Source organism: Ochrobactrum chromiisoli, from assembly GCF_026241335.1.
GTDB lineage: Bacteria > Pseudomonadota > Alphaproteobacteria > Rhizobiales > Rhizobiaceae > Brucella > Brucella chromiisoli.
The window spans coordinates 1-111,004 of record NZ_JAPHAV010000007.1 but is presented as its reverse complement, the minus strand read 5'-3'; the positions used below and the strand labels follow the sequence as shown (position 1 = coordinate 111,004).

Below are 111,004 nucleotides of genomic sequence, written 5' to 3'. Positions count from 1 at the left end.
CGATCAAGTACCATTGCGGCGAAAATATTTCTGATTGCGACTTTCGGGGGCGTTGTACTCGTTTTTCTGGACCGGCAGGTAAAAAATTCGGCACATAAAGCGTTCTGGCCGAAGCAGGGTGAAGTGGCGCCATGTTACCCACCGCTTGTTTCGTTTCAACCCTCGCAACAGGAAAAGCTTCGATAATTGGTGTGAGACGCTGCTCAATGGTTGTCGAAAAGCCAGCCACACTCTATTTGAGGAGGGTAAAAGTTGTCAGCGCATGCTGGCCAGTGCTGGACGGGATTTTTAGCCCGCCATTGCCGGTAAGGTAAAAGTGTCAGAGAGCCTGTCATTGCAGGCAACAGGAAGGACTTGATACAGTGTGGAATGCAGTTCGGGGCGTTTTCTCCTTCCTTGGCCGTTTTATCGCGGCATTGGCACGATTGATCGCGGTTCCGCTTGGCGCTCTTTGGAGGCTTTTTATGAAGCTCGGAAATTTGTGGAAACTTGCCGTTGCAGTGGTCGTGATCGGCTTTGGTGGCCTTTATGCCTATTTTATCTGGCAAACACAGGCCTGGGCAAATTTCAATCCAGACTATCCGGCCAAGTATAGCTATCAGGATGCGGTTACGCCTGGCGAGCAGGTTCAGAATACGCCTGCACCACTTGCGGCAACACAGGAACCTGTAACGCCAACGCCGTCTGAAAGCAGCATCAGCGGAACAGACACCACGCCTGCCGCTGGCGATGCCGACACGGCAACACAGCCTGATAGTCAGCCTCAAACGCAGCCGATGCAGGCCGCACAGATCCCTTCGACTGCGCGCAAGTGCTCGCCATCGGCCATTGCCGAAGTCGCTGCTGATCTCACGGATTTCAACGTCAATCAAAATGCATGGATTTCTTCCATGCTGCTTTACAAACTTGGTTTTTTCGGTCTCGACTGGGACCGGACGCCGTTCCTGGATAACAAGGCTTCGTTCCAGCGCGGCATCAATTCAGCGGTGCGCCGTACCGCCATTGAACTGGTGGATAATATTGGTCGTCTGCGTGGTACATCGCAGATTGATAGCGATCTGCAAAAGGCACGCGGCAACCTCCAGTTTGCAGAGGATGCGTGGTATTTTGGTCTGAGCCCCTTTGGTCCCAAGACCCCGACGCCAAGCTACTATCGTTCGGCGATCAAGGATCTGCGCTCCTTCAATACGCGGCTTGAAAACTGTCAGGCGACGTTTGATGCACGTGCAGACAATCTGATCCAGTTTGTTGATCGTATTGCCAGTGATCTTGGCTCAACCTCTGCGATCCTCAAGGATCGCGCCGAGAATTATCATGCCGGTTGGTTTGATACCCGTGCCGATGATCGCTTCTGGTTCGCCTATGGTCAGCTCTACGCCTATTACGGTTTGCTGCGTGCGGCGCATTCGGATTTCCGTGCTGTGCTGGCGGAGAAGCATCTTGACGGTGTTTGGGACGAAATGGAAAAGCAGTTGCGTTCGGCGCTTGATATGCAGCCATTCATCGTTTCCAACGGCAGCCCGGATGCATGGTTTACCCCGTCGCATCTGACAACTATGGGCTTTTACATATTGCGCGTTCGCTCCAATCTGGTGGACATCAAGCAAGTCTTGGAGCGATAGTCTTTAATGGAATTGCCATCACGACTGCGACAGTCCGTCGATGCTGCGCTTGAGGGCGTGGCATTGGCTGATCTGAAACGCGCTTCCGATATGCTGTCGCGTCGTTATCGTGCGGAAACGCGCGATGGGCGGCTGCATATTTCGGATGAGCTTGCTGCAAAAGCTTATCTGGCTGCACGACTGCCTGCGACCTATGCCGCCGTCCGTGCGAGTTTAGAGAGTGTTGCAGAGGTATGCCCTGATTTTGCACCGCAGACCATGCTGGATGTCGGCTGCGGGCCGGGGACGGCCCTATGGGCTGCGCGCGAATGCTGGCCTGATTTATCATCTGCTACCATGATCGAGGCAAGCCCGGCCATCCGCGCGGTTGGAAGCAAGCTTGCCGAAAATATCGGTCTTGATACGGAATGGCGCGCGGGTGATCTGATTAAGGAAAAGCTTGATTTTCCAAAGGCTGATCTTGTGACGATTGCCTATGTTCTGGATGAGCTGGCGCCTCTTGATCGACAAACACTTATTGAGAAACTTTGGGCATCGGCCCGACAGAGCTTTGTCATTGTCGAACCGGGGACGCCTGCTGGCTGGCAACGTATTCTGGACGCGCGCAAGGTGCTTATCGCCAAAGGCGCTTACATTGCAGCGCCCTGTGCTCACCAGCTTGAGTGTCCACTGATTGCACCGGACTGGTGCCATTTTTCGCGCCGCGTTGCGCGTTCGCGTATTCACCGTCTGACCAAAGATGCGGAAGTGCCGTGGGAAGATGAGAAGTTCATCTATCTTGCAGCGACACGCGATCCGTCCCTTCATGCTTCTGCGCGGGTGATCGCACCGACGCGTGTCGGTGGCGGCAAGGTCTCAATCAAGCTTTGTAATGAGAATGGATCTTCGGAAGAACGCCTTGTGACCAAGCGTGACGGCGAGCTTTTCCGCTGGGCTCGCCGTGCTGATTGGGGTGACGCTTATTTATGACGCCTGAAGCGCTGTTTGTGCTGCGGGTCCGTTGATGATGAACACCATTGCCGCCGCTGCAAAGCACAGGGCTCCTGCAAGGATGAGAGCTGGCAGGTAGCTGTCATAATCGGTGCGGACAAAGCCCGCGAAGGCTGCTGCGGCTGCTGCTCCCACCTGATGGCCTGTGAATACCCAGCCGAAAACCATTCCAGCTTTTTCGGGGCCGAATTTTTCAGCGGCAAGCTTCACGGTCGGTGGAACGGTTGCAACCCAGTCGAGGCCGTAGAACACAGCGAAAAGGGCGAGCTCATAAAGCGTGAAATCGGTGAAAGTCAGATAGATCAGCGATAATCCGCGCAGCGCATAGAACCAGAACAGCAGCCAGCGATTGTCGAAGCGATCGGAAAGCCAGCCAGCGCCGATCGTACCGATCAGATCGAACGCGCCAATGACCGCCAGAATGCCGGCGGCACCGACTGGCACGATGCCGAAATCACCGCAGAGGGCAATCCAATGGGTCTGGATCAGACCGTTGGTTGAAAAGCCACAGACAAAGAAGGTGATGAACAGTACCCAGAAGGTCGAGGTTGACGATACTTCGCGCAAGGTGATCAGCGGTGACGCAAGCAGCGATGCAAAGCTTTTCTTTGGTTCAGGAGCGGGAAGGGGGGCCGTGCGGCCATAAGGCTTGAGGCCGATATCTGCCGGGTGATCACGCATCAAGACGAGCACCAGCACCAGTGCTGTCATCAGAAAACCAACAACAATGGTCAAAGATGTGCGCCAGCCAATCGTCTGGCTGACACTTGCAAGAATGGGCATGAAGACAAGCTGGCCGGTCGCATTGCTGGCCGTCATGAGGCCAACCACAAGACCGCGACGCTTTTCAAACCAGCGTGCAGCAACGGTTGCGCCCAGAACGAGTGCAGTCATGCCGGTACCAAGGCCGATTATGATGCCCCAAAGACCGACCATCTGCCATTCTTGCGTCATGAAAATCGACCCGATCAGCCCACCGGCGATCATGACAAGTGCCGTCGCAACGACACTGCGCAAGCCGAACTGGTTCATGAAAGCCGCCGCAAAAGGCCCCATCAGTCCGAAGAGCACCAGACGCAGCGCCATGGCGAAGGAAATATTGGCATTGGTCCAGCCAAATTCTCTCTGAAGCGGTTCAATGAGAATGCCAGCCGAGCCCATTGCCGCAGCGGTCGCAAGCATGGTCACGAATGTGATGGCAGCAACAACCCATCCATAATGGATGTTTCGTTCCTGAAGAAAGCTGGCAAGTCTCGCAGAAATCATCGTCGATGCTTTCGGACGTGGGCTGATGTTTTGAACAGCCGCAAATTGAAGGTCAACCCGGTCGCCAGTTAAAGGCACAATGGGCTTTGGTCATTGTTTTTAGTCAAAGGCACGCAGCAGAGTAAGCAATTGCTCCACGCCTTCATTGCCCAGTTTGGCTTCGATTTCTTCCTGAGCCGCATCCCAAAGTGGTCCACCTTGTTTGACGAGATCGTGGCCGTGTTCGGTCAGCGTGATCTGGATTTCACGATGGTCTTCGCCGTGCGTCTGTTCAATCAAACCCATACGCTGCAGCACCTTTGCATTGCGGCCCATTGTTGAGCGGTCAAGGTCGGCAAGCCGTGCAAGCTCCGTTAATGAGATAGAGCTTGCACGTGCGATTTTTCGCAGCAAGCTGAACTGCGCGACATTGATGCCAAGCGGTGCCAGCGCCTTGTCATAAACGCCGGACGATTTTCTGGCTGCCTGACGCAGAAGAATGCAGAAACATGGATTCGACATAATGCGGGTATATACCCGTAAATAATTGCTGGCAAGTGCCTTTGGATATTGCCGTCATCTTCACACGGCGATGTGAGATGTTTCCTTGACCTCTTCCATTACAGCGTAAGTGTGGGATTCGCGCACACCTGGCAGGGATAGAAGTGCTTCTGATAAAAAGCGCCGATAGTGATCCATATCCGCGACACGTGCCTTGATCAGATAATCGAAGCCGCCGGCGACCATGTGGCATTCCATAATGTCGGGGTTGCTGCGCGTAAAGCTGGAGAAGGTTTCAAAAACTTCCGGGGTGGTGCGATCCAGTTTGATCTCAATAAAAACCAGCATTGAGCGATCGAGCATTTTGGGCGACAGGAGGGCTGAATAGCCCAGAATATAACCCTCGCGTGTCAGTCGTTTCACCCGTTCAGCGGTGGCCGTCTGCGAAAGATGAATGCGATCGGCAAGTTCAGTGTTGGTCAGGCGCCCGTTTTCCTGAAGCGCAGACAAAATGTTTTTGTCCATCACATCGAGATTTTTCATCTTGTCCCCATCGACCACCTGCATGGGTGGCTTCTTTGTTTGTTTGCAAATAATCTGCGTACGAAATGAATCTGAATTCCAGGCCGGGCGCAAGGCAAAATTTTTGAAGCATAGTTAAATTACGGCTGCACTACACGGTTTGGTAGAAGGCTACAGCGATAGTCTTGACAGTTGTAGGATGGTGCAATCCATAGCAGTATGTGTGCGTACTGAAAGTGATACTGCACGCATAGCATTCAGGCTTTGCATAATGGCTTTGGGCAGGTGTTATACCCACGGCAGGCCGGAAAAGGTACTCCAGCCTTTAGCCAATTTGTCCGTGTCAAGGACAAGGGAGAATCCGGACTATTTAAAGAAGTCCGGATTTTCTGTTCGTGTTGCTGCTGAAACAGTCGGAACGCTTTTATTTGGTAAGGCACTAGCCGCGCTGATAGCGAAAGCGGCTGGTTTTGCGGTTTTAAATTTTCCAGTTGCAAGCGATGCAAGGGAAGGCTAACAGTATCGCCATGAACATTTCGCGCATTGACACAAAAATCTGGTGGTGGGCTCGCTAAAAGCGGCCACGCAGGCGTTTGTGCATTTGCGTTTCAGAAACAGGCCGCTGGGATTATCCGGGCGGCCTTTTTGTTTGGCTGTTTGAATAAGACCGGGTCTTGGAAGTGCTCGATAACGAATAACACTTGGGAATTGCCAGTCATGAATGCGAAGATTGCGGATAGCGAGATATTCACGCACGAGACAGCGGGCGGCATTGTTGTCGAACGTGTGCGCCATCTGACCGCTTATAAGGGGGCCATCGAGACTTATATCGATGCTCTGAATGAGCGGCGGGGCGCGGTCTTTTCTTCCAATTACGAATATCCGGGCCGCTACACGCGATGGGACACGGCAATTGTTGATCCGCCTGTGGTAATCACCTCACGCGCGCGCCAAATGCGGATTGAAGCGCTGAACAAGCGCGGCGTGATCTTGCTGCGCCCGATCCTCAAGACGGTGCAGGCACTTGGTGAAGTCAAGGTCGATAAGGCCGATGAAGATCGGATCGAGCTGACGATTGCTGAACCTACCGGCACATTCACCGAAGAAGAACGCTCCCGCATGCCATCGGTCTTTACTGTGCTGCGTGCGATTGTCGGCCTGTTCTTCTCCGAAGAGGATGCAAATCTCGGCCTTTATGGTGCGTTTGGTTACGATCTCGCATTCCAGTTCGATCCGATCCAGTACAAGCTGAAGCGCCCGGACGATCAGCGTGATCTGGTACTTTTCATCCCGGACGAAATCTTTGTGGCGGATCATTACTCGGCGCGCGCATGGGTGGATCGCTATGAATTTTCCTGTGGCGGTTCTTCAACGCATGATCTGGCGCGGGCGACGCCGGTGCAGCCCTTCAAGCCTGCCGAGCGTGATCTGCCGCGTGGCGATCACAATCCGGGCGAATATGCCAAGCTGGTTGAACGCGCGAAGGATAGCTTCAAGCGCGGTGATCTGTTTGAAGTGGTGCCGGGGCAGACTTTCTATGAGCGTTGCCACACAGCACCTTCGGAAATTTTCCGTCGTCTGAAGTCGATCAATCCATCGCCTTATTCATTTTTCATCAATCTGGGAGAGAATGAATATCTGGTCGGCGCTTCGCCGGAAATGTTTGTGCGCGTCAATGGTCGCCGCATTGAAACCTGCCCGATTTCCGGCACGATCAAGCGCGGTGAAGATGCGATTTCGGATTCTGAGCAGATTCTGAAACTGCTCAATTCCAAGAAAGACGAGTCCGAGCTGACCATGTGCTCGGATGTTGATCGCAACGACAAAAGCCGGGTTTGTGAGCCGGGTTCGGTGCGGGTAATCGGTCGTCGTCAGATCGAAATGTATTCGCGTCTGATCCACACGGTTGACCATATTGAAGGCCGTTTGCGTGATGGTATGGATGCTTTTGATGGCTTCCTCAGCCATGCCTGGGCTGTGACTGTGACCGGCGCGCCAAAGCTCTGGGCCATGCGTTTCCTTGAAGAAAACGAGCGCAGCCCGCGTGCATGGTATGGTGGTGCTGTCGGCATGATGCACTTTAACGGTGACATGAATACCGGCCTCACACTGCGCACAATCCGCATCAAGGAAGGTGTGGCCGAAATTCGTGCTGGTGCGACGCTGCTGTTTGATTCCAATCCTGAAGAGGAAGAAGCCGAAACCGAATTAAAGGCATCCGCGATGATCGCTGCTGTGCGTGAAGCGCAGAAGAGCAATCAGGTTGCAGAAGAGCGCGTGGCGGCAAAGGTGGGCGAGGGGATTTCGATCCTTCTGGTCGATCACGAAGATTCCTTCGTGCATACACTCGCGAATTACTTCCGCCAGACGGGTGCAACGGTTGCAACGGTGCGTTCGCCGGTCGCCGAAGAAGTGTTCGACCGCATCAATCCTGATCTTGTCGTGCTGTCGCCCGGACCGGGCACGCCACAGGATTTTGATTGCAAGGCAACCATCGACAAGGCGCGCAAGCGTCAGCTGCCGATTTTCGGTGTCTGCCTTGGCCTTCAGGCGCTGGCAGAAGCCTATGGCGGGACGCTGCGCCAGCTGCGCATTCCGATGCATGGCAAGCCATCGCGTATCCGGGTCTCAAAGCCTGAGCGCATCTTCTCTGGTCTGCCGAAGGAAGTGACTGTTGGTCGTTATCATTCGATCTTTGCCGACCCTGAACGTTTGCCAGATGATTTTCTGGTCACGGCGGAAACGGAAGACGGTGTCATCATGGCTTTTGAACATAAGAAAGAGCCGGTGGCGGCGGTCCAGTTCCATCCCGAATCCATCATGACGCTGGGTCATAATGCGGGGATGCGGATGATTGAAAATGTTGTCACGCATCTGGCAGGTAAGCATAAAGCGCGCCGCAGTAACTATTAAACCTGATTTTACGTGGCACCCAAAGGACCAGCCGTAGTGAAAACTGCGGCTGGTTTTTCGTTTATGGGTTTCAAAAATAACGTCTTTTCGGAACTGCTTTGGCGAACCATTTGCAACTGTAATGCCTTGCATTTGCAAGAGAAAATTTAATGCGAGAAGTGCAGAAGAGGGGTTCGATATTTGAACTATCTGGGTTATAGAACGGCTATTGAAATGCTGCTGACTGGATCGGCCAGGGTGAATGCGCAATAGGCTGATTGGTTAGCCTGAACCCGCCTGGCGGGATAAGAATATAAGTATCTGAAGGTTCATGATGAACGCGAATGTAAAAGTTCGGCGGCTCGCCGCTTGGTCGATTCCTGTTGCGCTGGGCGTGATGGGGCTGAAATATCTGGCCTATGCGCTGACCGGCTCTGTGGCACTTTATTCGGATGCTCTGGAATCTATCGTCAATGTCATCGCGGCAGTTGGGGCGTGGTGGGCGATCAGTGTCAGTCATAAACCTGCGGACGGCAATCATCCTTTTGGACATCATAAGGCCGAGTATATCTCAGCGGTCGTCGAAGGTGTTCTGATCACGATCGCAGCACTTTTGATTGCCAAAGAAGCGTGGTCAGCATTGCAGGCGCCGCACCAGATGGAAGAGCCGTGGCTCGGCCTTGCGATTAATATGGGTGCTGCTGCGATAAATGCCTTCTGGGCCATGCTGCTCATTCGCACGGGCCGCAGTGCGCGTTCACCGGCGCTGGAAGCCGATGGCCAGCATATTATGACTGACGTGTTTACATCGGTCGGTGTTCTGATCGGCCTTGTTGGAGCCGTGGTCACAGGCTGGGCAATCCTTGATCCGTTGCTTGCCATTCTGGTTGCGATCAACATTCTCTGGCAGGGCTGGGGTGTCATCAATAAATCCATACAGGGCTTGATGGATATTGGTGTCGAGCCTGTGGAGGAAATGCGGATTCGCGATGTGATTTCGGCAAATGCCGGCGGTGCGATTGAGGTTCATGATCTCAAGACCCGCATTGCAGGCAGTGTGACCTTCATCGAATTTCATCTGGTTGTGGCCGCTGATATGAGTGTTGGCGACGCGCATATCATTTGCGACCGAATCGAAGATGCGTTGAAGGCACAGATCGACAGTGCGCGCGTCGTGATCCATGTTGAACCGGAGGACGAGGCGAAACTACCCATTGGCACGAGTTCAGTGCCTTTTGCTTAAATCTTTCAGCTGTTACCTATTTTTCACATAAAGAGCTGAAAGACCAAAACCTGCGCTGTGCATATCGGCGTAATGATGCGTGAAATTAAAGTAGTAAAACATGCCCGGCAGGGCTTCACTCGTTGTCCAGAATTTTGCGCCTTCGCCAAAGTCTGAAGCCGCAATATTTGGAAAAATTGCCGGGTTGACTTTTGAGCCGTCACAGGCTGCGCTTAAAAGCGTTTCCAGTTCTTCGCCGGATGGTAACCGCCAGCCAGCTCCCTTCGTCCGAGCAGCAGAAACTGCATCTGTCTGGGTCATCAAATCAGGTTGGCCTGTGCATCGTGCGAGCGCTTCGTTCCAGGCCATTCCGCTGGCGCAACGCTGCCAGATAAGGCCATTTTTGGTATCAAGAACGGTTTCATTCTTCACTTGCAGGGATGAAGCGCCTGAAACTGTGCAGGCTGCAAAAGCTGGTTGTGTGCAGAGTGCGAACACGGCAAGCGTGGGAATCAAAGTTAAGCGCATTTCAAGTTCCGTTCTTTAAAGGGCGGCGCATAGGCAGGCTTTGCGATGTTTTAGTGGCGGTTACCTGTAAAAAATAAAAGCTGATGGATTTTGTTTTTGCTTGCCGCAGTCTTGCACGTTTCAAACCTCACGTGTAAAAGCGTCTCCATGGTTATGAAGAACGCAACATCTTTGGAACATTACGCAGCCGCTTTGAGCGCGCGCGTAAATGTCTGCGTTCTAAACTCGCTTCTTACCCTCGGCCTTAGCGGCGATCGCCGGGCTCGTTGAAAGGAGCGTCCGGCGGTCGATTGAGGTCCCGCTGACGCATGCTCCTTTCTCAAAATCCGAATTTGAATTTTAAGACGAGATATCCGTGTCGTTACGACAGTGCAGAACTGTTCAGTACGCCGGGAGGATGAGATGACCATGAATCAGAATGCAAACACACTGAATCCCGCAGCGCAGCATAAAGGTATGCCAGACGCGGCTACTAAATATTCGCCGTTTCCTTACCCAAAGCTCGATGACCGTACTTGGCCGTCAAAGCGCATCGAGAAGGCACCAATCTGGTGTTCGGTTGATCTGCGCGATGGCAATCAGGCATTGGTTGACCCGATGGGTCATGATCGCAAGGAACGCATGTTCCGCCTGCTGGTCGATATGGGTTTCCCGGAAATCGAAATTGGCTTTCCATCGGCGTCGCAGACCGATTTCGACTTTTGCCGCTGGGCAATCGAGCAGGGCGATACGCCTGATGACGTTGACTTGCAGGTGCTTGTGCAGTGCCGTCCAGAATTGATTACGCGGACCTTTGAAGCACTGGAAGGTGCAAAAACGCCAATCATACACTTCTATAATTCGACCAGTGAATTGCAGCGTCGCGTCGTTTTCAACAAGGACGTCAAGGGCATCAAGCAGATTGCGACCGATGCCGCAAAGATGATCATGGATATGGCTGCGAAGGCGGGCGGTGGCTATCGCTTCCAGTATTCGCCGGAAAGCTTTACCGGCACCGAGCTGGAAGTGGCGCTGGAAATCTGCAATGCGGTGACAGAAATCGTCAAGCCGACTGCGGAAAACAAGCTGATCCTCAATCTGCCATCCACTGTCGAAATGAACACGCCAAATGTTTATGCCGACCAGATCGAATGGATGTGCCGTAATCTCGACAATCGCGAAAACCTGATCATTTCGCTGCATCCGCACAATGATCGTGGAACGGGTATCGCCGCAACTGAACTGGGCCTGATGGCGGGTGCTGATCGCGTTGAAGGCACGTTGTTTGGCAATGGCGAACGCACCGGCAATGTCGATGTGGTGACGCTGGCGCTGAATATGTATACGCAGGGCATTGATCCAATGCTGGATTGCACAGACATCAATCGTATGAAGGATGTCTACGAATATTCGAACCAGCTGAAGATCGCAGAGCGTCATCCTTATGTTGGCGAACTGGTTTACACTGCTTTCTCAGGCTCGCATCAGGATGCGATCAACAAGGGCATGAAGGTTCGCAAGACCGCCAATTCGCCAATCTGGGAAGTGCCTTATCTGCCAATTGATCCGCAGGATGTTGGCCGCTCCTATGAAGCGATCATCCGCATCAATTCGCAGTCAGGCAAGGGCGGTATCGCTTATATTCTACAGGCTGACTATGGTCTGAACCTGCCGCGCAATTTGCAGGTTGAGTTCCGTGAGATCATTCAGAACATCACGGATGATGAAGGCAAGGAACTGCCATCCAAGCGCATTCATGACGAGTTCCAGAAACTCTATGTTGAGCAGGCGGAGGGTCGTATCAAGTTCGTAGATCACCACACCTATCCTGATCCGGAACAGAAGGGTCGCCGCATCCTGACCGCCGAAATCACCGATAATGGCGTGACGAAGAATATCGAAGGCAAGGGCACAGGCCCAATTGACGGCTTTATTGATGCGCTGTCGAAATACCTCGGTGTGAAGATGTCGGTTGTCGATTATTCCGAGCACTCGCTCAAGCAGGGGTCTGATGCATCGGCAATTTCCTATGTTGAAATTGCCTATCCCGATGGAAAATTGTTCGGCGCTGGTATCAACGACAATATCGTGAGCGCTTCGCTTGAAGCGATTGTCTCGGCGGCCAATCGGGTGATTGGTAAGTGAGTTGAAAGAAAAGGCGGCTTTTATGCCGCCTTTTTTAGAGCGCATCCCGAAAAGTGTGAAACGGCTTTCGGACAAAGATGCGTGTTAAAATACGCTCTAATAGAGTTTGTCTTCAGAAATTTTGATGATGCGTTCGCTCTCATCTTCAATGCCGTGCTGTTCCCACTGGCATAGCCAGCCGCCTTGCGGCTTCCGATCAACAGCGAAGATGTTATAACGTGCGGGGGGCTTATGCCCGCCGAAATTCTGGCTGGCTGACGGCACACAGATAACCGGCACTTGTCCGGTCGGCCCATCGATATCATAGCGGGTTGCGAGATGTGTATGGCCATGAATGACCAGTTCGGCACCGTGCTTGCGAATGACATTCTGGAAACGACGGATGCCATAAAGCCGCTTATGCGTCGGCGTGGCGCCGCGGATGGGTGGATGGTGGATCATCACAACGCGAAAAAGTCCGCGTGCGCCTGCTTCATCAAGCGCCATGGCAAGGCGCTTGGCCTGCGCGGATTTAAAATCACCACTGGCCATGAAGGGAGCGGTCGCGCGTGCAGACGATACGCCGATTAGCGCCACTGGTCCGCGTTCGCGCATATAGGGAAACACGGGTCGCTTGCCGTGATTATGCACGCCATCGCCACGCATCCATGGCTCCCATTTGCGGCAGGATTTATCCAGCGCACCGGGCACATAGGCATCGTGGTTTCCCGGAACGACAGATACGTTGTCAGGGTCGCCCAGTTGCATGAGCCAGTCATGGGCGATGTCGATTTCCAGATTGAGCGCAAGGTTTACCAGATCGCCAGTGACCGCAATATGATCGGGATTTTGCGCCAGCATATCGGCAATCAGATTGTCCAGCACTGTGCCGTGCATCGCGTTTTTACGGTTACGCAGCCAGTTGATATAACCTGTGATACGTTTCGACGCCAATTCGCGATAGCGAATGCGGGGGAGAGGCGACAGATGGATGTCGGAAATATGGGCAAGACGAAACATATAATTGGTGTACTGTATTATTTTTTAAATCGAAACCGTGTTTAGCGACTTTTTGTTGATGACTTTGCTTCAATGATTTTATCAGGAATATTTGCTCAGGATCGACGGTATGCCCTTCCGCCATTTTTTATTTCATACCTATTTTTTGCTTACGCGCCCGATGACACTGGGTGTCAGGGCAGTTGTATTTGATGAGAAAAAAAACTCTGTTTTTTTGGTCAAGCATACTTACGTACCCGGCTGGCAATTGCCAGGCGGCGGCGTTGATCGTGGTGAGACATTTGCGCAGGCACTGGAAAAGGAGCTGCGTGAGGAAGGCAATATTTACCTCACCGGTCGACCGCAGCTTTTTGCGCTTTATAAAAACGCCCATGCTTCAAACCGAGATCATGTGGCGCTTTATGTTTGCCGTGCGTTCGAGCAGACGGAGCCTAAACAGCGAGACAGGGAGATCGCCGAGGCCGGTTTTTTTTCGTTGGATAATTTGCCTGAAGGCACAACGCCTTCAACCAAGCGTCGCTTGCAGGAAGCGCTGCATGATCTTGATCCTCTGCCACACTGGTAGGAGGAAGGGCGCTTTCGCGCCCTCCATTTGAGATATTAGAAGCGGTAGGTGATACCGGTGCCGATCAGCCATGGGTTGAGCTTGGCCTTGCCGCTGACCTGCGTGCCGCCTGCCAGAGTGGCGTCGAATTTTGGTTCAAGGAACAGCTTCTTCACGTCGAAGTTGATACCCCAATGCTCATTGAGCATGTAGTCGAAGCCGACCTGAAGCGCACCGCCAAAGGTGTTCTTGACCTTGAGATAATCAACGCCTGCGGCATCCTGATTGTAGAAGATTGTGTAGTTCACGCCTGCGCCAACATAGGGCTTGAACGCACCGAAGTTGGTGAAGTGATACTGCATGGTGAGCGTTGGAGGCAGCATCCAGACTTTGCCAATCTTGCCCAGACCTTCGATCGAACCCCTGCCGTTGATGTTGGCATAGGTGGTGCCAAGGATGAGTTCAGCAGCCAGATTGTCGGTGAAGTAATAGGTGATGTCGAGTTCAGGCGTGATCGACTTTGAGTAATCGAGACCGGAACCATCAACGCCGTTTACGTAACCCTTGTTTTCGGCGACCACACCAAGCGCACGCACGCGAATCTGCCATGGCGACAAAGCCTGTGGCACGGCAACGATTTCGGTCGCAGGCTGGGCCACAATCGCATCAGCAGCAAAAGCTGTGGGTGCTGTTAATGTCAGTGCTGTTGCTGCGAGGAGCCCTTTGGCAAAGCGGTTCATCAGTCTCTCCTAAAATTCTTAACCTGAAAGTCCTGGGTAGTGATGGCCGCAATCTGGACCACACAACAATGCGGCCCATTGATTTGGATCAATGGGCCGCTCTGGTTATGTGCAGCAGATGCTGTTTGGAGGCGACTGTTGCAGGAAAGTCTCAATTGTCGAAGCGGTTCCGATCATGCGGTGCGGAGAAGTCGATTTGCGGGCCAGCAGGAACAATGCCGGTCGGGTTGATCGTCTTGTGGCTGCGATAATAATGGCCTTTGATGTGCTCCATATTCACGGTCGGGGCCACGCCCGTAACCTGATACAGGTCGCGCGTGTAATTGGAGAGATTTGGATAATCCGCAATGCGTCGCAGATTGCATTTGAAGTGCCCGACATAGACCGGATCAAAGCGCAATAGCGTGGTGAACAGACGCCAGTCGGCTTCTGTGAGGCTTGGGCCTGCCAGATAGCGCTGCTTCGAAAGTTTTTCCTCCAGCGCATCAAGCGCTGTGAAGACTTGTCCAAAGGCTTCTTCATAGGCTTCTTGTGAAGTCGCAAAGCCAGCCCGGTAGACACCGTTGTTGATGTTTGGATAGACGAACTCGTTAATGGCATCGATCTCGCTGCGAAGGGCTTCTGGATAAAGATCAAGTGACGCATCGCCAAACGCATTGAAAGCCGAATTGAGCATTCTGATAATCTCAGATGACTCATTTGAAACAATCGTCTCGCGTTGCTTGTCCCAGAGAACGGGAACAGTGACGCGGCCGGAATAGGTCGGATCGGCGCGGGTATAAATCTCATGCAGGCGCTTTGCGCCATAAAGCGCGTCGCCCGTGCTGCCGGTGGTGCCGTAGAAAGTCCAGCCTTCCTCGAGCATGAGATAATCGACAGCCGAGATGGAGATGACATCTTCGAGCTTTTTCAAAGCACGGACGATCAGCGTGCGATGCGCCCATGGGCAGGCATAGGAGACATAGAGGTGATAGCGACCTGCTTCAGCCTTAAAGCCACCTTCGCCGGTTGGGCCTGCGCTGCCATCCTTTGTCACCCAGTTGCGAAACTGCGATTTTGAACGCTCAAAGCGGCCTTTTGTGCTTTCGGTGTCGTACCAGACATCGTGCCACTTGCCATCGACCAGAAGTCCCATGTGAATTCTCCTTTTGACAGGAAAATAGAGCGAAAACTGCCATTTTGCACCCGTCAAAGCCGTGAACAGTGCGTAACGGTGCCAAAAAGAGAAGTTAGCGCCGCCAATTTGAAAGAAAATGTTTTACGACTGATCAATTTGGTGATAGGTGGGTTTCAAATTGCGGCACCCGTTGATGTTCCGCCGCTGAGGAGAGAAGTATGACCGGAATGCGTTTCATCCGACGATGAAATTGGGACTGTGCTTAAAACGCACGGAATGCATTCCATTGGCCTTTTGGCTGCCGACTTCTCTTCAGGCAATTTTACCCATGCAACAGCTTGAACTGACCTACGCGCAGGAAGACCCGGCGCACGACATTGAGATCGAAGATATGAATGCGGAAGCGTTCGGTCCCGGTCGTTTTACCCGTGCAGCGCACTTTATCCGGGAGGGTGGGCCTCACGACCAGAGCCTGTCGTTTGTCGCGCTGATGGGCGGCATTGTTATCGGATCGCTGCGTATGACACCTGTTGTCGTGGGGGAAACTCCGGCCTTGCTGCTGGGGCCACTTGCTGTGCGGCCGGACTGGAAAAAGCGCGGCATTGGCAGCGCATTGATGCGGATGTCATTGGAAGCTGCAAAGAATGCTGGCCACAAACTGGTCATTCTTGTTGGCGATGAGCCCTATTATGGACCATTTGGGTTTCATATGGTGCAGCCCGGTTCGATGATTATGCCTGCACCAGTCGATCCCCGGCGGATGCTCGCCTGCGAACTGGTACCGGGTGCACTCAATGGGGCAGACGGTGTCGTGCGTCACGCAAACAGAGCGTAAAGCATTAAAAGAAGGGAAAGCGAGGGCGGTTTAGCGCCCTTCGCGATACCACATACTGCCGAAGATAAAGAGCAGAGCGGCCAGCGCAAATAATCCTGAGAACAATGGCAGACGATTGACGCTTTTAAGTTGCGTATCGGTGGTTTCGCGCAGACCGATCCAGTTACTGCCGCTGGCAGTGCGACCAGTGCTGACAGCTGTGATCGCAGGCACCTGAACGGAACTATCAGCACTTTCATGAACGCGGTGAACGGAGCCGCCTGTTGCATCAGTCAGTGGCTTGAGGCGGTTGGTCGTGGAAATGCTGTCTGCAAATTCCGGCGCATCGACAGGGCCGACATGGGCAAGTGTTTCCAGATCGTCATTCTTCACGCGGAAGATGCCGACTTCATCGGTTTGCAGCGAGCCTGTGAAGAGACCGGGTTTTCCCTGTGCAAGGTCGACCTGCAATTGTTTGCCGGATGGCGTGGTGACAGCAGCATTTCCTGGATTGTCCCCCATCGTCTGGCGCTGGATTGAAAGCGTGCGGCCGTTGCCATTGGCGGTCAGTGCTTCTTCTTCCAGTTCCGGCTCCTGCATCAGCCAGTGCGCGATACGGCGGTAAAGCGCGGCATAAGGGCCGCCGCCTTCAAAACCACGCGCCCAAAGCCAGCCTTGGTCAGACAGGAACATGCCGACACGGCCCTTTCCGACCCGGTGGAGGACCAGAAGCGGCTTGCCATCTGCGCCACTCATAACGGTCTCGCCCCGCGTTGGGCCAATATCGATGGTGCGGAACCATCGGCTCCAGTGCGGAGGCTCCTGATCGCTGCCATCGAGGCCACGGGTAACGGGATGCCGTTTGCCAAGGTCCGTCAGGCGCGGATAGAAAGCTTTTTCGGTGACTGTGCCTGTGGGCATGGCTGGCAGTGCGCTGTAAAGTGGCGTTTGTGCAATTGACATGTCGCCCGCATATTCGGGGCCGGCCGCCACCAGCAAAGCGCCACCATTTTCCACATATTGTGCAATATAATCATAATAAAGCAGCGGCAGCACATCGCGATGCTGATAGCGATCCAGAATGATGAGGTCGAATTCATTGACCTTATCAACAAAAAGCTCGCGTGTTGGAAAAGCGATCAGGGATAACTCATTGATCGGTGTGCCGTCCTGCTTTTCTGGCGGACGCAGAATGGTGAAGTGGACGAGATCAACCGCCGCATCGGATTTAAGCAGATTTCGCCATGTGCGTTCGCCGTTATGCGGTTCTCCTGAAACCAGAAGCACGCGCAGATTCTCACGAATGCCGTCAATTGTCGCAACCGCATGGTTGTTGGAATCGGTTACTTCGCCCGGAAGGGTCGGTGTTGAAATCTCGACAATATTGACGCCTGCGCGCGGCAGCTCGATGGTGACAGGTGTTTCCTGTCCGACCTGCGCCTGTTCTTTGCTCACGGCCTCGCCATTCACACGGATCTCTACAGGTGCGGAACTTCCAAGGCTTTTGCCTTCATCGATCACGGTAAAGGACATTTCCAGCGGCTTGCCGCTGATGCCATAGCGCGGGGCCTTGTTGAATTTGATGCGGCGGTCGAATTCGTCAGGTTTACCTGTGACGAGCGCATGAACCGGCGCATCAAACCCAAGCGCGTTTTTATTGGCGGGAATATCATGCACCTGACCGTCGGTGATCATGATTGCACCAGCCACACGCGACGGCGGCACATCAAGCAGCAGGCGAGCCAGCGGTCCAAACAGGCGCGTTGCATAACCGTCTTCGTTTTCGCCGGGCTGTGCCGCTTCCACCACGCGGGTTTCAAATTGCGGCATGGTTGCAAGCTGGTCTTGCACCGCTTTGAGCGCCTGATCTGTACCGGCTTGGCGCGCTCCCAGTTGCTGGCTCTGGCTGCGATCAACGACAAGGGCCACAACACTTTTAAGCGGTTCGCGTTCTTCATTGATGATGACGGGATTAAACAGCGCCAATGCGAGGGCAAGGGCTGCAAGCATACGAAGCAATCCGCCACGCATGCGCAGCAAAATTGTTGCAAGGACAAGCAATGCCAGCGGTGCCAGAATGCCAATCAGCCAAGGCAGGGTGAGAAATGGTTCGAATTCGATATTCATGTTAATTACCAAGCCGCTGAAGCAGGTCCGGCACATGGACCTGATCGGATTTGTAATTCCCGGTCAGCATATACATCACGATGTTCACGCCGCCGCGCAGTGCATAAATGCGCTGCATCGGATCATTGGGAACGGTTGGCAAAAGTGGATTGCCCTGTTCATCAACGGCCCAGGCACCTGCAAAATCATTGGCGGTTATCATGATCGGTGAAACGCCATCGCCGGTGCGGACCGGGCGGTCGCGCTCGGCATTGGAAGCGGCAGTGGCTGCGACCCATAACGGACTTCCTTCATAGCGGCCTGGAAAATCCGGCATGATGAAAAAGGACTTGGTCAGCACATGATCGCTGGGTACAGGCTCAAGCGGTGGCACATTCATGCCGTCAAGAATTAAGCGAAGGCGCTGGTTGGCAGGGGATGCGGAAGCGTCAAGACTCGCGCCTGCCTGAAGCTGATCGCGTGTGTCAAACAGCACCGTGCCGCCCTGCTGCATATAGGCATCGACTTTGGCGATGGCCTCGGGGCTTGGCATTGGAGCGTCTGGATCAATCGGCCAATAGATCAGCGGATAGAAATTGAGTTCATCCTTGGCGGGGTCAACGCCGATCGGGTCGCCCGGCTCAAGCGCTGTCTTATCCGTCAAGGCAAAGGTTAAGCCGCGCAGGCCCGCCTTGCTGATATCGTCGGTCGCGCTGTTGCCGGTGATGATATAGGCGAGATGGGTTTTCGAGACAGAATTGATAATGGCTTCGTCACCCGGCTTGCTGTCATCATGGGTTTGTTGCGCTTGCGCGGTTTTCACACCGAACGGTATCAGACTGATTGCCGATGCTGCTGCAAAAAGAAGGGCAATGCCTGCGATTTTGGAGCGAATTTTCATGCGACGACGAAAAGCGCCACGCAGCCAGAGCATCAGCAATGTGTCGAGCGCGAGCAGCATGGCTGCAGCTGCGAAAAACGGACCACGCAATGAAATCGATTGATCGGCGTTGTAAGACGCAGGTGTTATGCCAACGGAAAGTGCTGGTTGGCTGATTGCTTGAAGCCTGATGTCGCTGCCTTCAAAAATGTTGAGCGCTTTCAAGCCATCCTCATTGCCGTAGAAACCGGGCGGCGTGTTGATGCTGACATCAGGCAATTTGTCTTTATCCATGATCAGGGGCTTTGCTTCTGATGATGGCGGCGTCAGTTCGCCGTGGGCTGAAAGAAGCTGGAATGGCGGCAGCGAAATTGAGCGTTGATCGCTTTGTGCGCCAGCGCGTTGCGACAACGATACAATGCGGCGCAGCATATCGACAAAAGCCCCGGATATCGGCAAGCTCGACCATGATGCATCGGGTGAAATATGGAAAAGAATTACGTTGCCACGCCCACGGCTTTCGCCGGTTACAAGCGGTGTTCCGTCAGCCAGTGTTGCATAGGCTTTGTCATTGAGATCAAAGGACGGTTCAGCCAGAACCTGCCGCGAGACGGTCACATCATCAGGCACACTCAGTCCGGCAAAAGGGCCTTTATCAGAAAAAGAACGAAGCTTTTGTGGCTCTGACCACGACAAAGTGCCACCGAGTGCTCGCTCGCCCTTGCGCAGGCGAACGGGCAGCAGTGGATCATTCTCATTGGCACCTGCAAGGCGTGGCCCGGCAAACCGCACCAGTGTGCCGCCATCCTCGACCCATCTTGTGAGTTGGTCTTCCACTGGCTTTGGCAAGGTGCCGATGTCTGCCATGATGAGGACCGATGGCTTGGCGTCGAGCACTTCCGGCACGGTGGTCATCAAATCTGCCGAGCGCGGTTCGATGAGATTGGCATAGGGGGAAAGCGCGCGCGAAATATAATGCAGCGGTGATAAAAGCGGCTGGGCCAGATCGCCATCGCCACTGGCCAGAAGGCCGATTGTGCGGCGCTCGGAACCGGCATCGATCAGACGTGCGGCGGCTGCCTGATTGGTCCCGTCAATGCGGATCACGTGGAAATCATTGCGCAATTCCACCGGCAGATTGAAACGAGCAACGGCTTCATTGCTCCCTACTGCGAAGGACAAAGGCGTTTCGGCGATGCGGCGGCCCTTATCATCATAAGCGGAAGCTGTGAGCGTGCGCGGCATGGTTATGCCTTCGGGGCGGGTTGCTTTTGCTTCAAGCGTATCGGCCTGATTTTCAATGGAAGTCAGCGCTACAACATGATTGAGATTTGCTGCGTACCAGAGAACGGAAGCGAGCTGATTATTTTGATTGAGCTTTGCGAAAGCTTCACTGTCCGTTGCCTGCGCCAAGCCGTCATTCATGAAAGCCAGACGGATTTTCTCACCTTGCGGTATGCTTGATGCAAGACGATCCAATGCAGCTTTTCGGTCAACGGGGATCGGGCGAGGCTGCAAGGCTTGCAGACGCTCGGTCGCGTGGCTGCCATCATAAGGGCCAATGTCTGTATTGGCAGGTTCGGCCGTGCCAAGCACATAAATTTGCGCATTTGCGGCTTGCGCATCTGCAATCAGCTTTTCTGCGGCATTGACGCGCTGTGGCCATTCTTCTGCGGAAGCCCAGCCGTTATCCATGACAATGGCCAGTGGTTGGCTGCCGGAAAGCGTGACAGCGCGTGGGTTCCACACGGGCGAGGCAAGAGCGAAGATAACGAGTGCTGCAATCAGCAGGCGCAGCAGCGTCATCCACCAGGGGCTTTTGGACGGCACTTCCTCGCGTTTGAAAACCTGCGCCAGAATTCTGAGCGGCGGAAAGCTTTCTTCCTGCGGGCGCGGTGGCGTCATGCGCAGCAGCCACCAGATAACCGGCAGGGCAAGAAGGCCGGCAAGGATCAGCGGTGATCCAAAAGCGAGAGGCAGAAAATTCATGCGCGTGCTCCACCAGGAGAGGATGCACTTAACGCATCATGCAATCGTGACAGCGCTTCGGTCGCTGGCCGATCTGTGCGATGCACGGTATAGCTCCAGCCAAGCCGTTTGCAGAAATCAGACAAGGTTTCCCGCCGCGCGATGTATAAGCGCCGGTAGTCGTCGGCATAGGTTTCTGCGCGACCGGCAACAAGGGTGCTGCCTGTTTCAGGGTCGCGGAACTCTGTGCGTCCCGCATAGGGAAATGTTTCTTCCGCCGGGTCTGCAACTTCTACCAAATGCGCACGCACACCGCGCCGCGCGAGCTGATCGAGCAAGTCGGTCAGTTCATCGAAAGGATGCAGAAAATCTGAAACAAGTACCACTTCGGAAAAGCGGCGGATCTGGTTGATGTCCGGCAAAGCGCTTTCGGGTGCTTCATGCATTAATGCGCCTGCAAGCCGTTCGGCGCCATTGCGGGCGGAGAAAGGGGGCAGCAGGGTCGGAAAGGCGATGCGTTCGCCTGACCGCGAGAGCAGCTCGGCTAAAGCCAGTGTGAGCACCAGCGCACGCGCTTCTTTGGACACAGGCGTCAGATTGGAGCGGTAGAGCATGGAGGAGGAAAAATCGCACCATAGCCAGACCGTATGGGCTGATTCCCATTCCCGGTCGCGAACATAGGTGTGGTCGTCGCGGGCTGAACGCCGCCAGTCGATGCGCGCCAGTGCGTCGCCTTCAACATAGGGGCGGAACTGCCAGAAGTTTTCTCCGGGGCCGCGTTTGCGCCGTCCATGCCAGCCATTCATGACGGTGTTGACGACGCGCCGGGCTTCGACCAGCAGATCGGGAATGCTTGCAGCGCGCGCACGCGCACGCACCAGCGTATCCTTTCGGTCTGAAGCTGAAACCTGCGCGCCAACTGTCATCAGGCTGCTGCCTTCACCAGATTGGCAATGACATCGCGCACATGCATGCCATCGGCGCGTGCTGCGAAATTGAGCGCCATGCGGTGTTGCAGGACTGGCTCGGCCAGTGCTTTGACATCATCAACCGATGGGGCAAGACGGCCTTCATAGAGTGCGCGGGCACGCGCGCAGAGCATCAGTGCCTGACTGGCACGCGGGCCCGGACCCCAGGCAATGTGCTTTTTTGCATGTTCATTATCGGCATCAGGACGCGCCGAACGCACGAGTTTCAGAATTGCATCCACCACACTTTCAGAAACAGGCATACGGCGCACCAGCGCCTGCATCTGGCGCAGACGCTCGGCATCAAGAATTGCGTAGGCTTTTGCTTCTGCAACGCCAGTGGTTTCCAGAAGGATACGGCGTTCGGCATCCAGTTCGGGATAGAGAATATCGATCTGCATGAGGAAGCGATCAAGCTGGGCTTCCGGCAGTGGATAGGTGCCTTCCTGTTCCAGCGGGTTCTGTGTTGCAAGCACATGGAAGGGGGCAGGCAGATCATAACGCTGACCGGCGACCGTAACGTGATATTCCTGCATGGCCTGCAAGAGTGCAGACTGCGTGCGCGGCGAGGCGCGGTTGATTTCGTCGGCCATCAGAAGCTGTGCAAAGATCGGGCCTTTGAGGTAGCGGAAAGACCGGCGACCATCGGCATCCTGCTCCATCACTTCCGAGCCGATGATGTCGGATGGCATCAGGTCGGGTGTGAACTGGATACGCTGGCCTGAAAGGCCAAGCACGGTTCCCAGCGTTTCGACGAGCTTGGTTTTTGCAAGGCCGGGAAGACCAACGAGGAGAGCGTGACCGCCTGCGAGTACCGCTACGAGGGTACGCTCAATGACGCTTTCCTGGCCGAAGATAACGGTGCCGATGCTTTCCCTGATCCGCGCAATATCTGCAAGTGCGCGTTCAGCTTCGGCGACGATCTGATCGGGATTGGCGGCTTCGGGCGTAACAACAACACTCATAAGGACCTCGCAAAAATATCCGCACCTGCATATGACTGATTAAATCACTATATATGCTGACAAGCCGTGAAACGGTGACTATTTCATGACTTCCGGTATTTAAATTACATTCGAGCAGGAATAACCGAGTCGGATGACAAAAAGCACCCCTGAAGGGAACGAAAGGCTGCAAAGCGCAAAGCCCGCTACTGAAGGAATGGGCGGACTGGAGGCCCTTATTGCGCGTGCCAATGCGGATGCGCAAAGCGGACCGGCGACGAAAGAACGCGGAATTCCGCCAGTAGAGCGCTGGAACCCGGAATTTTGCGGTGTGCTTGATATGGAGATCAAGGCCGATGGGACATGGTTTTACATGGGCACACCCATCGGGCGTAAACAGCTTGTACGCTTGTTTTCAACGGTGTTGCGCAAGGATGAAGACGGAAAAACCTATCTCGTAACGCCAGTGGAGAAAATTGAAATCAGCGTCGAAGACGCGCATTTCATAGCCGTTGAAATGCAGGCTTCGGGAGAGGGAGATGATCGGAAACTGACCTTCCGCACCAATGTCGGCGATGTGGTTGAGGTGGATGCCGAGCATCCATTGCGCTTTGTCGTGGAGGATGAAAGCGGCGGCTTGAAGCCCTATATCAACGTTCGTGGACGGCTTGAGGCGCTGGTTGCGCGTTCCGTGATGTATGATCTTGTGGCATTGGGTGAAGAAATCGAAGTGAATGGCGTTATGATGTTTGCAATACGCTCTGGCGGTACAGTTTTCCCGATCATGCCTGCGGAAGCGCTTCAATGACGGATCGTTTGGTACATCCATACTCCACGTTTTCGGCCAATGATTTTGCCGAGCGTGTTCGCCACTGGCAGCCCGATCACAATGACCTGACGGGTGATCATTTGCTTAATCCCGATTTTACGCAGTCTATGGTCACAGCAAAAATGCGCGATGCTGCCGTGCTTGTGCCGGTCGTCGATCGCGGTTCGGAAGCAACGCTTTTGCTGACAAGGCGTACGGACACTTTGCGCAAACATTCAGGCCAGATCGCCTTTCCGGGCGGGGCCATCGACCCGGAGGATGGGACAGCGGAGAACGCCGCCTTGCGTGAAGCCAATGAAGAAATAGGCCTTGTGTCTGAACGCGCTGAAATTCTTGGGGCAATGCCGCGCTATCTGACGGGTAGCGGCTTTTCGATTACGCCGGTTCTGGCGGTCGTCAACACACCTTTCGATGTCCATCCGAACCCGGACGAGGTTGCAGATATTTTTGAAGTGCCGCTGTCCTTCCTGATGAACCCGGACAATCACCGGCGCGAAAGCAGGCTGTTCAACGGCGCCGAACGCTTTTATTACGCGATGCCTTATCATGAGCGACTCATCTGGGGCGTGACCGCAGGCATTATTCGCGGACTTTATGAAAGGCTCTACCGTTGAGCGATACAGTGAATATTTCAGATCGGGCAAGCTGGCTTTGTTCCAAGCCGTTGCAGGCGCTTTTTGCTGCGCTCAACCGTGATGGTGGTGAAGTGCGTGTTGTTGGTGGTGCGGTTCGCAATGCATTGCTTGGCACGAAGGTCAGTGATGTTGATCTGGCGACCACGCATTTGCCGGAAGGAACAGTAAGGCTTGCCAAAGAGGCAGGTTTTAAGCCTGTGCCTACGGGCATTGAGCACGGCACGATTACCGTTGTGGTGCAGGGGCAGCCTTTTGAAGTCACGACCCTGCGCAAGGATATTGAGACCAACGGTCGTCATGCGAAAGTGGCTTTCGGGACTGACTGGAAGGCTGATGCCGAGCGGCGTGATTTCACGATCAATGCGCTTTATGCGACGGCCGATGGCGATGTGATCGACTATGTCGGCGGTCTTGCTGATATTGAAACCAAGACGCTGCGCTTTATCGGCGATGCTGAACAGCGTATCCGTGAGGATTATTTGCGCATTCTGCGCTTCTTCCGCTTTTTTGCATGGTATGGTTCGGGGCGTCCTGAAGCCGATGGATTGCGGGCGAGTGCACGATTGAAAGACGGGCTGAGCCAGCTTTCAGCCGAGCGTATCTGGTCGGAACTCAAGAAGCTGCTGTCCGCGCCCGATCCTTCGCGTGCGATGTTGTGGATGCGCCAATCCGGCGTTTTGACCGCCATTCTGCCGGAGAGTGAAAAGTGGGGTATTGATGCCATTCACGGACTCGTTCGCGCGGAAGCTGATCTTGGCTGGGACGTGGATGCTTTGCTGCGTCTTGAAAGCATTGTGCCACCCGATGCGGCTCGCATGACAGAGCTTGGCAAGCGGCTCAAAATGTCAAATGCCGAGCGTGCCCGACTTGAAGCGTGGGCACGCGCCGATGCTATCAAGTCGGAAACATCTGAACAGGCACTGAAGAAACTCATCTATCGCGGCAGTTCGCAGGCGGTCGCGGACCGTATTCGTCTGGCCTATGCGTCTGCACGACAGGAAGCCGCTGCCAGTGATGAAGCAATGATCCGCGCTGGCGGTTATTCAAGACTTCTTGATGCGCTTGAGAAATATGAACCGTTGGTCTTTCCTGTGACCGGCGGCGACCTTCTGGCGCGCGGTGTCGAGAAGGGGCCGGGGCTTGGCGAAGTGCTGCGTGATCTCGAAACTCTATGGATTGACTCCGGTTTTAGTCTTGACCGCGACGCACTTCTGGACAAACTTGATCGCAATAAAATGAACGGCTGATGACTTGTAAAATTCAGCCATAGTTTCATTGAGTTATGGCTGAAATTTTTTAGGTTTGTTTTGAAAGAGCAGCGGAATGTCCAACACTGAACCATCGACTTCGCAGAATGCATCTTCTGATCCCAAGCAGAATTTTGGCACTGAGGGTATTGCGCCTATGGAGCGTCCGGGTGCCATCACGCGCTTCTTCATGGGTATCGTTGCCTGGGCCGAACGCCTTAATCTGAAATATGCGAAGCTCGGCAATCCGCCTGTCTATGACAATGCTACCTTTCCATGGGCGGCAGAGGTTGAGAAAGCTTATCCAGCTATTCGCAAAGAGCTTGAAAAGGTTCTGCTGCGTCAGAGCGAGCTGCCTTCGTTTCAGGATATTTCGTCAGACGTAAAAACGATTTCGACTGATAATCACTGGAAGACATTCTTCCTTTTGGGCTTTGGTGTGAAGTCGGAACAGAATATTAAGGCCTGTCCCAACACATGGAACGCGGTACAGCATATTCCGGGTCTGACGACAGCCATGTTCTCGATCTTCGAGCCGGGCAAGCACCTGCCGCCGCATCGTGGTCCTTATAATGGCGTGCTGCGTCTGCATATGGGCATGATCGTGCCGGAGCCCGCCGATAAGCTTGCAATCCGTGTGGATAAGCAGGTCTGCCACTGGCAGGAAGGCAAGGTTCTGATTTTTGACGATGCCTATGAACATGAGGCATGGAACCACACCGAGCATACGCGCGTGGTGCTGTTCGTCGATTTCGTGAAGCCGCTGAAATTCCCGGCCCGTTTCGTCAACTGGGCGCTGATGAATCTTGCTATCTTTACGCCCTTCATCAAGGAAGGGCTGGATAACCACAATGAGTGGGAAAAGAAGTTTTATGCGCAGGCGGAAAAGCTTCGCAATCAGCCAAGAGCCTGAGCGATTTGACTTTGAACTACGGCGTTCTTAAATAATCTTCTGGAGGGTTTTTTCCTCCAGTTGCTTGTGCTCCACGAATGGGGATGCGCTTTAGAAGGAATTGTTGATGCTAGAGATTGTCGGAAGCCTCTGATCGTTCCGAATAATTGCTGCGCCTTTAGGAAAGCGCAGATGTTCAGGGACGGAAATGGCATTGGCTGTGGGGGAGCTTGGTTTACCCGCATGCGCTGATGCTTGTCATGGTTTCCATCCAGGCATAACAACAATGAATATCTCACGTATTGAACAGCGCGTGCTCCACGTGCTGGCGCAGGGCGGTTACATTCGCCATCTGCGCGAAGACGGACGTATCTGCGAAATCGAATGCTATACGCGTGAAGGCTATGTGCTTTCTGATTGCACGATGGCAATTTTCCAGCAATTGCGGCGAAAACGGCTGATCGAATCGCGTGGAGGAAGTGCTTATCGTATTTCCCTCAAAGGACGCATCAACGTTCGCGCACAAGCCAATAATCGATGAAGAGGTGCTGAATGTATATCCGCACAGAACAACCGCAGGATATTGCTTCAATCCGTCATCTGACTGCTGAGGCGTTTCGCACGATGCCGTATAGCACTCAGAAAGAAGCGGCAATCATTGATGCTCTTCGTGCCGCGTCGGCTCTGACCTTATCGCTGGTCGCAGAAGAGAAAAACGACATCATTGGACATGTGGCGTTCTCGCCGGTCAGTATCGATGGTGTTGACAGCGACTGGTATGGATTAGGACCAGTGTCCGTACAGCCGGACAAGCAAGGCAAGGGGATTGGTCGTGCGCTCATCCGTGAAGGTCTGAAGCGTTTGAAGAACGATGGAGCTTGCGGTTGTGTTCTGGTTGGAGATCCGGCCTATTATCAGCACTTTGACTTCAAAGCTGACGAGCGGTTGAAGCTTAAAGGTGTTCCAGCCAAGTACTTCCAATGTCTTTTGATGAAAGGTGATATGCCATCCGGTGAAGTGACCTTTCACGCGGCATTCGATGTATGAAGAAAGGGCGGGAAAATTCCCGCCCTTTGTCTAACTTATTACGGCCACTTTACCACGGGTGGCATGGACGAGAGAATGGAATTCACATTGCCACCGGTCTTGAGACCAAAGATCGTGCCGCGATCATAAAGCAGGTTGAATTCGACATAGCGTCCGCGGCGGATCAACTGTTCCTCGCGATCTTCCGGTGTCCAGTCCTTGTTAAAATTCTGGCGCACCAGATGCGGATAAACAACCGAGAACCCACGGCCCACATCACGGGTGAAGGCAAAATCCTTATCCCAGCCGCCCTGTTCTTCAGATGAATGCAGCCAGTCGTAGAAGATACCGCCAATACCGCGGGCCTCATTGCGATGCGGCAGATAGAAATATTCGTCGCACCATTCTTTCAAACGCTCGTAGTCGGCGATGTCCTTGTGTTTGTCGCAGATGAAGCGGAACGCCTTGTGGAAGGCAAGCGTATCCGGGTCTTCCTGCGTGCGGCGACGGTCAAGCACAGGCGTCAGATCAGCACCACCACCAAACCATTGCCGGGTTGTGACAACCATGCGCGTATTCATATGGACGGCCGGCACATTCGGGTTCTGCGGATGCGCGATCAATGAAATACCGCTGGCCCAATAGCGCGGGTCTTCTTCGGCACCGGGTATCTGCTTGCGGAACTCAGGAGAAAACTCGCCATGAACCGTTGAGACATGCACGCCGACTTTTTCAAAAACGCGGCCATGCATGATGGACATGACACCGCCGCCGCCTTTGCCTTCGTCCTTTTGCCATGGTGTGCGAACAAAGCGCCCTGGCTCCTGATCGGAAAGCTGGCCCTGCAAGTCGTCTTCAAGCTGTTCAAAGCTTGCGCAGATACGGTCGCGCAGTTCTTCAAACCAGTTTTGAGCGGCCAGTTTTTTCTCTTCGATATCATGCGGGATGATCGCCGGAATTTCGTCACGTTGCATTTCAGGTAACCTCTCGCGCAATCTCTTGAGTAATTTAATTCAGATGACTTAGCAAAGTCCTGCCTTTTGGCAAAGTGCGAAGACAGTATGGTGGGCGAAGGCGAATTTCTCTCCCCAAGAAAAGACTCGTCATGAAGTCGTCGCTTCCCTATCTTATGGGGCAGGGGATTTTAACCCTTTGTACGGGAGGCAACTGCATGAGCGCATCACCGCCCAAACCGCCGCTGGAAGGCTTGCGCAAGCAGCTTGAAAAAGGCCGCGCGAATAAAAGCAGGCTCCCACGGGATGGCTTTGTCCGTGAGACATTTGCTTTGCCGCGGCAAGCCGCACGCGATAAAGCGCGCGAATGGTTCGAGAGTTTTCCCAAGGCTGCATATTGGACAGAAATCGAGAGCTGGTGTGAGCGGCCCGATGATGTCATCGAATTTACCATGCGCCGCCTGCCAACGTCAGATTAGAGATCTGATTCAACAAAGCTGCTCAAGCCATTGAAACCAGATTCAAAGGCGGCATTTGCGAAAACGCCCTTCGGTTTTTGCCGAAGGGCGTTTTGTTTTTGAGTCGTTATACCGTTACCGGACTACTTGGCCTCTGTCTGCGGTGCCTGTTCCCACGACTTCCAGTCTTTGATGATGCTGTCGGCATAGGCTTTGCCAACGCGATAGGCATTGGTTGTGGCGAGCGGGAAACCACCCGACTTTGCAGCGAGCGACTCTGATGCTGTCTGGTCTTTGCCCTGACGGTCGAAGTTGGAAGACGTGCGCAGAAGCGCGATACGGTTGAAGTCGAGCTTGTCCGCATCGGCTGCACGCTTAAGCGCTGTGAGTGTCGCGTTGTCTTCCATCTGTGACGTGCAGTAGTCGGCTTTGCCGTCGGTCAGGAGTTTTGCCCACTGTTCCATGGCTTCGCCGAGCTTCGTGCCGTGCCAGTACGTGTCGCCAGATGCGGTGTCGCAGATTGTAACCATCGGGGCGCTGGTTGCGGCTTCTTCCGTGTAGTGCTTGCGATATTCCTTGGCATCGTCGCTGTCGAGAAGTTCAACGCTTTGCGTGGTTTTAAGCGCATAATCTGCAAGCTTGCCATTGAGTTCGAACACTTCGGTGCCTGCTGCCCATTTTGGCTTTTCGCCCGGCTTGGATGCGCCGAGACCGAAGAAATCGGTGGTCCAGCCTTCAGGGGCTTCGCGAATATCAATGCGGTGGTTGAGGTTGGCATCAACTGCATATTTCGCCCAATGCGCAGAGCCGAGCGTGCCATGCTTGGGGTCAACGCCTGCAATGCCCGCGATGAGGAAATAGGTGTTCTTCAGATCAAGCTTGTCGCTCAGCGCCATGGCCGAGACTGCACTGGCTGCATTGGCAAAACCCATGGCGGTCGTCATGTGGCAGAGGCCCTCGGCCGTACAGTCAATATCGGGATATTCAGGGCTCAAGCCCGGCAGCTTCAGCTTCTGCGTGAAGTTTTCACCTTCCAGCCAAGGCTTGGCTTCTTCGCCGAACATAGTGATGACCATAACCTTCGGCGCAATGGTTTCAGCAGTTTGTGCAAATGCAGGAGCGGCAATTGCAGTGCTGAGCAGTGAGGCCGTAAGAACAGAGCTGCGGAACAATGGCTTCATTGGGGAGGACCTTTTTCTGGATGTATTAACGTGTTCGGGAACTGATTCCGCTTATTCGCCTATGCGGTTGAAACGGAATCTGTTTCCTGATTTCGCTGACGCATAGCTTCGCCTGCTGTGATTGCGACAGAAACCGCAAGATTGAGGGAGCGCGCACCTGGTATCATCGGGATGATCAGGCGCGCATCGGCGCTATCCTGAATGCTGTCAGGCACGCCGGCAGACTCTCTTCCGAACAGCAGGATATCGTTCGTCTGAAACTGATATTGCGTATAGGGGATCGCGGCTTTGGTCGAAAGCAACACGAGGCGCTTGCCTGCATGAAGGCGCCAGTCGTTGAAATGCTGCCAGTCGGCATGGCGGGTCAGGGCGGCTTGCTCAAGATAGTCCATGCCTGCACGCTTCAATGAGCGATCGGAAACATCGAAACCCGCAGGCTCGATTAGGTCCACCGCAAAGCCAAGGCAGGCGGCCATGCGCAGAATGGTTCCGGTATTGCCGGGAATGTCGGGCTGATAAAGGGCGATGCGCAAATCCATATAGAGCGGGTAGCTCACAAATCCGATGGCTGCAAGTACCGTAACCCGCTCTTGCTCTGACATCAACACATCTGTGCTGTGATAAGTTGAAGGAAAACGATGCTTTGGTTGATCACAAAAATATTCCCTTTTTGTTCTCGTTCTCTCTTGGCAATTTCATAAGGTGCCCGTACAAGGATCGCCATGTTTACATGGTTTGAAAATCGACTCGAAGCTTATCCCGAAGAACCGCCGCGCGAGCCTCCGCGCGGGCTGGTCGCGTTTTGCCTTTATTATACCCGTGGCGCATGGCCATGGATTATCGGCATGGCAATTTTTACGACACTGATTGCCATTATAGAAGTGTCGCTTTTTGCCTTTATGGGCAACATTGTTGACTGGCTTTCGCACCAGTCACGCGAGACCTTTTTAAGCAATGAGGGCTGGCGGCTTTCATTGATTTCAGGTGTCGTGCTGGTGGGACTGCCGGGCGTAGTGCTCATTCACTCGCTGCTTATTCACCAGACCCTGCTCGGAAACTATCCGATGCGTGTGCGCTGGCTGATGCATCGCTATCTGATCCGCCAGTCGATGTCGTTCTTTCAGGACGAGTTTGCCGGACGTATCTCAACCAAGCTGATGCAGACCGCTCTTGCCGTGCGCGAAACGGTGATGAAGCTGCTTGATGTGCTCAATTATGTCATCGTCTATTTTGCCGGTACGCTGTTTATTGCGGCTTCGGCGGATATTGTTCTGATGATCCCGTTTGCGGTCTGGCTCGGCGTTTACATCATCCTGCTGCGCTTTTTCATTCCGCGTTTGCGGGTGATTTCGGAAAAGCAGGCTGATGCGCGCTCGCTTATGACCGGGCGCATTGTTGACAGCTATACGAATATTGCGACTGTCAAACTGTTCTCGCATTCAAGCCGTGAGGAGGCTTACGTCAAAGAAAGCCTCGATGGTTTTCTAACCACTGTGCATGGCCAGATGCGCATGATCACCCTGTTCCATTTCACGCTCTATCTTGCGAACTGCATATTGCTGTTTGCAGTGGGGGCGATTGGTATCAGTCTGTGGATGAACGAAGCGATTTCCGTAGGGGCAGTTGCAGTGGGCATCGGCCTGGTGCTGCGTTTGAATGGTATGTCGCAATGGATCATGTGGGAAATGTCGGCGCTGTTTGAAAACATAGGCACTGTGGAAGATGGTATTACGACGATCTCGCGCGCCCATGCTGTGGTGGATGTTCCTGATGCGCCTGCGCTGAGAGTGCGTGACGGTGTAATTGATTTTGATAAAATCGGCTTCCATTATGGCAAAGGCAAGGGTGTCATTGAAGGTCTGTCGCTTGACATCAAAGCGGGACAGAAGATCGGTCTTGTCGGACGCTCGGGGGCAGGTAAATCCACGCTCGTTAATCTGCTGCTGCGATTCTACGATCTTGAAAAAGGCCGCATCCTGATCGACGGGCAGGATATTTCAAAGGTAACGCAGGATTCGCTTCGCGCCAGCATCGGCATGGTGACACAGGATACATCTTTGCTGCATCGTTCGGTCCGTGAAAACATCATGTATGGCCGCCCTGACGCAACGGACGACATGGTCGCGCGGGCAATCCGCCTTGCGGAGGCTGATCAATTCATTCCGCTGTTGACCGATGCAAAAGGTCGACGTGGCTTGGATGCCCATGTCGGCGAGCGTGGTGTGAAACTTTCAGGTGGTCAGCGTCAGCGCATCGCGATTGCACGTGTGATGCTTAAAGATGCGCCGATCCTTATTCTGGATGAAGCAACCTCTGCGCTTGATTCAGAAGTGGAAGCGGCCATTCAGGACAGCCTCAACACGCTTATGGAAGGCAAGACGGTTATCGCGATTGCGCATCGTCTTTCGACCATCGCTGCCCTTGATCGTCTCGTTGTGATGGATGAGGGAAAAATCGTCGAAGACGGGACGCATGAGGAACTTGTTGCGCTTGGCGGTATTTATGCCGGACTATGGGCACGTCAGTCGGGTGGATTCCTTGGCTTTGATGAGCAGGCCGAAGCGGAAATGTCAAAGTAAGGAATACGCAATTGATGAAAGCGGTTTATAGCCTGTTCGAGCGTTGGGTTGATCCCTTCCGCGAACCGGACAAGCTCAGGCCGCCTTCAACAACACTTGCTTTTTTATGGCACTACGCGCGGCAGGCCAAATGGCCGCTTGCAGCCTCGCTGGTTGTTGGCGGTCTGCTGCCTCTTGTTGAGGCAGGGCTTTTTTACTTCACCGGCAGGCTTGTCGATATTCTTGATCAGTCAAGTCGCACAGGCGTTGAAAGAAGCTGGTCGGCGCTGCTTCAGGCCGCGGGTCCAGAACTTCTGTTCATGGCCGGAACAGTGTCGATAATTCGGTTTTTGGTTACTGCTGTAAATACACTGCTTGAAGAGCAGGTTATGGGGCCGAACTTTTATAACCTAATACGGTGGCAATCGAATGCCTATGTATTGCGGCAGTCATATGGCTTCTTTCAGAGTGATTTTGCAGGTCGAATAGCCACAAAGGTCTGGCAGTCAGGACAGGCTGCTGGAGATTTTATCCAGAGTTTGATCCAAGTCGTGTGGTTCATGCTCATTTATAGTGTCACTACATTGCTTCTTATAGGGCAACTCGATTGGCTGCTTGCAGCGGTCGTATTGGTGTGGATTGCATTATTCTTTCTGATAGCCAGACACTATCTTCCGCAAATCAGACGCCAGGCGGAAGTTTCGGCAGAAGCCGGATCTTTAATCAACGGTCGCTTGGTTGACAGTTATTCGAACATCCAGACGATTAAACTCAATGCCACGAACGATGATCTCAATTATCTTCGGAAAGGTTTCAACGGTTATCTCGCGGTACTGTTCCCGTTTATGCGCTCGCTGACAGGCGTGCGTCTCGCCATGACCGGGTTGTCGGGTGTGATGATTGTGACGGTTGCCGTCATCACCATCGACTTGTGGACGAAAGACGCAATTACGGTCGGGCAGGTGTCGTTCACGCTCGGTCTGGTGCTGCGTCTTAACATGCTGCTCGGACGCCTCATGATGCAGCTGAATGGTATGCTGCGCCAGCTTGGTCTCATTGAGAATTCGATGAAGCTTTTGTCTGCACCGCTTGGTCTGGAAGACAAGCGCGATGCAAAGCAATTGCACATCACCGATGCGCGCATGGATATTCGGCATGTGACTTTCCATTATGGCAAAGCCGGAGGTGTTTTGGATGATATCAACTTCACCGTTAAGGGGGGGGAGCGGATCGGATTGGTTGGCCACTCTGGCGCTGGAAAAACCACGCTGGTGAATTTGATCCTTCGACTCTATGACGTCGAGAAGGGGGCTATCCTTGTTGATGGGCAGGATGTGCGTGACGTCACGCAAGCTTCGCTCCGGCGTGCCTTTGCGGTTGTCAGTCAGGAAACTGCACTTCTGCACCGCTCGTTGCGCGATAATATCATGTTGGCGCGTGATGATGCGACAGATGACGATCTTGCGGAAGCCGCGCGTCAGGCGGAAGCGGATGAGTTTATCGCAAGACTTGAGGACTTTAACGGACGCAAATCCTTCGATGCTTTTGTTGGCGAACGTGGCGTCAAACTTTCAGGGGGGCAGCGGCAGCGTATCGCGATTGCGCGCGCAATCCTGAAGGATGCGCCGATCCTTATTCTGGATGAGGCGACATCGGCGCTCGACTCAGAGGTCGAAGCCGCTATTCAGGAAAATCTGCGTCAGCTCATGGAGGGCAAGACGGTTCTTGCAATCGCCCATCGTCTTTCGACCATCGCGGCGCTGGATCGTCTCATCGTTATGGATAAGGGGCGCATTGCCGAAGAAGGTACGCATGATGAGCTTATTGCGCGTGGCGGGATTTACGCGCGCCTCTGGGAGCGGCAATCAGGCGGTTTTCTGGGCGTAGACCATTAGTTTCGATATTTTCAGCGCCACAAAAACATTCGTACAAAGGGAAAATTGAGCGGCTGTTTTTGTTTGGCAGGATTTCAATGCACACCAATTCCGTACCCTGCGACATGGTGCCGTCCCTTAGGCTTGGCGTCTGGACAAGACTTTTCAACCTGCCTAAACCTGAACGCTGAGATGGAGGGAGTTTCGTTCTGCAAGTACTTGCGGGACTACCGTTTGCGTGCGAGCGCAAAAGGTAGGATCGCTTTCGCGCAGGTGCAAGGTGGACGAGGGGAGTTTTCAATTGGATATCCAGGTTAAAAAGGAATTGGCACGTGAGCGAACACGACACGGCTGAGCCGACACGGCGTGATTTTTTGTATATTGCGACGGGAATGGCTGGTGTCGTCGGTGTCGGCGGACTGGCATGGCCGTTTATCGACCAGATGCGCCCCGATGCTTCGACACTCGCAGCAGCGTCCATTGAAGTGGATGTTTCTTCTCTTGAAGAAGGTGCGTCCATGACCGTCAAGTGGCGCGGCAAGCCGATTTTCATTCGCAATCGTACTGCTAAGGAAGTTGAAGACGCCAAGGTAACTGCCTTGAGCGATCTGAAAGACATTGCTGCGCGTAATGCCAATCTTCCCTTGGATGCAGAAGCGACGGATGTTGCCCGTTCGGCGGGTGAAGGCAAGGAAAACTGGATCGTTATGGTCGGTGTTTGCACCCATCTTGGCTGCGTGCCGCTCGGTGAATCCGGGTCGTTCGGTGGCTGGTTCTGCCCATGTCATGGCTCGACCTATGACACTGCGGGACGTATCCGCAGCGGTCCGGCGCCGGAAAACATGCACATTCCAGAATACGCATTCACTTCCGATACGGTCATCAGGATCGGCTAAAACAGATCTTGGGGAGATAAAACATGAGTGGTCATCACTCCACATATACGCCCTCGACCGGCATCGAGAAATGGGTCGACGAGCGGCTGCCTTTGCCGCGTCTTGTCTATGATTCCTTTGTTGCCTATCCGACGCCGCGTAACCTGAATTATATGTATACGTTCGGTGGCATCCTAAGCTTTATGCTTATTGCGCAGATCATTACCGGCATTGTGCTGGCCATGCATTATGCAGCTGAAACGTCGATTGCGTTTGTTTCCGTCGAAAAGATTATGCGTGATGTCAATTCCGGTTGGCTGCTACGCTATATGCACGCCAATGGTGCTTCCTTCTTCTTCATTGCGGTTTATCTGCACATTGCGCGTGGGCTGTATTACGGTTCTTACAAGGCGCCACGTGAGCTTCTTTGGATTCTCGGCGTGGTCATCTTCCTGCTGATGATGGCAACCGCGTTCATGGGCTATGTGCTGCCATGGGGACAGATGTCGTTTTGGGGTGCGACGGTTATCACGGGCTTCTTCACGGCCTTTCCGGTGATCGGTGAGCCGATCCAGCAATTGCTGCTCGGTGGCTTTGCGGTTGATAATCCAACGCTTAACCGCTTCTTCTCGCTGCATTATCTGCTGCCGTTCATGATTGTGGGTGTTGTTATCCTGCACGTCTGGGCGCTGCATGTGACGGGTCAGACAAACCCGACCGGCATTGAAGTGAAGTCGAAGACGGACACGCTGCCGTTCACGCCTTATGCAACCATCAAGGATGCTTTTGGTGCGCTCGTCTTCTTCATCTTCTTCGCCTATTTTGTCTTCTACATGCCGAACTTCCTCGGCCACCCGGATAACTATATTCAGGCTGACTCGCTGAAGACACCGGCGCATATCGTGCCTGAATGGTATTTCTTGCCATTCTACGCGATGCTGCGTGCAATCACCTTCAACATCGGTCCGATCGATTCGAAGCTTGGCGGCGTTCTGGTGATGTTTGGTTCGATTGCGATCCTCTTCGTTGTTCCATGGCTCGATACGTCGAAAGTGCGTTCGGCCGTTTACCGTCCATGGTTCAAACTGTTCTTCTGGCTGTTTGTCATCAATGCGATCTTCCTTGGCTGGCTGGGCTCGCGTCCTGCTGAAGGCACGTACACATTGCTGGCGCAGTTTGGCACGCTTTACTACTTCGCATTCTTCATTGTGATCATGCCGGTTCTTGGCTTGATTGAGACGCCGAAGCGTCTGCCGAACTCGATTACCGAGGCGGTTCTTGAAAAGAGCGAAGGCAAGGCCGAGATTGCCCCAGTGGAAATCAAGGGCTGAAGCGCGAGATGAAGGACGTAAAAATGAAAAACATCCTCAAGAATTTCGCTGTCTTCGGTATTGCTCCGATCGTGGCTCTTGGTGTGACGCTGGGTGGCGCTTTTGCTGCTGGCGGTGGCGAGGGTGAGCCCGAGCACTATCCGATCCATCATCCGAAGCAGGAAAGCTGGAGCTTTTCGGGGCCATTTGGCACCTATGACAAGGGACAGCTACAGCGTGGCCTCAAGGTTTACAAGGAAGTCTGTTCGGCCTGCCATTCGATGAATCTGGTAGCTTTCCGCAATTTGGAAGCTCTCGGTTATTCGCCGGATCAGGTGAAGGCTTTCGCTGCCGAATATGAAGTCACCGATGGTCCGAATGCGGACGGTGAAATGTTCACCCGAAAGGCAATTGCGACGGATCATTTTCCATCGCCGTTTCCCAATGCGAATGCAGCAGCTGCGGCTAATAATGGCGCAGTTCCGCCTGACTTCTCGCTGATTGCCAAGGCCCGTGCCGTTGAACGAGGTTTTCCAACCTTTATCTTCGACGTATTCACGCAATATGCTGAAGGAGGCCCGGATTATATTCATGCGCTGCTGACCGGCTATGATGAACAGCCACCAGCTGGCATGCATATTCCGGAAGGCACGCATTACAACCCGTACTTCATTGCGGGGAAGTCGCTTGCCATGGCAAAGCCACTCAGCGACGATCAGGTGACGTATGATGATGGTTCTCCGCAGACGGTGGATCAGTATGCGCGTGACGTTTCTGCGTTTCTGATGTGGGCCGCAGAGCCGCATCTTGAACAGCGCAAGAAGACAGGCTTTCGGGTCATTATCTTCCTCGTGCTGTTTGCTGGTCTTGTTTATATTGCCAAGCGTTCGATCTGGTCGAATGTGAAGCACTGATCGCTTGTCATAACAGTTGAAGGGGCGCCAAAAGGCGCCCTTTTTGTTTTGATCGTGAAAGATCGTTCGAATATAGGGATTACGCTTGGCGCAGCCGCTATATCGTGGTTGAAGGTAATCTGAAAAAGCCTTTAAATTTGTCGTATTGAAAGGACTGAACATGGAATCCGGCCTTAAAGCCACGTTGAAAGACGCGATCAGAACGATTCCTGATTATCCAAAACCCGGTGTTCAGTTCCGTGATGTCACGACATTGATGGGGGATGCACAGGCTTTCCGCCGCGCTGTCGATGAACTTGTCTATCCTTATGCCGGAAACAAGGTTGATAAGGTGGCGGGTATCGAAGCGCGTGGCTTCATTCTTGGCGGCGCGATTGCGCATCAGCTTTCGGCTGGATTTGTTCCGATCCGTAAGAAGGGTAAGCTGCCGCGTGATACCGTGCGTATCGCCTACAGCCTCGAATATGGCATTGATGAAATGGAAATGCACCGCGATGCCATCGTGCCGGGCGAGCGCATCATGCTGGTGGACGATCTGATCGCAACGGGTGGCACGGCGGAAGCTGCGGCCAAGCTGCTTCTCCAGATGGGTGCCGAGATCGTTGCCGCTTGCTTCATCATTGATCTGCCAGACCTTGGTGGACGCAAAAAGCTTGAAGCGCTTGGTGTACCAGTGCGAACGCTTGTCGAATTTGAAGGCGATTGAGTTTAGCAAAAGCAACGGTTTTATGCGTCAATCACCGTTGCTTTTGTTTTAAGCAGGTAGCTTCACCATGGCGGCATTGTCGAAGGATAAAACCTTGTCGCCGTTTTGGTTATAGGCGCTGCTGCTCATGCTCAGCATTGACCAGCCGGGACGTGAGCCGAGAGGCCGGATCGCATGGACGGTGCGCTTATAGGTGATCGTGTCACCTGCATAGACCGGGCGTATCCATTTGAGATTCTCAAAGCCGGGTGAGGGGCCAAATGTTGGCGGAACTTCGCCGCGCTTGATAGCGTCTTTGGTTGCCTCAACAATAGATGCCACGTTCAGCTTCATAAAAACTGCGGTGGTGTGCCAGCCAGATGCACAAAGACCACCCAGAACGCTGTTCTTGGCGGCTCGCGCGTCGAGATGAAACGGTTGCGGGTCGAACTTTGATGCAAAGTGGATGATTTCCTCGGCGCTGAAGGTATAGCTGCCGATGGTCAGCTCTTCGCCGAGATGATCTTCAATGAAACTCATGCTTCGTCTCCTTCGCGTTCAGGATTGCGAAGGCCGATCATGGCCGTGTGCTGTAGCTCGCAAACAACTTCGCCACGCTGATTGACGATCTCGTTATGCACAGTGAGAAAGCCCACATGCGGCATGGATTTGGAGCGGCGGCGGTCAAGCACCGTCGATAGTCCGCTCAGGGTATCACCCGCAAGAACAGGCCGCTTCCAGCGGTTGAATTCAATACCGGGGCTGCCCTGTGAGGTCGAATCTTTCAGGTAGGCATCCCAGATCATGCGCATGAAAAGCGACACGGTGTGCCAGCCCGAAGCAGCGAGACCGCCGAGCACGCTTGCCTTGCCTGCTTCCTCATCAAGATGGAAGGGCTGCGGGTCGAACTCGCGCGCGAATTCAATAATCTCTTCTTTGGTGATGGTGCGAGGGCCAAAAGGCAATTTCAGCCCTCGGGTAAAGTCCTCATAGGCATATTTGGGTGTTTTATCAGTCAATCCGGTCTCCTCCCGACCAGAGTGGCGTTGCCACTCTGTTTCTCTGCCTGCGCATGTCTTAAATTCCCAAACCGGTTCCCATTTTTGGGAGACATGCGTAGAAAAAAGGCCACCGTTTTCACGGTGGCCTGATCGTATCAGGTATTGAAGCGGAACAGCATCACATCGCCGTCATGGACGATGTATTCTTTGCCTTCGTCCCGCGCTTTGCCTGCTTCCTTGGCACCGACTTCACCATTGTATTTGATGTAATCTTCATAGGCGATGGTCTGCGCACGAATGAAGCCGCGCTCGAAATCCGTATGGATAACGCCAGCAGCACCCGGAGCCTTGGTGCCGCGCTTGATGGTCCATGCGCGCGTTTCCTTGGGGCCAGCCGTGAAATAGGTGATGAGGTCAAGAAGCTTGTAGCCAGCGCGGATCAGACGGTCGAGGCCCGGCTCTTCGAGGCCCATGGCGTCGAGATATTCCTTGGCTTCTTCATCAGCAAGCTGCGCGACTTCGGCTTCGATTGCAGCGGAAATGATGACGCTTTCAGCGCCTTGTTCAGCAGCCATTTTGGCGACGGCAGCGCTGTGCTCGTTGCCATTGGCGGCATCGCTTTCAGCGACATTGCAGACATAAAGCACTGGTTTCGAGGTGAGCAGGTTCAGGCCCTTGAGGATCAGCAGATCATCTGGTGCAATGTCTTTGAGCATCAGGCGAACAGGCTTGCCGTTCTGCAACAGTTCAAGTGCCTGTTCCATGACGGGCAGCACGGTGGTTGCTTCCTTGTCCTTGGATGCTGCGCGCTTGCGGATCTGAACGATGCGGCGCTCGATGCTTTCGAGGTCCGAGAGCATCAGTTCCGTTTCAACGGTTTCAGCATCCGACACAGGATCAATGCGGCCTTCGACATGGGTGATGTCGTCATCTTCAAAGCAACGCAGAACATGCACGATTGCATCGACTTCGCGGATATTGGCGAGGAACTGGTTGCCCAGACCTTCGCCCTTGGATGCACCGCGCACCAGGCCTGCAATATCAACGAAGTTGATGCGGGTCGGGATGATTTCCTTTGAGCCTGCTACTTTCGCAATACCATTCTGGCGGGGATCGGGGACGGCCACTTCGCCGGTGTTCGGCTCGATGGTGCAGAATGGATAGTTTGCAGCCTGTGCCGCAGCGGTCTTGGTCAGCGCGTTAAAAAGCGTGGACTTGCCGACATTAGGCAGGCCGACGATGCCGCATTTGAAACCCATGATCTTACCTGTCAGACTAGAATAGAATTGGTGTCGCTATGCGACTTGGATAAATCTTTTGTCGCTATGCGACATGTAACTATGAAGCGTCAAGAGCACCGCGTAAAAGTCGCAGTTTAATCCTTGTTTCCCAAGAGTTTCTTGAGCATTTCAGCCATTGGTCCGCCTGCTGGAATCTGCGGCTTCGCTGCACTCTGGCGTGCCTGTCGAATGTGGCTTTGGGCTTTCGGCGGCGCTTTTGCTGCCTGCGCAGGGTCAGCCTTGAAGCCGTTGGGACGCTGATTGCCGTCGCCCATGGCAACAGCCACGCGGTTCATGAAGCTGTTGTCTTCTTTTTTGGCGAGCAGGCCAACATTGTCCGCGATTGCACCAAACAGCTTATCAAGCCATTCATTATCGACTTTGGCGAAGTCGCCCAGAACATGATTGTGGACAAGTTCTTTTGCACCGGGATGTCCGATACCAAGGCGCACACGACGATAGTCTTTGCCGCCGGGGAACGCCTGCACGTGGGCGTCGATAGATTTGATGCCGTTGTGACCGCCGGAGCCGCCGCCTGTCTTGATGCGCAGCTTTGCAGGCGCAAGGTCAAGCTCATCATAGATCACGACGAGATCGGCAGATGTCAGTTTGTAGAAGCGCATGGCTTCGCCAATCGACTGGCCGGAATTGTTCATGAAAGTCATTGGCTTGATGAGAAGGACTTTCTCGCCGTCAATCACGCCGTCGGCGATCTCGGCCTTGAACTTCTTCTGCCAGTTGGAAAAGCGATGGCGGCGGAATATTTCATCCACCGCCATAAAACCGATATTATGTCGGTTATGCGCATATTGAGGGCCGGGATTGCCAAGTCCTGCGATGAGCAGCATGGTTGTCTGACCCCTCTATGCGGACAGCGATTACTCGCCGTCCTTGGCTTCTTCTGCGCCTTCAGCGTTTTCTTCCGACTTGAGGCCGGCAGGTGTCGCAATGGTAGCGATCGTGAAATCGCGATCCTGAATAGCAGGGGTTGCGCCCTTAGGAAGCTTAACAGCCGAAATGTGAACCGAGTCACCGAGCTCAAGGCCGGTCAGGTCGATTTCGAGTGCGTCAGGGATAGCATTTGCCGGAACGATCAGTTCAACGTCGTGACGAACAACGTTCAGAACGCCGCCCTTCTTGATGCCCGGTGCTGCTTCTTCGTTCTTGAAGTGAACAGGAACGTTAACATGGACAACCGACTTCGCGGAAACGCGGAGGAAGTCAACATGCTGAGGGAAGTCGCGGACTGGATCGAGCTGGTAATCCTTAGGGAGAACCTGAATCTTCTTGCCGTCTACTTCGATCGTAGCAACCGTGGTTTTGAAGCCGCCGCCATGGATCTTGTAGAAGATTTCCTTGTACGAGACAGCAATTGCGAGTGGCTCCTGCTTGTCACCATAGATGACTGCTGGAATCTGGCCGTTGCGACGCAGTTCGCGGGAGGACCCCTTACCAACCCGTGTACGCAGATCGGCCTTGAGCACGTAAGTATCGCTCATGGCATTTCCTTTCAAAGTTACTGGAGTGTCGCTTGCCGTTTTATCTGTGCATGATCTTGACCGAAAACCGGTTTCCACTTTTCGGGATCATGCAACGACGAACAACATGAAACAGCCCGATATGACTTTCACAGGGTGAAAGGCCGGGCGGCTTCATTCCGCGTTGCCTCCAAGGGTGTCTACGCGGATGGCGGTGCTATAGAACAAAGGGGCTTTTCATGCAAGGCGTTCCACAGCTTCTGTGGGCTTTTGTCTTAACGGGTGGCATTGGCCGCGTCAAAAATGTTAAGCGCATGGCAGACTGATCGCGGGTTCTGCCTGCCGAGTCGTCACAACATCCACGGAACAAAGGAAACGAGATGCAGGTCGGTATCGACATGGGTGCTGTTGCTGGAAGTGGTTCTGCCTCGGCAGTGGCGCTTGGCGGTGGTAAGCAGGCCATGCTTGATCTTGAAGAGCTTCTCGCAACGCGTCTTCTGGTGCAGGGCAATTCCGGGTCCGGCAAGTCGCATCTGCTGCGCCGCCTGCTTGAGCAGAGCGCACAGTGGGTGCAGCAATGCATCATAGACCCGGAAGGCGATTTCGTAACGCTCGCCGATCTTTACGGCCACGTGGTTGTCGATGCTGCCCGTTCGGAATCTGAACTCACCCGCATTGCAAGCCGCATTCGCCAGCATCGTGTTTCGGTGGTGCTTAATCTCGAAGGTCTGGACGTCGAGCAGCAGATGCGTGCGGCGGCTGCTTTCCTTGGTGGTCTGTTTGATGCGGAGCGCGATTATTGGTATCCGATGCTCGTCGTGGTTGATGAAGCGCAGCTCTTTGCGCCCGCTGCCGCTGGCGAAGTGTCGGATGAAGCGCGCAAGCTTTCGCTCGGTGCTATGACGAACCTCATGTGTCGTGGTCGTAAGCGCGGTCTCGCCGGTGTGATTGCCACGCAGCGCCTTGCAAAGCTTGCCAAGAATGTGGCTGCGGAAGCATCGAATTTTTTGATGGGGCGGACCTTCCTCGATATTGATATGGCGCGCGCCGCCGATCTTCTCGGTATGGAACGCAAGCAGGCGGAACAGTTCCGCGATTTGCAGCGCGGTCATTTCATTGCGCTTGGACCGGCCTTGTCGCGCCGTCCGCTGCCGATCAAAATCGGCAAGGTTGAAACTTCTGCGCGTTCGTCGTCGCCAAAGCTGATGCCTTTGCCGGATGCGCCGGAGGATGCGCGCGATCTGATTTTTACGCCAGCGCCGGAAGAAATCCGCACCGTTGTGCGTCGCACGCCGCCACCACCTCCGCCACCATCGACGGCAGAAATTCTGGCACAGGTGGCCAAGCCAAAGCCGGAAGCAGAGCCTGTTGAGGCACCGTTGTTCCCCGGCATTGTGGAAGCCGAGCGTGATAGCTTGCTTGAGAAGGTCATGCGCGAGATCGTTGACGATCCCGATGCTTCTTTCCGCTCTGTTGCTGTGCTTTATCAGGATTTTCTGGTGCGCTGCCGGATTCATCGAGTTCCTGGCGAGCCGCTCGCTTTGCCTGCTTTCCGCCGCCGTCTTGCGGTTGCGCAAGCAAGCATTGAGAGCGATGTTGCGACTGGTGAGACATGGCAGAAGGCATTGGCGCTTTCTGAAAGCCTTACCGATGATGTGCAGGGTGTGTTTCTGATTGTCGCACAGGCAGCAGTAACGGGGGCGATATGCCCGTCTGATGCGGCACTGGCGCGAGCTTATGGCACTCACTCGCTAAGTCGCGCCCGACGCCTGTTGACCTACTTCGAAGAGCGCGGATTACTGGTTGTGCGCAATGATTTCAAAGGTTTGCGCATCGTGAACTTCCCTGATCTTGAGTGCGAGACGGCACCCGGCGATCCGAATGCGCCGGATGATCAGGCGGATGAGGCGCTTGCGGCGGAATAAAGTGGTTCTGTGCAAACCGTCATGAACCTGTAATGATCCTCAGCAACTGCTTGCAGGATCATGCAGAGAGACAAGATGACGACAAAGCCGCAGCCTGACTTCCGAGAACTGTTTATGACATTTGGCAAGATAGGGCTTTTGTCGTTTGGCGGACCTGCCGCGCAGATTGCCATGTTGCAGCGGGTTCTGGTTGATGAAAAGCGCTGGCTGGATCAGGAGCGACTGATCCATGCGCTGAATTTCTGCATGTTATTGCCGGGGCCGGAAGCCATGCAGCTCGCGACTTATACAGGCTGGGCGATCAAAGGCTGGCGCGGTGGCTTGCTGGCGGGGCTTTTGTTTGTTCTGCCCGGTGCAACCGTCATGCTGGCCTTGTCGGCGCTTTATGTTGCCTTTGGACATGTGGATATTGTTGCGGGGCTTCTGTTTGGCCTCAAGGCAGCAGTGCTGGCCGTGGTGTTCGAAGCGCTGTACCGGATGGCGAAGCGCACGCTTGCTTCCGGTTTTTCCTATCTGATCGCGATTGCTGCCTTTGTTGCGATTGCGCTTCTGAAGCTGCCGTTTCCAATTGTCGTTCTATTGGCAGCACTTGCCGGTGGTTTACGACACTGGTTGCGGGGCGGTGCTGCGAGCAATAACGTCGCGCAAGCCGCCCCCAATGCATTGCGTGAATTTTCGCTGCAAACCCTCATCTGGGGTGGGTTATGGCTGGTGCCATTGGTCGGGCTTTATCTGGCCTTTGGCGGCATGCATGTCTTCACTGCGGAAGCTGCATTTTTTTCCAAACTGGCAGTCGTTACATTTGGCGGTGCTTATGCAGCACTGTCCTACACAGCACAGCAGGCCGTTGAACATTTTGGCTGGATGAAACCCGGTGAAATGCTGACCGGTCTGGGACTGGCAGAAACCACGCCGGGGCCGCTGATCCTTGTACTGGTTTTCGTCGGCTTTGTAGGAGCGGCCAATCTGTCAGGATTACCGCCACTGGCCGGTGGGCTTGTGGGCGGGCTGATTGCGCTCTGGTTTACCTTCGTGCCGTGCTTTCTCTGGATATTGGCTGGTGCGCCATTTGTGGAGCGCCTGCGTCAGTTGCGCTGGCTGTCAGCTATGCTGAGTGGAATCACGGCTGCGGTTGTTGGTGTGATTGCCAATCTCGCGCTCTGGTTTTCGCTGCACGTCCTGTTTTCACAGGTTCCAGAAGTGCCGCTCGGTCCTTTCACGCTGCCGCTGCCAGATGTCAGCACAATAGACAATGCCGCCGTCCTGATTGCAGGCGCGGCGGCATTCTTGCTTCTCGTTTTAAGGCTCAACATGCCGCTTGTGCTGTTGCTTGCGGCATGTCTCGGCATCGCAATTAAATTAATCGAACAGGCTTGAAACCGATTCTTCAGCCGCGGTGCGCGCAATCGCTTCACCAATCAGGCTGGAGATCGACAGGACGCGAATATTCGGTGCGTCGTTGATCGCGGTCGTTGGCTGGATCGAATCGGTGATAACCAGTTCTTTCAGCTTCGATGAAGCGATACGGGCAACTGCGCCACCCGAGAGAACGCCGTGCGTGATATAAGCGGTGACGCTTTTTGCGCCCTTGGCGAGCAGAGCTTCTGCTGCGTTACACAGCGTGCCGCCGGAATCAACGATATCGTCGAACAGCAGGCAATCTTTGCCGGTCACATCGCCGATGACGTTCATGACTTCCGATTCACCCGGACGCTCACGGCGCTTATCAACGATTGCAAGCTGCGCATCGATGCGCTTTGCCAGCGAGCGGGCGCGAACCACACCACCAACGTCAGGCGAAACGACCATGCAATTGCCGGTCGGATAGTTTGCTTTCACATCGCGGGCGATGACCGGAACCGCATAGAGGTTGTCGGTTGGAATATCGAAGAAGCCCTGAATCTGACCTGCATGAAGATCCAGTGTCAAAACGCGGTTTGCACCGGCTTCGGTGATAAGGTTGGCAACCAGCTTTGCCGAGATTGGCGTGCGTGGGCCGGGTTTACGATCCTGGCGCGCATAGCCGAAATAAGGAAGCACAGCAGTGATGCGGCGTGCTGATGAACGACGGAAGGCGTCGATCATGATCAGCAGTTCCATCAGATTGTCGTTTGCCGGATAGGAGGTCGATTGCAGAACGAATACGTCTTCGCCGCGCACGTTTTCCTGAATCTCGACGAAGATTTCCTGATCGGCGAAACGGCGAACAGTCGCCTTGCCCAATGGAATGTCGAGATATTGAGCAACGGATTCGGCAAGAACCCGGTTGGAGTTGCCTGCGAAAAGTTTCATTCTTTTTGCCTCTGAAGCCGGAGCAGTTTCGTTCTGTCGCAAAAAGTCCGTGAAACGGACGTGATCTGTTGTGTCAGCGTGAACCGAAACACGTTCGGCTACGCTTATGCCACTCTTAAAAACTATAAAACCGCGTATTCTTTTTTAGAGGTGCCAAATACTGCAGCTTTCAAGGTTTTCTTGAATGAGCGGCCTATTGCAAAGAGTCACCATCATTGCAAGTCCTGTGAGGTCACAATTGCTGCAAAAAGCTCTCTTAAAGTGCTTTCCCACAGGGCTGCCCACTGGATTCAGTAAAAGATTTCAGTATTTTGTCGGCGAACTGCTTTTTCATGCGCGATTTGCCGCAAGCCAGTTTGAATATTCCTGTATGGTTTTGTCAGCGATTGACTGCATGGCCGAAGGTGGAACAACGCTCCATGAGTCTGCCGCCGAACCGGATACTTTTTCCTGCCCCTGAATGCGATGAAGGCGATTGCCTGCCGCATCGAGAACATCCCAGACATAGAGAACGGTTGTCTGATTGTCTTCAGACAGCACCGAGAAATAGCCTTTCATGACATAGGCGGCATCCGCGCCATTATTGCCCGCAAGCTCAATGCCCTTTGCACGCGCGTCATCATTAATGCGATGAGTGAGCGGCGTGACGACTGTGACAGGCGCGCCGATGATCGGGGCAATATAAAGCTTGCCCGGCTTTAAGGCTGCGGAACGCGCTGGCACTGTGGGCGCCGTCGCGGGTGTCGTGGCGTCCGGGGTCAGCGCTGCCGGTGTGGTTTGTGCAGGTTGCGGCGTGGCTCCCTGCACGTTCAATGCAGATTCGGTGCTGTTGCAGGCGGCAAGCAGTCCAGCAAGCAACAACATCATGAAAAGACGTGCCTTGTTCATGTTCGGCTTCATGCTCCTGAAAGCGCAGACTATTCCAGCGCCCGTCAGATTTATCGCCGATTGTGCGCTATTTGGCAATCATATCAAGAGAATGGCGGGATAAAGGCAGAGCAGCACCATTTGTTGTGAGATAAGTCTGCCCCAGCGTCATGGCGGTTTCCGTGTCGGAATCCATAATGATCATGTGTGCAAACAGCGTCATATCCGGCTGTATGCTTTCGGGATTTCCTGAATAAAACATTTGCGGGTCCATCCAGGATGGTGTGAAGCGCGCGCCTACAGAATAGCCGCAGGCATTGAGCCTATGACGGGTGAGGCCATGGGCTTCCATCGTGCGCGAATGTGCGTCAAACACATCGCCAAATGTTGAAGCAGGTGTCATCGCCTGTTCGACCGCTTCGAGTGCTTCACGTGCGGCATCATAAAGCTTGAGATGTTCAGGGCGGGGCTGCCCGACGATAATCGTGCGCATCATCGGCGCATGGTAATGGCGATAAACGCCGGACCATTCAAGCGTGAGCTGATCATTGGCTGAAAGCGTGCGACGACCGGCTTTGTAACGGCAAAGCAGAGCATCGGCGCCGGAGCCAATGATATATTCATTGGCCGGATAGTCACCATCGCCTGCAAAATTGGCGGCCATCATCGCAGCAAGAATATCGGCTTCGCTTGCGCCGGCTTTGATAAGTTTCAGTGCGGCATCCAGCGCATCGTCGCCTAACTCTGCCGCACGTTTGATAAGCGTTATCTCGGCCGGGCTTTTGAGAAGGCGCAGACTGTCCACTATGCCGGAGGCATCGTAGAGCTTAGCGAAGCTCTGTAACTGATCATCAAGTTTGCGAGCATTGGCGCCGGTTAGTCCATGGGTCTGATATTCAATGCCGATGCGCGTGCCCAGCAGATCAAGCTCGGTGAGAATGTTTCGCAGATCAATGGCCGGGTTTGCATTGTCGCGATCGGTCCAGACGACGATATTCTCGATGTTGGATGTATGGCGCGCTTGCCGGAGGTCGGCGGAGCGGGTCATCAATACGGTTGAACCGTCGGCTTTGACGACAAGGCACTGGAAAAAGCAGAAGCCAAAGGTGTCGTAGCCGGTCAGCCAGTACATGCTTTCCTGCGCAAACAGCAGCAAAGCATCCAGCTTCTCTTCCTCCATCTTCAAGATCAGACGGTCGCGACGTGCAGCGAATTCTTCCGGCTCGAAGTGAAGGGCCATGCGGTTCTCCTCAGTCTACAATGGCAATGGCGGCGATCTGACGGCCATAATCAGGCTCGTTACGATGCGTCGTGCGCCGATAGGAATAAAACTGTTCTTCATCGGCATAGGTACACTGACGCAATGATTCTGCCCTGACACCCGCGCGGGTCAGGCGGTCTGTGATGAAAGTCCAGAGATCGAAAAGCTTGTGTGCTTCTTTGTCCGAAGGCTCAAAATATTTGGTATAAGATGGGTCTTTGCTTGTAAATTCGGCATAGAATTCCGGTCCGACTTCATAATTGTCTGGGCCGATTGTTGGACCAAGGACGGCAATAATATTTTCGCGCTTGGCACCCAGCTTGATCATCGCTTCAATGGTGTTTTCGAGCACACCTGTAAACGCACCACGCCAGCCGGCATGGGCCGAGCCAATGACGCCTGCTTCATGATCGGCAAACAGCACCGGGCCACAATCAGCCGACAATGCGCCAATCGCGATGCCGGGAACATTGGTCACCATTGCATCGGCTTTTGGGCGTGGCGCCGTGAGAGGTTCGGTGACATAGACAACATCAGGTGAGTGGACCTGATGCACTGTGACGAGATGATCGGATGCGACGCCAAGTGTCTTGGCCACGCGGCGGCGATTCTCGCTCACGCGTTCCGGCACGTCATTGGAGCCGCTGCCGACGTTCAGCCCTGCATAAATGCCATCTGAAACGCCGCCTTTGCGGGTGAAAAAGCCATGCGCAATGCGCTTGCCGTTTGAACCGGCGATGCCGTCCAGCAGAGGGGAGCGAAGCGGTTGCGGCTTGTCGGTCATGAGCTTTCTCTTTCAAACGGCTGGATGGTGGGGGAGGCTTGATTGCTTGTCAATCGCAGCTTTTTGACGATGTGATTTATCAGGCAGTCTCAAAGGGGAAGATTTTTGTTTGTTTGTCGGCAATAGCCAGCACTTTGAAAAGCGTTCCCATCTGGTCGGGCGCAGCCAAGCGCTCGACATCTTGGCGCAGTTTATTCTGGAAAGCGCCCTCGCGCCCAGCCCCCAAACGTCCGGCGCGATCAACAAGACCCATGCCCAACAGAAAATCGCCCTGCGTCATGGTTGCGGTTTTGCAACCGCAATTGCGCGCGGTTTTTTCCAGCATGTCGAAATCGACGTGGCTGGTGAGGTCTGCTTCTCCCGGATGGGCAAAAACATCATCATAGGCATGCTTCAGCATAGCTTGCAGTGTGTCGCCGAAGCCCGATTGCAGATGGCCATAATCGATAGAAAGTGCGGCCCCGCGCGAGGTGGCAATGCGCTGTGCAATTTCTTGCACCAAGGCGGTGCGGGCAGGGGCTGCTTCGAAAATTGTGCCTTCGGGTGCTGTCTGGTGGCCTGTGGGCAGCAGTGCCTCATCAATGCCGCCTGTGCCGCTGATGAAGTAAAACTCGTCCTGTTCATTCAGTGCGATCAGCCGTTCGACAAAACGGCCATTCGATTTTACGAATTGTCTGAACGGAATTGCATCGAACAATTCGTTGGAAATGAGGATGAGTGGGCCGTCCGGAACATCAGAGAATTGTTTGAACCATTCCACGTTCTCACGGCCAAGTTTCTGCTTTTGCTTTTCGACCAGTCTTGGACTGGTCTCAACCATGGCAATGCACATTGAACCAGACATTGCAGGCGCAAGCTTTGCTATTGTGCGCAACATGTCACTCATCAGCGTTCCGCGACCGGGACCAATTTCGCAGAGCACGGCATTATCGGGACGACCGAGAGCATCCCAAATGCCAACAGACCAGATGCCGATCAGTTCACCGAACATCTGGCTGACTTCTGGAGCGGTGATGAAATCACCATCGCGCCCAAAAGGTTCGCGTGTCGTATAGTAGCCAGATTCCCGATCGCCAAGGCAGGCAGCCATATAGTCGGCAACGCTGATCGGCCCTGTGGTGCCGATCAGCCGTTTCAGCCGGTGTTTTAACGATGCCTCAGGCATGTTTTGCTGCCGCCCGATTGGCGCGCCACATCGCCCATAGACCAATCAGAACCATCGGAAGGGAAAGGATCATCCCCATGGTCAGCCAGCCGCCGAAGAGATAGCCAAGTTGTGCATCGGGTTCGCGGAAAAACTCGACGATGATGCGGCTCAGACCATAGCCGAGAACGAATGTGCCTGCGATAAAGCCGGGTGCTTTGAGTTTTTTACCGGCCCAGACAAGCACGAACAGAACGAAAAACAGGACCAGCCCCTCAAGAAATGCTTCATAGAGCTGGCTTGGATGGCGCGGAAGGCCGCCGCCATTCGGGAAGCGTACAGCCCATGCCACATCGCTGACGCGGCCCCATAATTCATCATTGATGAAGTTCGCCACACGCACCACGCCAAGACCGACTGGTACACCCGCAGCGACAACATCGAACATGCTCCAGACCTTGATGCCGCGTGAGCGTGCAAAAAGGATCATGGCAATTGTTGTGCCGAGAATGCCGCCATGAAAAGACATGCCGCCATCCCAAACCGCAGGAATAGCCAGCGGATTGGTGAGATAATAGGGGAGGTTATAAAAAAGCACATAGCCCAAACGTCCGCCAAGCACGACGCCAAGCGCTGCCCAAATCACAAAATCATCAAGCGCTTCAGGCTGCATGGGGGGCTGGTTGCTGGCCCATAGGCGGTGGTTGCGCAGCAGCTTTTTGCCATACCACCAGGCAAACATAATGCCGATGACATAGCCAAGGCCATACCAATGCACGGCCAGCGGACCGATCGAAAAGATCACTGGATCAATATTTGGAAAAGCAAGGCCAGAGGCTGGCTGCAAAGTCTCCATGATAAAATAACTCCATTTTCCGGCGGAACATGCGCGACGATATCTGAGTGGTCAAGTCATCACGTTTATACAGCTTCACTTGCATCACAACCGAGACAGCCCTATTTCCAATTGAGGTTTTCAACAAGACCGTATCGAAGATAGGAAAGAATGCCATGACCAGCGGATCAAACCGGGTTCTCGACGAACTCGCCAAGCTTGTGACGGATGCGGCAGGTGCTGCGCAAGGCGTGCGCCGCGAAGTCGAGACTGCACTGCGCTCACAGAGCGAACGTGTGCTTCATACGCTCGATGTTGTGCAGCGGGAAGACTTCGAAGCGGTGCGTGAAATGGCGATCAAAGCGCGCGCTGAAAATGCGGCCCTGCTTGCGAAAATCGAAGCATTGGAAGCGCGTCTTGCTAAATTTGAAGTTGATTCGACTGCGAAAACGCCAAAAAACTCTACTCAAACAGCAAAATCCAAAGATAATTCATAATTTTTTATTAACAGGCTATAAGTGCCAAAAACCCTTGTCTTAGAGTCGCTTAAGGCAGGGGTTGCGGTTCGCTTCTCCCATATTTCCACATGCTTTAATGCCTCTTTTCAGAAAAGGGGCTGGCGTTCAGATTCAGCATCAATAGACTGAAAACACTACATGATTCGTAATAGGGTCATGTAGGCAGCGGCGAGGGGCTGTCGTTTTAGTTTTCGCGTCTTTCAGGCTGCTTTCCAGTATCAGTTGCGTATGTGCGTATGCCATTGAGGTGTTGCATGCTGAGTAAGCGTGCGAACTCCTCAACCGATCAATTCGTGCTTTTTTCTGCGCTTGTTTGCGTGGGGGAGGTGCGGGCGAGCAGTCACTTGCGCGCCGGGAATTTGGAGGTGTCTTTTGAGGCGCTTCCCAGAACAGGAAACGGACATGAGCCTTCTTGAGCTTGAATTTGCACGCGAAGCACATCCGGTGGATGTGATCGAGCATGTTGCGAATTCAAACGACTGGACGTTCGAGCGGACTGGCGACGACGAAATTGCAATTTCGGTGGCGGGCAACTGGACCGACTACCATATCTCGTTCTCCTGGATGGAGGATTTTGAAGCTCTGCATCTGGCTTGTGCCTTTGACATCAAGGTTGCCGAACCGCGGGTCAATGAAGTGATGCGGTTGCTGTCGCTTATCAATGAAAAGCTTTTGATGGGCCATTTCGATCTTTGGCAGCAGGAAGGCGCGATCATGTATCGCCAGTCGTTGCTGCTTGCCGGCGGTGCAGAACCCACCAGCCGTCAGGTGGAAGTGTTGCTTTCAGCGGCGCTTGAAGCATGCGAAAACTATTTTCAGGCCTTTCAATTTGTTGTGTGGTCGGGTGTCAGTGCGCGTGAAGCACTGGAAAGCGTTTTGTTCGAAACAGTCGGACGCGCATAAATTTAATCCCGGTTTTTTGACCGGGATTCACTTTGGGGGATAAGATGAGCGGAACTGAAACGATCAGCTGGGCAGATTTCGAGAAGGTCGATATTCGCACAGGAACGATTGTTGAGGCTGTGCCATTTCCTGAAGCCCGCAAGCCAGCTTTCAAGCTGAAGATCGATTTTGGGGACAAGATCGGTATCAAAAAATCGTCAGCACAAATCACAAAACATTATGAGCCGGATGCGCTGATTGGTCGGCAGGTGCTGGCGGTGGTCAATTTCCCCCCGCGCCAGATTGGGCCTTTCATGTCCGAAGTTCTTACGCTCGGTCTGCCTGATGAGAATGGCGAAGTGGTCCTGGCTGCAATTGATAAAAGAGTTCCAGACGGCGTTAAACTATACTGATCGTCTTTCTGTGATTTGTGCATGTCGCCTGTTGTGTGCGATTGATCGCATAAGCAACAGACAGGAATGAAGCAGATGCAGGGAACGATTGTCGTCGCCATAGGCGGAGCTCTGGGAAGCATATTGCGCTATTGGATGACCATCTGGCTTGCGCCGGTAAGTCAGGGGCTGCCCTGGGGCACAATTGCGGTCAACATCATCGGTTCATTTGCCATTGCTTTCTTTGGCGCGATGACGATGGCATCCAGTCGTATTGAAGTGCATGAGATCTGGCGTCTTGCCTTTATGGTTGGCGTCTGTGGGGGCTTTACAACCTTTTCCTCATTCAGTGTGCAAACTTTCGAACTGTTGCGTCTTGGCATGCCGGGGCGCGCACTTTTGAACATCAGTATTTCGCTTGCTGCCTGTCTTGCCGCGACAGCTCTTGGTTATTTCGCAGCACAGGTGCTCAATAAAGTTTAACAGTTTCTGCCGCGCATCTTATCTCAAAACTGCTTCGCAGTTTTGCTGGAAATGCTCTAGGCCGGAATGCGGATAATTGCTCTTAAGCCGCCGGTGGGGGCATCTTCCAGTTCGATATCGCCGCCATGGCTTCTTGCAATATCGCGTGCGATGGCGAGGCCAAGCCCGCCTGTGCCGCCTGAATCCTGTGTGCGTGCTTCATCAAGGCGCACAAAGGGTTTGAAAACGTCTTCGCGGCGATCTTCCGGTATGCCGGGGCCGTCATCATCCACGATGATTTTCAGCCAGCCATCTTCATGCGTGAGTGCAAGTTCGACATTCTGCGCATGGCGGAACGCATTGGACACCAGATTGCTGACAAGACGCGAAAAGGCGTTCGGTCGAACATGGATCTCGCTGTCGCCTTCAATGGAATATTTGAAGCCGCGTTCGCGCAGTCGCGCTTCATTGGAAAGTTTGTCACAAAGCAAACGCACATCATAGGTTGCCGCCTCTTCCGCACCTTCGCCCCGCGCAAAAGCCAGATAGCCTTCAAGCATCGTCTGCATGTCGGCAATGTCCTGATTGAGCGGTTCGGTGTCGATGGCATTGCCGGTGAGGGCGAGTTGCAACTTGAAGCGGGTAAGAATGGTGCGCAGATCGTGGCTGACGCCAGAAAGCATGGCTGTGCGCTGTTCAATCTGTCGCTCAATGCGCGAGCGCATCTGAATGAAAGCAATGCCAGCGCGACGGACTTCTTCCGCACCATGGGGGCGGAAGCCCTCCGGCATCGGGCGGCCTTTGCCAAAACTTTCAGCCGCCTGTGAAAGCTGCTGGATGGGCTTGATCTGATTGCGCAGGAAGGCAATCGCAATGATCAGAAGAACAAGGGCTGTGCCGATCATCCAGGTGAGGAAGATACCGGTATTCGATGCATAGGCCTGACTGCGGCGGGCAAAGACACGAAGCACTTTATCTTCGAGCTTGATGCGAATTTCGATCAGATCGGAATCGCCAACCGTATCCACCCAGAACGGACGATTGATCTGACGGGTGATTTCTTCGCTCAGGAAGTAATCGAGAATGGCGAAGAACGGTTTTGGTCCCGGTGGTGGTAGCGGATCGGGCGGCAGGATCGAAATATTGAGGCCAAGACGCTGCTGTGAGATACGGATCAGGTTGTCGTATCCGGGTTCCTGCGGGTAAGTTTCTAAAATGTCGATGATTGCAGAAATATCACGGACAACGGCTGTTGAAAGCCGTTCAGTCACCATCTGCCAATGCCGTTCCATGAAGACATAGGCGATCACGGACTGAAGCAGCACCATCGGTGCGATGATGATGATGAGCGAGCGCGCATAAAGCCCTTTGGGCATTTTGCGCGCAAACCAGCGCGTTATCGATTTCCAGGGTGACTTCATCGTCTCAGACAACTCCAGACGGTTCTGCTTGTTGCATGTTTTTGGTCACGCTCTGAAATTTGCGAGGCTCCGCGCTTAAGTCTGGCTTCTAGTCGATTATTCAATACTCAGCTTATAGCCGATGCCGCGCACGGTTTGCAGCCAAACCGGGTTGGCCGGGTCCTGTTCGATTTTGCGGCGCAGACGGTTGATCTGCACATCAATTGTGCGCTCGCCGACATCCCCATCCTGCCCGGTCAGCTCATGACGCGGAATGGTTTCGCCGGCGCGTTCTGCAAAGATCGCCATGATATCCTGCTCGCGGTCCGTGAGCTTGATTGTTTCGCTGCCTTTTTTCAACTCGCGGCGCGGGATGAAAAACGTGTAAGGACCAAAAACAATCTGTTCGATCTTTGGCTGGGCAGGGGTTGCTCCACGACGCAGGATATTGTTGATGCGCAGGATCAGCTCGCGCGGATCGAAAGGCTTGGGCAGATAATCGTCTGCACCGGCCGACAATCCATCAATGCGACTGTCGGTTTCCGACAGTGCGGTGAGCATAAGGATCGGCACGGTTTTTTGTTCGCGCAGCGACCGAGTGAGCGAAACGCCGGTTTCGCCCGGCATCATCACGTCGAGGATCAGCAAGTCGAAGTCGATGCCTTCAAGCTTGCGGCGTGCTTCGGCAGCGCTGCCAGCCATCGTGACCCGAAAACCGCTGGTCGTCAGATATTGCGAAAGAAGGCTGCGGATTCGCGTGTCATCATCGACAACAAGAAGATGAGGCGCGTCATCCGAAAGGTGCTTTTCTTCTTCAGCCATGGCGTCGTTTGGTCCCATCCTGTTCCAGATCAGCGCGCATCATTTCATCACGCGTGATTGGCTTTAATTCTACCCATGCCCTAGCGGGCCAACTGTCTTTGGTTCGCCATGACATGATACATCTTACCGACAGGAAAGTGGCGCGTCTATGAGAGCGTTTCCACAGCTGCTTCTGCTGCTGTGAAGTCATCAATCTGAACGCGCCGTTCAGGATTGACCATATTGTAAAGAAAGCGCTCGATTACTTTCCGTTCTTCAGATTGACATTCTTCCAATGCCCTCGCGATGCGGCGCGACTGTGGCAGCGTGAGCGCAAGAGTGAGTTGGCGTCCACTTTTTGTTGGATAAAGCCGGCGGTGGCGGCGGTCATTGAGCCCCGTCGCCTGCACGACATGGCCGGTGTCGATAAGCTGCTTGAGAACACGAGACAGGCTTTGCTTGGTGATGCGCAGCACTTCCAGCAGTTCAGCGACCGTCATTCCCGGCTTGCGGTTGATAAAATAAAGCACGCGGTGATGGGCGCGGCCAAAGCCTATCTTCTCCAGAATCAAATCCGGGTCAGCAGTGAAATCGCGATAGGAAAAGAACAGCAACTCAATGACGCTGAGATCGGCAGCCTCCAGCGAGGTCAAAGGATTGGTTATATAATTCACATCATTCGTCGAGTTCACATCGAAGCTCCGTCTTGTTACGATAAATATGTCAGCATTGTTGACATAACTCAATCGTCAAGATAATTTTTGGGAAGTGTGGGGCGGTATTTTTGGAATAAAGTTTACGCTGCTGCATGCTGGAGGAGAGATAATTACGCTGTTTGCCGGTGTAATACTGTCCCATAAGGACAGTAGCGTATCATGGCGAGCGTTATTTTCCGCATTGACTGGAAATATCGATTTAACCGGCTGGAAAAGATTAGGGAAAAGGCTCATTCGAGCCAAACGGGATGGTGGAAAACCGCTACCCAATTTTGAGGAAGAGTAAAATGTCTGCGATTCCATTCGATCAACGTGACGGATTTATCTGGCAAGATGGCGAATTCGTCGCCTGGAAGGATGCCAAGATTCATGTGCTGACCCATGGTCTACACTATGCAAGTGCAGTGTTTGAAGGCGAGCGTGCTTATGGTGGCGAGATTTTCAAGCTGACCGAGCATACTGAGCGTTTGCATGAATCCGCTCGAATTCTTGGTTTTGAAATTCCCTATAGCGTGGAAGAGATCGACAATGCCTGCCGCGAACTGCTCAAGAAGCAGGGCTTTGAGGATGCCTATGTGCGCCCCATCGCATGGCGTGGATCGGAATCGCTTGGCGTTTCGGCGCAGAACAATCGCATTCATGTGGCTATCGCGATCTGGCAATGGCCGAGCTATTTCTCACCTGAAGAAAAGATGAAAGGCATTCGTCTCGATATCGCAGAATATTGCCGCCCAGATCCACGGACTGCGCCATCGCGCTCCAAGGCTGCCGGTCTTTATATGATCTGCACGATTTCCAAACATGCAGCTGAAGCCAAGGGCTATGCGGATGCGCTCATGCTGGACTGGCGTGGACAGGTTGCGGAAGCCACAGGCGCGAATGTTTTCTTCGTAAAAGACGGGGCTCTGCATACGCCAAAGCCGGATTGCTTCCTTGATGGAATTACGCGCCGCACGATCATTGATCTTGCCAAGCGTCGCGGCTTGGACGTTGTCGAGCGCGTAATTATGCCGGAAGAACTGGAAACATTCAGCGAATGCTTCCTGTGCGGAACTGCGGCTGAAGTGACGCCGGTTTCAGAAATTGGGAAATACAATTTTAAACCTGGCGTAATTACGAATATGCTTATGAACGATTATACAAATGAAGTTCAGCCAAAGCGAAGAGCGGCTGAATAGCAGTGTTTTAAACAGAAAAAAGCGGCGTTTAAGCCGCTTTTTTACTATATGGATGCTTAGTGTTTGACTTTGAAGCGTTTCGGCCCAAGATTTTGTATGTCGGATTCGCGTTATTCCGGCTTTTAACTCAGATGGGGTGACGATTATGGAATCTCTACTGCCTATCATTCTTCAGCTTGTTTCGGGGGCAGTCGGTGGCAATATTGCCGGTGCCGTCAAAAACCTGAGCCTCGGTACTGCTGGTAATACTGTTGCCGGTGGTATTGGTGGGGTTATCCTTGGTCAGCTTCTGCCGTTATTGTCTGGCGGCGGGCTGGATTCTGTTCTTAATGGTGTGGTTGGCCAGTTGGCAGGCGGTGGCGTAGGCGGTCTCGCGCTTACGGCAATTGTCGGGCTGATCAAAAACTCGCTGGCTAGCAAAGCTTAAGGGTAAATCAGACCTGAGAGCAGGTAAATAGAGCGGTTGTGGAGACGTCAGCCGTTGGAAATTTATTGCGAGATGGAAAATGGGCGGCTCTCAGCCGCCCGTTTTGTTTGCAAAAGCGCTTGCACGATCTTACTTTAGAGTGCACTTCGATCCGATGGAATTTATGCTCTAAAATAGGGCAGCTTTAACCGCAGTTTTTAATTCTGCTGACTGAATGGAGTATCCTGAATGGGGCAATTGCAAGCTATTATCGTCCCGGTGACGCCTTTTCAGCAGAACTGTACAATTCTTTTCGATAGCGACACAAAGAAGGCCGTGGTGATTGACCCGGGTGGCGATTTCGATCGCATTAAGGAAGCGATTGCCTCTCAAAATGTCGATGTGGAAGCCATCTGGATTACCCATGGGCATATTGATCATGCGGGTGCCGCGCTTGATCTTAAGGAAGATCTCGGCGTTGACATTATTGGCCCCCATAAGGATGACAAGTTTTTGCTGGATAATCTGGCGACGACTGGCCTTAAATATGGACTGACCGAGGGTGTACGCAATGTAACACCGGATCGCTGGCTTGAAGAAGGTGACAAGGTCACTGTTGCGGGCCACACATTCGATGTGTTTCATTGTCCGGGCCATGCGCCCGGCCATGTGGTCTTTTTCAATCCAGAAGCGCGTTTTGCGATCGTCGGTGATGTTTTGTTCAATGGCTCCATTGGCCGTACCGATTTGCCCGGCGGCGATCACGCAGCGCTTATTCGCTCCATTAAGGAAAAGCTTTTGCCACTTGGCGATGATGTTGGCTTTCTGTGTGGCCATGGCACCGGTGGGCGCTTTGGGGAAGAACGCCGCAACAATCCGTTTCTGAATGATCTCGGATATGCCTGATCTGGTTTATCCTTAAAAAAAGCCGCCCTGTGAGGCGGCTTTTTTGATTTTGCGGGCTTGATCAGTTGGCCGAGCAGAAGTGATCGCGACCATCATACCCGCGATAGGTGCCGGTATTTGGATTGAACGAGCGATAGCGGTCCGAACAATATTGATACCAGCCACGGCTCCAGGGTTCATAACCAACACGATACTGCACGCTGCGTGCAGGCGGGGCTGGATAGTAGGCTGGAGGCGGTGGTGGTGGCGCATAAACCGGCGCTGGCTGCACATAGGTGGGCTGTGGCTGGCTTAGCGCGCTGCCAAGCAATGCGCCCGCTGCAAGGCCGATGACGCCTGCGGCAACCGCATCGCCGGTGCGATCACGATCGCGGTGACGATAATATGGACGATCCCATCCGCCCCGATCCCAGCCGCCACCATCCCATCCGCGACGGCCCCAGGAATCTGCTGATGCCGCAGCCAATGGCGCTGAAACTGCTGCTATGGAGGCTACGCCAAGAATAGCCGCTTTGAGTAACCTGTTCATTGTTCGCTCCTTCGGAAGCATAACTGCAATCTCTACGATGCGTCCGGTTGAATGGGCACGGAGCATCAATCATGAATAACAAGTTAATAGTGTCGACATGAATGGAGGCTGAACAATGTTCATAGGGCGCGGAAATCGCGGTTAATCGGTAAATTAGATGCAGTGGCGGTAATATTTCGCGCGTTTGGCTCTGTGATGATTCCATAAAAAACCCCGGCGTCAGCCGGGGATCAAATTCTTGATCAGTAAGACTCGAGCTTAGTCAGTAATCGAAATGTTTACTGCCTTAGGGCCTTTGCCGCGACGATCCGGTTCCGTCTCGTAGGAAACCTTCTGATTGTCAGCAAGTCCTGCCAAACCCGAAGCCTGTACAGCAGAGATATGCACGAAGATGTCTGCGCCGCCATCATCAGGCTTGATAAATCCGAAACCTTTTTCGGAGTTGAAGAATTTGACCTGTCCGGTCTGTGCCATGGGATCCGTTCCTTTTCCTTGGCGCCACTGCTTTATGAGAGACAGTGGAATTACTACTTCTGCCGAACGCACCACACACCCGGCAGAGGGTCATGCAGGCAGTTATCGACTTAGGAAAAGAAACGATCATTGCTGGAGAGTAACCCCCAACCCGAAACTTCTAGCGGTTCCGGCGCGCCGTTCTTCAAGTCTTCCGTTGTGCTCAAATTGCCCGGACATTTGAAGACTGATCTATGATGCGTTATTTGGCAAGCAAATTCTTTTCGCAAAATGCGATTAGTTTTCTTCGAAAGGGTATCATTGCTAAATTTTTCAAAAATTACCAGAATACCGCTAATTTAATACAAAAAGAGTGCGAGAGAGGGGAAATATATAAAATCATACTATGGTATAGTATGCCTTGTTGCTTATTTATTGCGCAAAACTATGCATGCGCCGCCTGCTGCTCGTAGTTTAGTGCAAATGTTATCCGCCTCGCTGCGATTATCAGCGCCTATGCGTACCGCATAAATACCCCGTCGGGCAATGGGAGTACGAACACGGCTGATGACCGGATTATGCCCAGACAGCACGCTTGGAAATTGTTTGCGCAGACGATTCCATTGATTGACCGCGACACTGCGCCGGAAATTGCCTGCGACCTGAATGCCCCAAGGCTTCGGCTTGATGCGCGACATGGGAATGGTTGCCGTGCGAATAATTGGCAAGCGCTGGCATGCTTGCGCAAAGCTGAGCTTGGCATCAAGTGGGCGGTTGTTGATTTCATTGCCTGATGCGAAGTTATCCGCCGGTGCGCCCGTTAGATCCAAGACGTAATCTTCGGTTTCAAGTGGCAAAAAGCCACCGGAGCGCATCCAGTTGGAAACACGCGTTGGGCCTGCATTATAAGCCGCCGCCGCAAGGCCCCAATTGCCGAAGGCGCCTTTCAGTTCACTCAGAAAGCCTGCCGAGGCAGGAATTGCCTGTTCGATGTCGAAGGGATCGGCCAGTCCGCGCTCTTTGGCCGTATAGGGCATGAACTGTGCAATGCCCTGTGCACCAACCGGACTCACAGCGCGATGGTCAAAACGACTTTCTTTCCAGATTAGCCGTGCAAAGAAGTCTTTGGGAATACCGCGTTTTTTAGCATTCGTTTCAATCAGCTCGCAGATTCGTTCAACCGTGGGCTCCGCCTTCTTAGACGGTATGGGCGGACCATAGATTTCGGTTTCCGGCCTATTTTCAGCAGAAACGGATTTGATAGCGTCCGGCCAGCAAAGAAGCTGGAAAATTGTGACAGTTGCCATAACCAGATGCGAACGCTTCATGCAGCCTTTCCGCCATTGATCCCCGAAAGCTATAGACAGAGTAAAGCAAGTTTCTGACTTGTCGATATGACTTTCATGTGCGGATGCGGAATATATGCGAATATATCCTTGTTCTTCCTCTTCGCTATGCCATTTTAGTCGTTAACAGGAGAGGAGGGAGCAATGCTTCTGAACAGAATCAGCCGATTGAGCATCTTGGCGGGTGCCTTGTTTCTCGCAGGTTGCGTAGCGGAAGGAGGCCCCGATCACCGCCCGCCCATGCGCCCCGGACCATCGCAGCCGCAAATGTGCCCAATGATCTATGCGCCGGTTTGTGGTGAACGTGGGTCTTCGCGCAAGACGTTTGGCAATGCCTGTCAGGCGCGGGCCGATGGCTATCGGATCGTTGGGAATGGCCAGTGCACTTCGAGGCCCGGGCCGGGTTCTGGCTGGGGAGGAGAGCGTCCGGGCCGCCCGCCACATCAGGGCAACAGGCCGGGACGCCCGGGTGCAGCTGCTTGTACGCGTGAATATATGCCGGTTTGTGCACGCCGGGGCAATGACAGGCAGACATTCCCGAACCGCTGTGAAGCGGAACGTGCTGGCTACCGCATCACGAATGGCGGGCAGTGCCGTTAAGCACTGAACGCTATTGACTCACCGTCCCGGTCGGCCCGTCTTGCCGGGGCGACGCTTTTTGCGGGCAGTTTCAGCCGGGTCTTCATAAGAGCCGATACCTGAACGTTCGCGGCGGATGGCTGCATCGTCGGCCCCTGCCGGCTTTTCTGTGCGCTTGACGGTCATCTCATCCAGCGTGTTCTTGCGGAACAGCGGCTTGGCCATATCCGTGCCCGGTCCCATATTATCGAGCGATGGCTTGGCAAAGAGTGACTTCTTCGGCTCGTCGCCAACCGTGCGGTGCACCTTGCGACCCGCGTTGTGACGGCCTTTTGTGCGGCCGGTCACAGGGCTTTCAAGCTCCACTTCACGCGCCATTGGGTCGTCGGCAATCGCCAGTTCCATTTCGCGCAGGCGTTTAACCTCATCACGCAGGCGCGCTGCCTTTTCGAAGTCGAGATCAGCAGCTGCATCGCGCATCTGCTTTTCGAGATGTTCCAGATGGGCGGCAAGATTGTTGCCCATCATCGCACCTTCTTCGGCAAAGCCTGAAATATCGGCGCGGACGTGATCCTGCTCGTAAACCGAATTCAGAATATCCGAGATATTCTTCTTTACCGAAGCAGGCGTTATGCCATGCTCACTATTGTAAGCTTCCTGCTTTTCGCGGCGGCGGCTGGTTTCATCCATCGCGCGCTGCATGGAGCCGGTGATGTTGTCGGCGTAGAGAATGACCTTGCCGTCAACATTACGCGCCGCACGGCCGATGGTCTGGACAAGTGAGGTTTCCGAACGCAGGAAACCTTCCTTGTCAGCATCAAGAATGGCAACGAAACCACATTCGGGAATATCAAGGCCTTCGCGCAGCAGGTTGATGCCCACCAGCACGTCGAACGCGCCAAGGCGCAGATCGCGGATGATTTCGATGCGTTCCAACGTGTCGATGTCCGAGTGCATGTAACGCACGCGAACGCCCTGTTCGTGCAGATATTCGGTCAGGTCTTCGGCCATGCGCTTGGTCAGCACCGTGCAGAGCGTTCGATAGCCCTTGCGTGCAGTCTCGCGAATTTCGCCCAGCACATCATCAACCTGATTTTTCGCCGGGCGGACTTCGACCGGCGGGTCGATCAATCCGGTTGGGCGGATGACCTGCTCGGCGAAGACGCCGCCCGCTTCTTCCATTTCCCACTTGCCCGGCGTTGCCGAAACCGCAATGGTCTGCGGACGCATGGCGTCCCATTCCTCAAAGCGCAGCGGGCGGTTGTCCATGCAGGAAGGCAGGCGGAAGCCATATTCGGCCAGCGTCGCTTTACGACGGAAGTCGCCGCGATACATGCCGCCAATCTGCGGAATCGTAACATGGCTTTCGTCGAGGAAAACCAGCGCGTTATCCGGGATATATTCAAACAGTGTCGGTGGCGGTTCGCCCGGTTTGCGTCCTGTCAGGTAGCGCGAATAGTTTTCAATGCCGTTGCACACACCGGTTGCTTCGAGCATTTCAAGGTCGAAATTCGTGCGTTGCTCAAGACGCTGCGCTTCCAGCAGACGACCGGCGCGGGTCAGTTCTGCGAGGCGGTGCTGCAACTCTTCCTGAATGGACTTGATCGCCTGATTGAGTGTCGGGCGGGGTGTTACATAGTGCGAATTCGCATAAATTTTGACCGATTGCAGATCGCCGGTTTTCTGGGCGGTCAGCGGGTCAAACTCGGCGATGCTTTCGATTTCATCGCCAAACAGCGAAATACGCCATGCCCGGTCTTCCAAGTGGGCCGGGAAGATTTCAATCGTATCGCCACGCACACGGAACGAGCCGCGCACGAAATTGATGTCCTGTCGTTTATATTGCTGCGCCACGAGATCGGCGAGAAGCTGGCGCTGGTCGAGCCGGTCGCCAATCTTCATCTCGAACGTCATGGCCGTATAGGTTTCGACCGAACCGATACCGTAAATACAGGAGACAGACGCCACGATGATCACATCATCACGCTCGATCAGGGCGCGAGTTGCGGCATGGCGCATCCGGTCGATCTGTTCGTTTACGGTCGATTCCTTTTCGATATAGGTATCGGACCGCGCCACATAGGCTTCCGGTTGATAGTAATCGTAATAGGAAACGAAATATTCGACGGCATTGTTCGGGAAGAAGCTTTTGAACTCGCCATAAAGCTGCGCTGCAAGTGTCTTGTTCGGCGCGAGAATGAGCGCGGGGCGCTGCGTTTCCTGAATGACCTTCGCCATGGTGAAGGTTTTACCCGAGCCGGTGACACCAAGCAGCACCTGCGTGCGGTCCTGATCTTCCAAACCACTGATCAGATCGCGAATGGCCGTTGGCTGATCGCCGGATGGCTCGAAGCTCGATTCCATCTGGATCGCAATGCCGCCTTCCGACTTTGGCGGTCTGGCTGGGCGGTGCGGTGTCCACAACTCACCATTCTTAAACAGCGGATTGCCGGATTCGATGAGGTCGGACAGCGCTTTAACGGTTGCGGTCGCCCCGGTCGGGTTGAGCGCTGTGGCCTCTTCCAGGCTGATATCAAGGCCAGCGACAGGATTGAGACCGGCGGCGGCGCGTTCTTTCGCCGAAGCGGCGCCGCCCATGGAGGTGCCGCGCGCACTGCGCGATGATTCCTTGCTGCGCTCAGGCACTTTTTTCGGTGCCTTCGCAGCCTTTGCTTTGGGCTGAGGCTTGTCTGCCTCATCGCCAATCTCTTTGGCCCAATCGGAGATTGAGCCAGAAAAGGGTGTGCCTGACAAATCGCGTTGTGGCGCCTCGCCAAAACCGCGCGTTTCGTCATGTGAATCCTGAGTGTATTTGTCTTTTGAGGAGGCCATGCTCCCAATATGGAATTTCGCAACACAAATGAAAAGGGCGCCCGGATCAAATATGGAACAAATCCGGTGCGCCATATCGCAATTTTATGTTGCTCCTGACATCAGGCTGTCAGGAGGTGGCAATCACCGTGGCCCGCGTGGGCGCCAGCGATCACCGGGACCATAAAAATTAGGATGATAACCGGGATGGTCGCGCCAGCCCGGATGGTCGCCCCAGTGTGGACGCGGTGGTCCCCACTGGTTTGGTCCGCGCCAGTTTGGACCCGGACGATACGGACCCGGTCCCCAGCCTGGGCCAGGGCCCCAACCGGGGCGCGGCCCCCAACCGGGACGTGGACCCCAATTGGGGCCATTATTCCATCCATCATTATTGATAGCTGAGCCGATTACGAGACCTGCAATCAGTGGTATGCCAATGGCTGCGGCAGTTGATCCGAAATTGTCGTTGGTGGTGTAGCCTCCGCCGCCTGTCTGAACAGCGATATAGCGAGAGGAAGCCCATCCATCGAGACCGCGATAATTGACGCGACACCAGCCGTAGCCACTCGTACAACCTGCGACGCCGATGATGACACCGTTTGGAATGCGCCCCATAGATGGATATTGCGTTCCGGGACCCGTGCGCAGGTTTATATTTGCGGTTGCAAGACCGTTGGAGGCTTCCGCATTTGTTGCAAACAGAATGGCTAATGTAGCAATAGTTGATTTAATAAGAAATCCCATTATTTGCCCCATGTTCAATCTCTGTGCATGTATATATACCATTAAAGCTATAAATTTACTTAATGATATTTAGTTTTATGCTGTTATGTTTAATAGTTAAAAATTTATCTTTTAGGGCATGTTTGGATCTCATTGAATTAGATCAGCGCTCTAATGCTTTGTTTTAACGCACATCTTTGTCCGAAAGTCGTTTCACGCTTTTCGGGATGCGCACCAAATCGCTGTTGTCTTTGATTTGCATGGCAGAGGTGTTGATGATGCACTTTCCCTTGCGACAGGCTTGCAGCATACTCGCAGCCGACTCTTTTCAGACTCGCAAGGGACCTATCGATGAACGATTTCAATGCGCCTAAGGGCATGCTGACTGTGCGCACGCAGGCTATGCCAAAAGATACCAATTCGGCTGGTGATATTTTCGGTGGCTGGGTTATGGCGCAGATGGATACGGCCAGTGGCATTCGTGCTGCTGAACGCGCCAAGGGACGTGTGGTTACTGCTGCCGTGCGTGAAATGTCTTTCGCAAAGCCGGTCAAAATCGGTGATGTTCTGTGTGTTTATACGGAAATCATCCGTGTTGGACGCACATCAATTACGCTGCGTGTTGAAGCATGGGCGCAGCGCTATCTCGCCGAGGAGATGGATCTTGTGACGCATGGCGAATTCGTCATGGTGGCACTCGACAAGAGCGGACAGCCAACGCCGGTTCCGGCAGAGTGACACCAACAGGGCCTGTTGCTATTTGCAGGCGCGATATCCACTTCGGCGCTGCATGAGGTCGAAGTGGAAGTGGTCGGCGTGTTCGCGGTTATAACCGGGGCCTAAAACCGTGGTGAAATAATTGCAGGCATCGGAGCGAACGCTGTTGAGCAGACCTTTCTCCCTAAAGGAGAAGAAGCCGGGTTTGCGCACGGCTATGCTTTTGCCATTGTTGAGAACAATTTTCGTGACGTCGATGGCGTTGCCGCGGGAATGTTCCGACATTTTGGCGCCGCGACGGTGGTTCATGGTACGGCAGGAATAGCCGCCCGCGTTGTGAATGGTATTAATGCCGGAGAGGTAACGCAGGCGGGACGAAGGTTGCAGGTCGCCTTTGATCCAGCGTGCAAAGGCTTCGGTGACTTGACAATTGAGCGTGGCTGCGGGTTTGAAGGCGATGGAACCGCTGTTGAAGCCGCTGACTTCAATCGGGTTGTCGATGCGACATGTGCCGCCTTGATTGATGGGCGACTTTTCAGTGAAGACGACACCAAGCCGCTTGAGCCGGGTGCGGCAGGCGGCTTCTGAATTTGACAGGGTGTACATGTTTTCAGCCGTACTGACCGGGTTCTGGATAGGCGAAGCAAAGCCATAATCGCCAGCATAGTGTGGCTGGCTATGGGTCGTCATCTCGTTGGCATTGGTTTCGATTTCTTCGGCAAGTCCGACGACGCGTGCTTCGCGCGGGCTTTGGGCGGAAGGAACCGGGGCAGGCGGCACAATGATATCGGCGCTGCCAATGTCAGCCTGCGGGCGGGGAGGACGATCACCGGAACAGCCAGCCATAAGCACCAGCAATATAAAGCTTGCCGGGCGTGCATAGCGACGAAAGCGGTTGGACAACGCAAAACTCATGTCCATGCCTTTCAGTTTGGAACTGGCTCCAACACATATTAGACCATAAGCGTAAACGAACAGTCAGCGCTTCTGTTAAGGGCTGTGGCGATAATCAGGCGTCTCATGGTCATAAGATTGGCGAAATCTCTATAACACTCTGCTAACAGTATCTTGCGGTTTCGGGCCAAGCCGCGACAGTGTCCTTCCGGTCCCCAAAGTTTTTTCATGTCAGCACTCATGTCACCAAGCGTTCTGCCGATTCTGCTTCTGATTGGCTCCAATATTTTCATGACTTTTGCCTGGTACGGGCATCTGAAATTTACCAGCACGCCGCTCGTAACGGTCATTCTTATCAGCTGGGGTATCGCGCTGATTGAATATTGTATGGCTGTGCCTGCAAATCGCATCGGGCATGAAGTGTATTCGACCGCACAGCTTAAAACGATGCAGGAAGTCATCACGCTGGTGATCTTCAGCTTGTTCTCGGTCTTTTATCTCAAAGAAGCCTTCACCTTGAATCACCTGCTTGGCTTTGCGCTGATTGCCGGTGGTGCGGCCCTCATCTTCCGGGGTTGATTACTCTGCTGCGCTCAGAGCTGGTTCCGTTTTGCGCTTCCAGAACATCGGGACCAGTTCCACCGCCAGCATTGCGGTAAATAGCAGGCCGCAGCCGATGAAGCCGATGAAGGTCAGCCGGTCCCCGAGGAAGATTGCGCCGAACATTGCTGCAAAGATTGCTTCGGAAGACAGGAAAATCGCAGCCTGCGCTGACGTCGTGTAGCGCTGGCCGATGGCTTGCAGCGTGAATGCGACGCCAGATGAGAAGACGCCGGTAAACAGCAGTTCTTTCCATGTCAGGGCGATGGCATTCCAGTTGATGTCTTCGATAGCAACGGCAATCAGAAGGCCAGCGGCGGCCGCAGTGGCAAACTGAACGCAGCTTAGCGTGATGGGGCGCCCGGAACGATTGGCCCGGCTGATCAGCAGAACCTGCATCGCCCAGAATATCGCGCCGATGATGATGAGCCAATCTCCGTGTTTGAGGGCGCTTAGCTGCCCGCCGGAAAGCAGAAAAATACCTGCAAGACATGCCACCGCGCTTGGCCAGACAATGGGATGCGGCCAATTTCTGAAAATGATGACGCCGAGCACCGGCACCATCACGACATACAGCCCGGTCAGAAAACCGGCATTGGTGACAGAGGTGGTAATCAGGCCGATTTGCTGGAGCACAAGACCAGTAAAGAGCGTTGCGCCAACAAGCATGAAATAAAGATAATTCGAACGATCAAGCTTATGCGGCGAGCGCCTGCCTTCAGCAATCGACCATGGCAAAACCGACAATGCGGCAATGGCAGAACGAACACCGATAAACAGAAACGGGCCGATGCTTGCCATGGCAGTTGATTGCGCGACAAAGCCCATGCCCCAGATGACGCCCGCCAGAAGAAGGAGCATATTAGCCTGTACGCGTGTCATCAGTGCCTCATGTCTATAAGAAACAAGGATGACAGCTTGGCTCATCATCCCTTCGTGGATATGCTATAGGCATTAGCCTGACGCTGCGGCAAGGGATTTCCTCTTGTTGCGAGTGTGGCAAAGCTTTTTCGGAAGGGCAGCATGTTTTCTTGTCTATTTAATCATAGGTCAGTTCTTACAGGCGCTGCACTGGCTCTCGTTTTTGCAAATCCCGGTTCAGCCTCGGCCGCTTTCAAACAGATTCGCGATAGCTGGGTTCTGTGTGATTATGCGTCCAATTGCACGCTTACGCTTAACAGTACAACGCAAGGTGCCCCCTCGTTCAATCTGTATCGCAGCAGTGCAGTCGGCGCGCAGCCCTTGTTACGCTTGTCCAATCTTGATTCGAAGCCTGCCTCCGGGCAATTCGTCATTGCGGTTGATGGCAAGCCAGCTCTCTCCGCCGCTGTTTCCGCACTCAAGCCCAATGATGATCAGTTCGATTATGATAATGCGGCGGATGTTGCCAAGCTGATGGATGCCATGAAGGCGGGGCAGAAATTGACGCTGCAACTTGGAAATAAGACTTACAGCTATTCGCTGTCCGGTTTTGTCGGTGGTCTTATTTATCTTGATGAGCAGCAGGCGCGAAATGGCACAGTCGCGGCCTTGCAGGCCAAAGGCAAAAAGCCTGCGCCGCCTGCGCCCGATGTCTCGCTGATCACAACTCCCGAACAGTTGCCAAAGAAAATCCGGCCAGATTTTACCGATGAAAAAGGTGTATGTGGCACGTCTGGCGGGTCATCCTTTGACACAGGTGGCGGTTTTAAAGCGAAGATCGGTGATGGGTTGAGCATGATTGCAATGCCATGCGGCTCGCCGGGAGCTTATAATCAGCCTTATGTCTTCTATAGCCAGTATGAGAATCAGGTGGTTCCAATCGCGTTGCCAACCATTTCGGATGATGGTCCAAGCACGGTCGATCAGGCATGGAATATCGACTGGTCGCAGGCAAGCAAGACAGTGACCGCGTTTTTCAAGGGCAGGGGCTTGGGTGATTGCGGAACCTATGATGTCTGGAAAGCCACCGATGATGGCGAAGGCAAGGTGCGCTTTGTGCTTGTTGAAGAGCGGTCGAAAGGTGATTGTGACGGCAATTATGCGGGTGGGCCTGAAAAGTGGCCTGCAAGCTGGCCGATTTCTGTAAAATAGCGCAATGTTTCCCGCACAATTAACAGGCTAAAATTTTTGTTCGTGAAATGATTTGTGAAAATGCTATAGTTTCATCAACATCACTTTGAACGGTTCCGAAGCCTGTGCTTCGGGGACCGTTTTCTTTTGTGTGCCGGCGGGTATTTTTACCTTTCGGACGGTGATTTTGCTTCAATGTGTGAGGCAAGATCAGGCGGGCAATCAAACTGCCGTCGCATTTAATCCCGGAGGGGAGTGCGACGGGCGATGGAAAGGACTGGACTGGGTATGGAAAAGTTCCCGATGACCCCTCGCGGTTTCGAAAACCTCAAGGAAGAACTGCGCACGCGTCAGCAAGTTGAGCGCCCTCGGATCATTGAGGCGATTGCTGAAGCGCGCGCGCATGGCGATCTTTCTGAAAATGCTGAGTATCACGCTGCAAAAGAAGCCCAAAGCCTGAATGAAGGCCGTATCAACGAGCTTGAAGATCTGGTTGGTCGCGCCGAAGTGATCGACGTTACCAAGCTTTCCGGCGATAAAATCAAGTTTGGCGCAACCATCACGCTGATCGATGAAGACACCGAAGAAGAGAAGGTCTATCAGATCGTTGGCGATCAGGAAGCCAACGTCAAGGAAGGCCGTATTTCGATTTCCTCGCCAATCGCGCGCGCGCTGATCGGCAAGGGTGAAGGTGACACGATTGAAGTCAATGCACCGGGCGGCTCGCGTTCTTACGAGATCATCAGTTTCAAGTTTGTTTGATGTCTGAGGTAACGGTTCCCGTTGATCAGGTTGAGGTCGTTGCGCCTAATTTCAAGCGTCGCCTTTCGGGCGTGACCTCAACCATCGTGCAACTTATCCCTTTGCAGCGCGCGAAGGGATTGGGCATTGCGACAATGGGGCCGGGACTGCCTGACAGCCTGCCGCATTTAGGCTGGTCAGCGCTTTTCTCCTTTTGGAAAAGGCCTGCGAGGCGACGTTTCCGTATCTGGCACGCACGTCGCAATATCGAAATGCTGGCAGGCATCTTCATGCGCGATGTGCTGCGCATGAAGCTCAGGCTGGTGTTTACGTCTGCTGCACAGCGACATCACAAAGCTTTCACCAAATGGTTGATTCGCCGCATGAATGCGGTGATTGCGACCAGTGGTCGTTCGGGACGTTTTCTCGAAGTGCCGCATGATGTGATCATGCATGGCGTTGATCTTAAACGGTTTCATCCGCCGCTCGGCGATGATGACCAGTTCAGCGCATCGGGGCTGCCGGGTAAATATGCAGTTGGCTGTTTTGGCCGGGTGCGTCATTCAAAAGGCACGGATTTGTTCGTTGATGCGATGATTGCGCTGTTGCCAAAATATCCTGACTGGACGGCAATCATTACCGGGCGCACGACGACTGAACATCAGGCATTCGAAGATGATTTGAAAGCGCGTATTACGGCTGCTGGTTTGCAGGATCGCATCCGCATTCTTGGTGAGGTGCCGGATGTGCGCATCTGGTATCGGCGGCTTACACTTTATGTGGCACCATCGCGCAACGAAGGTTTTGGCCTCACGCCGCTGGAAGCCATGGCTTCACAAACGGCTGTCGTTGCAAGCGATGCCGGTGCCTATGCCGAAATGATCGTGGAAGGTACGGGCAGTTTTGTTGCGGCGGGTGACGGCAATGCTTTGCGCAATGCTATTGAACCTTATCTTGCCGATCCGGCTGTGGCTCAACGCGATGGCGAAAACGCGCTGGCCCACGTGCGTGAAGCGTTTCCGCTCGAAAAAGAAGCGCAAGCAATCAGCGCGGTTTACGAGCGGGTCTTTAACGCCAAATAGATTTAGAGAATCATCAGTGGCTCGTCCTTAACCGGACGAATGGTCAAGGCTGTGCGGACCGAATCCACATTGGGCGCAGCCGTCAGCTCTTCGATGACGAAGGTCTGGAACGTGTTAAGGTCGCGCGCAACGCAATGCAGCAAAAAGTCGGATTCACCCGACACCATCCACGCGCGGCGTACCAGCGGCCACTGCTTGGTTTTCTCTGCAAAGGCTTTTAAATCGGCATCCGCCTGACGGTGCAGGCCCACCGAACAGAAAGCGACGAGATCCTGACCGAGTGCATTGCCGTTAAGGATGGCGCGGTAACCACGAATGACACCGCTTTCCTCAAGTTTGCGGACGCGGCGCAGGCAGGGAGGGGCCGAAATTCCAACCCGCTCAGCGAGTTCGACATTGGTGATGCGCCCGTTATTCTGGAGCTCCCGAAGGATTTTCCAATCGATTTCGTCCAGATCGGCCTTGATCGGCATATAAAACTCCGCGCGCAATGAAATTTCATTCAGGCGTAATAATAAAACACTCAGCGCCGCTATAGCGCAATGTAATCCTGCTCATACCAAAAGAAACGACCGGATGTAAACTGCTTAAAACGCTGTTAGCGCATCCAGAAAGTGCGTGTGAACAGGATAAATACGGTGACAAGCTCAAGACGCCCCGCGAGCATCAGGAATGAAAGCACCCAAAGCGCGGGATCGTGAATGGTGGAATAGTTGCCCACTGGTCCGATTGTATCGCCCAGACCGGGCCCGACATTTGACAGGGCAGTCAACGCGCCGGTGAAGGCGGAAACAAAATCCAGTCCGAGGGACGCCAGCAAGACGGCGCCGATGACAAGAGAAGCGATATAAAGAAACAGATAAAGCAGAACGTTCTGGGCGATCTCGCCGGACACTTCCGATGAACCGTAGCGGATTTTAATGACCGCATGGGGCGTGATCAGCCGCACGAGGTTCGCTTGCGTCAGACTCCACAAAATGATCAGGCGATTCATTTTTATGCCGCCGGAAGTGGAGCCAGCGCAGCCGCCAAGGAACGAGGCAAGAAAGAAAATGCCGATTGCCGGTGGTCCCCACAGCGAATAGTCTTCCGTTGTAAAGCCGGTCGTGGAAATGACGGATACAAAATTAAAAGATGCCGTGATCAGAGCACTTCCAAATGGAATATGCGAGCCAAGGCGCAGCACAATTGCCAGAATAAAGCTGAAACCAATAACAATGGCCAGAAACAACTTCACCTGGGGGTCAATGAGCGAATCCGTTCGACGTGGCATGAAAGCTTTAATGTAAAGAATAAACGGTAGCGCTGATAAGGCCATAAACACAGTTGATATAAGCAATATCAGGTGGTTGTCGTGGTAAAATCCGAAAGAGCTGTCATGCGTAGAAAAGCCAGCCGTGGCGATCGTCGTCATGCTATGGTTCACAGCATCAAATATGCTCATGCCTGCTGCGAAATATGCGATTGTACAAGCGGTTGTCAGGCTTAGATAAGCTGTGATGATGCCCAGAGCGATCTGGTTCATGCGTGGAAGAATTTTTTCCGATTTGTCGGAATTCTCCATATGAAAAAGCGCAAGCCCTCCTGCACGCAGCGATGGCAGCAGCAAAAGCGCAAGCCCGATAAAGCCGATACCGCCGATCCAGCAAAGAAGTGATCTCCACAGAATGATGCCGCGCTGCATGTCATCAAGACCTGTCAGAGCAGTGGCACCGGTTGATGTGATGCCTGACATCGCTTCAAAGAAAGCGGTGGCATAGCTGATTGGCAGATGGGAGAAATAAAGCGGGATCGAACCGAGGAAGCCGCCAGTCACCCACAGGCAGACGGTCAGCAAAAAACCAAGCCGCGGTGTGAAGCGGGTGTTGTGATTGTGCGTGGCCAGCAGAATCAGGGCAGACAAAGCGCCGGTTGCTGCGGCAGAACGCACGAAAACGAGCCAGTCATCGCTGCCATCGCGCAGATCGACGGCCGCTGGTAGCAGCATTGCCACAGCCATTACGAGGCCGAAACGCGCGCAGATATTGGCGACTGTCTTATAGATAGCGGTAGGCTCCAGCTTTTTGAAAGCAGTGATTTATTCTGCGTGTTTAACGCGGGAAACTGCCCGCTGCAATGCGGGTGTGGCGTATAGCTGTTCCGAAAGGTCACAAGCTGTGGGCGAAGGGCGGCAAACATGCAGCCAACCTTGCAAATGCGGGTTGGTGGACCTACCTTGGACATAATGTCAGGGCACTAGCCAAATCGAGTGCGAAAGCGATTCTCGCAAGCTTGACGTCCGCGAATTAAATCGATTTTTGGGACCGGAGAACTACCCTTATGTCACAGCGTCACGCGCCCGTTATTATTATCGGCTCAGGTCCGGCGGGTTATACTGCCGCAATCTATGCAGCGCGTGCGATGCTCAAGCCGATCATCATCACTGGTCTTCAGCAGGGTGGTCAGTTGATGATCACAACCGATGTGGAAAACTATCCAGGCTATGCTGAACCCGTACAGGGGCCCTGGATGATGGACCAGATGGCAACGCAGGCGCAGAATGTTGGCGCCGAGATTCTTTACGACATCATCACTGAAGTTGAGACCACGTCGCGTCCGTTTCGTCTGATCGGTGATTCTGGCACAGTTTACACCTGTGATGCGCTAATCATTGCCACAGGTGCGCAGGCCAAGTGGCTGGGCCTTGAAAGCGAACAGACCTTCATGGGTGGTGGTGTTTCAGCCTGCGCGACCTGTGACGGGTTCTTTTATCGCGGCAAGGATGTTGTGGTTGTTGGCGGCGGCAATACGGCTGTCGAAGAAGCACTTTATCTCTCGCACATCGCCAAGAGCGTGACGGTTGTTCATCGCCGCGAAGGTTTCCGTGCTGAGAAGATCATGCAGGATCGTTTGCTGTCACGCGATAATGTGAAAGTGGTCTGGAACAGTGTCATCGATGAGATTGTCGGCACTGAAGCCAAGCCGCCGATGGGCGCAACCGTGACCGGTGTGCGCTTGAAGAATATTGTTACGGGGGAGACGGCTGTTCATGATGCGCATGGCGTTTTCATCGCCATTGGTCACGCGCCGGCTGTTTCTTTGTTTGAAGGCAAACTCAAGCAGAAGCCAAACGGTTATCTTTGGACTGCACCCGATTCAACGGCCACAGATGTTGCTGGCATTTTTGCTGCTGGCGACGTCACAGACGATATTTACCGGCAGGCAGTCACGGCTGCGGGTATGGGCTGCATGGCTGCTCTGGAAGCAGAGCGCTGGTTGGCTGCACAGGAACCGCTGCACGAAGCTGCGGAGTAATGAGAGGGGGAGAAGGTGGTCGCACCGCTCGACTGGGATAAACTGCGCATCTTCCATGCTGCTGCGGAAGCAGGGTCTTTTACCCATGCCGCGCAGACATTGCATCTGTCGCAGTCGGCTATTTCGCGTCAGGTGAGCGCACTTGAGCAAGATGTCGGCGTTCCGCTGTTTCATCGACATGCGCGCGGACTCATTCTGACGGAACAGGGCGAAACGCTCTACCGGACGGCACATGACGTGCTGATGAAGCTCGAAAATGTTCGCTCCAAGCTTGCCGAAAGCAAGGAAAAGCCAACAGGTCGCCTGCGTGTGACCACAACGGTTGGTCTTGGCTCCGGCTGGCTGATCGAACGCATTCAGGAATTCGTTGAGCTTTATCCGGATATTCAGTTGCAGCTTATCCTCGATAATGAGGAGCTGGATTTGACCATGCGTCACGCGGACTGCGCCATTCGTCTGCGTCAGCCGCAACAGCCGGATCTCATTCAACGTCGCCTGTTTACTGTGCACATGCATGTCTATGCATCGGCAGGATATGTTTCCAAGCATGGAAAATTGAATTCCATTGAGGAAATTGACCAGCATCGCGTGGTGACATTCGGTGAGCCTGCGCCAAGCTATCTGACCGGCTTGAACTGGCTTGAGATTGCCGGCCGTACGGATGGTAGCTCACGTATTCCGGTTTTGCAGGTCAATAATCTTTTGTCGATCCGTCGCGCTGTGCAGCGTGGGGTCGGCATTGCGGTTCTTCCTGACTATATGGCCGATAAGGAATCGGGTCTCGTCCAGCTTCTGCCAGAGCTTGAGGAAATTCCTTCCTTCGATACGTTCTTTTGTTACCCGGAAGCGTTGAAGAATTCGGCCAAGCTGCATGCCTTCCGCGATTTCTTGTTCTCGAAGGCGAGAAACTGGGTGTTCTGATCAGGCTCAGAAATTAGCAAAAGGCCGCGCAGGATGACTGACGCGGCCTTTCGCTATTATGAACTCTCCAGGGCGATAGGGGAGTCGTTGTTCAGGTCTTATTCCCATTAAGATTATGTGGATAGACCTCGTGCATAACGTCATCAATCACGTAATGTATGAGTGTATCGACCTCGACGATTTCACTGCGAACTGTATCGTCCAGATTATGAACAACAGCCCCGATAATGCGCTCGCCCGGCAATTCTCGGTTGATTGCATGGGCGACAAAGCCTGCCGACGGTGCCCATACATAATTCGTTCCATTTGCTTGGCCCGACCATGCTCTATGCAGATGGCCGCTTGCATGAAGTTTGACATTATAATCCGCAAAGAGATCGGCCAGGCGTTGGCGAGGTCTTGGTGGAACACCCCAAAGGCCGGTGTTGCCTTCATCCAGCGCATCGACAAACAAAGGTTTGTGCGCAAAAACCGCGGCGGGTCGGCCGCCGCTTTCGCTTAATTGCTGTTCGAGCCAGAGGAACTGCTGTTCCTCGTCGGTTGAGCCGTCGCCGAGGATGAGACTGTTGAGACCGATCAGTCGCCATTGTCCAAAATCCCGCGCCCAGTAATCGGGACCGAAATGCGCGCGCCAGCGTTGCAGTCTCTGTGCATTGACTGGCTGGCGGCTTGCGGGCAAATGCCCGATGTCGTGATTGCCCGGAAGACACAGAATTGGCGCGGGAAGGTCGGCTATCAGCTCCCGACAAAAGGCCAGGTCTTCTTCGATATCGGCACCGTCTACTGTGAAGTCACCTGTATGGATGATCAGGTCCGGCTTCTGATCAGCTATCCAGTTAACGAGGGGAAGCCAGTTGCTGTTGAAGTGCGGCTTGGTTGGGCTGAGGTGCGTGTCGGTAATCTGTATGATCCGCAAGATAAGCTCCTGCGCAGCGCGTTGAATGAGTGAGGCTGCGAATTCTACATGGCTTCTAGGAGCATCAGATGACAAATTGGTTTCAGTTGAATGATCGTTTCATGACAAGCGACTGTCGAGCTGATTTGCTTGCCCACTAAAGTTATTTGCCATTATAAAAGGCATCGAGATTGATCATGTGCCTCTCGTTTAGGCGCGTCATTATTCGGTTTTAAAAAACTTTTTCGGTTGGTTAACTTGTAATATACTGATTTATTTGAGTTATTATAAAAATCAGAGCTATGCGTTAAATGCATAGCTGCATTGTTTTAAAGTTGAGTTGCAAAAACAATAATCACAGGGCATAAAGAATGCATCTCAGCGCTGCGTTTCCTCCTCCCATTTGCGCGCGCTGAGTGTTCCCCTCTGGAGGTTTGCCTCGAAGGCACCTTCAAAACTCAAAGCCAGACATTTGTCTGGCTTTTTTTTTGGCTTTGCGCTGAAGTCATTCCTTCCGACACATAAGCGGATACGACAAAGGGGCCTTTCGGCCCCTTTCATCATTTATATTCGAAGTTGTTAGCGCAGGCTTGCGCAGAAGCGCTGAATGCGTGAGCAAGCTTCTTCGAGCAAGGCATCGGACGTTGCATAGGAAATGCGGAAGTTCGGTCCAAGGCCAAAGGCCGAACCATGAACGACGGCAACGCCTTCAGCTTCCAGCAGTTCGGTGACGAAGTCTTCGTCGGTTTCGATGACCTTGCCAGCTTCCGTCTTCTTGCCGATCAGGCCGGCGCAGGATGGATAGACGTAGAATGCACCTTCAGGTGTCGGGCAGTGGATGCCGCTTGCCTGATTGAGCATCGATACAACCAGATCACGACGAGCCTGGAAGATCTTCTTGTTTTCTGGAATGAAGTCCTGCGGGCCATTGAGCGCTTCAACAGCTGCCCACTGAGCGATGGAGCAGGCGCCGGAGGTCTGCTGACCCTGCACCATGTCCATGGCTTTGATGAGCTGCAACGGGCCTGCAGCGTAACCAATACGCCAGCCGGTCATTGCATAGGCCTTGGACACGCCGTTCATGGTGAGCGTGCGATCATAAAGCGAAGGTTCAATCTGAGCAGGGGTCGTGAAGACGAAATCGCCATAGACGAGATGCTCATACATATCGTCAGTCAGAATCCAGACCTGCGGATGACGAACGAGAACGTCGGTCAGCGCCTTCAGTTCCGCTTCGGAATAAGCCGCGCCGGTTGGGTTTGATGGCGAGTTGAAGACCAGCCACTTGGTCTTTGGTGTGATCGCCTTTTCAAGTTCCGCGGCTGTCAGCTTGAAATTGTCTTCGATCTTGGTGTTGACGAAAACCGGAGTGCCACCATTGATCGCAACCATTTCCGGGTAGCTGACCCAGTATGGCGCAGGCACGATGACTTCATCTCCGGGGTTCAGGGTTGCCATGAAAGCATTGAACAGGATCTGCTTGCCGCCGGTGCCGACGATGACCTGTTCTGGCTTATAATCGAGGCCATTTTCACGCTTGAACTTGGCAACGATGGCCTGACGCAGCTCAGGAATACCGGCAACGGGTGTGTACTTGGTTTCGCCGCGATTGATGGCGTCGATGGCAGCCTGCTTGATATTGTCCGGCGTGTCGAAATCGGGTTCGCCTGCTCCCAGACCAATCACGTCCTTGCCCTTGGCTTTCAGTTCACGTGCTTTCTGACTGACCGCGATGGTTGCAGATGGCTTTACACGAGAAAGGGCGTCGGCGAGAAATGCCATGATAGATCTCCATAGATGGCAGGATCAGATAACCGGCACCGGGCACGGTCCGGTTTTGCGGACTTTCTATGTCCCATTGGCGCAAGAATCGCAACAACAGCTTTGCGGTTTCGCGAGAAAATACGGTTTCTCGCGCGATTGTGTTGCTGAAAAGTTCTGATCTATCAGTAATCCGACCCTATTGCTTCAATGAAACTGATTGGACAGGCTGCACGCAGATCGACATGTTATATCGGTACAGGAGAAGCAGATGCTCACAATCTATTCACAGCTCGATTCCGGAAATTGCTATAAGCCACGGCTTTTGCTTGCAAAACTCGGCAAGCCTTTCAAACATGTTACGGTGTCGGCACTCGACGGTTCAACCCAGACGCCTGAATATCTAGCGAAAAACCCGAATGGTAAAGTTCCACTGCTTGAGCTGGAAGATGGGCGTTTCCTTGCCGAATCAAATGCAATACTTCTCCATCTGGCAGAAGGAACGCCCTACCTGCCAAAAGACGCTTATGAGCGTGCACTGGTTTACCAATGGCTGTTCTTTGAGCAATACAGCCATGAGCCTTATGTTGCCGTGCGCCGCTCCTTGCTGCTTTACCCGGAGCGCGCGCATCTTGCCACGCCGGAGCGGCTGGCATCGACGCTTGCGGGGGGCAATAAAGCGCTTGGTGTCATGGAAGAGCAGTTGAAGAAGACGCCGTTTCTGGCAGGAGACAGGCTGACAGTGGCTGATATTGCGCTTTATGCTTATACACATGAGGCGCATCGCGGTGGCTTTGATATGGCGCTCTATCCGGCAATCAATGCGTGGCTTGCGCGTGTTATTGGCGATGACGGCCATGTCCCAATGGGCTGGCTGCCTTGATTTCAGATAAAGAAAAAGGCGGGGTGTTGCCCCGCCTTTTTCTCTGCTTTAGAGGCAAAACTTATGCTGCGACGAGGTTGTCGGCAGACGAACGGCCCGAACGACGGTCCTGTACGATTTCGTACGAAACCTTCTGGCCTTCGTCGAGCGTCGCAAGACCTGCGCGCTGAACAGCGGAAATGTGGACGAATACGTCCGTGCCGCCCTGATCAGGCTGAATGAAGCCGAAGCCCTTGGTCGTGTTGAACCACTTAACTGTTCCCGTAGCCATGGGAAATTCCTTTGTAACATTAGTAGTCGTTAGTCCGTATGCTTCGCACACGTCCCTGTGGATCGAATTTATGGACAGGAGATCGTCAGGAAGCACGGCAGGCCGGGCGGGTCGCAAAGTCACTTGACCGAAAAATCGATGCCAGAATTATATGTGACAATTTTGACCAAGACAAGACAGGCTTTGCTATCTCTAAAGGTCTATTTCTGTATCGCTTTTTCATATTTTAATGCTCAGGCGAGCGCTTGTTTCTGCCGAGGCGGGGCCTAACAGGTTTAAAAATATTGCTATAGCATACACCGGGAATTGATTAAGACGCGTTGGAAGAAGTCTGTTATTGAACGCGTGGTTTTTTACCGGCAAATTGTTGCACACATTCGGTGAGGAAAGACGTGGTATCCAAATCAAAGCAGGATAAGCCGCTCAGCGCCGAGCATCCGCTTCGTGACCGGTCCAATAAGGGCAAGCACGACGGCAATGATCTTTTCTCGCATGTGCATATGATGATGAGTGCATTCTGGGTTTCCCCGGTTCGCAACACTCTGATTGCAGTTGGAACCGGAATCTTTGTTCTGATTGTTCTGATCGCGGTCGGACAGGTCGCCATCAACCGCTGGAATGTACCCTTTTACAATGCGTTATCGGATCGCAATCTGAGCGCTTTCTTTCATCAGCTGCTGATTTTTTTCGCTATCGCTGGATCAATTCTTATCCTCAACGTGTCGCAGACATGGCTCAACCAGATGTTCAAGCTCAAGTTGCGGGAGGGACTGGCGCGCGATCTGGTGGGGCAATGGTTGCAGCCGGGGCGCGCCTTCCGGCTGGCAAAGGCTGGCGAGATCGGTGTCAATCCCGATCAACGCTTGCAGGAAGATGCGCGGCATCTGGCTGAAACAACCAGCGATCTTGGAATCAATCTGCTGCAATCGACCGTCATTCTGGTTAGTTTTGTTGGGGTGTTGTGGTCGCTTTCGAGCGGCTTTGTCTTTCATGTCGGGGGCTACAGTTTTTCCATTCCCGGCTATATGGTCTGGGCAGCGGTGTTTTATGCGGGTTCGGCATCGCTGCTGTCATGGTTTGTTGGCCGCAGTCTCGTCAATCACAATGCCAACCGCTATGCGCGTGAGGCCGATTTCCGCTTTTCGCTGATGCGGGTCAATGAGCATATCGATGCGGTGACGCTGGCCCGTGGTGAGGCGGATGAGCGGCGAAGGCTTTATCGCGATCTTGATGCTGTCTTGGTCGCAATCAAGCGGATCGTTATTGCGACGACCAATCTGACATGGGTGACGGCTGGCTATGGCTGGTTCACGATCGTTGCTCCCATTCTTGTTGCCGCACCGGTTTATTTTTCAGGCGGACTGACATTTGGCGGTCTGATGATGGCCGTGGGCGCTTTTACGCAGGTGCACAATTCGCTGCGCTGGTTTGTCGATAATTTTGGCGCCATCGCTGATTGGCGCGCAACGCTTTTGCGCGTGGCAAGCTTTCGGCAGGCTATTTTGCGCATGGATGAAATTGGCCATCCTGATCAGCAGATTGCGGTTGCGACCAATGAAGAGGAAAGCCTGACAATCGATAGTCTGTCGATTGCTTCCCCTGAAGGATGTCTCAATCTGGTTGAGAAGAAGGTTGTCATCAATCCCGGTGAGCGCCTGCTTGTAACGGGGGCGACCGAATCCGAGCGCAGCCTGTTCTTTCGGGCACTTGGCGGCTTGTGGCCGTGGGGCAGTGGACGCATCGGAATGCCTGCGGGAAACCGCGTGGTGTTCATTCCGCATGCGCCCTATATCCCGCCGGGCAATCTGCACGATGCGGTTGTTTATCCTTTGAACTCTGCTGACTTTTCAAAAAATCAGGTTGCCGAGGTGCTCAGACTGGCGGGACTTGAGCGGCTGGTGTCGCAGATCGACCGCCCGCTGCGCTGGGATCGGACGCTGACGGCTGACGAACAGCAAAGCCTCGCCTTAGCGCGGCTGGTGCTGCAAAACCCTCACTGGGTCGTGATCGATGGAACGCTGGATGGAATGGATGAAGAGGCGCGCAGGCGCGCTTATGATATTCTGGAAGGGCCTCTGAAGGCTGCTTGTGTTATTCACATTGGGAAAGGCATAGACCATAATGGCTTGTTCAAGCACAAGCTTCATCTGGAAATGGATTTGCAGGCCGATCCATTGCGTTTGCCGTATCAGAACTAAAGTTTTCGAAAGCGTTTCCTGTTTTGATCGAAACATCGGAAATGCGCCATCTATTTTTTCACGCATTATCCCACGCAAAACCGCTTCGTATTTTTGCTGCAAATGCTCCAATAGCAAAGGCCGCAGATTTTCATCTGCGGCCTTTTTCTTCTGCAAGCCGTGCTTATGTGCGGAAGTAATCCTGAAGCGGACGGACTTCCATTGAGCCAGCCTTAAGCGCTGCAATCGCGTCTGCGGCCGAATCTGCACCAGCCATAGTTGTGTAATATGGCAGTTTTTGCATCAGCGTTGCGCGGCGGATCGACTTGCTGTCAGAAACCGCACTTGCGCTGTCGGTCGTGTTGAAGACTAGGTGAATCTGGCGATTGCGGATTGCGTCTTCAACGTGTGGGCGGCCCTCAATAACCTTGTTGATCTTGGTCGCTTCTACGCCATTCTCTTCGAGGAACTTCTGCGTGCCACCGGTTGCCATAACCTTAAAGCCGATGTTTGCCAGTTTGCGCACCGGACCAAGAACACGTTCCTTGTCTTCGTCACGCACCGATACAAAAACCGTGCCCTCGCGGGGCAGTTCAACACCTGCACCGAGCTGCGCCTTGGCAAAGGCCAGCGCGTAATCATAGTCGAGGCCCATGACTTCGCCGGTTGAACGCATTTCAGGCCCGAGCAGCGTGTCAACGCCAGGGAAGCGGGCAAATGGGAACACGGCTTCCTTGACCGCAATATGCGGACGCGAAGGAGTCTTTGGCTTGCCACCATATGCGCCGAGCGCTTCTTCAAGGTTCTCACCGGCCATGATGCGGGCTGCAACCTTGGCAATCGGTGTGCCGATGGTCTTGGCGACAAATGGCACAGTACGCGAAGCGCGCGGGTTCACTTCAAGAATGAAGATTTCGCCGTCCTTGATCGCGAACTGCACGTTCATCAGGCCGCCAACATTGAGCGCCTTGGCGAGCAATGCTGTCTGGCGTTCGAGTTCGGTGACGATCTCTGGCGAAAGCGTATGGACCGGCAGCGAACAGGCAGAGTCACCCGAGTGAATACCAGCTTCTTCGATGTGCTCCATGATGCCGGAAACAAAACTGTCCTTGCCATCGCAGAGGCAATCCACATCCACTTCGATTGCCTGTGTCAGGTAGGTATCGAACAGGAGCGGGTTCTTGCCGAGCAGCGTGTTGATCTGGCCGGTCTTGTCGTTTGGATATTTGGCCTTGATGTCTTCCGGTACCAGTTCTGGAACCGTGTCGAGCAGATAGGCTTGCAGGCTGCGTTCATCGTGAATGATCTGCATGGCGCGGCCACCCAGAACATAAGATGGGCGCACAACCAGCGGGAAACCAAGGTCTGCTGCAATCAGGCGTGCCTGTTCAACCGAATAGGCGATGCCGTTCTTCGGCTGATTGAGACCCAGCTTGATGAGCAGCTTCTGGAAGCGGTCGCGATCTTCTGCAAGATCGATTGCGTCGGGCGAAGTGCCCAGGATTGGAATGCCGGCCTTTTCAAGTGCATTTGCGAGCTTGAGCGGTGTTTGGCCACCAAACTGCACAATGACGCCATGCAGTGTGCCTTTTTCCTGTTCGACGCGCAGGATTTCCAGCACGTCTTCTGCCGTCAAGGGTTCGAAATAGAGACGGTCCGACGTGTCATAGTCGGTCGAAACGGTTTCCGGGTTGCAGTTGATCATGATGGCTTCGTAATCGGCATCGTTGAGCGCGAAGGCCGCATGGCAGCAGCAATAATCGAACTCAATGCCCTGGCCGATACGGTTTGGACCCCCGCCGAGAATGACGACCTTTTTGCGATCCGAAACTTCGGCTTCTGAGCGTGGCTGGCCAACAAAAGGCGTTTCATAGGTCGAGTACATATAAGCGGTTGGCGAAGCGAATTCCGCAGCACAAGTGTCGATGCGCTTATAAACCGGATGCACGTCGAGATCATTGCGCAGCTTGGCAACGTCTTCGGCATCTTTGCCAATCAGGCTTGCAAGGCGCGCATCGGAGAAGCCCATCGCCTTCAACATACGCAGATTTTCCGTGTCCTGTGGCAGGCCATGTTCGCGAATACGGGCCTCGGTATTAACGATGCCTTCGATCTGCTCAAGGAACCATGGATCGATCTTCGATACGTCATGGATCTGCTCTGTGCTGAGGCCGAGGCGCATGGCCTGAGCGACCATGCGAAGACGGTCTGGCGTTGGTGTGCCAATGGCTGCACGGATTGCGTTCTTTTCGTCGCCTTCCTCGATGTTCGGGATAGCGATTTCATCCAGGCCCGTCAGGCCGGTTTCAAGGCCGCGCAGCGCCTTCTGCAAGCTTTCCTGGAAAGTACGGCCAATCGCCATGACTTCGCCGACCGACTTCATGGCGGTGGTCAGGATTGGCGATGAGCCGGGGAATTTTTCAAACGCGAAGCGCGGGATTTTGGTGACGACATAGTCAATCGATGGTTCAAACGATGCAGGCGTTGCGCCGCCGGTGATGTCGTTGTCGAGTTCGTCCAGCGTGTAGCCAACCGCAAGTTTGGCTGCGACCTTGGCAATCGGGAAGCCGGTTGCCTTGGAAGCCAGCGCCGATGAACGCGAGACGCGTGGGTTCATTTCGATGACGATCATGCGGCCATTGGCCGGGTTGATCGCGAACTGGACGTTGGAGCCGCCTGTTTCAACGCCGATCTCACGCAGCACCGCAATCGAGGCGTTGCGCATGATCTGGTATTCTTTGTCGGTCAGCGTCAGGGCAGGGGCAACGGTAATGGAATCGCCGGTGTGCACGCCCATTGGGTCGAGGTTTTCGATTGAGCAGATGATGATGCAGTTATCCGCCTTGTCGCGGACCACTTCCATTTCATATTCCTTCCAGCCAAGAACCGATTCTTCGATCAGCACTTCAGTGGTTGGCGATGCATCAAGGCCGCGCTCGATGATTTCAAAAAATTCCTGACGGTTGTAAGCAATACCACCGCCGGTGCCACCAAGCGTAAAGCTTGGGCGGATAATCGCCGGAAGGCCGACAACATCCATCGCCTGTGCAGCTTTGGCCAGCGCATGGCTCATATAGCGCTGCTTGCGCTCGACTTCGCCAAGCTGCCATTCAGTTTCAAGCTTATCGAGTGCCTTATCCAGATCGTCACCTGAATATTGCGCCTTGACTTCGTTGCGCTTCATTTCGTGGCGCTTGCGATCTTCGTCCTTGATTTCGGTCGCATTGGCGAGCATCGACGTCGGGGTATCGAGGCCGATCTTTTCCATGGCTTCGCGGAAAAGTGCGCGGTCTTCCGCCTTATCGATCGCTTCTGCGTTTGCGCCGATCATTTCAACATTGTAGCGCTCAAGAACGCCCATACGGCGGAGCGACAATGCCGTGTTGAGTGCCGTCTGTCCGCCCATGGTCGGCAGAAGCGCATCCGGGCGCTCCTTGGCGATGATTTTAGCAACGACTTCGGGTGTGATCGGCTCAATATACGTCGCATCGGCCAGATCAGGATCGGTCATGATCGTTGCCGGATTGGAATTGACGAGGATGATGCGGTAGCCTTCCTCTTTCAACGCCTTACAGGCTTGTGTGCCCGAATAATCGAACTCGCATGCCTGACCGATAACAATGGGGCCCGCGCCGATGATCAGGATCGATTTGATATCTGTACGTTTCGGCATGGGGGCGTATCCTTGTTCTTAGCCTGCCAGAAAAGCCCGCACGGTTTTCCGGCGGGTTGGCAGAGGTATATTCTGTGGGCTAAGTGGGCCTTATAGGCAATGATGATCCAAAGCGGAACCCCACAAATGCCCTTATTTAAAAGAAAATGCGGGCATTGACCAAAACTTCCTGGCAATGCCGCCTGTTATGGTCTCTCATTGATGCGTTTGTTGCAGTTGCGTCTTTGTTTGTGATTCCTGCTCATTTACTTTTTATGTTGCTGTGCCAAGAGTTTGTGCGACAATTGCCAGTAATAGATTGGTGCTGCCCTCTCATGGGCTGGCACGGTGAAGGGGAGTTGGTCCATGCGTTGGCAAGGCCGTAGACAAAGCGATAATGTTGAAGATGTTCGTGGACAACAAGGCGGCGGTGGCGGCTTTAGTGGCGGTGGCATGGGCGGCGGGCCAGGTTTTCGCATTATGCGGGGCGGCGGTATTTCCGGCATTGTTATTCTTGTCGTGCTGTTCTTTGTGTTGCGTGCGATCGGCATTGATCCGATGCCATTCCTTTTTGGCGATGGCAGTATTCAGTCCACGCAAACGAGCCAGCAGAGCAGTGGCGGTAAGGTTGCCAATGATGAGGCAACCCAATTTGCCCGGACGATTCTTGCTGAAACCGAAGATACCTGGAGCGGTATTTTCCAGTCGCGCGGACAGACCTACACGCCGCCGACCATGGTTCTATTTTCGGATGGTGTGCGCTCTGCCTGCGGCATGGCTTCATCGGCTTCTGGGCCGTTCTATTGCCCCGGGGATCGCAAGCTTTATCTGGACCTCACATTTTTCAACGAGCTCGCGACCAAATTCGGCGCATCTGGTGATTTCGCCAATGCCTATGTGATTGCGCATGAGGTTGGGCATCACGTTCAGAACCTGCTCGGCATTCTGCCGCGCTTCAATCAGATGCGCCAGCAGATGAACGAAGCGCAGGCCAATCAGATGTCGGTTCGGGTCGAATTGCAGGCCGATTGTTTTGCCGGTGTCTGGGGATATTACACCAACCAGAAGGGTATTCTGGAGGCGGGTGATCTCGAAGAAGCAATCAATGCGGCCCACCAGATCGGCGACGACACACTGCAAAAGCGCTCTCAGGGTTATGTGGTGCCGGAAAGCTTCAATCACGGCACGTCTGCGCAGCGCGCCAAGTGGTTCCAGCGCGGCTTTGATAGCGGCAAGATTGATTCCTGCGATACATTCAGCGGTGATGTCTGAAATTAAAGCTGCATGCAGACAAAGAAAAAGCCGGGATCAAATCCCGGCTTTTTCATTTCTTAACAAAGTCTTACTTCGGTGCTCTCAGGTGTTGATTCACGCAGCCTGTTCGCGTTCCGGCAGGAGTGCTTCGCCCTTTTTCTCGCGGATCAGATTGATGAACCGGCGGAACAGATAGTGGCTGTCCTGCGGGCCGGGAGAGGCTTCCGGGTGATGCTGTACGGAGAACACAGGCTTGCCGATGACGCGCAGGCCGCAATTGGTGCCGTCGAAAAGTGACACATGGGTTTCTTCCACATGGTCCGGCAGACTGTCGGAATCAACGGCAAAGCCGTGGTTCATCGATACGATCTCAACCTTGCCGGTGGTGTAATCCTTGACCGGATGGTTTGCCCCATGGTGGCCCTGATGCATCTTTTCAGTCTTGGCACCAAGCGCCAGTGCCAGCATCTGGTGGCCGAGGCAAATGCCAAAAACCGGCAAACCGCTATCAACCAGCTTTTGGATGGTTGGCACGGCATAGCTGCCGGTTGCCGCTGGATCGCCGGGGCCATTTGAAAGGAAGATACCATCCGGGTTATAGGCAAGCACATCTTCTGCGCTGGACGTTGCAGGCAGAACGGTGACCTTCGCACCGAGGCCTGAAAGCAGACGCAGAATGTTGCGCTTCACGCCGAAGTCGAGGGCGACGACATGGTATTGTACATCAGACTGTTCGCCATACCCTTCACCCAGCACCCATGGTGTCTGATCCCATGTCAGGCTCTGGCCGATGGTGACATCTTTGGCGAGATCGAGGTTTTCAAGACCGCTCCATTGGGCGGCACGGGTTTTCAGCGCTTCGATGTCAAATTTGCCTTCCGGGTCATGCGCAATGACGGCATTTTGCGCGCCGCGCTCACGAATAAGGGCGGTGAGGGCGCGGGTATCGATGCCGGCAAGGGCAATGACCCCGCGATTCTTAAGCCATGTATTCAGGTCTTCCGATGCGCGGAAATTGGAAGGGGTGGTGATGTCCGCTTTGAAAATCGCACCGACTGCGCCGTGGCGGTTGGCGGGCGTCAGGTCTTCAACATCTTCCGCATTGGTGCCGACATTGCCGATATGTGGGAAGGTGAAGGTAACGATCTGGCCGGCATAGGATGGATCGGTCAGGATTTCTTCATAGCCGGTGAGGGCGGTGTTGAAGACAACTTCTGCTTCAATCGCACCCGTTGCGCCAAGGCCCTGACCTTCAATGACGGTGCCGTCAGCAAGTACGAGAACGGCGGTTCGCTTTGCAATTGTCCAGGGTGCTGTTTTCGATGGGGCTTCGGTCATGGCGTGCACTCCTGCGTGGTTTCGCGTTTGCCGTCTGGCGCGCGTTTTGGTTTATCAGTCATGCGGCATGTATCCGAGTTTCAACCTCTCATTGCGAGCAGCTTGAAAAATGGAGTTTCCGGGGCCATATATGCGCCAAAACACAGCGGGGATTAAACTTCCCGCCGTGAGCACATGCCGATGTCCTGCTAAGCCCTGACAAATAGAGAAACTTGGACGCGCGGTCAATCGCAGGAACGCAAGCTTTTTACGAAAATTTGGGATTGGGTCTATTCCGTCATACCCAGCTTCAACCCCTAATCCTCAACAGGCCCTAAGACGTGTGATTGCTTATGGCCCCGCTTTTGGACTAGAAGCGGTTCTAATTGAACATTTTACAGATATTAGGAGAATAATATGCTGCGCCAGGAGATTTCTCAGGCAATGACCGATGCCATGAAGGCACAGGATAAGCTTCGCTTGTCGACGCTGCGTCTGATCATGGCTGCGGTTAAGGATCGTGATATTGCCAATCGTGGTGCAGGCAAAGATCCGGTCGGTGATGAAGAACTGCTTGGCATTCTGGGTAAGATGGTCAAGCAGCGCGAAGAATCTGCACGCATTTATGAAGAAGGCAATCGGATTGAACTGGCCGAAGGTGAGCGTGCCGAAATCGCGATCATCAGCGATTTTCTGCCAACGCAGATGAGCGATGACGAGGTTAAGGTGGCCTGTGAGGCGGTCATCGCCGATATTGGTGCACAGGGACTGCGCGATATGGGTAAGGTTATGGCCGCTCTTAAAGAACGCTATGCAGGACAGATGGATTTCACCAAAGCCAGTGCGCTGGTGAAAACGCTGCTGCAGTGAGATGCGTAGAACCGCCTAGCGGCGGTTCGATCCTCAACTGAAATGCCGGGGCACGCAAATGGTCATGTCTGCTTGCCTTGGATTGGCGATATTTCGAACGTTTTATATTGCCGGAACTATCTTCCTGAAGCATTCTGGTCGTTCACCCGTCAGGCATTTTGTGACGCAAACAAACCAAAATCGGATGAACGACCATGGAAACCACCCAACTGCATCGCGGTCGGCTTATCGACCATATTCAGCTTGTTGTCCGCGATATCACGGCCAGTCAGAATTTCTACACGGCTGTTCTGGCGGTGCTGGATATCCCTATTGTAACGACGGCGGACGACTACTTCTGGGCTGACGAGCTTGTTGTGTCGTCGGCGGATAGTCCGGCCGCACTCGGTGTATTGACAGGACGCCACCATCTGGCCCTTCAGGCAAAGGATCGTGCAACAGTGGATGCTTTCTATCGTGCTGCACTGGAAAATGGTGGGCAGGATAACGGTGCTCCTGGCGAGCGCCCTTATCATCCCGATTACTATGCGGCTTTCGTGCTCGACCCCGATGGTAATAACATTGAGGCCGTCTACCATGGAAAGGCGCGACGCAGCGCACCCTCTGTGGTGATCGATTTTTAATGCTTGCTGTTACGAGCCTTGTTTCGCTGTTTTCAGGCGCGTGGTGCTGAGCAGGCCCTGTTCCTCAAGAACCGGATAAGCCATTGATGCCAGCAGTGAATTGATCTGCTTGAGATCGCGAATGGTATCGAGATGAATCGTGCTTGTTTCGATGCTTCGGGTCGAACCATCGCGAAGGCGCGAGAAGTGGCGCATGCTTGTCTGCTTTTCCAGTTCGCGCAGATTGTCTTTTTCCTGTACGAGCTGGCGGGCTGTGTGTCCGTCGCGAGAGACGATCACATTAAAGGCCATATGCGCATTGGCGAGCACCATGGCGTGGAAGTGGGTGAGTTCCTTCCAGCCTTCCTCGGTGAATTCGAGCTTGTGATCCATCTTCTTTTGCACATGTGCGAGCATGTTGCGCACGATGATGTCGCCGACCTGTTCAAGCTTAACGCAGGCGCCCATCAGTTCCTGCATGCGCAGCGCTTCAAATTCATCCAGATCCTTGCTTGCAACTTTTGTAAGATAAAGCTTGATCGCGGCATGTTTTGTATCAACCCGGTCATCAAGAGCTGCCAGTTCATTGATGCGTGTCTGATCGGGCTTTTCATAAAGGTCTATAATACGGCGCAGCATCACTTCAATCGTGTCACACACGCCCACGACTTCACGTGTTGCATTGGCAAGTGCCTGTGAGGGCCGGTCGAGAACCGCCATATCCAGTGCACTGTATTCTTCGAATTCAACCGGCTGAATGGGTGCGTTTTTGTCAGCGTTGAGGTGGACGAGTGCGTCGGTGGCGCGCAGAACCAGCCCCGACAGCGGAATGCCTGCAACCATGACAATGACGTTGAACAGAATATGCGCATTGACGACCTGCGAGACCGGATCGCCGCCCAGAAAACCAATCGAGGGTTTGAATGTCTCAAACAGGACCAGGATCACCAGCGAACCGGCACCGCGCATCAACAGATTGCCAAGAGGCACGACGCGCGTTTCCGGCGGTGCATTTCGGGTCAGGATGGGGGCGATGATTGACGAGCCGAGATTGACGCCCAGTACCATAACCACGGCCAGTTCCGGCGCGATCAGTCCGCGTGAAGCGAAAGTGGTGAGCAGAATGACGGCTGCGATACTTGAATGAAACAGCCATGTCATGAGCGCTGCCAGAAGATAGGCGGTTATCGGATCGCCGGACAGATAATCGACGATGATGGGCAGCAGCTCGCTTTGGCGAAGCGGTTCCGTTGCCTGCCCGGTCATTTCCAAAGACATGATGAGCAGCCCGATACCCACCAGAATGCGGCCAATCTGTCGCCAATCCCGTCGTTCGGTGGTCATGAAAATCGCAGTGCCGGAAACAAGGCAGAGCGGTACCAGCAGGGTCAGGTCATAGCTTAGAATTTTGACGACAAGTGCCGATCCCAGTTCGCCGCCGCGCACGGCCATCAGGCCAGCGACGCCGCTCACAATGCCTGAACCGACGAAAGAGCCAACCAGCAGCGTTACAGCGGTCGAGCTTTGCAAGGCGATTGCCAGCGCAAGGCCAAAGGCAATTGAAAGCAGGGGATTTTGCATCTGGTTGCGCAGACGACGGCGCAAACGATCGCCATAGGCGCGCTCCACTCCTGTTCGCACCATGCGCGTCGCCCAAAGCAGGAGCGCGACTGCACCAGCAAGATGCAAAAGGACCAGAGAACCGTTCACGAAAAATCCTTTCGGCTTGGGAGTGAAAAATGAAAACTCGTCAGGTTAAGCTTACGCAACGAAAAGAGAAAAAATATGTTCCGGCTAATGATTATTTGAAGGAATATGGGCTGGAAATGGCCTTAAATCAAGCGTTCCTATTGTAATGTGACAGGTATATGACAGTTTTATGAATGTCGGAGCCGCGTCCAATCATCATCCTTATCCGCTTTACAGCATGTGATTAGCGGGGAGGGCCGCTTGTGTGCGATGGACTGTATGATTGTGCGGGCCTATATGTATGTCAGTCTGCATATCATGCTTATCTGACCCGAAAGTGACAATCGTAATGCGTTTTCCGCCCTCCTTTCTTGATGAGATCAGAGATCGCGTGCCGATTTCGACGCTGATCGGAACGCGCGTTTCATTTGATCGGAAAAAGAGCAATCCGCCGAAAGGTGATTTCTGGGGCCGCTGCCCGTTCCACGGAGAAAAGACGCCGAGTTTCCATTGCGAGGATCGCAAGGGGCGTTATCACTGCTTTGGTTGCGGTGTGACCGGTGATCATTTCAAATTTCTGACTGAGCTTGAGGGCGCAAGTTTCCCGGAAGCAGTTGAGCGCGTTGCCGATATGGCGGGCGTGCCGATGCCGGCGCGTGACCCGGAGATGGAAAAGCGCGAAGCACAACGCGCAACGCTTTATGATGTGATGGAATTGGCTGCGCAGTTTTTTGAAAGCCAGTTGCAGGTTGCAGCCGGAGCGAAGGCGCGTGCCTATTTGCGCGACCGTGGGCTTTCCAGTGCAACGCAGCAGACATTCCGTATTGGGTATGCGCCCGAATCGCGCAATGCGTTGAAAGAATTTTTGGCCTCTAAAGGCGTCGCCAAAGATCAGATTGAGGCGTGTGGTCTTGTGGTGCATGGTGAAGGCATCGCTGTTTCTTATGACCGCTTCCGGGATCGCATCATGTTCCCGATTGAGGATTTGCGCGGGCGGATTATCGCCTTTGGTGGCCGTGCACTTTCAGCCGATGCGCCTGCGAAATATCTGAACTCACCTGAAACCGAGCTCTTTCATAAGGGGCGGGTGCTTTATAACGGGCTGCGTGCGCGCAAAGCCTGTCAGCCGCAGGGGGGCGAAGAGGCCAAGGCGATTATCGCGGTTGAGGGCTATATGGATGTGATTGCGCTTGCGCAGGCTGGAATTCATCAGGCTGTGGCGCCGCTTGGAACGGCGCTGACCGAAGAGCAGCTTGAATTGCTTTGGCGCATTAGTCCTGAACCGATCCTTTGTTTTGACGGTGACGGAGCAGGTGTGCGTGCAGCCCATCGTGCGGCTGATCTTGGTCTGCCGAGTTTGCAGCCGGGAAAATCACTGCGCTTTGCTATGTTGCCGGAGGGCCAGGACCCGGATGATCTGGTCAAGGCGGAAGGTCCGTCGGCGTTTTACGCAGTTTTGCGGGATGCCAAGCCGCTGGTCGATCTGGTGTGGACGCGCGAAACGGCAAGCGGCGTGTTTGATACACCGGAGCGCCGTGCAGAGCTCGAAGCACGCTTGCGCGAAATTACCAATCGCATCGCAAATGAGGATATTCGACGCCATTACAGTCAGGAAATGCGCGACCGGGCACAGGCGTTTTTCGGGCAGCGGCGGCAGAACAATGGCGGAAATGCTTTCAATCGCGACAAAGGCAAGGGCCGGGGTGCGCAGAGCGGTCGCGGAGGGGCAGCCGCCTTTGGTGGACGCCTTGCTTTTTCAGACAGTCTGACGCGGTCCAATGTGGTGAAGGGGCGAAATGCGCCTTTGCGCGAAACAGCCATTGTCCTGATGCTGCTCAATCATCCGCGTTTGATTGAGGAAGATTTCGAGGCGATCGCGGCTCTTGATCTTGAGCATGACGCGTTGAAGGTGTTGCATTTTGCAATGCTTGATGTTCTCGCATCAGCTCGTGTGGAAGATGGCTTAGCCATGCGCAAGGCGCTGGTCGCGGCCGGTCATGGCGAGGTGATCGAAATGCTTGAAGCAACGGTGCGCCGGACACGGGAATGGACGGCGACCGCACAGGCTGCGGAAGATGATGTTCGCGAAGCCTTAAAACAGGCGCTTCACTTGCATCAGCGCGCGCGCACCCTACATAGGGAACTGCGCGCTGTCGAAGCATCGCTTGATAGCGATGAAACGGGTGAAGTTTTTGCCCGTCTCATCGATATTCAAAAGCAGATCGCGCAGGCAGAAGCGACCGAAGCTCTCATCGATGGGTTTGGATTGTCTTCAGGACGCAGTGCCGGTTCGTCGTAACGCTATCCGAATCACTTTGCGCCGATGCGCCGTTGAAACCGCTGGATTTGTAAGAATTTGGGACGGTTGAGGGCCTGAGGCGATGACGCGACAATAAATGATTCGCTTTTTAGAGCCGAATCAGGTGAGTCGCTCTTGACGCGCGGCGCAAATGGCGGAATCACGACAGTTCAAACAAGGAATAAAGAACTGATATTGCAGAAATTACCTGAATGAGTTCCTGAATTCTTCCTTGATGGGCATCAATCACAGACCGGGCAGGGCCTTTATGGCGACCGTCGATACCGGATCTACCCACAGGAATTTGGAGACTGCAGGATCCGTTAATGAAGGCAGGGTTAATCCGGCATTAACGTGAAATCAGCTATTCGCAGAATCAACAGTTAAACGGCGCTCTCGCAAAACCGTTTGACCACTCTATATATCTTATACGCGACCGGTGTCGCCTGGAGACGAGCAATATGGCAACGAAAGCTAAGGAAAACGAAGAAGCCGAAGTCGAGCGCGAAGGTGCGACCGACGGGCCGCTTCTCGACCTTTCTGACGATGCTGTCAAGAAGATGATCAAGGTTGCGAAGAAGCGCGGCTACGTCACCATGGACGAGCTGAATGCCGTGCTTCCTTCCGAAGAAGTGACATCTGAGCAGATCGAAGACACGATGGCTATGCTGTCGGACATGGGCATCAATGTTGTTGAAGACGACGAGCAGGAAGCTGATCGCGACGATAACAATGAGGATGAACAAGAAGAAGGCGGCGATCTGGTTGAGGCAACCGGCACAGCCGTTGCCGCAACGACCACAAAAAAAGAGCCGACTGACCGCACCGACGATCCTGTGCGCATGTATTTGCGTGAAATGGGTACTGTTGAGCTTCTGTCGCGCGAAGGCGAAATCGCTATTGCAAAGCGCATTGAAGCCGGTCGCGAAACGATGATTGCCGGGCTTTGTGAAAGCCCGCTGACATTTCAGGCCATTATCATCTGGCGTGAGCAGCTGAATGAATCCAACATTTTGCTGCGTGAAATCATTGACCTTGAAACTACCTATGCCGGCCCAGAAGCCAAGCAGGCTCCGATTGTCGAGCGCGTGGAAGAAGAAAAGCCACGCGATGATAAGGGGCCGCGCCGTTCGCGTGATGACGACGACATTACCAATGTCGGCGGCGATATGCCTGCGGAAGAAGAAGAGGATGATGAGGACGAAGCCAATCTGTCGCTGGCAGCTATGGAAGCTGAACTGCGCCCACAGGTTATGGAAACGCTCGACCTTATTGCCGACACCTATCGCAAGCTGCGCAAGTTGCAGGATCAGCAGGTTGAAAGCCGTCTGGCTGCCACCGGCGAACTCTCATCCAGTCAGGAACGCCGCTATAAGGAGCTGAAAGATCAGCTGATCAAGGCGGTTAAGTCGCTTTCGCTCAACCAGAACCGTATCGAACAGCTCGTTGAACAGCTTTATGACATCAACAAGCGTCTGGTTCAGAATGAAGGCAGGCTGCTGCGTCTGGCCGAATCCTTTGGGGTTCGCCGTGAAGAATTCCTGAAAGAATATCAGGGCCACGAGCTTGATCCGAACTGGATTGAGCGTGTCAGAACATTGACTGCACGCGGCTGGAAAGATTTCGCGACGAAAGAAGAACGCGCAATTGATCGGCTGCGTTCAGAAATTCAGATGCTTGCTACTGAAACCGCGATTTCGATTGGTGAATTTCGCCGTATCGTCAATCAGGTTCAGAAGGGCGAACGCGAAGCAACCATTGCCAAGAAGGAAATGGTGGAAGCCAACCTTCGTCTCGTGATCTCTATTGCCAAGAAGTACACCAACCGTGGCCTTCAGTTCCTTGATCTTATTCAGGAAGGCAATATCGGCCTGATGAAGGCGGTTGATAAGTTTGAATATCGTCGTGGTTACAAGTTCTCGACCTATGCGACATGGTGGATCAGACAGGCAATCACCCGTTCGATTGCCGATCAGGCGCGTACCATCCGTATTCCGGTGCACATGATCGAAACGATCAACAAGATCGTTCGTACATCGCGCCAGATGTTGCATGAAATCGGTCGTGAACCAACGCCGGAAGAACTGGCTGAAAAGCTCGCGATGCCGCTTGAAAAAGTGCGCAAGGTTCTCAAAATCGCCAAGGAGCCAATCTCGCTTGAAACGCCAGTGGGTGATGAAGAAGATTCACATCTGGGTGATTTCATCGAAGATAAGAATGCGCTGCTGCCCATCGATGCTGCCATTCAGGCAAACCTTCGCGATACGACGACCCGCGTTCTCGCTTCGCTCACGCCGCGTGAAGAGCGCGTTCTGCGTATGCGTTTCGGTATTGGCATGAACACTGACCACACGCTTGAAGAAGTCGGTCAGCAGTTCTCGGTGACACGTGAACGTATTCGCCAGATTGAAGCGAAGGCGCTGCGCAAGCTCAAGCATCCGAGCCGTTCGCGCAAGCTGCGTTCGTTCCTCGACAGCTAAGATTTTTTCGCCCGACACCGGATACGGTGTCGGGCGATGTTCTTAAATAGAGAAGGGAGGGAGCGATATGTCTTTTTTGAAGCGTCTTTTCGGTGGTGGTTCTGCGGATGAAACTCCAGTGGCACCAAAAGAAGCCGGACGCCTTGAACACAAAGACTTCCTGATCGTTGCAACACCTTACAGCGAAGGTGGTCAGTATCAGGTTTGTGGCGTTATCTCGAAGACGATCAACGGGGAATTGAAAGAGCATCGCTTTGTGCGTGCTGATCGTTGTCCGGGGCTTGAGGATGCAGCCAGTATCTCGCTCAACAAAGGTCGACAGATTGTTGACGAGCAGGGCGAAGCGATTTTTCGCTGAGCTGCCTGCAAGAGAATCGAAAAAGCCGCCCACGAGAATGGGCGGCTTTTTTTATTGCATTGTGAGTGTGGCTGACAGATGCAACCGAAGGAGCGGGCAATCGGAAAGGGCGGCGATTTGCCCATGCCAATTTATGCAAAACCGCTACGCACTTTTGCTGCAAATGCTCTATATGCAGCCCTATGAATAAGAAACCTTTCTGGCAGACCAAATCTCTTGAGCAGCTTACCCGTAAGGAATGGGAAAGCCTGTGCGACGGTTGCGGACAGTGCTGCCTGCATAAGTTGCTGGATGACGACACTGACGAAGTCTACTGGACAACGGTGGCTTGCACGCTGCTGGACGCAGATAGCTGTAAGTGCAGCGACTATCCCAATCGCCGTGCCAGTGTGCCGGACTGCGTGTTTTTGACGTCAGAGATTGTTTATGAGGTCAACTGGTTGCCTGCGACCTGCGCCTATCGACTGGTTGCAGAAGGTGCCGATCTTTATTGGTGGCACCCGCTGGTTTCAGGATCACCGGATACGATTCATGAAGCAGGCGTCTCTGTTCGTGGCCGGGTGACAGCATTTGATCACGAGCTTGAGGACGAAGAGGAATATATCCAGCACATGGTCCCGCTCGATTGATTGGCTGATAGGCAGATTACTTGAGTTTACTGTTGGCGACTTGATCAGATTTTCAGTGTGAATATCCAGATAAAGTGCTGATTTAAAATGGTTTTATAAAATTACGCTACGGTCTTGATCTATCTGAATAGTATGTGAACACGCCCTTGGCTTTGCGTTCACATTCATTCGAATACTTATCGGATGTTCTGGGTGAGGATCGCCCAATGAAAGTTCGAAAGGATTTTAAGATGTCCGCACTGTCGCTCAAATCATTCATCGTCACTGCTGCAATCGGTCTCGCTGTCGTTTTCACCGCTGGTGCATCGGCAAATGCCGCATCGCCTGCATCCGCTCCTTCGGTCAGCACCGCGAAATATTCCTCAGGCATCAATATCGATTATCGTGGTCATCGTCATCAGGCCGGCCCGCATCATCGTGGCCCGGCTTGTTCTGTTGAGAGTGCCAAGATGAAGGCCCATCGCATGGGTATCCGCAACGCACGGGTTATTCATCGCGGTAAATCTGTTCAGGTTAGGGGTTTCCGTCACGGTCGTCCGACGGGTGTCGTCTTCGCAAATGTGCGCGGTTGCCCGATTATTCGATAGAGCGCGTTTCGGTTTTCTTAAATCAGAATTGTGAAAGCCAGCCCGATTGGATCGGGCTGGCTTTTGCTATTGTCGTTATTCCTTGATCTCGAAAACGACGTTAACCGAAACATTATAGCTATTCTCGCCCGCAGCAATAGGAACTGAATCCTGAGGCGCGGCGTTGGCCATCATCTTCATCTCACGCGCGATTGGCATTGGCATTGGAGAGCGGCTCTGCTCGCTGATCTCAAGGACACGACCAAGACCAACGCTTGCCGCATCAGCGAGCGTTTTTGCCTTTGCAATCGCATCAGCCACGGCGCGTTTGCGCGCTTCGTTGATTGTTGCTGACGGATTGTCATTCACGAAAGTCAAATCACCGCCCTGATTGACGCCGAGTGTGACCGATTCATCAAGGACATTGCCGACCTTGGACAAATCACGCACACGAACCGTCAGGCTGTTGGAGACACTATAGCCGCTGATCTTAGCCTCTTTCAGGCCATTCTTGTCATCAGGATAGATATAGCTCGGCTGAATATTGATGCCGCTCGTCTGAAGATCACGGTCTTCGACCCCTGCCTTTTTCATTGCATCGAGCACTTTGGCCATTGCTTCATTGTTGGCCGTCATTGCTTCGCGGGCAGTTTTCGCATCGCGCAAAACGGTGAGATTAAGAATGGCCATATCCGGGGCAGCCGTCATTTTGCCTTCGCCCGAGACGGAGATACGAGCTGGCTGTCTCGTCATCTGATTCTCCTGTGCTGCGGCTGGCAATGACAATGCGCCTGCAAGCATGATTGCCGAAAGTGAAGTGGCAAGAAAGGTAGTAGCGCGCTTATTCATAAAATCTCCTGTAGAGAATGTTGATGCAGCCGGTGTAAAGCAGTCTCCGTAAAGATCCATTTCTGCTTTGCCATTAGAGTGCTCAGCTTGACCGAAAGTTATTAATTCCTTTCGGAGTACGCTTTTCTTTATTTAAGTCCCCCCTAAAGGAAAATATTCCATTATTTGACGCGAAATGCAGAATAATTGCAACTAAACGCTTCAAATTTGATGTGTTTTTGTCCTGAGTTGCATGAATGGCAATCGAATATGTGCGTATTAGGGCAAATCGTATAATTGACAGCTTGTGTCCAGCGCTTCTTTGCGGTACGTGCAGAGTTGCGTGGGGCCTGTAGCTCAATTGGTTAGAGCCGGCGGCTCATAACCGCTTGGTTGGGGGTTCGAGTCCCTCCGGGCCCACCATTAACTCTATTTGTTGAATTAAAACAATAACTTATGGTTAGCCAGAAGTCGGTTAGCCAAAAGGTTAGCCATTTCGCTTTAACCGGACAATCTTATTCATACCATCAGTAGCTAGACGTGCCTGCTCTGCTTCGCGGGAATATAGTTCCGCATGCGCAATATCGTCGTGACCTAGTGTGTCCATAATCTGCCTTGTGGATGCGCCGCCTTCCGCCAGCATCTTTCCAAGGGTCTTTCTCAGACCGTGCAGCGTGTAGCCTTTTGGCAACTTCGCCGAATGCGTCCAGTCTGCCATTCTTCCAGTTAATGATTTAGGCGAGAACGGTTCGCCATAAGAAGTTACAAGCACCGTATCGCCTTTGCGCTCTGTCGCATCGAGAACTTCCGCCAGAATTGGCGTGATAGGCAGGAACAATTCTTTTCCTGTTTTCCCTTGCCGGATCGTGAAGCCGTCAATCTCTTTGGCTTCCCCGTCAACATTTACAATCTTGGTGCAGCGTTGATCCCACCTTAGACCGGCAACATCTCCCCTTCGGTTTCCAAGCCATAGTGCTAGTGAATAGACAAGGCGTGGCGTCGTGCCTACAGGCCAACGCTTTTCGAACTGTGCCATAGCGCCGTCTGTCCATGCTTTCCAGCCCACATATTCCGGTCGCCAGTTGAGTTTGTATGACGGATCAACGTCTATCCATTCCTCATCCATAGCGGCCGTAATCATTTTACGGATCGCCGTGAGGATATGTTTAGCCTTGTGTGGCGTTTCTGAATAATCAGATATTATCATTTTCAAATGACGGCGACGCATTTCATCAACTGGAATGCTGCGCCATGTCGTCGGGTCACCCTCGACAACCGCCTTATCTAAAAACAGATTTGCCAGCGTCTCGTTCTTGTCGCGGGTGGCAGGCTCATACCTTTTCCATTCCGCTGATTTGATAACTAGGTTCCATGCTGCACCAAATGTCTTAGGCAATGCGGCATTTGGGTGCTTAACAACCTTGCGCTTTGGTTGCGACAGTCCCGCCAATGCTGCCTCATATGCTTCTTCAAAGGTGCGCTCTCCGGTGTTCCCCCGCAAAGAGATAGTCTTCCCATCACGGCGAAACCGCCAGCGGGTTCTCCCGTGGCGGTCTGTAAAGCTTGTGAGATACGGACGCTTTTCATTTTCCATTGGGCTAACTAAGCGGCTTTGCCCTTTCTTGACAATAGGCTTTCAAGCAGATTGCCCGAAACGTCTGGTAGATCAGCAAAGCTTGCATCAAGCTTGTACCTGTCCCATACAATACGCCCATCAACACGCTTCCCTTGCGGCATCCGACCATCCTTGACCATCTCGTCAAATTTGGTTGTACCCACACCGATATAACGCGCTGCTTCTTCTCGGTTCAATCCTCTCGGTGGATAAGAAAACGGATCAGCTTTCGTCATCTTCTCTCCCCCTTTCTTGCAGTGCGGTGCGGTCTGCCGGAGATGGTGGCAAATGCTGCCAGTGTGTCGGAGCCTCGCTGCCTTCTAGGCGTAATGCTTGCGGCCATTGAGTGAACCAGTCTTCCTGAAACAAGGTCTCCTCGTCCAACTCGTCTATTTCTGATTGAGACAAAGGGAATGCGCTACAGCTTGTGAAGCTGGCAATGAACCAGCCGCAATCCTTTCGCCATGCCAAAATCTCGGTGCCGTCTTTGGGCGCGGTTGCTATCAGTTGCTCAGCCATGGTCACTCACCGACTTTCAGGGCTTGGCGACCGGCAGAACGAAGCATGTCAACAACTCCCTGTTTCCGTTTCTCGTTCTCGCGTTTCATTGCTTCAGCAACCTTTTCAAAGGTCGGTTCTGCCATGACGCGGCGTAAAATTTCCTTGTCGCTTTCTGGTGTCAGCTTCATTCACTCTGCTCCCCTAGTGCGGAGGCGGCGAGCATGGCAGTCCAAATATCTCTATTAAGGTACGATTTCGACTTGTAGAGAGCGGCTAGGCACATCCCCTCTGTCGGCTCCTGTAGAGCGGCGAAGAATGACTTACGCGCTGCCTCTGCATCGTCCAAGTACGGCACCTTATGCGACCACGGCAATTGCGACCACGGCGTGCGCCCTGCACCGTTACGGCTTTCATAAATAGCTTTCGCGGCGTTCGTGACTTCCTTACTCGCCATGGCTGGCCTCCTTTGCGCGCAAGAGGGCGATCAGAAGAGCGATGGCGCGAATATTAGATTGCCCGGCTCCGCGAATTCGATACACGGGCTCTGGGTAGCCATCATATTTCTCCCACACTAAATCCGATGACAAATCCGCGATGTGCCTCGGCTCTTTAGACCCACGAAAATCAGCATGAACATCGCTGGTTTCTATGTCGCATCCCGGAAACACTCTTTCAGCCAGTGCGAGCGCCGCATCCACAGAGGCGGTAAGTTTAGGAATTTGCGCACAGCAAGGGTCGCCATCAAGTTCATAAAGCAAATCGTCATCATCACCCCATTCAGGATCAGTTCTGACATTCAAAGCGCCTTCGGAGTTTTTGCCGCCGTATTGGAATAGGATGCAAATCTCCGCATCCACTTCCCTATCAGGCCCGTCCAGCTTGGATAGTCTGTCAATGAGGGTCACTGTTTCACTCTGCGCCACAGCACATTGCCGCTGGCGTCCTCGATTGAAATAACGTGGTTGTTGAGATTGCCGTGATCTTCCGGTCGGCATTTCTGGCTTGGTTGGATTGGATACCATCCGTCAACGGTGCGCATAATCCAAACGGTCGGTAAAAGCTTGGTCATGGCTTGGCCTCCAAGACGGCGCGGGCCTGATACATCGCCTTCCAAAGACCCTCGCGTTCTGGCTTGCCGTCATATGAGCCGCGCATCTCGCCGCCATACTGGTATCGGTAGTATTCTGATATTGCTTCGTGTGTCGCTTCCAACGCCTTCCTTGCAGCCGCGAGTTGGGCTTCGAGGGCTTCGGCGCGATTGTTGATTGCGTCAAGTTCATTGACTACATCGCCAATATCTCGCTCGCATCCAAGAATCTCAGCTAGATCGTCTAGGAAGCCTTCAAAGCCATTAACCCGCGCAGTCAGCGCCGCGTTGTTGGCTCTAGCTTGCTTCAAGTCATCTTGAGATTGCGCGAGACGTTGCTCTGCTGTTTTCCGTATCGAACGTTCCGCCGAAATTATGGCCTCTGCCTGCGAGCGGATGACTAGCTCGCGGCGGTTTTTGGGTTCTGAAATGACAGGCTTCAACAAGGTCCAGTTAGACGCTGTCACCTCATACTGTACAGCCACCGTCTCCAACCCTTCGACCGCCGCACCGCGGCGGGTGTAAAGACGATCATATTCAGCCCACGCTTCACAAGTTGGACAGCCTTCTGCATAATCTAGGCAACGCTCTCCAAGGTAATCAGTGATAGCATCTGCGATCAATTCATTCGCCATGGTTGCTGCCTCCTGTCGGGCGGGTGGCTGGTACATATTCTGGGAAAAAGTTCATTTTTGGGGTAGGATTTGTACCATGCTGTTTTTGCGTCATGACGAAATCACCCCACTGGCGGGCGATTGCAGCGGCGTGACCAGGCGTGAACTTTGATCGAGCCATGCGGCGTTCTTCCGGGTCCACTGTAGGGGCCATCTTGAAAACCTCGTCACGGGCTGTTGACCCATTGAGCGTTCCGGTTCTGCGAAGTGGTGGCAAACCGCCTTTGGTCCACCAGCATGTGGCCTTTTTCACGTTGTCTGGGCCGTTCTCGTCGGTGCCAAACCACCACGGCTGGACTGTCTGATTTGGCTTGCCGATCATCTGTTGAGCATAACCAAGCATGACGGGGTTTTCCCATGCTGCGAACCTCACAGGGCAAGTCTGCATGTGATTCCAGAAGGACCAAGCATCTCGGCCCATCTTAAGCCAGCGGTCTTCGTTTAAACCGCCATTCTTGCTCATGTTCAGGTAAAGGTGCTTTGCCCCAGAATTGGCCATGAATGTGCAAGTACGGTGGAAGATCGCCAAATCCCAGCCTTCGCCTTCGATCTCAGACCAATCGCCTTGATGATGCGGGCCTGGTGCGGAGGTCGGTGAAAAATCGCACGACATAGCGTTATGACCGAGCGCAAGGAAAGCATCACGGATTGTGCCGGAATACTCACCGCCGATTAATACGTTGAGCTCTCTCATTCCGACGCTCCCGGTGAGGCTGGGAGGGGATGCCAGTGGGTGAGACGAAGCACATTATCTGCGGCGTTCAGGTCTTCTGCATCGATTACGATACCATCTACCCTGTAGACTTCACCGAATTCATCGATAAAAGTGAGGTCTTCGGCATAGAATGCGCATGTTGTTGGCCTGTCATTCGCAGGCACAGTGATGACAACGCCTTCTTCTATCGTGTGCCAACGCTGAATTTCACCCGTATTCACAACAATGAAGGTTGTCCCATCCTTCGGCGCTGTCTCAATCGGCAACCAGCCATCCGCTACATGCTGAGAAGAAAGGGCACGAATGGCTATAGCGCTGATACGGTGTTCTTTAGCGAGCATTAGGCCAGTAACGTCAGTACCACCGATTTCAGCCTCATAACCTTCTGCTTCGCTTTCGTGCCATTTAGCCGCTTCCTCCAACACCTGCGCACGCGGGGATGGGGCCGAAACAGGAGCTGAATACACAGGGCTGATTTTCTGCCAACGTGGATTGTTCTTTTCAAACCCCCACTCGACTTGCTGAACTTCAACAACCTGCGTCAGGCCGGTTTCTTCATGCTGAAACAAATAGCCGATAGGCTCTTGCTTCACCCCTTGCAGGAATGGGGCAGCGGCTGTGAGGGCGGCGCGAACTGCTGTTTCTCCTACGCAATTCGGTGTGTCATAATACTCGTCTATGCGCTTGCTTGCCGCCTGTACTGCTTCATCTGGGATGGTCATGAAACCCTCCAAACACGGACAGTTCCGTCAATTTGAACACGAGAGGTGAACTTCCAGCCATTGCCGCGAGCGTATTGGCTCATCGCTACTTTCACCGATTTCTTGCGACCACCTGAGACTAGGAAACTGTCGCCAGGTAGCATTTCCGAAAACGGATAGCGGATGCGTTGTTCAGCGTCCTTAAAGCGGCCATCAATGGGGATGGGAATGCCTTTGTCGATTGATGGAATAATCATGCTCGCGACCTCGCAATCCCTGACTGCATGAGCCGGGACAATGGCAATGGGGGAAGGGCTTTTTTGTCGATGCGGCCGGGCTTTTCGAATTTCGGGAAGCCAGCGCTTTTGATCGTGCCTTTCGGGCGAACGACACCAGTGCTTTTATCGCTCTGACGTTTTGTCTTTGCCGCGCGTGGCGTGTCGAATCTGCTGGTTTTGAACCGATGGCAGCGAATGCAGGCCGATACACAGTTTTCTAAGCTGTTATCGCCGCCATTACTGGATGCAAGCTCATGATCAAACTCGACACCATTTGAAAGAGGCGCGAAGCACCGCTGACCATCATCAAGTCCATATAACGCGCCAACGGCCTCGCACCGCATCTGGGAGCGTTCAAGAGCTAGCCGCTTTGTCTTCTTGCTGAATTCAAGCCGCGCCATCACTGCCCCCAATCCAGAGAGCCTTTGCGGTAGGAAATACCGCGTTCAACTGCGATGATGGTGGCCATGACGCTGCGAAGTTCAGCTTCGAAATGGCTATGCCGCTTCTTCTGCTTCTTGGCCTTTGCTATTTCAGCCTTGAGCGATTCCGCCTTGCGATGAAGGCGAGGCAGCGGGTCCACGAAGCGTTCCCATAGGTTCCGGAACTTTGATGCAATGAATGAAATGATCATGACGCAGCCCTTTCATCGTCTGCAAACGTCACACCGTTCTGCGCACCCCATGCGTGGATAAGCTCAATGAGTTCACCCATTTCATCCTTTGAAAGATCGGATGATGATGTGCTGAGATTTACAAAGCCGGTGCCGTCGAGGTTTGGCACAAAGCGTAGTTCCTGTTGCTTGGCTCGCTTAAGACCGTCGAGAAAGATCAGCTTCCAGTCATCGCAAGCCAGCTTCACGCCATGGTATCGGGCTTGATCCGCTACCTCCGTGAGCATCGCCCACATTTTATCGTTCTGTGGAAGCGAACGCTTTGGGGCTTTGAACTCAACGCGGGTTCCCCACCGGAGATGCTTGCTACGCAGCCAGTTGATTGCCTTCTGGCGCACAAGGTCATTGCTGATTACGAGGGTCGCGCGGCTCATGCTGCCTCCGTAAAGGCTGGATATTCAGCGGCTAGATCAGCAATTGCCTCATCAACCTCTTTGAGGAACAGCGTCACATCGATTTCCAGCGCACGAATGTCAGCATCGACGCGGTGTAGACGCTTCACAAACAAGCGCATGTGTTCTGGAAAGCGAGGATCGAAGGAAACAAAGTCACACCACTGGCGACCAGTGCATGCCATCTGCCAATTCATCTGAGTGATGTATCGTGCCGGAATCGTGCTTGTGCGAAGCGTGTCCAAGTGGGTTGCGGAATTAGGACATTTGATTTCCAAAAGGCCATCATCATCGACAAGGCCATCAGGTGATGCCCCTGTCATAGCAATGTGCGGATGTGCCACAAAACCCACCTGCACAACGCGCGTGTTCTTTTCGAATTGATAGGCTGACCGTGCGTCAGGCTCGTTGTCCGTGCCCCACTGCATCGCAGAGGACGTGAAGGTTTCTTCTGCTTTTCCGGTAAGGCGCTCAAGAACGAGTTCCGCGAGATAGTTTTTGCGCGATGCTCCGTAGCCGGTCTTTGTCTTTGCGATTACGTCAGCAACTCGGGACGCGGTGACGCGTCCAAGCCGTGCAGCAAACCATTCAGCAGAGCCTTGAACAATGTCTGTCATTTTGCACCGCCGTTCGTCTTCTGCTGACGCTTCCACCAATTCTCAATGTCTCGAAAGCACTCATTGAACAGGTTGGACGGAAGGTCAGGGATTGCGTCGATCTTGTATTTTTCACAAACAAGATCGATCTGTGCGCCGGACTTTTCGATAAGCTCACGCAGCAAAACCACCTGCTCAGCTGTGATCGGGCCCGACTGTTCCGGCACCTTATTGCCGTCTTTGTCGTCGCCTGTGCTGATGTTGAACAGCATGCAAAGCAGATATCGACGGCCATATGTGGCGGTGCTGCCAAACGCCTGCGTTCCAGTCTTGTTGACCTTGCCCTGTGCGCCAGCGCCATCGACTGGAATTTCACCTACACCGTTTCTGGAATGGCCTTCTTCGTGAGAGATTTCCCAAAGGATTCGTAGCTCGCCCTTATCGTTATAGCCGTCTGGCTGGAACGAAACTGCAAAGCCGTGTGCGTGAATGATCGGCATTGCCTGATCTTCGATTGCTGCAAGGTCCGCATATGTAGAATTGGTGTGGCTGTTCTTGCGCGTCTTTGTGACGACTGGCAATTCAGCCTGGCACTTAGACATTGCCGCGAAATATGCCTTCTTGGCCTGCCGTTCCTCGTCTTCGCGGGCGCGGTCTTCCATACGCTCCTTCATATCGAGCATCTTTTCCAGACGGTCGAGAGGGATCGTCGGGTCCATGGCGATACGTTCGATCATGGAAATCATTGGAGCATCGCCGCCACGATAAACGGGCGCATTGCTCTCCTGCTTAATATCAAGTGCTTGAGCGGCCATGATTAAAACCTCAATGTTACGTTGGGGATTTCGCCAGCGATAACCGCGAGAACGATCTTCTTGGCTGTTTCTTCGTCCGCGCCGTGAACCATCAATGCCTCTTTTGCAGACTTCATGATTTTGGAGCGGTGAGCTTTATCGGCATCGCGTGCGGCCTGTTCGTCGGCAATGCGCTTTTCTTCGGCGGCACGTTCTTTCTCGGCCTGTTCGGCTTGCTGCTTTACCGCGAGGGCTTCCGCCTCTGCCTTGGCAACAGCATCAGCCTTTTCACGTTCCGCCTGAGCTATTGCCTCTTGAGCCTTTTTCTCGGCTTCGAGGCGAGCAGCTTCAACCGCACGCTTTTCGCGTTCGGCGGCTTCCTTCTGAGCGCGATCTGCTGCTTCTGCTTCACGCTTTACAGCTTGCTCGTATTCAGCTTTTGCAATTGCTTCGCGCTCTGCCTTCTCTTTGGCTAAGCGTTCCTGTTCGACACGTTCAGCCTCGATCCGGTCGCGTTCCAGCTTTTCGGCGCGAAGCTGTTCAAGTTCGAGCCGTTCAGCTTCTGCTTTCTGGTGAGCATCGAAAGAGATTTTCAGCTTTGCGAGCGCATCCGATTTTGCGGCTTCTGCCTGTTCTTTGAACTCACCGAAGCTGTCATCAATGATGATCTTTTCTTCGAGTTCACGGAAAAGAATGCCGAAGGGCTGCGGCTCGCCGCCGATCATGCCTTTGCCACACGCATCGATATGCGCGAGCGTTGACTTGATATTCTCAATGCGGGCTTCTTCGGCAGCTTCCCATTCGGTCAGCGGCTTCCGAACAGTATCAGCCAGCGTGTCTAGTTCTTCACGGATCTTACGGCGCTGTGCATCTACAGCATTGATCTTGGCGCGAGCGTCTTCATTCAGCTTTTTGCCAGCGGCATCGATAGCCGTCTTGGTGCGTGTCACCTTATAGGCGAGGGCCGCAATTTCCTTGCGGCTTGAAACGGTCGAGAGGTCTGGCTTGAAAGCGTCTGTCTCGGCTTTGATCTGCTCGTAGAACTGAGAATAGACCTTCTCATCAACGAGAACCGAAACAGGGTTAGCCGATACATAACCGACGATGTCTGTTCCGGTTTCTGTCTGCGTCTGGGCGTTCATGCTGCGACCTCACGATATTCGATGGCCTCAAGTGGGCGGATTTCGTTGAAGATGATGCGAAGCTGGTCGCGGAGTTCCCTTGGAAGATCGCGCTTCATCAGCTGTTCAAGCGCTTCCATCTTTTCATCATTCGTGGTTTCGAGGCTTGTTGCCGTCTGAAACCACTTCACGCCTTCCATGGTGAGATGGTCAGACATCTGTTTCACTCCGAGCGATTTCCGCCATTGTTTCGGCATGGCAGAGCATGAGAAATGTTGCTGCTGTTGCAGCTATGGCGAGGATGAAAAGGATTGTTACGAAGGCGCAGAGGGTCATGATTCCCCTCCAGTCTTTGCCAAGACTTCCTGCTTCAGGCCCCAGCGGTAGCGATAAGGGGATCCATTGCCTCGCCCTGTATCTGTGCAAGTGACAACACCCTGCTTTTCCAGACGACGCAGCGATGCGTAAACATCCTTCGTCCTGACGAGGCAGATGCGGTCAAGGTCAAGGTGATTGCGGATGACGTAGGCGTATCGAACGGCCTTCATATCCTGCAGAGCGGTGAAGACATGAGCATCCAGTTCAGAACGTGACGGATTTTGGCTGACGTACGTTCTCATTTCGCACCGCCTTCGCGGGCTGCGATCATAGCGTCGGCAACTTCGTAAGCGGCTCTCGCGATGATCTCTTCGCGAGTGATACCTATACGATCGCCAAACCAGGCCTTGAGTTGCCACTCTGAATAGGTCTCCCTGATGAGACCTGATGACATCGACTTCGCAGCGAAGTAATCGCGGAGCGTCATGCCGACGCTTGGCTCAATGCCGTTATTGTCTCCGCCTTCGAACGGGAACGCTGGACCGCCTGTTTTAATCTCAGCCATCACAGAAACTCCTCAAGCATTCCTGCGAAGCGCTTCATGCTTGGTGCACGGCTTGCAGTGTAATGAGCGCCTTCAACGGTCGAGTTCAGACGATTGGCGTAGTAGCGAGCGTTAAGCTCGAAATAGGCGCAATCCTCGTCTCCACGTTCCTTCTTGATGGCGAGAACGTCACGCAAAAAGCGCGGCTTGTTTACCGTCTGCGCAATGCCTGCAAAGGCTCTCGCAAGGCCGTTTCCGGTGATCTGTAGTGAGGGGTTCATGTTTGGCTCCCAACTCGTTCGTTGAGATCAATGTAGCGGTAATCGCTACAAACTGTCAACAAGAAAGTAGCGATTATCGCAACAAAAAATTTAATGCCTAATAAACGTCTGGAATCAACGCACAAAAAAGCCCCGCTTTCGCGAGGCTTCGGTATAATTGCTCTACCGGTGTTAGATTATTAAGTCTACGCTGTGTCGCTTATATAAAGTTTTTCGATAACGCCATCTCTTATAGCCGCCTTGGCCCGAACAGAGATAAAGTTATCCGCAGCGAATGCGGTTACGTAAACATTGTTCGTACTGTTTATCACAGGGTCGGTGATTGCGGCGACTACCCGCGCATCAGGATCATCTTCAAATGACACTTTGCAAGTGTCGTGATCTTTGTTCATTTCGTGCAGCTTAATTTTGAATACGGTTTCTTCGGTGTATTCTGGTGGGTCTTTTGCTTCTATAGCGTCACGCTCAGCAATTCCGATTATTCTCGCTTTTTGGACGGTCGAGTTAGAAGTAACAGAAACAGTAGACGCGGATTTCCCTATCGGTGAAAGAGCCTGCTTTGCGGCTGGCTTTAAAGAATCTGCCATATTATCAATTGTAGTTAGCAGGCGATCGACAACAGCCTGGTCTCGGTTACCAAGCTCCCTAATGGCGGTTTCCAAAGCTCCTCGAAGCTCTTTCATTTCAGCCTTGTCTTTCGCTAGTCGTTTAAAAATGTAGGATACCAGAGTAACGGTTAACCCGCCAACAACAGTTGAGGCTAGTGCGTTTTGGCTCACCCATGCGATGACGATTGGTATCTCAAAGCAAGCTGCTTTCGGCGCTGATGCTAAGAGTTTAACATCCATCGCATCTTTATGTTTCACAAATTTTTCTGTTGCAGCGAAATTGGCCGCTACAGATATAATGCGTGAGAACCCCTTAATTGATTCCGCGAGGGATGATAACTCCAGCTCGTGACGTTTAGCGTCCATCCCATCGTAACGAATTATCAATGGCTCTTCAAACGCGCCCACGTTTTTCTCTTCCCCCACACTATTCCCCTTATAATGCCTTCAATTTCTCGAAATCTTCCGGCGATAGCGCCGCTTTCAGTACCGTATCAACCTCATCCAGATAGCTTTCCCACATCGGACGGCCTTCAAACTTTGTGTCTTCTGGCACACCGTCCCGCTTGCACAATGCTCGTGCAGCTCTTTCTCGGGGTGACTTCTGGCGGTTCATAGTATCCTCACATGTCGATCAATGACCGCTTCACCCGACCTATAATAGTAGGTTCATGGTCAGGGAAAATTGGTTCATGTTCTGGATTTGTTGAAACTGGTTCAAACCTGATCGGGTCAGGCCTGTATCGTTTGTACGTGGTGCCGCCATCTTCATCCGCTATGACGTAACACGCATTCGCTACGAGCCTTTTATCTCTCCGGTTGATGATGATGATGGAATTAGGAGGCGAGATACGATCCATTGAATCGCCTGTCACCTTGAGAGCTATCCAGTCTCCAGGGCCGATATCTCCAACTGTCAATGTTGAGATAATGTCATCGCGGAAATCTTCTGACATCAACGCACCGGCGCTCACTGTTGTGATGAGCGGAACCTGATGAGTATCGGAATTTTCTGTATAGAGAGGGAAGCCGGTCACCTCAGCTATGGCTAATGCTTCATCAGCAGTTACATCGCGAAAACTTGCCATCTTATTGACCATTGATCGGTCGTCAGCAGAAATAGCTTTCCTCTCGAAAAGGCGACGTGCAAGCTCCGCCTGCGAAATGTTCGCATGTTCAAGCGCATCCCGCACCCACTGGTTGATCGGCGCGGCTGGTGGAGATGAGTATTTTGCTTTTCTTGCCATGTTGCCATTATAGCTACGAGCGGAATCTGCGTCTGTCGCGTTAATCGCTACAAAAGTTCTTGCAAGTGTTGCGATTATCGCTACAATGCATAATATGGAACCAGCAGCTCACATCATTAAAGAACTAGGTGGATCATCTGTCGTTTCGGCTATCGTCGGAGTGCACAGAACCCGTGTGTCAAATTGGAAGCGCCCAAAAGAGAAGGGCGGGACCGGTGGCATTATACCGTTCAAACATGTTCCAGCGCTGCTGGATGCGGCAAGAACAAAGGGTCTTGACCTTTCTGCAGATGATTTCCTGCCGGTAATTTCAGCGGCCAAGCGCTCCCGTGCGAGGGCAAGCGCATGAGCCTCAGCAAGCGCATACGTGGCTGGTGGTGGCAATACCGTATCCGCCGCATCCTCCAAAAATCCAAATAAAACCCCGGCCATGCATACCGTGTTTGGTTGCGCCGTCGATCCATTCTCTAAACCAAGGATAATGCAATGAGTGATGACATTACATCGGAAGCCCAGACAATTGCTGTCGGCCAATTGCGCGCCTTCATAGAGCGGATTGAGCGCCTCGAAGAAGAAAAGAAGACAATCGGCGACGACATCAAGGAAGTTTATGCGGAACTGAAAGGCTCTGGCTTCGATAGCAAAGCTGTCCGCACCATCATCCGCCTTCGCAAGAAGGAAGACCACGAGCGGCAGGAAGAAGAAGCGATGCTTCAAATGTACTGCGATGCTCTGGGAATGGCCTGACCCATGAGCGCGACCGTATATCCCACACAAGACGGTAATTTCATTGCGACTTGCCAGATCACCGGCAAAGGCGCGAGCGGTCGCACTCGTCATCATGCTTTATCAAATCTCCTTTCGTCCAAATGGGCGACAGTAATGGACCGCGCCA

Annotated in this window: 118 protein-coding genes and 1 tRNA gene; 50 read left to right on the top strand and 69 right to left on the bottom strand. The window is 53.5% G+C overall.

Features of this window, described 5'->3' with window-relative positions; genetic code table 11:
- Positions 1-464 precede the first annotated feature (464 nt).
- Positions 465-1,622: a DUF2333 family protein gene (locus OPR82_RS14530; RefSeq protein ID WP_323054555.1), complete on the top strand. Its 1,158-nt coding sequence runs from the start codon at positions 465-467 to the stop codon at positions 1,620-1,622.
- Between the two features lie 6 nt (positions 1,623-1,628).
- A complete protein-coding gene (locus tag OPR82_RS14525) occupies positions 1,629-2,591 on the top strand; it encodes a small ribosomal subunit Rsm22 family protein (RefSeq protein ID WP_265985612.1) in 963 nt (320 codons plus the stop codon).
- On the opposite strand, the gene OPR82_RS14520 is transcribed toward OPR82_RS14525, so the two are convergent.
- From OPR82_RS14520 to OPR82_RS14510, 3 genes are all read right to left on the bottom strand, one after another.
- Positions 2,586-3,878, bottom strand: a complete 1,293-nt coding sequence (locus OPR82_RS14520; protein ID WP_265985611.1) for an MFS transporter — start codon at positions 3,876-3,878, stop codon at positions 2,586-2,588. The two genes, OPR82_RS14525 and OPR82_RS14520, sit on opposite strands and share 6 nt — an antisense overlap.
- Positions 3,879-3,977: 99 nt before the next feature.
- Positions 3,978-4,379, bottom strand: a complete 402-nt coding sequence (locus OPR82_RS14515) for a MarR family winged helix-turn-helix transcriptional regulator (protein WP_265985610.1) — start codon at positions 4,377-4,379, stop codon at positions 3,978-3,980.
- A gap of 60 nt (positions 4,380-4,439) precedes the next feature.
- Complete coding sequence (locus OPR82_RS14510) at positions 4,440-4,901, bottom strand: Lrp/AsnC ligand binding domain-containing protein (protein WP_265985704.1); 462 nt, start codon at positions 4,899-4,901, stop codon at positions 4,440-4,442.
- Between the two features lie 250 nt (positions 4,902-5,151).
- Here OPR82_RS14510 and OPR82_RS14505 point away from each other — a divergent pair, with 250 nt between their 5' ends.
- From OPR82_RS14505 to OPR82_RS14490, 3 genes are all read left to right on the top strand, one after another.
- A complete protein-coding gene (locus OPR82_RS14505; protein WP_265985609.1) occupies positions 5,152-5,397 on the top strand; it encodes a hypothetical protein in 246 nt (81 codons plus the stop codon).
- Positions 5,398-5,597: 200 nt separating this feature from the next.
- Positions 5,598-7,793 (top strand): anthranilate synthase component I, encoded by a 2,196-nt coding sequence (locus tag OPR82_RS14495; protein ID WP_265985606.1) that lies wholly within the window; start codon positions 5,598-5,600, stop codon positions 7,791-7,793.
- 313 nt (positions 7,794-8,106) lie between these two features.
- Positions 8,107-9,015: a cation diffusion facilitator family transporter gene (locus OPR82_RS14490; protein WP_265985703.1), complete on the top strand. Its 909-nt coding sequence runs from the start codon at positions 8,107-8,109 to the stop codon at positions 9,013-9,015.
- A gap of 12 nt (positions 9,016-9,027) precedes the next feature.
- Here OPR82_RS14490 and OPR82_RS14485 read toward each other — a convergent pair whose 3' ends face one another.
- Complete coding sequence (locus OPR82_RS14485; protein WP_265985602.1) at positions 9,028-9,522, bottom strand: Lcl C-terminal domain-containing protein; 495 nt, start codon at positions 9,520-9,522, stop codon at positions 9,028-9,030.
- A gap of 402 nt (positions 9,523-9,924) precedes the next feature.
- Between OPR82_RS14485 and leuA the strand changes: the two genes are divergently transcribed.
- Complete coding sequence (gene leuA, locus OPR82_RS14480; protein ID WP_265985599.1) at positions 9,925-11,646, top strand: 2-isopropylmalate synthase; 1,722 nt, start codon at positions 9,925-9,927, stop codon at positions 11,644-11,646.
- A gap of 96 nt (positions 11,647-11,742) precedes the next feature.
- Here leuA and OPR82_RS14475 read toward each other — a convergent pair whose 3' ends face one another.
- Positions 11,743-12,645 carry a metallophosphoesterase family protein gene (locus tag OPR82_RS14475; RefSeq protein ID WP_265985597.1) on the bottom strand — a complete coding sequence of 301 codons (903 nt, stop codon included), beginning with the start codon at positions 12,643-12,645 and terminating at the stop codon, positions 11,743-11,745.
- 109 nt (positions 12,646-12,754) lie between these two features.
- On the opposite strand from OPR82_RS14475, the gene OPR82_RS14470 reads away from it, so the two are divergent.
- The gene (locus OPR82_RS14470; protein WP_265985595.1) at positions 12,755-13,210 is read left to right on the top strand and encodes an NUDIX domain-containing protein; all 456 of its coding nucleotides are present in this window, start codon (positions 12,755-12,757) and stop codon (positions 13,208-13,210) included.
- Positions 13,211-13,245: 35 nt separating this feature from the next.
- Here OPR82_RS14470 and OPR82_RS14465 read toward each other — a convergent pair whose 3' ends face one another.
- A complete protein-coding gene (locus tag OPR82_RS14465) occupies positions 13,246-13,929 on the bottom strand; it encodes an OmpW/AlkL family protein (RefSeq protein ID WP_265985593.1) in 684 nt (227 codons plus the stop codon).
- 151 nt (positions 13,930-14,080) lie between these two features.
- Entirely contained in the window at positions 14,081-15,064 is a 984-nt protein-coding gene (locus OPR82_RS14460) for a glutathione S-transferase family protein (RefSeq protein ID WP_265985591.1), read from the bottom strand.
- Between the two features lie 310 nt (positions 15,065-15,374).
- On the opposite strand from OPR82_RS14460, the gene OPR82_RS14455 reads away from it, so the two are divergent.
- Positions 15,375-15,881, top strand: coding sequence for a GNAT family N-acetyltransferase (locus OPR82_RS14455; protein WP_265985589.1), 507 nt, complete (start codon positions 15,375-15,377; stop codon positions 15,879-15,881).
- A 30-nt stretch (positions 15,882-15,911) separates the two neighbouring features.
- Here the strand turns inward: OPR82_RS14455 and OPR82_RS14450 are convergent, their stop codons facing one another.
- The 4 genes from OPR82_RS14450 to OPR82_RS14435 are packed head-to-tail and all read right to left on the bottom strand — an operon-like array spanning position 15,912 to position 22,747.
- The gene (locus OPR82_RS14450; protein ID WP_265985583.1) at positions 15,912-17,987 is read right to left on the bottom strand and encodes a hypothetical protein; all 2,076 of its coding nucleotides are present in this window, start codon (positions 17,985-17,987) and stop codon (positions 15,912-15,914) included.
- A gap of 1 nt (position 17,988) precedes the next feature.
- Entirely contained in the window at positions 17,989-20,835 is a 2,847-nt protein-coding gene (locus OPR82_RS14445; RefSeq protein WP_265985581.1) for a DUF4159 domain-containing protein, read from the bottom strand.
- Complete coding sequence (locus OPR82_RS14440) at positions 20,832-21,740, bottom strand: DUF58 domain-containing protein (protein WP_265985580.1); 909 nt, start codon at positions 21,738-21,740, stop codon at positions 20,832-20,834. Before OPR82_RS14440 ends, OPR82_RS14445 begins: the two co-directional genes overlap by 4 nt.
- Positions 21,740-22,747 (bottom strand): AAA family ATPase, encoded by a 1,008-nt coding sequence (locus tag OPR82_RS14435; RefSeq protein WP_265985579.1) that lies wholly within the window; start codon positions 22,745-22,747, stop codon positions 21,740-21,742. Before OPR82_RS14435 ends, OPR82_RS14440 begins: the two co-directional genes overlap by 1 nt.
- 133 nt (positions 22,748-22,880) lie before the next feature.
- On the opposite strand from OPR82_RS14435, the gene OPR82_RS14430 reads away from it, so the two are divergent.
- The 6 genes from OPR82_RS14430 (at position 22,881) to OPR82_RS14405 (ending at position 27,376) form a co-directional block, all read left to right on the top strand.
- A complete protein-coding gene (locus tag OPR82_RS14430) occupies positions 22,881-23,534 on the top strand; it encodes a DUF1285 domain-containing protein (protein ID WP_265985578.1) in 654 nt (217 codons plus the stop codon).
- Positions 23,531-24,169 carry a CoA pyrophosphatase gene (locus tag OPR82_RS14425; RefSeq protein ID WP_265985577.1) on the top strand — a complete coding sequence of 213 codons (639 nt, stop codon included), beginning with the start codon at positions 23,531-23,533 and terminating at the stop codon, positions 24,167-24,169. The genes OPR82_RS14430 and OPR82_RS14425 overlap by 4 nt, the downstream gene beginning before the upstream one ends.
- On the top strand, positions 24,166-25,437 hold the full coding sequence (locus OPR82_RS14420) for a CCA tRNA nucleotidyltransferase (RefSeq protein WP_265985576.1): 1,272 nt from the start codon (positions 24,166-24,168) through the stop codon (positions 25,435-25,437). Before OPR82_RS14425 ends, OPR82_RS14420 begins: the two co-directional genes overlap by 4 nt.
- A 76-nt stretch (positions 25,438-25,513) precedes the next feature.
- Positions 25,514-26,350, top strand: coding sequence for an aspartyl/asparaginyl beta-hydroxylase domain-containing protein (locus tag OPR82_RS14415; protein ID WP_265985575.1), 837 nt, complete (start codon positions 25,514-25,516; stop codon positions 26,348-26,350).
- A 265-nt stretch (positions 26,351-26,615) separates the two neighbouring features.
- Entirely contained in the window at positions 26,616-26,870 is a 255-nt protein-coding gene (locus tag OPR82_RS14410; RefSeq protein WP_265985574.1) for a YjhX family toxin, read from the top strand.
- Between the two features lie 11 nt (positions 26,871-26,881).
- Positions 26,882-27,376 (top strand): GNAT family N-acetyltransferase, encoded by a 495-nt coding sequence (locus tag OPR82_RS14405; RefSeq protein WP_265985573.1) that lies wholly within the window; start codon positions 26,882-26,884, stop codon positions 27,374-27,376.
- 38 nt (positions 27,377-27,414) lie between these two features.
- Here the strand turns inward: OPR82_RS14405 and hemF are convergent, their stop codons facing one another.
- Positions 27,415-28,329, bottom strand: coding sequence for an oxygen-dependent coproporphyrinogen oxidase (hemF, locus tag OPR82_RS14400; protein WP_265985572.1), 915 nt, complete (start codon positions 28,327-28,329; stop codon positions 27,415-27,417).
- Between the two features lie 197 nt (positions 28,330-28,526).
- On the opposite strand from hemF, the gene OPR82_RS14395 reads away from it, so the two are divergent.
- Positions 28,527-28,787 carry a hypothetical protein gene (locus OPR82_RS14395; RefSeq protein ID WP_265985571.1) on the top strand — a complete coding sequence of 87 codons (261 nt, stop codon included), beginning with the start codon at positions 28,527-28,529 and terminating at the stop codon, positions 28,785-28,787.
- A gap of 122 nt (positions 28,788-28,909) precedes the next feature.
- Here the strand turns inward: OPR82_RS14395 and OPR82_RS14390 are convergent, their stop codons facing one another.
- Entirely contained in the window at positions 28,910-29,947 is a 1,038-nt protein-coding gene (locus tag OPR82_RS14390; protein WP_265985570.1) for a purine-nucleoside phosphorylase, read from the bottom strand.
- Positions 29,948-30,006: 59 nt separating this feature from the next.
- Positions 30,007-30,486 carry a tRNA (cytidine(34)-2'-O)-methyltransferase gene (locus OPR82_RS14385; RefSeq protein WP_265985702.1) on the bottom strand — a complete coding sequence of 160 codons (480 nt, stop codon included), beginning with the start codon at positions 30,484-30,486 and terminating at the stop codon, positions 30,007-30,009.
- Positions 30,487-30,669: 183 nt separating this feature from the next.
- Between OPR82_RS14385 and OPR82_RS14380 the strand changes: the two genes are divergently transcribed.
- From OPR82_RS14380 to OPR82_RS14355, 6 genes are all read left to right on the top strand, one after another.
- Entirely contained in the window at positions 30,670-32,526 is a 1,857-nt protein-coding gene (locus OPR82_RS14380; RefSeq protein ID WP_265985569.1) for an ABC transporter ATP-binding protein, read from the top strand.
- A gap of 14 nt (positions 32,527-32,540) precedes the next feature.
- Positions 32,541-34,400, top strand: a complete 1,860-nt coding sequence (locus OPR82_RS14375) for an ABC transporter ATP-binding protein (protein WP_265985568.1) — start codon at positions 32,541-32,543, stop codon at positions 34,398-34,400.
- A gap of 311 nt (positions 34,401-34,711) precedes the next feature.
- Positions 34,712-35,275, top strand: a complete 564-nt coding sequence (petA, locus tag OPR82_RS14370; protein WP_265985567.1) for a ubiquinol-cytochrome c reductase iron-sulfur subunit — start codon at positions 34,712-34,714, stop codon at positions 35,273-35,275.
- A 23-nt stretch (positions 35,276-35,298) separates the two neighbouring features.
- Positions 35,299-36,585, top strand: coding sequence for a cytochrome b (locus OPR82_RS14365; RefSeq protein ID WP_265985566.1), 1,287 nt, complete (start codon positions 35,299-35,301; stop codon positions 36,583-36,585).
- Between the two features lie 23 nt (positions 36,586-36,608).
- A complete protein-coding gene (locus OPR82_RS14360) occupies positions 36,609-37,478 on the top strand; it encodes a cytochrome c1 (protein ID WP_265985565.1) in 870 nt (289 codons plus the stop codon).
- 160 nt (positions 37,479-37,638) lie between these two features.
- Positions 37,639-38,184 (top strand): adenine phosphoribosyltransferase, encoded by a 546-nt coding sequence (locus OPR82_RS14355; protein ID WP_024899419.1) that lies wholly within the window; start codon positions 37,639-37,641, stop codon positions 38,182-38,184.
- Positions 38,185-38,232: 48 nt separating this feature from the next.
- Here the strand turns inward: OPR82_RS14355 and OPR82_RS14350 are convergent, their stop codons facing one another.
- From OPR82_RS14350 to OPR82_RS14330, 5 genes are all read right to left on the bottom strand, one after another.
- The gene (locus OPR82_RS14350; RefSeq protein ID WP_265985563.1) at positions 38,233-38,703 is read right to left on the bottom strand and encodes a MaoC family dehydratase; all 471 of its coding nucleotides are present in this window, start codon (positions 38,701-38,703) and stop codon (positions 38,233-38,235) included.
- Positions 38,700-39,182, bottom strand: a complete 483-nt coding sequence (locus OPR82_RS14345; protein ID WP_265985562.1) for a MaoC family dehydratase — start codon at positions 39,180-39,182, stop codon at positions 38,700-38,702. Before OPR82_RS14345 ends, OPR82_RS14350 begins: the two co-directional genes overlap by 4 nt.
- Positions 39,183-39,319: 137 nt before the next feature.
- Positions 39,320-40,423 carry a redox-regulated ATPase YchF gene (gene ychF / locus OPR82_RS14340; protein WP_265985561.1) on the bottom strand — a complete coding sequence of 368 codons (1,104 nt, stop codon included), beginning with the start codon at positions 40,421-40,423 and terminating at the stop codon, positions 39,320-39,322.
- Positions 40,424-40,539: 116 nt separating this feature from the next.
- On the bottom strand, positions 40,540-41,292 hold the full coding sequence (pth, locus tag OPR82_RS14335) for an aminoacyl-tRNA hydrolase (protein WP_265985560.1): 753 nt from the start codon (positions 41,290-41,292) through the stop codon (positions 40,540-40,542).
- Positions 41,293-41,322: 30 nt separating this feature from the next.
- Complete coding sequence (locus tag OPR82_RS14330; RefSeq protein WP_265985559.1) at positions 41,323-41,943, bottom strand: 50S ribosomal protein L25/general stress protein Ctc; 621 nt, start codon at positions 41,941-41,943, stop codon at positions 41,323-41,325.
- 359 nt (positions 41,944-42,302) lie between these two features.
- Here OPR82_RS14330 and OPR82_RS14325 point away from each other — a divergent pair, with 359 nt between their 5' ends.
- Together OPR82_RS14325 and chrA are read left to right on the top strand one after the other, a co-directional pair.
- A complete protein-coding gene (locus tag OPR82_RS14325; RefSeq protein ID WP_265985558.1) occupies positions 42,303-43,847 on the top strand; it encodes an ATP-binding protein in 1,545 nt (514 codons plus the stop codon).
- A gap of 75 nt (positions 43,848-43,922) precedes the next feature.
- Positions 43,923-45,224: a chromate efflux transporter gene (gene chrA, locus OPR82_RS14320; protein ID WP_265985557.1), complete on the top strand. Its 1,302-nt coding sequence runs from the start codon at positions 43,923-43,925 to the stop codon at positions 45,222-45,224.
- Here the strand turns inward: chrA and OPR82_RS14315 are convergent.
- The 6 genes from OPR82_RS14315 to lgt all read right to left on the bottom strand — a co-directional run bounded on the left by OPR82_RS14315 (position 45,207) and on the right by lgt (position 51,054).
- Entirely contained in the window at positions 45,207-46,139 is a 933-nt protein-coding gene (locus OPR82_RS14315; protein WP_265985556.1) for a ribose-phosphate pyrophosphokinase, read from the bottom strand. The two genes, chrA and OPR82_RS14315, sit on opposite strands and share 18 nt — an antisense overlap.
- 330 nt (positions 46,140-46,469) lie before the next feature.
- Positions 46,470-47,039 carry a hypothetical protein gene (locus OPR82_RS14310; protein WP_265985555.1) on the bottom strand — a complete coding sequence of 190 codons (570 nt, stop codon included), beginning with the start codon at positions 47,037-47,039 and terminating at the stop codon, positions 46,470-46,472.
- Positions 47,040-47,094: 55 nt separating this feature from the next.
- Positions 47,095-48,246, bottom strand: a complete 1,152-nt coding sequence (locus tag OPR82_RS14305; RefSeq protein WP_265985554.1) for a M24 family metallopeptidase — start codon at positions 48,244-48,246, stop codon at positions 47,095-47,097.
- 10 nt (positions 48,247-48,256) lie between these two features.
- Positions 48,257-49,051 carry a peptidoglycan editing factor PgeF gene (pgeF, locus tag OPR82_RS14300; protein ID WP_265985553.1) on the bottom strand — a complete coding sequence of 265 codons (795 nt, stop codon included), beginning with the start codon at positions 49,049-49,051 and terminating at the stop codon, positions 48,257-48,259.
- A gap of 79 nt (positions 49,052-49,130) precedes the next feature.
- The gene (locus tag OPR82_RS14295) at positions 49,131-50,216 is read right to left on the bottom strand and encodes a class I SAM-dependent methyltransferase (protein WP_265985552.1); all 1,086 of its coding nucleotides are present in this window, start codon (positions 50,214-50,216) and stop codon (positions 49,131-49,133) included.
- The gene (lgt, locus tag OPR82_RS14290) at positions 50,209-51,054 is read right to left on the bottom strand and encodes a prolipoprotein diacylglyceryl transferase (RefSeq protein ID WP_265985700.1); all 846 of its coding nucleotides are present in this window, start codon (positions 51,052-51,054) and stop codon (positions 50,209-50,211) included. The genes OPR82_RS14295 and lgt overlap by 8 nt, the downstream gene beginning before the upstream one ends.
- Positions 51,055-51,206: 152 nt before the next feature.
- Here lgt and OPR82_RS14285 point away from each other — a divergent pair, with 152 nt between their 5' ends.
- The 4 genes from OPR82_RS14285 to crcB all read left to right on the top strand — a co-directional run bounded on the left by OPR82_RS14285 (position 51,207) and on the right by crcB (position 53,305).
- Positions 51,207-51,527 carry an accessory factor UbiK family protein gene (locus OPR82_RS14285; protein WP_265985551.1) on the top strand — a complete coding sequence of 107 codons (321 nt, stop codon included), beginning with the start codon at positions 51,207-51,209 and terminating at the stop codon, positions 51,525-51,527.
- 423 nt (positions 51,528-51,950) lie between these two features.
- Positions 51,951-52,451 carry a type III secretion system chaperone family protein gene (locus OPR82_RS14280; RefSeq protein ID WP_007875981.1) on the top strand — a complete coding sequence of 167 codons (501 nt, stop codon included), beginning with the start codon at positions 51,951-51,953 and terminating at the stop codon, positions 52,449-52,451.
- 44 nt (positions 52,452-52,495) lie between these two features.
- Positions 52,496-52,843 carry a tRNA-binding protein gene (locus tag OPR82_RS14275; protein WP_265985550.1) on the top strand — a complete coding sequence of 116 codons (348 nt, stop codon included), beginning with the start codon at positions 52,496-52,498 and terminating at the stop codon, positions 52,841-52,843.
- 75 nt (positions 52,844-52,918) lie between these two features.
- Entirely contained in the window at positions 52,919-53,305 is a 387-nt protein-coding gene (crcB, locus tag OPR82_RS14270) for a fluoride efflux transporter CrcB (RefSeq protein WP_265985549.1), read from the top strand.
- A gap of 56 nt (positions 53,306-53,361) precedes the next feature.
- On the opposite strand, the gene OPR82_RS14265 is transcribed toward crcB, so the two are convergent.
- The 3 genes from OPR82_RS14265 to OPR82_RS14255 form a co-directional block, all read right to left on the bottom strand.
- A complete protein-coding gene (locus OPR82_RS14265; RefSeq protein WP_265985548.1) occupies positions 53,362-54,705 on the bottom strand; it encodes an ATP-binding protein in 1,344 nt (447 codons plus the stop codon).
- 96 nt (positions 54,706-54,801) lie between these two features.
- The gene (locus tag OPR82_RS14260; protein WP_265985547.1) at positions 54,802-55,524 is read right to left on the bottom strand and encodes a response regulator; all 723 of its coding nucleotides are present in this window, start codon (positions 55,522-55,524) and stop codon (positions 54,802-54,804) included.
- A gap of 128 nt (positions 55,525-55,652) precedes the next feature.
- Entirely contained in the window at positions 55,653-56,177 is a 525-nt protein-coding gene (locus OPR82_RS14255) for a MarR family winged helix-turn-helix transcriptional regulator (protein ID WP_265985546.1), read from the bottom strand.
- A 311-nt stretch (positions 56,178-56,488) separates the two neighbouring features.
- Between OPR82_RS14255 and OPR82_RS14250 the strand changes: the two genes are divergently transcribed.
- From OPR82_RS14250 to OPR82_RS14240, 3 genes are all read left to right on the top strand, one after another.
- Complete coding sequence (locus OPR82_RS14250; RefSeq protein WP_265985545.1) at positions 56,489-57,379, top strand: branched-chain amino acid aminotransferase; 891 nt, start codon at positions 56,489-56,491, stop codon at positions 57,377-57,379.
- Between the two features lie 145 nt (positions 57,380-57,524).
- Positions 57,525-57,806 (top strand): hypothetical protein, encoded by a 282-nt coding sequence (locus tag OPR82_RS14245; protein ID WP_265985544.1) that lies wholly within the window; start codon positions 57,525-57,527, stop codon positions 57,804-57,806.
- A gap of 228 nt (positions 57,807-58,034) precedes the next feature.
- Positions 58,035-58,691 carry an MBL fold metallo-hydrolase gene (locus OPR82_RS14240; protein WP_265985543.1) on the top strand — a complete coding sequence of 219 codons (657 nt, stop codon included), beginning with the start codon at positions 58,035-58,037 and terminating at the stop codon, positions 58,689-58,691.
- Positions 58,692-58,752: 61 nt separating this feature from the next.
- Here the strand turns inward: OPR82_RS14240 and OPR82_RS14235 are convergent, their stop codons facing one another.
- The 3 genes from OPR82_RS14235 to OPR82_RS14225 form a co-directional block, all read right to left on the bottom strand.
- Positions 58,753-59,220 (bottom strand): BA14K family protein, encoded by a 468-nt coding sequence (locus OPR82_RS14235; protein WP_265985542.1) that lies wholly within the window; start codon positions 59,218-59,220, stop codon positions 58,753-58,755.
- 258 nt (positions 59,221-59,478) lie between these two features.
- Positions 59,479-59,694 carry a cold-shock protein gene (locus OPR82_RS14230; RefSeq protein ID WP_265985541.1) on the bottom strand — a complete coding sequence of 72 codons (216 nt, stop codon included), beginning with the start codon at positions 59,692-59,694 and terminating at the stop codon, positions 59,479-59,481.
- Positions 59,695-60,101: 407 nt separating this feature from the next.
- On the bottom strand, positions 60,102-61,001 hold the full coding sequence (locus OPR82_RS14225) for a lytic transglycosylase domain-containing protein (protein ID WP_265985540.1): 900 nt from the start codon (positions 60,999-61,001) through the stop codon (positions 60,102-60,104).
- A 162-nt stretch (positions 61,002-61,163) separates the two neighbouring features.
- On the opposite strand from OPR82_RS14225, the gene OPR82_RS14220 reads away from it, so the two are divergent.
- Entirely contained in the window at positions 61,164-61,619 is a 456-nt protein-coding gene (locus OPR82_RS14220) for a Kazal-type serine protease inhibitor family protein (RefSeq protein WP_265985539.1), read from the top strand.
- Positions 61,620-61,637: 18 nt separating this feature from the next.
- Here the strand turns inward: OPR82_RS14220 and uvrB are convergent, their stop codons facing one another.
- Positions 61,638-64,430 (bottom strand): excinuclease ABC subunit UvrB, encoded by a 2,793-nt coding sequence (gene uvrB, locus OPR82_RS14215; protein ID WP_265985538.1) that lies wholly within the window; start codon positions 64,428-64,430, stop codon positions 61,638-61,640.
- Positions 64,431-64,553: 123 nt separating this feature from the next.
- Positions 64,554-65,153, bottom strand: coding sequence for an SH3 domain-containing protein (locus OPR82_RS14210; RefSeq protein WP_265985537.1), 600 nt, complete (start codon positions 65,151-65,153; stop codon positions 64,554-64,556).
- 330 nt (positions 65,154-65,483) lie between these two features.
- On the opposite strand from OPR82_RS14210, the gene OPR82_RS14205 reads away from it, so the two are divergent.
- Positions 65,484-65,870: an acyl-CoA thioesterase gene (locus OPR82_RS14205; protein ID WP_265985536.1), complete on the top strand. Its 387-nt coding sequence runs from the start codon at positions 65,484-65,486 to the stop codon at positions 65,868-65,870.
- A gap of 18 nt (positions 65,871-65,888) precedes the next feature.
- Here the strand turns inward: OPR82_RS14205 and OPR82_RS14200 are convergent, their stop codons facing one another.
- Positions 65,889-66,764, bottom strand: a complete 876-nt coding sequence (locus OPR82_RS14200; RefSeq protein ID WP_265985535.1) for an extensin-like domain-containing protein — start codon at positions 66,762-66,764, stop codon at positions 65,889-65,891.
- A 207-nt stretch (positions 66,765-66,971) separates the two neighbouring features.
- On the opposite strand from OPR82_RS14200, the gene OPR82_RS14195 reads away from it, so the two are divergent.
- Positions 66,972-67,322: a DMT family protein gene (locus tag OPR82_RS14195; RefSeq protein ID WP_265985534.1), complete on the top strand. Its 351-nt coding sequence runs from the start codon at positions 66,972-66,974 to the stop codon at positions 67,320-67,322.
- On the opposite strand, the gene OPR82_RS14190 is transcribed toward OPR82_RS14195, so the two are convergent.
- Complete coding sequence (locus tag OPR82_RS14190; protein ID WP_265985533.1) at positions 67,323-68,225, bottom strand: DMT family transporter; 903 nt, start codon at positions 68,223-68,225, stop codon at positions 67,323-67,325.
- A gap of 141 nt (positions 68,226-68,366) precedes the next feature.
- Between OPR82_RS14190 and OPR82_RS14185 the strand changes: the two genes are divergently transcribed.
- The 3 genes from OPR82_RS14185 (at position 68,367) to OPR82_RS14175 (ending at position 71,218) form a co-directional block, all read left to right on the top strand.
- Positions 68,367-69,416, top strand: coding sequence for a DUF1176 domain-containing protein (locus tag OPR82_RS14185; RefSeq protein ID WP_265985532.1), 1,050 nt, complete (start codon positions 68,367-68,369; stop codon positions 69,414-69,416).
- Between the two features lie 267 nt (positions 69,417-69,683).
- Positions 69,684-70,157 carry a transcription elongation factor GreA gene (gene greA / locus OPR82_RS14180; protein ID WP_265985699.1) on the top strand — a complete coding sequence of 158 codons (474 nt, stop codon included), beginning with the start codon at positions 69,684-69,686 and terminating at the stop codon, positions 70,155-70,157.
- Positions 70,157-71,218, top strand: a complete 1,062-nt coding sequence (locus OPR82_RS14175; protein ID WP_265985531.1) for a glycosyltransferase family 4 protein — start codon at positions 70,157-70,159, stop codon at positions 71,216-71,218. The genes greA and OPR82_RS14175 overlap by 1 nt, the downstream gene beginning before the upstream one ends.
- A 2-nt stretch (positions 71,219-71,220) precedes the next feature.
- Here the strand turns inward: OPR82_RS14175 and OPR82_RS14170 are convergent, their stop codons facing one another.
- Both OPR82_RS14170 and OPR82_RS14165 read right to left on the bottom strand, forming a co-directional pair.
- Positions 71,221-71,691: an Lrp/AsnC family transcriptional regulator gene (locus tag OPR82_RS14170; RefSeq protein ID WP_095447076.1), complete on the bottom strand. Its 471-nt coding sequence runs from the start codon at positions 71,689-71,691 to the stop codon at positions 71,221-71,223.
- A gap of 125 nt (positions 71,692-71,816) precedes the next feature.
- Entirely contained in the window at positions 71,817-73,217 is a 1,401-nt protein-coding gene (locus OPR82_RS14165; protein ID WP_265985530.1) for a TrkH family potassium uptake protein, read from the bottom strand.
- Positions 73,218-73,537: 320 nt separating this feature from the next.
- Here OPR82_RS14165 and trxB point away from each other — a divergent pair, with 320 nt between their 5' ends.
- Positions 73,538-74,512 carry a thioredoxin-disulfide reductase gene (gene trxB, locus OPR82_RS14160; protein WP_265985529.1) on the top strand — a complete coding sequence of 325 codons (975 nt, stop codon included), beginning with the start codon at positions 73,538-73,540 and terminating at the stop codon, positions 74,510-74,512.
- 15 nt (positions 74,513-74,527) lie between these two features.
- A complete protein-coding gene (locus OPR82_RS14155) occupies positions 74,528-75,433 on the top strand; it encodes a LysR family transcriptional regulator (protein ID WP_265985528.1) in 906 nt (301 codons plus the stop codon).
- Positions 75,434-75,524: 91 nt separating this feature from the next.
- Here OPR82_RS14155 and OPR82_RS14150 read toward each other — a convergent pair whose 3' ends face one another.
- Both OPR82_RS14150 and OPR82_RS14145 read right to left on the bottom strand, forming a co-directional pair.
- Positions 75,525-76,349: a metallophosphoesterase family protein gene (locus OPR82_RS14150; RefSeq protein ID WP_265985527.1), complete on the bottom strand. Its 825-nt coding sequence runs from the start codon at positions 76,347-76,349 to the stop codon at positions 75,525-75,527.
- A gap of 558 nt (positions 76,350-76,907) precedes the next feature.
- Positions 76,908-78,110: a pyridoxal phosphate-dependent aminotransferase gene (locus tag OPR82_RS14145; protein ID WP_265985526.1), complete on the bottom strand. Its 1,203-nt coding sequence runs from the start codon at positions 78,108-78,110 to the stop codon at positions 76,908-76,910.
- Between the two features lie 250 nt (positions 78,111-78,360).
- Here OPR82_RS14145 and OPR82_RS14140 point away from each other — a divergent pair, with 250 nt between their 5' ends.
- Positions 78,361-78,972, top strand: a complete 612-nt coding sequence (locus OPR82_RS14140) for a glutathione S-transferase family protein (RefSeq protein ID WP_265985525.1) — start codon at positions 78,361-78,363, stop codon at positions 78,970-78,972.
- Between the two features lie 61 nt (positions 78,973-79,033).
- Here OPR82_RS14140 and OPR82_RS14135 read toward each other — a convergent pair whose 3' ends face one another.
- On the bottom strand, positions 79,034-79,243 hold the full coding sequence (locus OPR82_RS14135; protein ID WP_006471898.1) for a cold-shock protein: 210 nt from the start codon (positions 79,241-79,243) through the stop codon (positions 79,034-79,036).
- A 392-nt stretch (positions 79,244-79,635) separates the two neighbouring features.
- Between OPR82_RS14135 and OPR82_RS14130 the strand changes: the two genes are divergently transcribed.
- Positions 79,636-81,441, top strand: coding sequence for an ABC transporter ATP-binding protein/permease (locus tag OPR82_RS14130; protein WP_323054554.1), 1,806 nt, complete (start codon positions 79,636-79,638; stop codon positions 81,439-81,441).
- A 163-nt stretch (positions 81,442-81,604) separates the two neighbouring features.
- Here OPR82_RS14130 and carB read toward each other — a convergent pair whose 3' ends face one another.
- Entirely contained in the window at positions 81,605-85,093 is a 3,489-nt protein-coding gene (gene carB / locus OPR82_RS14125) for a carbamoyl-phosphate synthase large subunit (RefSeq protein WP_265985524.1), read from the bottom strand.
- Between the two features lie 345 nt (positions 85,094-85,438).
- Between carB and ypfJ the strand changes: the two genes are divergently transcribed.
- On the top strand, positions 85,439-86,344 hold the full coding sequence (ypfJ, locus tag OPR82_RS14120; protein ID WP_265985523.1) for a KPN_02809 family neutral zinc metallopeptidase: 906 nt from the start codon (positions 85,439-85,441) through the stop codon (positions 86,342-86,344).
- Positions 86,345-86,440: 96 nt separating this feature from the next.
- On the opposite strand, the gene carA is transcribed toward ypfJ, so the two are convergent.
- A complete protein-coding gene (gene carA, locus OPR82_RS14115; protein WP_265985522.1) occupies positions 86,441-87,664 on the bottom strand; it encodes a glutamine-hydrolyzing carbamoyl-phosphate synthase small subunit in 1,224 nt (407 codons plus the stop codon).
- A 396-nt stretch (positions 87,665-88,060) separates the two neighbouring features.
- On the opposite strand from carA, the gene OPR82_RS14110 reads away from it, so the two are divergent.
- Both OPR82_RS14110 and OPR82_RS14105 read left to right on the top strand, forming a co-directional pair.
- Positions 88,061-88,513: a GatB/YqeY domain-containing protein gene (locus tag OPR82_RS14110; protein ID WP_265985521.1), complete on the top strand. Its 453-nt coding sequence runs from the start codon at positions 88,061-88,063 to the stop codon at positions 88,511-88,513.
- A 194-nt stretch (positions 88,514-88,707) separates the two neighbouring features.
- Positions 88,708-89,136 carry a VOC family protein gene (locus OPR82_RS14105; protein WP_265985520.1) on the top strand — a complete coding sequence of 143 codons (429 nt, stop codon included), beginning with the start codon at positions 88,708-88,710 and terminating at the stop codon, positions 89,134-89,136.
- 9 nt (positions 89,137-89,145) lie between these two features.
- Here OPR82_RS14105 and OPR82_RS14100 read toward each other — a convergent pair whose 3' ends face one another.
- Entirely contained in the window at positions 89,146-90,825 is a 1,680-nt protein-coding gene (locus OPR82_RS14100) for a Na/Pi cotransporter family protein (protein WP_265985519.1), read from the bottom strand.
- A gap of 328 nt (positions 90,826-91,153) precedes the next feature.
- Between OPR82_RS14100 and dnaG the strand changes: the two genes are divergently transcribed.
- From dnaG to OPR82_RS14075, 5 genes are all read left to right on the top strand, one after another.
- Positions 91,154-93,103 carry a DNA primase gene (dnaG, locus tag OPR82_RS14095; RefSeq protein WP_265985518.1) on the top strand — a complete coding sequence of 650 codons (1,950 nt, stop codon included), beginning with the start codon at positions 91,154-91,156 and terminating at the stop codon, positions 93,101-93,103.
- A gap of 461 nt (positions 93,104-93,564) precedes the next feature.
- Positions 93,565-95,583: an RNA polymerase sigma factor RpoD gene (rpoD, locus tag OPR82_RS14090; protein ID WP_265985517.1), complete on the top strand. Its 2,019-nt coding sequence runs from the start codon at positions 93,565-93,567 to the stop codon at positions 95,581-95,583.
- A gap of 67 nt (positions 95,584-95,650) precedes the next feature.
- Positions 95,651-95,941, top strand: coding sequence for an HlyU family transcriptional regulator (locus OPR82_RS14085; RefSeq protein ID WP_265985516.1), 291 nt, complete (start codon positions 95,651-95,653; stop codon positions 95,939-95,941).
- Positions 95,942-96,123: 182 nt separating this feature from the next.
- Positions 96,124-96,570, top strand: coding sequence for a YcgN family cysteine cluster protein (locus OPR82_RS14080; RefSeq protein WP_265985515.1), 447 nt, complete (start codon positions 96,124-96,126; stop codon positions 96,568-96,570).
- A gap of 230 nt (positions 96,571-96,800) precedes the next feature.
- Positions 96,801-97,157, top strand: coding sequence for an antifreeze protein (locus tag OPR82_RS14075; protein ID WP_265985697.1), 357 nt, complete (start codon positions 96,801-96,803; stop codon positions 97,155-97,157).
- 75 nt (positions 97,158-97,232) lie between these two features.
- Here the strand turns inward: OPR82_RS14075 and OPR82_RS14070 are convergent, their stop codons facing one another.
- Complete coding sequence (locus OPR82_RS14070) at positions 97,233-97,985, bottom strand: SIMPL domain-containing protein (RefSeq protein WP_265985514.1); 753 nt, start codon at positions 97,983-97,985, stop codon at positions 97,233-97,235.
- A gap of 325 nt (positions 97,986-98,310) precedes the next feature.
- Between OPR82_RS14070 and OPR82_RS14065 the strand changes: the two genes are divergently transcribed.
- A tRNA-Ile gene (locus OPR82_RS14065) sits at positions 98,311-98,387 on the top strand.
- 64 nt (positions 98,388-98,451) lie between these two features.
- Here OPR82_RS14065 and OPR82_RS14060 read toward each other — a convergent pair.
- The 25 genes from OPR82_RS14060 to OPR82_RS13940 all read right to left on the bottom strand — a co-directional run bounded on the left by OPR82_RS14060 (position 98,452) and on the right by OPR82_RS13940 (position 110,109).
- Entirely contained in the window at positions 98,452-99,000 is a 549-nt protein-coding gene (locus OPR82_RS14060) for a tyrosine-type recombinase/integrase (protein WP_265985696.1), read from the bottom strand.
- A 566-nt stretch (positions 99,001-99,566) separates the two neighbouring features.
- Positions 99,567-99,815, bottom strand: coding sequence for a hypothetical protein (locus OPR82_RS14055; RefSeq protein WP_265985513.1), 249 nt, complete (start codon positions 99,813-99,815; stop codon positions 99,567-99,569).
- Positions 99,802-100,098, bottom strand: a complete 297-nt coding sequence (locus tag OPR82_RS14050; RefSeq protein WP_265985512.1) for a hypothetical protein — start codon at positions 100,096-100,098, stop codon at positions 99,802-99,804. The genes OPR82_RS14055 and OPR82_RS14050 overlap by 14 nt, the downstream gene beginning before the upstream one ends.
- Positions 100,099-100,100: 2 nt before the next feature.
- The gene (locus OPR82_RS14045; protein WP_265985511.1) at positions 100,101-100,268 is read right to left on the bottom strand and encodes a hypothetical protein; all 168 of its coding nucleotides are present in this window, start codon (positions 100,266-100,268) and stop codon (positions 100,101-100,103) included.
- Complete coding sequence (locus tag OPR82_RS14040; RefSeq protein WP_265985510.1) at positions 100,265-100,534, bottom strand: HMG-box domain-containing protein; 270 nt, start codon at positions 100,532-100,534, stop codon at positions 100,265-100,267. Before OPR82_RS14040 ends, OPR82_RS14045 begins: the two co-directional genes overlap by 4 nt.
- Entirely contained in the window at positions 100,524-100,985 is a 462-nt protein-coding gene (locus OPR82_RS14035) for a hypothetical protein (protein WP_265985509.1), read from the bottom strand. Before OPR82_RS14035 ends, OPR82_RS14040 begins: the two co-directional genes overlap by 11 nt.
- Positions 100,982-101,149, bottom strand: a complete 168-nt coding sequence (locus OPR82_RS14030; RefSeq protein ID WP_265985508.1) for a hypothetical protein — start codon at positions 101,147-101,149, stop codon at positions 100,982-100,984. The genes OPR82_RS14035 and OPR82_RS14030 overlap by 4 nt, the downstream gene beginning before the upstream one ends.
- Entirely contained in the window at positions 101,146-101,802 is a 657-nt protein-coding gene (locus tag OPR82_RS14025; RefSeq protein WP_265985507.1) for a hypothetical protein, read from the bottom strand. Before OPR82_RS14025 ends, OPR82_RS14030 begins: the two co-directional genes overlap by 4 nt.
- A complete protein-coding gene (locus OPR82_RS14020; RefSeq protein ID WP_265985506.1) occupies positions 101,792-102,535 on the bottom strand; it encodes a hypothetical protein in 744 nt (247 codons plus the stop codon). The genes OPR82_RS14025 and OPR82_RS14020 overlap by 11 nt, the downstream gene beginning before the upstream one ends.
- Complete coding sequence (locus OPR82_RS14015; protein WP_265985505.1) at positions 102,532-103,278, bottom strand: hypothetical protein; 747 nt, start codon at positions 103,276-103,278, stop codon at positions 102,532-102,534. The genes OPR82_RS14020 and OPR82_RS14015 overlap by 4 nt, the downstream gene beginning before the upstream one ends.
- Complete coding sequence (locus tag OPR82_RS14010; RefSeq protein WP_265985504.1) at positions 103,275-103,514, bottom strand: hypothetical protein; 240 nt, start codon at positions 103,512-103,514, stop codon at positions 103,275-103,277. The genes OPR82_RS14015 and OPR82_RS14010 overlap by 4 nt, the downstream gene beginning before the upstream one ends.
- Positions 103,511-103,936, bottom strand: coding sequence for an HNH endonuclease (locus OPR82_RS14005; protein WP_265985503.1), 426 nt, complete (start codon positions 103,934-103,936; stop codon positions 103,511-103,513). Before OPR82_RS14005 ends, OPR82_RS14010 begins: the two co-directional genes overlap by 4 nt.
- A complete protein-coding gene (locus OPR82_RS14000) occupies positions 103,936-104,169 on the bottom strand; it encodes a hypothetical protein (RefSeq protein WP_265985502.1) in 234 nt (77 codons plus the stop codon). Before OPR82_RS14000 ends, OPR82_RS14005 begins: the two co-directional genes overlap by 1 nt.
- Positions 104,166-104,582, bottom strand: a complete 417-nt coding sequence (locus tag OPR82_RS13995) for a recombination protein NinB (protein WP_265985501.1) — start codon at positions 104,580-104,582, stop codon at positions 104,166-104,168. Before OPR82_RS13995 ends, OPR82_RS14000 begins: the two co-directional genes overlap by 4 nt.
- The gene (locus OPR82_RS13990; RefSeq protein ID WP_265985500.1) at positions 104,579-105,217 is read right to left on the bottom strand and encodes a lambda exonuclease family protein; all 639 of its coding nucleotides are present in this window, start codon (positions 105,215-105,217) and stop codon (positions 104,579-104,581) included. Before OPR82_RS13990 ends, OPR82_RS13995 begins: the two co-directional genes overlap by 4 nt.
- Positions 105,214-106,011 (bottom strand): ERF family protein, encoded by a 798-nt coding sequence (locus OPR82_RS13985; RefSeq protein WP_265985499.1) that lies wholly within the window; start codon positions 106,009-106,011, stop codon positions 105,214-105,216. The genes OPR82_RS13990 and OPR82_RS13985 overlap by 4 nt, the downstream gene beginning before the upstream one ends.
- Positions 106,012-106,013: 2 nt before the next feature.
- A complete protein-coding gene (locus OPR82_RS13980; RefSeq protein ID WP_265985498.1) occupies positions 106,014-107,132 on the bottom strand; it encodes a hypothetical protein in 1,119 nt (372 codons plus the stop codon).
- Entirely contained in the window at positions 107,129-107,329 is a 201-nt protein-coding gene (locus tag OPR82_RS13975) for a hypothetical protein (protein WP_265985497.1), read from the bottom strand. Before OPR82_RS13975 ends, OPR82_RS13980 begins: the two co-directional genes overlap by 4 nt.
- Positions 107,322-107,447 carry a hypothetical protein gene (locus OPR82_RS13970; protein ID WP_265985496.1) on the bottom strand — a complete coding sequence of 42 codons (126 nt, stop codon included), beginning with the start codon at positions 107,445-107,447 and terminating at the stop codon, positions 107,322-107,324. The genes OPR82_RS13975 and OPR82_RS13970 overlap by 8 nt, the downstream gene beginning before the upstream one ends.
- Complete coding sequence (locus OPR82_RS13965; RefSeq protein ID WP_265985495.1) at positions 107,444-107,731, bottom strand: hypothetical protein; 288 nt, start codon at positions 107,729-107,731, stop codon at positions 107,444-107,446. The genes OPR82_RS13970 and OPR82_RS13965 overlap by 4 nt, the downstream gene beginning before the upstream one ends.
- The gene (locus tag OPR82_RS13960) at positions 107,728-107,994 is read right to left on the bottom strand and encodes a hypothetical protein (protein WP_265985494.1); all 267 of its coding nucleotides are present in this window, start codon (positions 107,992-107,994) and stop codon (positions 107,728-107,730) included. Before OPR82_RS13960 ends, OPR82_RS13965 begins: the two co-directional genes overlap by 4 nt.
- Complete coding sequence (locus OPR82_RS13955) at positions 107,994-108,254, bottom strand: hypothetical protein (RefSeq protein ID WP_265985493.1); 261 nt, start codon at positions 108,252-108,254, stop codon at positions 107,994-107,996. Before OPR82_RS13955 ends, OPR82_RS13960 begins: the two co-directional genes overlap by 1 nt.
- Positions 108,255-108,439: 185 nt before the next feature.
- The gene (locus OPR82_RS13950) at positions 108,440-109,288 is read right to left on the bottom strand and encodes a DUF7946 domain-containing protein (RefSeq protein WP_265985492.1); all 849 of its coding nucleotides are present in this window, start codon (positions 109,286-109,288) and stop codon (positions 108,440-108,442) included.
- A 10-nt stretch (positions 109,289-109,298) separates the two neighbouring features.
- Positions 109,299-109,478, bottom strand: a complete 180-nt coding sequence (locus tag OPR82_RS13945) for a hypothetical protein (protein ID WP_265985491.1) — start codon at positions 109,476-109,478, stop codon at positions 109,299-109,301.
- 7 nt (positions 109,479-109,485) lie between these two features.
- Positions 109,486-110,109: a LexA family protein gene (locus OPR82_RS13940; RefSeq protein ID WP_265985490.1), complete on the bottom strand. Its 624-nt coding sequence runs from the start codon at positions 110,107-110,109 to the stop codon at positions 109,486-109,488.
- 486 nt (positions 110,110-110,595) lie between these two features.
- Between OPR82_RS13940 and OPR82_RS13935 the strand changes: the two genes are divergently transcribed.
- Complete coding sequence (locus OPR82_RS13935) at positions 110,596-110,856, top strand: DUF2312 domain-containing protein (protein WP_113486820.1); 261 nt, start codon at positions 110,596-110,598, stop codon at positions 110,854-110,856.
- The last annotated feature ends 148 nt before the right edge of the window (positions 110,857-111,004 follow it).

Excerpts from the sequence above, each read along its gene's own strand:
- OPR82_RS14530 (WP_323054555.1), top strand. The coding sequence starts at position 465 with ATGAAGCTCGGAAATTTGTGGAAACTTGCCGTTGCAGTGGTCGTGATC.
- OPR82_RS14525 (WP_265985612.1), top strand. The coding sequence starts at position 1,629 with ATGGAATTGCCATCACGACTGCGACAGTCCGTCGATGCTGCGCTTGAG.
- OPR82_RS14520 (WP_265985611.1), bottom strand. The coding sequence starts at position 3,878 with ATGATTTCTGCGAGACTTGCCAGCTTTCTTCAGGAACGAAACATCCAT.
- OPR82_RS14515 (WP_265985610.1), bottom strand. The coding sequence starts at position 4,379 with ATGTCGAATCCATGTTTCTGCATTCTTCTGCGTCAGGCAGCCAGAAAA.
- OPR82_RS14510 (WP_265985704.1), bottom strand. The coding sequence starts at position 4,901 with ATGAAAAATCTCGATGTGATGGACAAAAACATTTTGTCTGCGCTTCAG.
- OPR82_RS14505 (WP_265985609.1), top strand. The coding sequence starts at position 5,152 with ATGGCTTTGGGCAGGTGTTATACCCACGGCAGGCCGGAAAAGGTACTC.
- OPR82_RS14495 (WP_265985606.1), top strand. The coding sequence starts at position 5,598 with ATGAATGCGAAGATTGCGGATAGCGAGATATTCACGCACGAGACAGCG.
- OPR82_RS14490 (WP_265985703.1), top strand. The coding sequence starts at position 8,107 with ATGAACGCGAATGTAAAAGTTCGGCGGCTCGCCGCTTGGTCGATTCCT.
- OPR82_RS14485 (WP_265985602.1), bottom strand. The coding sequence starts at position 9,522 with ATGCGCTTAACTTTGATTCCCACGCTTGCCGTGTTCGCACTCTGCACA.
- leuA (WP_265985599.1), top strand. The coding sequence starts at position 9,925 with ATGACCATGAATCAGAATGCAAACACACTGAATCCCGCAGCGCAGCAT.
- OPR82_RS14475 (WP_265985597.1), bottom strand. The coding sequence starts at position 12,645 with ATGTTTCGTCTTGCCCATATTTCCGACATCCATCTGTCGCCTCTCCCC.
- OPR82_RS14470 (WP_265985595.1), top strand. The coding sequence starts at position 12,755 with ATGCCCTTCCGCCATTTTTTATTTCATACCTATTTTTTGCTTACGCGC.
- OPR82_RS14465 (WP_265985593.1), bottom strand. The coding sequence starts at position 13,929 with ATGAACCGCTTTGCCAAAGGGCTCCTCGCAGCAACAGCACTGACATTA.
- OPR82_RS14460 (WP_265985591.1), bottom strand. The coding sequence starts at position 15,064 with ATGGGACTTCTGGTCGATGGCAAGTGGCACGATGTCTGGTACGACACC.
- OPR82_RS14455 (WP_265985589.1), top strand. The coding sequence starts at position 15,375 with ATGCAACAGCTTGAACTGACCTACGCGCAGGAAGACCCGGCGCACGAC.
- OPR82_RS14450 (WP_265985583.1), bottom strand. The coding sequence starts at position 17,987 with ATGAATATCGAATTCGAACCATTTCTCACCCTGCCTTGGCTGATTGGC.
- OPR82_RS14445 (WP_265985581.1), bottom strand. The coding sequence starts at position 20,835 with ATGAATTTTCTGCCTCTCGCTTTTGGATCACCGCTGATCCTTGCCGGC.
- OPR82_RS14440 (WP_265985580.1), bottom strand. The coding sequence starts at position 21,740 with ATGACAGTTGGCGCGCAGGTTTCAGCTTCAGACCGAAAGGATACGCTG.
- OPR82_RS14435 (WP_265985579.1), bottom strand. The coding sequence starts at position 22,747 with ATGAGTGTTGTTGTTACGCCCGAAGCCGCCAATCCCGATCAGATCGTC.
- OPR82_RS14430 (WP_265985578.1), top strand. The coding sequence starts at position 22,881 with ATGACAAAAAGCACCCCTGAAGGGAACGAAAGGCTGCAAAGCGCAAAG.
- OPR82_RS14425 (WP_265985577.1), top strand. The coding sequence starts at position 23,531 with ATGACGGATCGTTTGGTACATCCATACTCCACGTTTTCGGCCAATGAT.
- OPR82_RS14415 (WP_265985575.1), top strand. The coding sequence starts at position 25,514 with ATGTCCAACACTGAACCATCGACTTCGCAGAATGCATCTTCTGATCCC.
- OPR82_RS14410 (WP_265985574.1), top strand. The coding sequence starts at position 26,616 with ATGAATATCTCACGTATTGAACAGCGCGTGCTCCACGTGCTGGCGCAG.
- OPR82_RS14405 (WP_265985573.1), top strand. The coding sequence starts at position 26,882 with ATGTATATCCGCACAGAACAACCGCAGGATATTGCTTCAATCCGTCAT.
- hemF (WP_265985572.1), bottom strand. The coding sequence starts at position 28,329 with ATGCAACGTGACGAAATTCCGGCGATCATCCCGCATGATATCGAAGAG.
- OPR82_RS14395 (WP_265985571.1), top strand. The coding sequence starts at position 28,527 with ATGAGCGCATCACCGCCCAAACCGCCGCTGGAAGGCTTGCGCAAGCAG.
- OPR82_RS14390 (WP_265985570.1), bottom strand. The coding sequence starts at position 29,947 with ATGAAGCCATTGTTCCGCAGCTCTGTTCTTACGGCCTCACTGCTCAGC.
- OPR82_RS14385 (WP_265985702.1), bottom strand. The coding sequence starts at position 30,486 with ATGGATTTGCGCATCGCCCTTTATCAGCCCGACATTCCCGGCAATACC.
- OPR82_RS14380 (WP_265985569.1), top strand. The coding sequence starts at position 30,670 with ATGTTTACATGGTTTGAAAATCGACTCGAAGCTTATCCCGAAGAACCG.
- OPR82_RS14375 (WP_265985568.1), top strand. The coding sequence starts at position 32,541 with ATGAAAGCGGTTTATAGCCTGTTCGAGCGTTGGGTTGATCCCTTCCGC.
- OPR82_RS14365 (WP_265985566.1), top strand. The coding sequence starts at position 35,299 with ATGAGTGGTCATCACTCCACATATACGCCCTCGACCGGCATCGAGAAA.
- OPR82_RS14360 (WP_265985565.1), top strand. The coding sequence starts at position 36,609 with ATGAAAAACATCCTCAAGAATTTCGCTGTCTTCGGTATTGCTCCGATC.
- OPR82_RS14355 (WP_024899419.1), top strand. The coding sequence starts at position 37,639 with ATGGAATCCGGCCTTAAAGCCACGTTGAAAGACGCGATCAGAACGATT.
- OPR82_RS14350 (WP_265985563.1), bottom strand. The coding sequence starts at position 38,703 with ATGAGTTTCATTGAAGATCATCTCGGCGAAGAGCTGACCATCGGCAGC.
- ychF (WP_265985561.1), bottom strand. The coding sequence starts at position 40,423 with ATGGGTTTCAAATGCGGCATCGTCGGCCTGCCTAATGTCGGCAAGTCC.
- pth (WP_265985560.1), bottom strand. The coding sequence starts at position 41,292 with ATGCTGCTCATCGCAGGACTTGGCAATCCCGGCCCTCAATATGCGCAT.
- OPR82_RS14330 (WP_265985559.1), bottom strand. The coding sequence starts at position 41,943 with ATGAGCGATACTTACGTGCTCAAGGCCGATCTGCGTACACGGGTTGGT.
- OPR82_RS14325 (WP_265985558.1), top strand. The coding sequence starts at position 42,303 with ATGCAGGTCGGTATCGACATGGGTGCTGTTGCTGGAAGTGGTTCTGCC.
- chrA (WP_265985557.1), top strand. The coding sequence starts at position 43,923 with ATGACGACAAAGCCGCAGCCTGACTTCCGAGAACTGTTTATGACATTT.
- OPR82_RS14315 (WP_265985556.1), bottom strand. The coding sequence starts at position 46,139 with ATGAAACTTTTCGCAGGCAACTCCAACCGGGTTCTTGCCGAATCCGTT.
- OPR82_RS14310 (WP_265985555.1), bottom strand. The coding sequence starts at position 47,039 with ATGAAGCCGAACATGAACAAGGCACGTCTTTTCATGATGTTGTTGCTT.
- OPR82_RS14305 (WP_265985554.1), bottom strand. The coding sequence starts at position 48,246 with ATGGCCCTTCACTTCGAGCCGGAAGAATTCGCTGCACGTCGCGACCGT.
- pgeF (WP_265985553.1), bottom strand. The coding sequence starts at position 49,051 with ATGACCGACAAGCCGCAACCGCTTCGCTCCCCTCTGCTGGACGGCATC.
- OPR82_RS14295 (WP_265985552.1), bottom strand. The coding sequence starts at position 50,216 with ATGCCTGAGGCATCGTTAAAACACCGGCTGAAACGGCTGATCGGCACC.
- OPR82_RS14285 (WP_265985551.1), top strand. The coding sequence starts at position 51,207 with ATGACCAGCGGATCAAACCGGGTTCTCGACGAACTCGCCAAGCTTGTG.
- OPR82_RS14280 (WP_007875981.1), top strand. The coding sequence starts at position 51,951 with ATGAGCCTTCTTGAGCTTGAATTTGCACGCGAAGCACATCCGGTGGAT.
- OPR82_RS14275 (WP_265985550.1), top strand. The coding sequence starts at position 52,496 with ATGAGCGGAACTGAAACGATCAGCTGGGCAGATTTCGAGAAGGTCGAT.
- crcB (WP_265985549.1), top strand. The coding sequence starts at position 52,919 with ATGCAGGGAACGATTGTCGTCGCCATAGGCGGAGCTCTGGGAAGCATA.
- OPR82_RS14265 (WP_265985548.1), bottom strand. The coding sequence starts at position 54,705 with ATGAAGTCACCCTGGAAATCGATAACGCGCTGGTTTGCGCGCAAAATG.
- OPR82_RS14260 (WP_265985547.1), bottom strand. The coding sequence starts at position 55,524 with ATGGGACCAAACGACGCCATGGCTGAAGAAGAAAAGCACCTTTCGGAT.
- OPR82_RS14250 (WP_265985545.1), top strand. The coding sequence starts at position 56,489 with ATGTCTGCGATTCCATTCGATCAACGTGACGGATTTATCTGGCAAGAT.
- OPR82_RS14245 (WP_265985544.1), top strand. The coding sequence starts at position 57,525 with ATGGAATCTCTACTGCCTATCATTCTTCAGCTTGTTTCGGGGGCAGTC.
- OPR82_RS14240 (WP_265985543.1), top strand. The coding sequence starts at position 58,035 with ATGGGGCAATTGCAAGCTATTATCGTCCCGGTGACGCCTTTTCAGCAG.
- OPR82_RS14235 (WP_265985542.1), bottom strand. The coding sequence starts at position 59,220 with ATGAACAGGTTACTCAAAGCGGCTATTCTTGGCGTAGCCTCCATAGCA.
- OPR82_RS14230 (WP_265985541.1), bottom strand. The coding sequence starts at position 59,694 with ATGGCACAGACCGGACAGGTCAAATTCTTCAACTCCGAAAAAGGTTTC.
- OPR82_RS14225 (WP_265985540.1), bottom strand. The coding sequence starts at position 61,001 with ATGAAGCGTTCGCATCTGGTTATGGCAACTGTCACAATTTTCCAGCTT.
- OPR82_RS14220 (WP_265985539.1), top strand. The coding sequence starts at position 61,164 with ATGCTTCTGAACAGAATCAGCCGATTGAGCATCTTGGCGGGTGCCTTG.
- uvrB (WP_265985538.1), bottom strand. The coding sequence starts at position 64,430 with ATGGCCTCCTCAAAAGACAAATACACTCAGGATTCACATGACGAAACG.
- OPR82_RS14210 (WP_265985537.1), bottom strand. The coding sequence starts at position 65,153 with ATGGGATTTCTTATTAAATCAACTATTGCTACATTAGCCATTCTGTTT.
- OPR82_RS14205 (WP_265985536.1), top strand. The coding sequence starts at position 65,484 with ATGAACGATTTCAATGCGCCTAAGGGCATGCTGACTGTGCGCACGCAG.
- OPR82_RS14200 (WP_265985535.1), bottom strand. The coding sequence starts at position 66,764 with ATGAGTTTTGCGTTGTCCAACCGCTTTCGTCGCTATGCACGCCCGGCA.
- OPR82_RS14195 (WP_265985534.1), top strand. The coding sequence starts at position 66,972 with ATGTCAGCACTCATGTCACCAAGCGTTCTGCCGATTCTGCTTCTGATT.
- OPR82_RS14190 (WP_265985533.1), bottom strand. The coding sequence starts at position 68,225 with ATGACACGCGTACAGGCTAATATGCTCCTTCTTCTGGCGGGCGTCATC.
- OPR82_RS14185 (WP_265985532.1), top strand. The coding sequence starts at position 68,367 with ATGTTTTCTTGTCTATTTAATCATAGGTCAGTTCTTACAGGCGCTGCA.
- greA (WP_265985699.1), top strand. The coding sequence starts at position 69,684 with ATGGAAAAGTTCCCGATGACCCCTCGCGGTTTCGAAAACCTCAAGGAA.
- OPR82_RS14175 (WP_265985531.1), top strand. The coding sequence starts at position 70,157 with ATGTCTGAGGTAACGGTTCCCGTTGATCAGGTTGAGGTCGTTGCGCCT.
- OPR82_RS14170 (WP_095447076.1), bottom strand. The coding sequence starts at position 71,691 with ATGCCGATCAAGGCCGATCTGGACGAAATCGATTGGAAAATCCTTCGG.
- OPR82_RS14165 (WP_265985530.1), bottom strand. The coding sequence starts at position 73,217 with ATGGCTGTGGCAATGCTGCTACCAGCGGCCGTCGATCTGCGCGATGGC.
- trxB (WP_265985529.1), top strand. The coding sequence starts at position 73,538 with ATGTCACAGCGTCACGCGCCCGTTATTATTATCGGCTCAGGTCCGGCG.
- OPR82_RS14145 (WP_265985526.1), bottom strand. The coding sequence starts at position 78,110 with ATGGCATTTCTCGCCGACGCCCTTTCTCGTGTAAAGCCATCTGCAACC.
- OPR82_RS14140 (WP_265985525.1), top strand. The coding sequence starts at position 78,361 with ATGCTCACAATCTATTCACAGCTCGATTCCGGAAATTGCTATAAGCCA.
- OPR82_RS14135 (WP_006471898.1), bottom strand. The coding sequence starts at position 79,243 with ATGGCTACGGGAACAGTTAAGTGGTTCAACACGACCAAGGGCTTCGGC.
- carB (WP_265985524.1), bottom strand. The coding sequence starts at position 85,093 with ATGCCGAAACGTACAGATATCAAATCGATCCTGATCATCGGCGCGGGC.
- ypfJ (WP_265985523.1), top strand. The coding sequence starts at position 85,439 with ATGCGTTGGCAAGGCCGTAGACAAAGCGATAATGTTGAAGATGTTCGT.
- carA (WP_265985522.1), bottom strand. The coding sequence starts at position 87,664 with ATGACCGAAGCCCCATCGAAAACAGCACCCTGGACAATTGCAAAGCGA.
- OPR82_RS14110 (WP_265985521.1), top strand. The coding sequence starts at position 88,061 with ATGCTGCGCCAGGAGATTTCTCAGGCAATGACCGATGCCATGAAGGCA.
- OPR82_RS14105 (WP_265985520.1), top strand. The coding sequence starts at position 88,708 with ATGGAAACCACCCAACTGCATCGCGGTCGGCTTATCGACCATATTCAG.
- dnaG (WP_265985518.1), top strand. The coding sequence starts at position 91,154 with ATGCGTTTTCCGCCCTCCTTTCTTGATGAGATCAGAGATCGCGTGCCG.
- rpoD (WP_265985517.1), top strand. The coding sequence starts at position 93,565 with ATGGCAACGAAAGCTAAGGAAAACGAAGAAGCCGAAGTCGAGCGCGAA.
- OPR82_RS14085 (WP_265985516.1), top strand. The coding sequence starts at position 95,651 with ATGTCTTTTTTGAAGCGTCTTTTCGGTGGTGGTTCTGCGGATGAAACT.
- OPR82_RS14080 (WP_265985515.1), top strand. The coding sequence starts at position 96,124 with ATGAATAAGAAACCTTTCTGGCAGACCAAATCTCTTGAGCAGCTTACC.
- OPR82_RS14075 (WP_265985697.1), top strand. The coding sequence starts at position 96,801 with ATGTCCGCACTGTCGCTCAAATCATTCATCGTCACTGCTGCAATCGGT.
- OPR82_RS14070 (WP_265985514.1), bottom strand. The coding sequence starts at position 97,985 with ATGAATAAGCGCGCTACTACCTTTCTTGCCACTTCACTTTCGGCAATC.
- OPR82_RS14060 (WP_265985696.1), bottom strand. The coding sequence starts at position 99,000 with ATGGCACAGTTCGAAAAGCGTTGGCCTGTAGGCACGACGCCACGCCTT.
- OPR82_RS14055 (WP_265985513.1), bottom strand. The coding sequence starts at position 99,815 with ATGACGAAAGCTGATCCGTTTTCTTATCCACCGAGAGGATTGAACCGA.
- OPR82_RS14050 (WP_265985512.1), bottom strand. The coding sequence starts at position 100,098 with ATGGCTGAGCAACTGATAGCAACCGCGCCCAAAGACGGCACCGAGATT.
- OPR82_RS14045 (WP_265985511.1), bottom strand. The coding sequence starts at position 100,268 with ATGAAGCTGACACCAGAAAGCGACAAGGAAATTTTACGCCGCGTCATG.
- OPR82_RS14040 (WP_265985510.1), bottom strand. The coding sequence starts at position 100,534 with ATGGCGAGTAAGGAAGTCACGAACGCCGCGAAAGCTATTTATGAAAGC.
- OPR82_RS14030 (WP_265985508.1), bottom strand. The coding sequence starts at position 101,149 with ATGACCAAGCTTTTACCGACCGTTTGGATTATGCGCACCGTTGACGGA.
- OPR82_RS14025 (WP_265985507.1), bottom strand. The coding sequence starts at position 101,802 with ATGGCGAATGAATTGATCGCAGATGCTATCACTGATTACCTTGGAGAG.
- OPR82_RS14020 (WP_265985506.1), bottom strand. The coding sequence starts at position 102,535 with ATGAGAGAGCTCAACGTATTAATCGGCGGTGAGTATTCCGGCACAATC.
- OPR82_RS14015 (WP_265985505.1), bottom strand. The coding sequence starts at position 103,278 with ATGACCATCCCAGATGAAGCAGTACAGGCGGCAAGCAAGCGCATAGAC.
- OPR82_RS14010 (WP_265985504.1), bottom strand. The coding sequence starts at position 103,514 with ATGATTATTCCATCAATCGACAAAGGCATTCCCATCCCCATTGATGGC.
- OPR82_RS14005 (WP_265985503.1), bottom strand. The coding sequence starts at position 103,936 with ATGGCGCGGCTTGAATTCAGCAAGAAGACAAAGCGGCTAGCTCTTGAA.
- OPR82_RS14000 (WP_265985502.1), bottom strand. The coding sequence starts at position 104,169 with ATGATCATTTCATTCATTGCATCAAAGTTCCGGAACCTATGGGAACGC.
- OPR82_RS13995 (WP_265985501.1), bottom strand. The coding sequence starts at position 104,582 with ATGAGCCGCGCGACCCTCGTAATCAGCAATGACCTTGTGCGCCAGAAG.
- OPR82_RS13990 (WP_265985500.1), bottom strand. The coding sequence starts at position 105,217 with ATGACAGACATTGTTCAAGGCTCTGCTGAATGGTTTGCTGCACGGCTT.
- OPR82_RS13985 (WP_265985499.1), bottom strand. The coding sequence starts at position 106,011 with ATGGCCGCTCAAGCACTTGATATTAAGCAGGAGAGCAATGCGCCCGTT.
- OPR82_RS13980 (WP_265985498.1), bottom strand. The coding sequence starts at position 107,132 with ATGAACGCCCAGACGCAGACAGAAACCGGAACAGACATCGTCGGTTAT.
- OPR82_RS13975 (WP_265985497.1), bottom strand. The coding sequence starts at position 107,329 with ATGTCTGACCATCTCACCATGGAAGGCGTGAAGTGGTTTCAGACGGCA.
- OPR82_RS13970 (WP_265985496.1), bottom strand. The coding sequence starts at position 107,447 with ATGACCCTCTGCGCCTTCGTAACAATCCTTTTCATCCTCGCCATAGCT.
- OPR82_RS13965 (WP_265985495.1), bottom strand. The coding sequence starts at position 107,731 with ATGAGAACGTACGTCAGCCAAAATCCGTCACGTTCTGAACTGGATGCT.
- OPR82_RS13960 (WP_265985494.1), bottom strand. The coding sequence starts at position 107,994 with ATGGCTGAGATTAAAACAGGCGGTCCAGCGTTCCCGTTCGAAGGCGGA.
- OPR82_RS13955 (WP_265985493.1), bottom strand. The coding sequence starts at position 108,254 with ATGAACCCCTCACTACAGATCACCGGAAACGGCCTTGCGAGAGCCTTT.
- OPR82_RS13945 (WP_265985491.1), bottom strand. The coding sequence starts at position 109,478 with ATGAACCGCCAGAAGTCACCCCGAGAAAGAGCTGCACGAGCATTGTGC.
- OPR82_RS13940 (WP_265985490.1), bottom strand. The coding sequence starts at position 110,109 with ATGGCAAGAAAAGCAAAATACTCATCTCCACCAGCCGCGCCGATCAAC.
- OPR82_RS13935 (WP_113486820.1), top strand. The coding sequence starts at position 110,596 with ATGAGTGATGACATTACATCGGAAGCCCAGACAATTGCTGTCGGCCAA.